The sequence below is a fragment of the Candidatus Tokpelaia sp. genome (assembly GCF_008636115.1).
Lineage (GTDB): Bacteria > Pseudomonadota > Alphaproteobacteria > Rhizobiales > Rhizobiaceae > QLZD01.
In genome coordinates, this window is record NZ_QLZD01000027.1 from 1 (window position 1) to 115343 (window position 115343).

102 protein-coding genes, 1 pseudogene and 1 CRISPR repeat array are annotated in these 115343 nt (G+C 51.6%); of the genes and pseudogenes, 50 read left to right on the forward strand and 53 right to left on the reverse strand.

The genetic code is table 11. The features are described from left to right. Positions 1–332 precede the first annotated feature (332 nt). Positions 333–2642, forward strand: a complete 2310-nt coding sequence (locus DPQ22_RS04030) for an AGE family epimerase/isomerase (protein WP_190323147.1) — start codon at positions 333–335, stop codon at positions 2640–2642. Positions 2643–3776: 1134 nt separating this feature from the next. Here DPQ22_RS04030 and DPQ22_RS04035 read toward each other — a convergent pair. Beyond that, a complete protein-coding gene (locus tag DPQ22_RS04035) occupies positions 3777–4028 on the reverse strand; it encodes a hypothetical protein (RefSeq protein WP_150213385.1) in 252 nt (83 codons plus the stop codon). Here DPQ22_RS04035 and DPQ22_RS04040 point away from each other — a divergent pair. Next, positions 4027–4206 (forward strand): hypothetical protein, encoded by a 180-nt coding sequence (locus DPQ22_RS04040; RefSeq protein WP_150213387.1) that lies wholly within the window; start codon positions 4027–4029, stop codon positions 4204–4206. The genes DPQ22_RS04035 and DPQ22_RS04040 overlap by 2 nt on opposite strands. Before the next feature lie 34 nt (positions 4207–4240). Here the strand turns inward: DPQ22_RS04040 and DPQ22_RS04045 are convergent, their stop codons facing one another. Further along, the gene (locus DPQ22_RS04045; protein ID WP_150213389.1) at positions 4241–4594 is read right to left on the reverse strand and encodes a hypothetical protein; all 354 of its coding nucleotides are present in this window, start codon (positions 4592–4594) and stop codon (positions 4241–4243) included. Between the two features lie 521 nt (positions 4595–5115). Here DPQ22_RS04045 and DPQ22_RS04050 point away from each other — a divergent pair. From DPQ22_RS04050 to cas2, 14 genes are all read left to right on the forward strand, one after another. Beyond that, complete coding sequence (locus tag DPQ22_RS04050) at positions 5116–5529, forward strand: helix-turn-helix domain-containing protein (protein ID WP_150213391.1); 414 nt, start codon at positions 5116–5118, stop codon at positions 5527–5529. Between the two features lie 158 nt (positions 5530–5687). Next, complete coding sequence (gene metK, locus DPQ22_RS04055; protein WP_150213583.1) at positions 5688–6968, forward strand: methionine adenosyltransferase; 1281 nt, start codon at positions 5688–5690, stop codon at positions 6966–6968. A 49-nt stretch (positions 6969–7017) separates the two neighbouring features. Beyond that, positions 7018–7815 carry a tRNA (guanine(46)-N(7))-methyltransferase TrmB gene (gene trmB, locus DPQ22_RS04060; RefSeq protein ID WP_150213394.1) on the forward strand — a complete coding sequence of 266 codons (798 nt, stop codon included), beginning with the start codon at positions 7018–7020 and terminating at the stop codon, positions 7813–7815. A gap of 223 nt (positions 7816–8038) precedes the next feature. After that, positions 8039–8653, forward strand: coding sequence for a ribosome maturation factor RimP (gene rimP, locus DPQ22_RS04065; RefSeq protein ID WP_246681468.1), 615 nt, complete (start codon positions 8039–8041; stop codon positions 8651–8653). A 78-nt stretch (positions 8654–8731) separates the two neighbouring features. Beyond that, positions 8732–10438, forward strand: coding sequence for a transcription termination factor NusA (nusA, locus tag DPQ22_RS04070; protein WP_150213397.1), 1707 nt, complete (start codon positions 8732–8734; stop codon positions 10436–10438). A gap of 112 nt (positions 10439–10550) precedes the next feature. Beyond that, the gene (locus tag DPQ22_RS04075) at positions 10551–11207 is read left to right on the forward strand and encodes an RNA-binding protein (protein WP_190323140.1); all 657 of its coding nucleotides are present in this window, start codon (positions 10551–10553) and stop codon (positions 11205–11207) included. Positions 11208–11341: 134 nt separating this feature from the next. Beyond that, entirely contained in the window at positions 11342–14020 is a 2679-nt protein-coding gene (gene infB / locus DPQ22_RS04080) for a translation initiation factor IF-2 (protein ID WP_150213401.1), read from the forward strand. A gap of 214 nt (positions 14021–14234) precedes the next feature. Further along, positions 14235–14654, forward strand: a complete 420-nt coding sequence (rbfA, locus tag DPQ22_RS04085) for a 30S ribosome-binding factor RbfA (protein ID WP_150213403.1) — start codon at positions 14235–14237, stop codon at positions 14652–14654. Between the two features lie 68 nt (positions 14655–14722). Further along, positions 14723–15142 (forward strand): hypothetical protein, encoded by a 420-nt coding sequence (locus tag DPQ22_RS04090; RefSeq protein ID WP_210244017.1) that lies wholly within the window; start codon positions 14723–14725, stop codon positions 15140–15142. Between the two features lie 25 nt (positions 15143–15167). Then, the gene (gene truB, locus DPQ22_RS04095; RefSeq protein ID WP_150213407.1) at positions 15168–16223 is read left to right on the forward strand and encodes a tRNA pseudouridine(55) synthase TruB; all 1056 of its coding nucleotides are present in this window, start codon (positions 15168–15170) and stop codon (positions 16221–16223) included. A 483-nt stretch (positions 16224–16706) separates the two neighbouring features. Next, on the forward strand, positions 16707–17117 hold the full coding sequence (locus DPQ22_RS04100) for an abortive infection family protein (protein ID WP_150213409.1): 411 nt from the start codon (positions 16707–16709) through the stop codon (positions 17115–17117). Between the two features lie 215 nt (positions 17118–17332). Then, positions 17333–20695, forward strand: a complete 3363-nt coding sequence (gene cas9 / locus DPQ22_RS04105; RefSeq protein WP_150213411.1) for a type II CRISPR RNA-guided endonuclease Cas9 — start codon at positions 17333–17335, stop codon at positions 20693–20695. A 173-nt stretch (positions 20696–20868) separates the two neighbouring features. Further along, positions 20869–21879 carry a type II CRISPR-associated endonuclease Cas1 gene (gene cas1 / locus DPQ22_RS04110; protein ID WP_150213413.1) on the forward strand — a complete coding sequence of 337 codons (1011 nt, stop codon included), beginning with the start codon at positions 20869–20871 and terminating at the stop codon, positions 21877–21879. Positions 21880–21882: 3 nt separating this feature from the next. Further along, entirely contained in the window at positions 21883–22248 is a 366-nt protein-coding gene (gene cas2, locus DPQ22_RS04115) for a CRISPR-associated endonuclease Cas2 (protein WP_246681469.1), read from the forward strand. Between the two features lie 72 nt (positions 22249–22320). Further along, a CRISPR array of direct repeats spans positions 22321–26448; the repeat unit is 36 nt; unit sequence AGTATAGCTAATCAGAAAATGCGGTCAAGCCGCAAC. Positions 26449–26762: 314 nt separating this feature from the next. Here the strand turns inward: cas2 and DPQ22_RS04120 are convergent. From DPQ22_RS04120 to DPQ22_RS04145, 6 genes are all read right to left on the reverse strand, one after another. Continuing rightward, complete coding sequence (locus DPQ22_RS04120; RefSeq protein ID WP_150213415.1) at positions 26763–27020, reverse strand: hypothetical protein; 258 nt, start codon at positions 27018–27020, stop codon at positions 26763–26765. Next, entirely contained in the window at positions 26996–27187 is a 192-nt protein-coding gene (locus tag DPQ22_RS04125; RefSeq protein ID WP_150213417.1) for a hypothetical protein, read from the reverse strand. The genes DPQ22_RS04120 and DPQ22_RS04125 overlap by 25 nt, the downstream gene beginning before the upstream one ends. Then, entirely contained in the window at positions 27171–27395 is a 225-nt protein-coding gene (locus DPQ22_RS04130; protein WP_150213419.1) for a hypothetical protein, read from the reverse strand. Before DPQ22_RS04130 ends, DPQ22_RS04125 begins: the two co-directional genes overlap by 17 nt. Positions 27396–27811: 416 nt before the next feature. Continuing rightward, positions 27812–29026, reverse strand: a complete 1215-nt coding sequence (locus DPQ22_RS04135; RefSeq protein ID WP_425305144.1) for a KpsF/GutQ family sugar-phosphate isomerase — start codon at positions 29024–29026, stop codon at positions 27812–27814. Beyond that, a complete protein-coding gene (locus tag DPQ22_RS04140; RefSeq protein WP_150213423.1) occupies positions 28980–29702 on the reverse strand; it encodes a hypothetical protein in 723 nt (240 codons plus the stop codon). The genes DPQ22_RS04135 and DPQ22_RS04140 overlap by 47 nt, the downstream gene beginning before the upstream one ends. Before the next feature lie 114 nt (positions 29703–29816). Then, positions 29817–30731 carry a UTP--glucose-1-phosphate uridylyltransferase gene (locus DPQ22_RS04145; protein WP_150213426.1) on the reverse strand — a complete coding sequence of 305 codons (915 nt, stop codon included), beginning with the start codon at positions 30729–30731 and terminating at the stop codon, positions 29817–29819. A 350-nt stretch (positions 30732–31081) separates the two neighbouring features. Here DPQ22_RS04145 and DPQ22_RS04150 point away from each other — a divergent pair, with 350 nt between their 5' ends. After that, positions 31082–32302 (forward strand): lytic murein transglycosylase, encoded by a 1221-nt coding sequence (locus tag DPQ22_RS04150; protein ID WP_150213428.1) that lies wholly within the window; start codon positions 31082–31084, stop codon positions 32300–32302. Positions 32303–32396: 94 nt separating this feature from the next. After that, on the forward strand, positions 32397–33665 hold the full coding sequence (locus DPQ22_RS04155; RefSeq protein ID WP_150213430.1) for an SGNH/GDSL hydrolase family protein: 1269 nt from the start codon (positions 32397–32399) through the stop codon (positions 33663–33665). A gap of 306 nt (positions 33666–33971) precedes the next feature. On the opposite strand, the gene DPQ22_RS09270 is transcribed toward DPQ22_RS04155, so the two are convergent. Continuing rightward, positions 33972–34100 carry a hypothetical protein gene (locus DPQ22_RS09270; RefSeq protein WP_256371550.1) on the reverse strand — a complete coding sequence of 43 codons (129 nt, stop codon included), beginning with the start codon at positions 34098–34100 and terminating at the stop codon, positions 33972–33974. A 321-nt stretch (positions 34101–34421) separates the two neighbouring features. Between DPQ22_RS09270 and DPQ22_RS04160 the strand changes: the two genes are divergently transcribed. Further along, on the forward strand, positions 34422–34850 hold the full coding sequence (locus tag DPQ22_RS04160; RefSeq protein ID WP_150213432.1) for an NINE protein: 429 nt from the start codon (positions 34422–34424) through the stop codon (positions 34848–34850). Between the two features lies 1 nt (position 34851). On the opposite strand, the gene DPQ22_RS04165 is transcribed toward DPQ22_RS04160, so the two are convergent. Continuing rightward, the gene (locus tag DPQ22_RS04165; RefSeq protein WP_150213433.1) at positions 34852–35274 is read right to left on the reverse strand and encodes a metallopeptidase family protein; all 423 of its coding nucleotides are present in this window, start codon (positions 35272–35274) and stop codon (positions 34852–34854) included. A 360-nt stretch (positions 35275–35634) separates the two neighbouring features. Between DPQ22_RS04165 and DPQ22_RS04170 the strand changes: the two genes are divergently transcribed. Continuing rightward, a complete protein-coding gene (locus DPQ22_RS04170) occupies positions 35635–35946 on the forward strand; it encodes a TM2 domain-containing protein (RefSeq protein ID WP_150213436.1) in 312 nt (103 codons plus the stop codon). Between the two features lie 172 nt (positions 35947–36118). Here DPQ22_RS04170 and DPQ22_RS04175 read toward each other — a convergent pair whose 3' ends face one another. Next, positions 36119–38188 (reverse strand): M3 family metallopeptidase, encoded by a 2070-nt coding sequence (locus DPQ22_RS04175; protein WP_150213438.1) that lies wholly within the window; start codon positions 38186–38188, stop codon positions 36119–36121. Between the two features lie 397 nt (positions 38189–38585). Between DPQ22_RS04175 and mgtE the strand changes: the two genes are divergently transcribed. Beyond that, positions 38586–40004: a magnesium transporter gene (mgtE, locus tag DPQ22_RS04180; protein WP_150213440.1), complete on the forward strand. Its 1419-nt coding sequence runs from the start codon at positions 38586–38588 to the stop codon at positions 40002–40004. Positions 40005–40755: 751 nt separating this feature from the next. On the opposite strand, the pseudogene DPQ22_RS04185 reads toward mgtE, so the two are convergent. From DPQ22_RS04185 to recR, 3 genes and pseudogenes are all read right to left on the reverse strand, one after another. Further along, positions 40756–43926: pseudogene (locus tag DPQ22_RS04185) on the reverse strand (efflux RND transporter permease subunit); the annotation flags it as partial. Position 43927: 1 nt separating this feature from the next. Further along, complete coding sequence (locus tag DPQ22_RS04190; protein WP_190323142.1) at positions 43928–45499, reverse strand: efflux RND transporter periplasmic adaptor subunit; 1572 nt, start codon at positions 45497–45499, stop codon at positions 43928–43930. Next, on the reverse strand, positions 45456–46055 hold the full coding sequence (gene recR / locus DPQ22_RS04200) for a recombination mediator RecR (RefSeq protein ID WP_150213446.1): 600 nt from the start codon (positions 46053–46055) through the stop codon (positions 45456–45458). The genes DPQ22_RS04190 and recR overlap by 44 nt, the downstream gene beginning before the upstream one ends. A 625-nt stretch (positions 46056–46680) precedes the next feature. Here recR and DPQ22_RS09275 point away from each other — a divergent pair. Further along, positions 46681–46809: a hypothetical protein gene (locus tag DPQ22_RS09275; RefSeq protein WP_256371551.1), complete on the forward strand. Its 129-nt coding sequence runs from the start codon at positions 46681–46683 to the stop codon at positions 46807–46809. A gap of 377 nt (positions 46810–47186) precedes the next feature. Here the strand turns inward: DPQ22_RS09275 and DPQ22_RS04205 are convergent, their stop codons facing one another. The 11 genes from DPQ22_RS04205 to acnA all read right to left on the reverse strand — a co-directional run bounded on the left by DPQ22_RS04205 (position 47187) and on the right by acnA (position 62087). Then, positions 47187–48101: a metallophosphoesterase family protein gene (locus tag DPQ22_RS04205; RefSeq protein WP_150213447.1), complete on the reverse strand. Its 915-nt coding sequence runs from the start codon at positions 48099–48101 to the stop codon at positions 47187–47189. Between the two features lie 450 nt (positions 48102–48551). After that, entirely contained in the window at positions 48552–48953 is a 402-nt protein-coding gene (cyoD, locus tag DPQ22_RS04210; protein ID WP_150213448.1) for a cytochrome o ubiquinol oxidase subunit IV, read from the reverse strand. Then, positions 48953–49618, reverse strand: coding sequence for a cytochrome (ubi)quinol oxidase subunit III (locus DPQ22_RS04215; protein WP_150213449.1), 666 nt, complete (start codon positions 49616–49618; stop codon positions 48953–48955). The genes cyoD and DPQ22_RS04215 overlap by 1 nt, the downstream gene beginning before the upstream one ends. Further along, entirely contained in the window at positions 49615–51642 is a 2028-nt protein-coding gene (locus DPQ22_RS04220; RefSeq protein WP_150213450.1) for a cbb3-type cytochrome c oxidase subunit I, read from the reverse strand. Before DPQ22_RS04220 ends, DPQ22_RS04215 begins: the two co-directional genes overlap by 4 nt. A gap of 85 nt (positions 51643–51727) precedes the next feature. Next, positions 51728–52681 carry a ubiquinol oxidase subunit II gene (gene cyoA, locus DPQ22_RS04225; RefSeq protein ID WP_150213451.1) on the reverse strand — a complete coding sequence of 318 codons (954 nt, stop codon included), beginning with the start codon at positions 52679–52681 and terminating at the stop codon, positions 51728–51730. A 577-nt stretch (positions 52682–53258) separates the two neighbouring features. Next, positions 53259–54509, reverse strand: a complete 1251-nt coding sequence (locus DPQ22_RS04230; RefSeq protein ID WP_150213452.1) for a DNA replication/repair protein RecF — start codon at positions 54507–54509, stop codon at positions 53259–53261. 90 nt (positions 54510–54599) lie between these two features. Then, positions 54600–55733, reverse strand: coding sequence for a DNA polymerase III subunit beta (gene dnaN / locus DPQ22_RS04235; protein WP_150213589.1), 1134 nt, complete (start codon positions 55731–55733; stop codon positions 54600–54602). Between the two features lie 217 nt (positions 55734–55950). Next, entirely contained in the window at positions 55951–57555 is a 1605-nt protein-coding gene (gene dnaA, locus DPQ22_RS04240; protein WP_246681471.1) for a chromosomal replication initiator protein DnaA, read from the reverse strand. Positions 57556–58835: 1280 nt separating this feature from the next. Further along, positions 58836–59102 (reverse strand): 30S ribosomal protein S20, encoded by a 267-nt coding sequence (gene rpsT, locus DPQ22_RS04245; RefSeq protein ID WP_150213453.1) that lies wholly within the window; start codon positions 59100–59102, stop codon positions 58836–58838. Then, on the reverse strand, positions 59065–59322 hold the full coding sequence (locus DPQ22_RS04250) for a hypothetical protein (protein WP_150213454.1): 258 nt from the start codon (positions 59320–59322) through the stop codon (positions 59065–59067). The genes rpsT and DPQ22_RS04250 overlap by 38 nt, the downstream gene beginning before the upstream one ends. Positions 59323–59393: 71 nt before the next feature. Continuing rightward, entirely contained in the window at positions 59394–62087 is a 2694-nt protein-coding gene (acnA, locus tag DPQ22_RS04255) for an aconitate hydratase AcnA (RefSeq protein WP_150213455.1), read from the reverse strand. A 278-nt stretch (positions 62088–62365) separates the two neighbouring features. On the opposite strand from acnA, the gene ccmA reads away from it, so the two are divergent. From ccmA to DPQ22_RS09150, 14 genes are all read left to right on the forward strand, one after another. Beyond that, positions 62366–63094 carry a heme ABC exporter ATP-binding protein CcmA gene (ccmA, locus tag DPQ22_RS04260; protein WP_150213456.1) on the forward strand — a complete coding sequence of 243 codons (729 nt, stop codon included), beginning with the start codon at positions 62366–62368 and terminating at the stop codon, positions 63092–63094. A 51-nt stretch (positions 63095–63145) separates the two neighbouring features. Beyond that, positions 63146–63805: a heme exporter protein CcmB gene (ccmB, locus tag DPQ22_RS04265; protein WP_150213457.1), complete on the forward strand. Its 660-nt coding sequence runs from the start codon at positions 63146–63148 to the stop codon at positions 63803–63805. A 122-nt stretch (positions 63806–63927) separates the two neighbouring features. Beyond that, positions 63928–64752 carry a heme ABC transporter permease gene (locus tag DPQ22_RS04270; protein ID WP_150213458.1) on the forward strand — a complete coding sequence of 275 codons (825 nt, stop codon included), beginning with the start codon at positions 63928–63930 and terminating at the stop codon, positions 64750–64752. Next, entirely contained in the window at positions 64749–64904 is a 156-nt protein-coding gene (gene ccmD, locus DPQ22_RS04275; protein ID WP_150213460.1) for a heme exporter protein CcmD, read from the forward strand. The genes DPQ22_RS04270 and ccmD overlap by 4 nt, the downstream gene beginning before the upstream one ends. A gap of 23 nt (positions 64905–64927) precedes the next feature. Next, entirely contained in the window at positions 64928–65599 is a 672-nt protein-coding gene (locus DPQ22_RS04280; protein ID WP_150213462.1) for a DsbE family thiol:disulfide interchange protein, read from the forward strand. 312 nt (positions 65600–65911) lie between these two features. Next, positions 65912–66505, forward strand: a complete 594-nt coding sequence (locus tag DPQ22_RS04285; RefSeq protein ID WP_425305145.1) for a transglutaminase-like cysteine peptidase — start codon at positions 65912–65914, stop codon at positions 66503–66505. A gap of 109 nt (positions 66506–66614) precedes the next feature. Then, entirely contained in the window at positions 66615–67667 is a 1053-nt protein-coding gene (locus tag DPQ22_RS04290; RefSeq protein ID WP_150213467.1) for an aspartate-semialdehyde dehydrogenase, read from the forward strand. Beyond that, positions 67664–67807, forward strand: coding sequence for a hypothetical protein (locus DPQ22_RS08845; RefSeq protein WP_190323143.1), 144 nt, complete (start codon positions 67664–67666; stop codon positions 67805–67807). Before DPQ22_RS04290 ends, DPQ22_RS08845 begins: the two co-directional genes overlap by 4 nt. A gap of 241 nt (positions 67808–68048) precedes the next feature. Next, a complete protein-coding gene (locus DPQ22_RS04295; RefSeq protein ID WP_150213469.1) occupies positions 68049–68237 on the forward strand; it encodes a hypothetical protein in 189 nt (62 codons plus the stop codon). A 129-nt stretch (positions 68238–68366) separates the two neighbouring features. Then, positions 68367–69215 carry a MetQ/NlpA family ABC transporter substrate-binding protein gene (locus tag DPQ22_RS04300; RefSeq protein ID WP_150213472.1) on the forward strand — a complete coding sequence of 283 codons (849 nt, stop codon included), beginning with the start codon at positions 68367–68369 and terminating at the stop codon, positions 69213–69215. A 12-nt stretch (positions 69216–69227) separates the two neighbouring features. Then, positions 69228–70265, forward strand: a complete 1038-nt coding sequence (locus DPQ22_RS04305) for a methionine ABC transporter ATP-binding protein (protein ID WP_150213474.1) — start codon at positions 69228–69230, stop codon at positions 70263–70265. After that, complete coding sequence (locus DPQ22_RS04310) at positions 70258–70920, forward strand: methionine ABC transporter permease (RefSeq protein WP_150213476.1); 663 nt, start codon at positions 70258–70260, stop codon at positions 70918–70920. Before DPQ22_RS04305 ends, DPQ22_RS04310 begins: the two co-directional genes overlap by 8 nt. Before the next feature lie 227 nt (positions 70921–71147). Then, on the forward strand, positions 71148–71435 hold the full coding sequence (locus DPQ22_RS09145) for a hypothetical protein (RefSeq protein WP_246681472.1): 288 nt from the start codon (positions 71148–71150) through the stop codon (positions 71433–71435). Next, positions 71423–71878 (forward strand): hypothetical protein, encoded by a 456-nt coding sequence (locus DPQ22_RS09150; RefSeq protein ID WP_246681473.1) that lies wholly within the window; start codon positions 71423–71425, stop codon positions 71876–71878. Before DPQ22_RS09145 ends, DPQ22_RS09150 begins: the two co-directional genes overlap by 13 nt. A 726-nt stretch (positions 71879–72604) precedes the next feature. On the opposite strand, the gene DPQ22_RS04320 is transcribed toward DPQ22_RS09150, so the two are convergent. Together DPQ22_RS04320 and rpsU are read right to left on the reverse strand one after the other, a co-directional pair. Continuing rightward, positions 72605–73408, reverse strand: coding sequence for a tetratricopeptide repeat protein (locus DPQ22_RS04320; RefSeq protein WP_150213478.1), 804 nt, complete (start codon positions 73406–73408; stop codon positions 72605–72607). A 404-nt stretch (positions 73409–73812) separates the two neighbouring features. Continuing rightward, positions 73813–74040, reverse strand: coding sequence for a 30S ribosomal protein S21 (gene rpsU, locus DPQ22_RS04325; RefSeq protein ID WP_150213593.1), 228 nt, complete (start codon positions 74038–74040; stop codon positions 73813–73815). A 369-nt stretch (positions 74041–74409) separates the two neighbouring features. Between rpsU and DPQ22_RS04330 the strand changes: the two genes are divergently transcribed. After that, entirely contained in the window at positions 74410–75351 is a 942-nt protein-coding gene (locus DPQ22_RS04330) for an NAD(P)-dependent oxidoreductase (RefSeq protein ID WP_150213480.1), read from the forward strand. Between the two features lie 415 nt (positions 75352–75766). After that, positions 75767–76261: a hypothetical protein gene (locus tag DPQ22_RS04335; RefSeq protein WP_150213482.1), complete on the forward strand. Its 495-nt coding sequence runs from the start codon at positions 75767–75769 to the stop codon at positions 76259–76261. A 225-nt stretch (positions 76262–76486) separates the two neighbouring features. Here DPQ22_RS04335 and DPQ22_RS04340 read toward each other — a convergent pair whose 3' ends face one another. The 4 genes from DPQ22_RS04340 to DPQ22_RS04355 all read right to left on the reverse strand — a co-directional run bounded on the left by DPQ22_RS04340 (position 76487) and on the right by DPQ22_RS04355 (position 79044). Next, the gene (locus DPQ22_RS04340; protein ID WP_150213484.1) at positions 76487–77017 is read right to left on the reverse strand and encodes a hypothetical protein; all 531 of its coding nucleotides are present in this window, start codon (positions 77015–77017) and stop codon (positions 76487–76489) included. Beyond that, complete coding sequence (locus tag DPQ22_RS04345) at positions 77014–77229, reverse strand: hypothetical protein (protein WP_150213486.1); 216 nt, start codon at positions 77227–77229, stop codon at positions 77014–77016. Before DPQ22_RS04345 ends, DPQ22_RS04340 begins: the two co-directional genes overlap by 4 nt. A gap of 51 nt (positions 77230–77280) precedes the next feature. Beyond that, entirely contained in the window at positions 77281–78510 is a 1230-nt protein-coding gene (locus tag DPQ22_RS04350) for an MFS transporter (RefSeq protein ID WP_150213488.1), read from the reverse strand. A gap of 66 nt (positions 78511–78576) precedes the next feature. Further along, a complete protein-coding gene (locus DPQ22_RS04355) occupies positions 78577–79044 on the reverse strand; it encodes a MaoC family dehydratase (protein ID WP_150213490.1) in 468 nt (155 codons plus the stop codon). 169 nt (positions 79045–79213) lie between these two features. On the opposite strand from DPQ22_RS04355, the gene DPQ22_RS04360 reads away from it, so the two are divergent. The 3 genes from DPQ22_RS04360 (at position 79214) to DPQ22_RS04370 (ending at position 81543) form a co-directional block, all read left to right on the forward strand. Continuing rightward, positions 79214–80554 carry an NAD(P)H-dependent oxidoreductase gene (locus tag DPQ22_RS04360; protein WP_150213492.1) on the forward strand — a complete coding sequence of 447 codons (1341 nt, stop codon included), beginning with the start codon at positions 79214–79216 and terminating at the stop codon, positions 80552–80554. 69 nt (positions 80555–80623) lie between these two features. Beyond that, the gene (locus tag DPQ22_RS04365) at positions 80624–81097 is read left to right on the forward strand and encodes a Panacea domain-containing protein (protein ID WP_150213494.1); all 474 of its coding nucleotides are present in this window, start codon (positions 80624–80626) and stop codon (positions 81095–81097) included. A 5-nt stretch (positions 81098–81102) separates the two neighbouring features. Further along, positions 81103–81543 (forward strand): hypothetical protein, encoded by a 441-nt coding sequence (locus DPQ22_RS04370; protein WP_150213496.1) that lies wholly within the window; start codon positions 81103–81105, stop codon positions 81541–81543. Positions 81544–81568: 25 nt separating this feature from the next. Here DPQ22_RS04370 and DPQ22_RS08850 read toward each other — a convergent pair whose 3' ends face one another. Together DPQ22_RS08850 and DPQ22_RS04375 are read right to left on the reverse strand one after the other, a co-directional pair. After that, complete coding sequence (locus tag DPQ22_RS08850) at positions 81569–81733, reverse strand: hypothetical protein (RefSeq protein WP_190323144.1); 165 nt, start codon at positions 81731–81733, stop codon at positions 81569–81571. 212 nt (positions 81734–81945) lie between these two features. After that, positions 81946–82725: a ComF family protein gene (locus DPQ22_RS04375; protein WP_246681474.1), complete on the reverse strand. Its 780-nt coding sequence runs from the start codon at positions 82723–82725 to the stop codon at positions 81946–81948. A gap of 90 nt (positions 82726–82815) precedes the next feature. Between DPQ22_RS04375 and DPQ22_RS04380 the strand changes: the two genes are divergently transcribed. Further along, a complete protein-coding gene (locus DPQ22_RS04380; RefSeq protein WP_150213498.1) occupies positions 82816–83709 on the forward strand; it encodes a methyltransferase domain-containing protein in 894 nt (297 codons plus the stop codon). A gap of 104 nt (positions 83710–83813) precedes the next feature. On the opposite strand, the gene DPQ22_RS04385 is transcribed toward DPQ22_RS04380, so the two are convergent. The 13 genes from DPQ22_RS04385 to DPQ22_RS09160 form a co-directional block, all read right to left on the reverse strand. Beyond that, entirely contained in the window at positions 83814–85205 is a 1392-nt protein-coding gene (locus tag DPQ22_RS04385; protein ID WP_150213501.1) for an L-cystine transporter, read from the reverse strand. 228 nt (positions 85206–85433) lie between these two features. Beyond that, complete coding sequence (locus tag DPQ22_RS04390; protein ID WP_150213503.1) at positions 85434–85649, reverse strand: hypothetical protein; 216 nt, start codon at positions 85647–85649, stop codon at positions 85434–85436. Between the two features lie 350 nt (positions 85650–85999). After that, on the reverse strand, positions 86000–86623 hold the full coding sequence (locus DPQ22_RS04395; protein ID WP_150213506.1) for a hypothetical protein: 624 nt from the start codon (positions 86621–86623) through the stop codon (positions 86000–86002). Positions 86624–86667: 44 nt separating this feature from the next. Continuing rightward, positions 86668–87942 carry a DegT/DnrJ/EryC1/StrS family aminotransferase gene (locus DPQ22_RS04400; protein WP_150213508.1) on the reverse strand — a complete coding sequence of 425 codons (1275 nt, stop codon included), beginning with the start codon at positions 87940–87942 and terminating at the stop codon, positions 86668–86670. 168 nt (positions 87943–88110) lie between these two features. Continuing rightward, positions 88111–88509, reverse strand: a complete 399-nt coding sequence (locus DPQ22_RS04405) for a DMT family transporter (protein ID WP_150213510.1) — start codon at positions 88507–88509, stop codon at positions 88111–88113. A gap of 65 nt (positions 88510–88574) precedes the next feature. After that, the gene (locus tag DPQ22_RS04410; RefSeq protein WP_150213512.1) at positions 88575–88952 is read right to left on the reverse strand and encodes an EamA family transporter; all 378 of its coding nucleotides are present in this window, start codon (positions 88950–88952) and stop codon (positions 88575–88577) included. Continuing rightward, a complete protein-coding gene (locus DPQ22_RS04415) occupies positions 88949–89815 on the reverse strand; it encodes an alpha/beta hydrolase (protein WP_150213514.1) in 867 nt (288 codons plus the stop codon). Before DPQ22_RS04415 ends, DPQ22_RS04410 begins: the two co-directional genes overlap by 4 nt. Further along, a complete protein-coding gene (locus DPQ22_RS04420; protein WP_246681475.1) occupies positions 89812–90579 on the reverse strand; it encodes an MtnX-like HAD-IB family phosphatase in 768 nt (255 codons plus the stop codon). Before DPQ22_RS04420 ends, DPQ22_RS04415 begins: the two co-directional genes overlap by 4 nt. Positions 90580–90867: 288 nt before the next feature. Continuing rightward, a complete protein-coding gene (locus DPQ22_RS04425) occupies positions 90868–91863 on the reverse strand; it encodes a hypothetical protein (protein ID WP_150213516.1) in 996 nt (331 codons plus the stop codon). Beyond that, complete coding sequence (locus DPQ22_RS04430; RefSeq protein WP_190323145.1) at positions 91844–93442, reverse strand: peptidogalycan biosysnthesis protein; 1599 nt, start codon at positions 93440–93442, stop codon at positions 91844–91846. Before DPQ22_RS04430 ends, DPQ22_RS04425 begins: the two co-directional genes overlap by 20 nt. Before the next feature lie 206 nt (positions 93443–93648). Continuing rightward, on the reverse strand, positions 93649–95058 hold the full coding sequence (locus tag DPQ22_RS04435) for an aspartate aminotransferase family protein (protein WP_150213520.1): 1410 nt from the start codon (positions 95056–95058) through the stop codon (positions 93649–93651). Positions 95059–95643: 585 nt separating this feature from the next. Next, positions 95644–96225, reverse strand: a complete 582-nt coding sequence (locus DPQ22_RS09435; protein WP_150213522.1) for a (deoxy)nucleoside triphosphate pyrophosphohydrolase — start codon at positions 96223–96225, stop codon at positions 95644–95646. A gap of 639 nt (positions 96226–96864) precedes the next feature. After that, complete coding sequence (locus DPQ22_RS09160; protein ID WP_246681476.1) at positions 96865–97815, reverse strand: peptidylprolyl isomerase; 951 nt, start codon at positions 97813–97815, stop codon at positions 96865–96867. Positions 97816–98342: 527 nt separating this feature from the next. On the opposite strand from DPQ22_RS09160, the gene secA reads away from it, so the two are divergent. The 3 genes from secA (at position 98343) to DPQ22_RS04460 (ending at position 101881) form a co-directional block, all read left to right on the forward strand. After that, positions 98343–101060: a preprotein translocase subunit SecA gene (secA, locus tag DPQ22_RS04450; protein WP_150213526.1), complete on the forward strand. Its 2718-nt coding sequence runs from the start codon at positions 98343–98345 to the stop codon at positions 101058–101060. A 151-nt stretch (positions 101061–101211) separates the two neighbouring features. Continuing rightward, positions 101212–101559, forward strand: coding sequence for a hypothetical protein (locus tag DPQ22_RS04455; RefSeq protein WP_150213528.1), 348 nt, complete (start codon positions 101212–101214; stop codon positions 101557–101559). Then, positions 101537–101881 (forward strand): hypothetical protein, encoded by a 345-nt coding sequence (locus tag DPQ22_RS04460; protein ID WP_150213530.1) that lies wholly within the window; start codon positions 101537–101539, stop codon positions 101879–101881. The genes DPQ22_RS04455 and DPQ22_RS04460 overlap by 23 nt, the downstream gene beginning before the upstream one ends. A 200-nt stretch (positions 101882–102081) precedes the next feature. Here DPQ22_RS04460 and DPQ22_RS04465 read toward each other — a convergent pair whose 3' ends face one another. The 3 genes from DPQ22_RS04465 to DPQ22_RS04475 form a co-directional block, all read right to left on the reverse strand. After that, a complete protein-coding gene (locus tag DPQ22_RS04465) occupies positions 102082–102396 on the reverse strand; it encodes a HigA family addiction module antitoxin (RefSeq protein WP_246681477.1) in 315 nt (104 codons plus the stop codon). A gap of 230 nt (positions 102397–102626) precedes the next feature. Further along, the gene (locus tag DPQ22_RS04470) at positions 102627–103838 is read right to left on the reverse strand and encodes a sensor histidine kinase (RefSeq protein WP_425305146.1); all 1212 of its coding nucleotides are present in this window, start codon (positions 103836–103838) and stop codon (positions 102627–102629) included. 221 nt (positions 103839–104059) lie between these two features. Beyond that, entirely contained in the window at positions 104060–104920 is an 861-nt protein-coding gene (locus DPQ22_RS04475; RefSeq protein ID WP_150213532.1) for a response regulator, read from the reverse strand. 163 nt (positions 104921–105083) lie between these two features. Here DPQ22_RS04475 and DPQ22_RS08855 point away from each other — a divergent pair, with 163 nt between their 5' ends. From DPQ22_RS08855 to DPQ22_RS04490, 3 genes are all read left to right on the forward strand, one after another. Further along, positions 105084–105395 carry a NepR family anti-sigma factor gene (locus DPQ22_RS08855; RefSeq protein ID WP_320411415.1) on the forward strand — a complete coding sequence of 104 codons (312 nt, stop codon included), beginning with the start codon at positions 105084–105086 and terminating at the stop codon, positions 105393–105395. 196 nt (positions 105396–105591) lie between these two features. Beyond that, positions 105592–106191, forward strand: a complete 600-nt coding sequence (locus DPQ22_RS09165; RefSeq protein WP_256371552.1) for an RNA polymerase sigma factor — start codon at positions 105592–105594, stop codon at positions 106189–106191. Positions 106192–107024: 833 nt separating this feature from the next. Next, positions 107025–108398 carry a sensor histidine kinase gene (locus DPQ22_RS04490; RefSeq protein ID WP_150213536.1) on the forward strand — a complete coding sequence of 458 codons (1374 nt, stop codon included), beginning with the start codon at positions 107025–107027 and terminating at the stop codon, positions 108396–108398. 41 nt (positions 108399–108439) lie between these two features. Here DPQ22_RS04490 and DPQ22_RS04495 read toward each other — a convergent pair whose 3' ends face one another. Both DPQ22_RS04495 and DPQ22_RS04500 read right to left on the reverse strand, forming a co-directional pair. After that, positions 108440–108898 carry a hypothetical protein gene (locus DPQ22_RS04495; RefSeq protein ID WP_150213538.1) on the reverse strand — a complete coding sequence of 153 codons (459 nt, stop codon included), beginning with the start codon at positions 108896–108898 and terminating at the stop codon, positions 108440–108442. A 217-nt stretch (positions 108899–109115) separates the two neighbouring features. After that, positions 109116–109439, reverse strand: a complete 324-nt coding sequence (locus tag DPQ22_RS04500) for a DUF883 family protein (protein ID WP_150213540.1) — start codon at positions 109437–109439, stop codon at positions 109116–109118. 257 nt (positions 109440–109696) lie between these two features. Between DPQ22_RS04500 and DPQ22_RS04505 the strand changes: the two genes are divergently transcribed. Continuing rightward, positions 109697–110512, forward strand: a complete 816-nt coding sequence (locus tag DPQ22_RS04505; protein ID WP_150213542.1) for an exodeoxyribonuclease III — start codon at positions 109697–109699, stop codon at positions 110510–110512. Positions 110513–110832: 320 nt separating this feature from the next. Then, positions 110833–112470: an efflux transporter outer membrane subunit gene (locus tag DPQ22_RS04510; RefSeq protein ID WP_246681479.1), complete on the forward strand. Its 1638-nt coding sequence runs from the start codon at positions 110833–110835 to the stop codon at positions 112468–112470. Between the two features lie 890 nt (positions 112471–113360). Here the strand turns inward: DPQ22_RS04510 and pal are convergent. Next, positions 113361–113852 (reverse strand): peptidoglycan-associated lipoprotein Pal, encoded by a 492-nt coding sequence (gene pal, locus DPQ22_RS04515; RefSeq protein WP_150213544.1) that lies wholly within the window; start codon positions 113850–113852, stop codon positions 113361–113363. A gap of 198 nt (positions 113853–114050) precedes the next feature. Beyond that, positions 114051–115325, reverse strand: coding sequence for a Tol-Pal system beta propeller repeat protein TolB (tolB, locus tag DPQ22_RS04520; protein WP_246681483.1), 1275 nt, complete (start codon positions 115323–115325; stop codon positions 114051–114053). Positions 115326–115343 lie beyond the last annotated feature (18 nt).

Sequence of the window (115343 nt, forward strand, 5' to 3'; positions counted from 1 at the left end):
GTGAGCCGTGAGCCGTGAGCCGTGAGCCGTGAGCCGTGAGCCGTGAGCCGTGAGCCGTGAGCCGTGAGCCGTGAGCCGTTTATAGCGCCGCCGCGCCCTGCCCGCAAGCCTTTTTTATTTAAAATGCCAATTCTGCTTGCTTCTTTTCCCGCGCAATTATAAAGCAATATTTGCAGTATAATCCAGGTTATCAGCGCCGGGCAATATTTCCGCGAAGGCACGGCAACCTGCTCCTGATGCGTTATGAGGCCATTATGACAGAAAAAAGCGGCAATCCCATAGCGGAAAAAACAAAACCGGCGCGGGCTGAAGTGCCGCTTGTCTCTTTTATTATGAGCGGCGGGGTCGGCACGCGGCTGTGGCCGCTGTCACGGCAGGATTTTCCCAAGCAGTTTCACGATTTTTCCGGCAATGGCTCCATGCTGGCGCGCACAGTGCACCGCCTTAATTTTATCAATCGCCTGCGGCCTGAAAATTCTGCCAAAATGCCGGTTTACCTCATTGCCTCTGAGAGCCATGCTCCGCTGCTGGATAAAGAAATCAGCGGTCTGCCGCTTTATGGTGGCCAGCCGGTTTTTGAGCCGCTGGGGCGGAATACGGCCGCCGCTGTGGCGCTGGCCTGTGCCATCAGCCTGCAAAATTACGGCGACAGCCTGGTGCTTATTGTCCCTTCCGACCATGATATTGAAACAGAAGAGCAGTTTTGGCAAACTATTGAGGCAGGTATCCCGGCAGCGCAAGACGGTAAAATTGTTATTTTCGGCATTAAACCCGATAGACCGGAAACGGGCTATGGCTATATTGAGATTGCCGCTAAAACCGGTGGGAAAGAACAGGTTTTTGATGTTTTGCAATTTAAGGAAAAGCCGGATAGCACCACGGCTGAGCGCTATTGCCGGGCCGGCAATTTTCTCTGGAATTCCGGTATTTTTCTGTTTTCGGCAAAAATTATGCAACAGGCTTTTGCCCGCTTTGCTCCGGAGATAAAGCAGAATGTCTCTGCCGCTCTGGCTCAGGCGCGGCGCGATTTTTCCGGTCTATGGCTGCCTTTTGACGCTTATAAAGCCGTCCCTGCCGATTCGGTAGATTATGCTATTATGGAGCAGGCAGATAATATTGTGCTGGTGCCGGCGCGTTTCCGCTGGAATGATTTAGGCTCATGGCAATCGCTGCTGGATACGCCCGCCGGCAAAAAGAATCGTGACACTAACGGCAATGTTATTATCGGCGATGTTGTTGCCATTGATTGTGAGCGCAGTTATCTGCGCTCGCAAAGCGGGCTGCTTTCGGCAGTCGGGCTGAAAAATATGGCCGTTGTCGCCACGGGTGATGCCACTTTTATCGCCCCGGTTTCGCAAAGCCAGAATGTGCGCAAAATTGTAACCTCGCTGGAAAATTCCGGCAGGCTGGAAACCCGCTTTACCCCGGCGCCCGGCCGGCCGCCCGTGGCCGGAGCACATTTAAGCCGGGTTGAAAACTGGCTGTTTGAAGAGGCCTTGCCTTTATGGTCGACCAAAGGGGTTGATGACAAAGGCGGGTTTCATGAAGTGTTAAATTTTGACGGTCTGCCTTTACATAGAGATAAAAGAATGCGCACCCAGGCGCGGCAGGTTTACACCTTTGCCGTTGCCGGTGCCCGCGGCTGGCAAGGGCCGTATCGCGAACTTATTGCGCATGGGTTGGATTTTATTGAAAAAGGGCGGCTCGATAATGGCGGTTTTGTTGCGACATTTGACGCAGACGGCCATATTAAAGATACAACAGAAGATTTTTACGATCAAAGTTTTGTGCTGCTGGCTTTGGCGTATGCCCATGCCGGCGGTGAGCGCCGCGCGCGCAGGCTGGCGGAAGAAAGCTTTGCTTTTCTGGATAAATATTTGCTGGATAAAAGCGGCAAACCGGCCGGCACAAGGGGCTATTTTGAAACCCGGCAAAATGACCGCCCGCTGCGCCGTGCCAATCCGCATATGCATTTTTTGGAAACCTGTCTCGCCTGGTATGAAGTGACAGGGGAAGCAGACTATCTCGATCGCGCCGCCAATATTGTAGACCTGTTCCGCAATATATTTTTTGACGCAGATAATTGGGCTTTGGGTGAATTTTTTGACGCAGACTGGCAAAGAGCCAAAGGGGAGGCCGGTGATATTTGCGAGCCGGGCCATCATTTTGAATGGGCTTCGCTGCTCGTGGCCTATGAGCGCCACAAAACTGCCTTTGCCGCCCGGCAGGCCAATGATAAAACGGCCGATAATGCGCCGCATAATATTGTGCTTCTGGCGCGCAAGCTTTATGCTTCAGCCATTGCCAGCGGCGTTAATCGCACCACCGGGCTTGCCTATAATTCTGTCTCGCGCTTTGGCACACCGATAGATTGTGCTACCCGCTCCTGGCCGCAAACGGAAGCGATTAAAGCGGCTATCGCTTTGGACAGTAATCACGGGCCGGATTTAAAGCCGGAAGTAGAAAGCCGCATTGCCCGCCTGTTTCGCTGGCATATTGACACTGCGCCCAAAGGCCTGTGGATTGATGCGATTGACGAACAGGGGAAAGCGCGGTCACAATCTGTCCCCGCCTCTATTTTTTACCATTTAGTGGCGGCTTTGACGTATTATATGGATTTTGCCGCCGCACTCGAAAGCTGACAGGCACCACCCAAACAGTGCCGAAGCAGTATTGGCGGCGGGAAGATGCGGAGATAAACATAAACGGGGCGGGTTAAAAATTGCGGTAGCCATTATAGCTGCCTGTGCCAATGATAAATTCAGCAAAGCACGGGACAGTTTTTTGGACGGGGCCGATAAAACCTGCAAAAGCGGGCTGCTATGCGCAAGAACTGCAAGTATAGAGCACCCGCTGCTCTCCGCGCCCGCACGCCTTGGCGAAAACCAGTATAGCTCATCAGAAACCGCAGGTGCGCGCGAAGCGTGCAAACCGCAGGTGCGCGCAAGCCGTGCAAACAGCGCCCGGGTTGGGAGGCTTTGGGCGCAACAAAGAACAGGCGCGCGTGAGCCGTGCAAACAGCGCCCGGGTTGGACAGGCTAGCCTGTGGCGGCGGGCGCAGCAAAGAACAGGCGCGCGTAAGCCGTGCAAACAGCGCCCGGGTTGGGGGGCTTTGGGCGCAGCAAAGAACAGGCGCGCGTAAGCCGTGCAAAATGCGGTCACGCCGCAACTGGTCAGGGACGCTCCAGGGGGCGGATTTTATTATAGCTAATCAAGAATTATAAATTAAAAATCAACAGCTTATATTTTTGTATCTGTCAAACCGGCATTAAAATATCAATAAGTTAGTGGCGTTTTGTCAAACCTTTTTACTATCTCAAATCCGATACGCTATCCGCTTTGTGTATCAAAAAATGGGGATTTTATGTAAACAAGGGGATTTGCCTGCATTTTGTGGTAGACAAGCTTCGGTTGACAAAACAGGCTGTTTTTCTGTTTTGGTTGCACAGGCGGCAAGGCAACTGCGCCCCACTATACGCTATTATCAGCAGTAAGCCCTAAATATATCGCGCACGCTTTTACGGCAGGCATGCTCACCCGAAAATAGAGGCGGCACGCGGTTTCACCGCCTTCATGAACTATCTTCCGGAATTCATCTTTTGGCATCAAAAAAAGCCGCAACAAACCGGTTTGCCTCCCACTCCGCGCGCTTATGTTGCTCATCACCATTTTTTATATAATGTGTGGCGAGCATTGATATATCGGGCTTATTCTGTTTAGCCAGACTTAAATGCAAAATCAAATAAGCCAGGCTCATGCGCAACTGTGAACCGATCTCAGGCAAGGGAGGCTATTGGCGACAGATACATCTTCCAATCTGACAAAGACTTCGTGATAAGCGATCCGCTTTCGCTATCTTCATCACCGCCAGAGCCTGATTTTATTGTTCCGCCAAGACCTTTAACTGTTGCAAAAATATCATCACCCGCTTTAAAGCCAGGCTTGGCGGCAACCTTTTCCGCTAAATTTTCAACGATTTGTCTGGGGAGACAGGTCGGCATAGGCGTAATAAACCGGTCAGTTGTCATGGCACAACCCTTTATAGACGAGGCCAGGGGACGCCCCTCACCCCTGATCAATGAACCAGAGAGCTGCCTGGCGCGGGCAGCAGATTATTTGCCCTTGTGGCAAACCGGGCACAGGCAATCGGAAACAGCGAGGCAAAATGCCATGCCTGACCACAGTCTGAATGATGAAATGAGGTAAGCGGCGGCCGCGAAAACAGAGCTATTTTCCCTTTTTATGCCGCAGCAAACTCCGGCTGAAAAAAGCGAGCAGCGCCTCCGGCACGCTCAGGCAAACTGCACTGCCACAATTTGACCAGCCTGTCTTTCTTTAAATCAGCCGGGTCACTCTTTTCCGGCAGCATTATATCACAATCAGGGACAAAGAGAGCTCCGCCAAAAAACATTTTTATTTTTTCAAACTCATCGGCCCTTATTACCCGCGTCTCCTGCCCCGGCGCAGTATTAAGCATACGCGTCTTCTGCAATGGTGTCAGCCCAAAAAAATCAGCCGGGTTTTTCCGCGATCCCCTGCTCATAGCATCAAGATTCTGCTCTATACGCGTCCGTATATCTTCCCGTAAATTCATTCCTCCTATCTTCATTATATTCCAGGAGAAGAAAATAGCAAAGATAGATATTTTCTATTACAAAAAACTATCTATATCTCTATCTGCAATCTTAGGTAGAGATATAAAAACATACACTTTGCCAAAAATTTATGTGTATACCGCAGAGGGCAGATTATTTTTGCACTAATCCGGCTTTATACTCGTGCTCCTACTTGTTCTTATCCCTTAAATCAGCCAAAATTTATTTGGCAGCGGCTTTAACCGGCCGGGCGCAAAATCCAACAAAATAAGGATTTGTTTATCTATTTATATAAATATCTACGCATACTTGCAGGACTGGTAGATTTTAAAGCCGCTAAAAGCTCGGTTTACCAGGAAAAATCTTCATAAAAAGGTAACAAATGCTACGACAAAACGCCAACAGAAGCAGAACGGAATTTACAATTTACCTGTTATGCCCTTTTAAACGGAAAGTTAAGTTGCCCTCTTCTAAAGTGGAATGATTCCCCCGAATAAACAGTTTTAAAAGCTAGATTTTCATGAGTAAAACCAAAAAACAACCCGACCCTATTGATATTTATGTCGGTGGTCGCATTCGCCTGCAGCGCAATTTAAAAAACATGACCCAGCAGCAATTAGGGGAGCAATTAGGGGTAACATTTCAGCAAATCCAGAAATATGAAAAGGGAACAAACCGTGTCGGCGCCAGCCGGCTGCAGGCGATTTCCGAAATATTGGAAGCGCCGGTTTCCTTCTTCTTTTCCAATCCCGAAGAAGACGGGCTTTTTACAATGAAGAAAGAAGGCTTTGCCGAAGAAGGAAGCCCCCCGCCGGATTGGCAATGCTCCTCGGCGGAAGGAGCGCAGCTTATCCGCGCTTTTACCCGGATACAGGATCCGCAAGTGCGCCGCAAAATTATCGCTTTGACCAAAGTTCTGGCAGGCGGTGCCTGAAGCAGGCAATAGCCGGAGACTTTGGCGCCGACACAAGGCCAAGGCCGCCGGAGAGCAAAGAGAGAGCCGGACACGGCTCTCACCGCTGCGGGCTTGCAAGCGGCAAAGCTTTGCTTTAGATATTGCGGCCGATAAATTGCATTTAAGGGAAAATTGTGTTGCACCGGGATTATCTTTTTACCAGCGAATCAGTGGCAGAAGGCCACCCGGACAAGCTTTGCGACCGGATTTCCGATGAAATTGTCGATATGATTTACCGCGAGGCGCGCCGGGAGCAGCGCCGCAGCGGTTTCGACCCGGGCTCTGTGCGCGCCGCCTGTGAGGTGCTGGCCACTACTAATCGCGTTATTATTGCCGGTGAGGTGCGCGTGCCCCAGAGCCTGCTGAAGCGCGGCAAGGACGGCGCCCTGATTGTGGATAAAAAGGGCAGGCCGCAAATCGCCCCGCGCAAATTCCGCGCGGCGGCGCGGCGCGCTATTAAAAATATCGGCTATAATCAGCCCGGCTTTCATTGGCAGAAAGCGCGTATTGATGTTTTGCTGCATTCACAGTCATCTGATATTGCCCAAGGGGTGGATAAAGACGGCGCCGGCGATCAGGGCATTATGTTCGGCTATGCCTGCACGGAAACGCCGGCTTTAATGCCCGCCCCGATTTATTATGCCCATAAAGTTTTGGAAAAACTGGCCGCAGCCCGCCATAAGGGAGAAGGTGAGGCCGCGCTTTTGGGGCCAGATGCCAAAAGCCAGGTAACCGTGCGTTATAAGAACGGCCGGCCTTTTGAAATTTCTTCCCTTGTGCTTTCTACCCAGCATTTAATTGAAAATTGGGATTCTGCCAAAGTGCGGCAGGTGGTGGAGCCTTATATAAGGCAGGCACTGGCGGGGCTGAAAATCGCCGAGGATTGCAAATGGTATATTAACCCGACCGACAAATTTGTAACCGGCGGGCCGGACGGTGATGCCGGCCTGACCGGGCGCAAAATTATTGTCGATACCTATGGCGGCGCGGCGCCGCATGGCGGCGGCGCCTTTTCCGGCAAGGATCCGACAAAAGTCGACCGCTCGGCCGCTTATGCGGCGCGTTATCTGGCCAAAAACATTGTCGCCGCCGGGCTGGCCGAGCGCTGCACTATTCAGCTTTCTTATGCTATCGGCATTGCCCGGCCTTTATCGCTCTATGTCAATTTGCATGGCACCGGCCATAATGTAACCGAACAGCAACTGGAAGCAGTTATTTGGCAGATCATGGATTTAACCCCGCGCGGCATTCGCAGCCATCTGGCGCTGGACAAGCCAATTTATGCCAAAACCGCTGCTTATGGCCATTTTGGCCGCGAACCGGGGCGAGATGGTTCTTTTTCGTGGGAAAAAATCGATCTTGTCAAGCAATTAAAGGCAGCTTTGCCGCAAAATTCTGCCGCTCATGACAAGCAATAAGCACAGGCCGGCACAGGCCGGGAGCCGCAACCCGGCCGGATCAACAGCAATGCCGGCAAGGCAAGGGGCCTTTTTCGGCCGCCGCAAGGGCCGGCCGCTGCGGGAGCAACAGCGAGAACTGTTTGCGGCTTTGCTGCCGGAATTGCAACTGGATTTAAGCCGCCCTGCCCCGCGCGATTTGCGCGGCTTATTTGCTGCGCGCCCCGCCTCCCCAACCAGGCGTGACTTGTTTGCTGCGCGCTTGCCGCCACAGGCTAGCCTGTCCAACCCGGGCGTTTTATTTACCGCCCCGGCAGCGCTTGCCGGCACAGTGGAAAATGTGCGGCTGGAAATCGGCTTTGGCGGCGGCGAGCATTTATTGCATGAGGCCGCACGCCGGCCGGCAAGCGGTTTTATCGGCATTGAGCCATTTGTCAACGGCATGGCAAAAATGCTGGCGGCTCTGGCTGCCGCACCGCAAAAAGCGGCCAATATCCGCCTTTATCATAATGACGCGCTGCAAATACTAAATTGGTTGCCCGCTAACAGCCTTGCCGGCATTGATATTTTTTACCCCGATCCATGGCCGAAGAAAAAACACTGGAAACGCCGTTTTATCAATGCCGGAACGCTTGAGCATTTTGCCCGCCTGCTGCAAAGCGGCGGTATTTTGCGTTTTGCCTCTGATATAGACAGCTATATTAACCAGGTTTTGCAACTTATGCGCGACCATAAGGCTTTTTCATGGGCTGCAGAAACAGCAAAAGACTGGCAAATACCGTATAACGCCTGGCCCGGCACTCGTTATGAGGCCAAAGCCCGGCAGGCAGGGCGCAAACCCGCTTATCTCACTTTTATCCGCCGCTAATTGCCGCAGACGCATTCTTTTATCGCCCTTTTGTCACCTGCCCTGCCCGGCGCCGCAAGCAGGCGCGGTTCAGGCCGCCTTTGCCTGCCCCCACCAAGACTATGCTTGCATTTTGCCCCAAACAGTTCTATATTGGGCGAAATTCTTGGTCGGACAGGCAAGAGTGGGCCCTAAAGCCTGCTCTTTTTTGTTAATAAAGGCAGCGTAATACAGGTTTTTCATAGTGGCAATACAGCATAATCAGCAGCAGACAGAGGCAAATTCTTTTGCCGATGAGTCGTTTTTGCAGCCGCCGGCCGGGGTGGAGGCGCGTATTATTGCCCTTATTGCCCCGGTTTGCGAAGAGGCCGGCTTTCGTCTTGTGCGGGTGCGTCTGCTTGGCCTTAACGGCCTGACCTTGCAAATCATGGCCGAGCGCGGCAACGGCACGATGACAGTTGAAGATTGTGAGCAATTAAGCCGCGATATTTCGCCGCTGCTTGATGCGGAAAATGTGATTGACCAACATTATAATCTGGAAATTTCCTCCCCCGGTATTGACCGGCCGCTCATGCGCAAATCTGATTTTGCTGCCTGGTGCGGCCATTTGGCAAAAATTGCCATGCAAAACCCGGTTGCGGGGCAGAAGAAATTTCGCGGCATAATTATGGCAGCAGAAGGGGATTATCTCACTTTGTGCTATGAGGCAGAGGCAGCCGGCGAAGTTACAATAAACCTGCCTTTTGCCGATATTGCCGAGGCCAGTCTGGTGCTGACAGAGGCGCTTATCCGCGCTGTCCTGCAACAAGGCAAACAAAAAGCGCGGCAATCAGACGCAGGCAGAACATTGAAGGCATAAAGTACAGCCGGTTGGGCGGGTCTGCAAGAGCCGCCGCTATTATCAGGCTGAGATTGAGTAAATTTGAGGAGAATACTGATGACTGTGAGTGCAAACAGGCTTGAGCTTTTGCAAATTGCAGATGCAGTTGCGCGGGAAAAATCGATAAATCGCGAGGTTGTCCTTGCCGCTATGGCCGATGCCATTCAAAAAGCGGCGCGCTCCCGCTATGGGCAGGAAACCAATATTCGGGCGCAGATAAACGCCAGAACCGGCGATATTAAATTGCAGCGCCTGCTTGAAGTGGTGGAAAATGTGGAATTTCCCGATAGTCAGATTACGCTGGCAGAGGCCAGGGCACTGAAGGCTGATGCCGAAATCGGCGATTTTTTGACTGAAGCTTTGCCGCCAATGGATTATGGCCGGATTGCCGCGCAATCAGCCAAGCAGGTTATTGTGCAGAAAGTGCGAGAAGCCGAGCGCGACCAGCAATATGAAGAATATAAAGATCGTTTGGGCGAAATTGTCTCCGGCACAGTCAAACGGGTGGAATATGGCAATGTTATTGTCGATGTCGGCCGCGGTGAAGGCATTATTCGCCGTGATGAATTGCTGCCGCATGAGGCCTTCCGCAATGGCGATCGCGTGCGCGCTTATCTTTATGATGTGCGGCGTGAGCAAAGAGGGCCGCAAATTTTCCTCTCGCGCTCTCACCCGCAATTTATGGCAAAATTATTCACTATGGAAGTGCCGGAAATTTATGACGGCATTATCGAGATAAAATCTGTCGCGCGCGACCCCGGCTCCCGCGCCAAAATTGCCGTTGTCTCGCGCGATGCTTCCATTGACCCGGTGGGGGCCTGTGTCGGTATGCGCGGCAGCCGCGTGCAGGCTGTTGTTGCCGAATTGCAAGGGGAAAAAGTGGATATTATCCCATGGTCGCCAGATGCTGCCAGTTTTATTGTCAATGCATTGCAGCCGGCAGAAGTAGCGAAAGTCGTGCTTGACGAAGAAGCAGCGCGGATTGAGGTTGTCGTCCCTGAAAGCCAGTTGAGCCTGGCTATTGGCCGGCGCGGGCAAAATGTGCGCCTGGCTTCACAGCTGACCGGCTGGGATATTGATATTATGACGGAAACGGAAGAATCCGAACGCCGGCAGAAAGAATTTGCCGATCGCTCAAAATTGTTTATGGACGCTCTTGATGCCGATGAAATGGTGGCGCAGGTTCTGGCTTCCGAAGGTTTTGCCTCTATTGAGGAAATTGCTTATATTGAGCCGGGAGAAATTGCCGCTATTGAGGGCTTTGACACTGATACGGCGGCAGAAATCCAGGCGCGGGCGCGCGATTATATTGAGCAGGTCGAGAAACAGCATGATGAAAAGCGCCGGCAACTGGGTGTGGTCGATGCGCTGCGTGAGCTGCCCGGCATGACAACGGCCATAATGGTGGCCATTGGCGAAGACGGCGTTAAAACTATTGAGGATTTTGCCGGTTATGCGGCTGATGATCTGGTTGGCTGGCGTGAGCGCAAGGGGGCAAAAGGCGTTAAGGGCGAAATTATTGACCATAAAGGTATTTTCAGTAATTTTGATGTCAGCCGCCAGGAAGCCGAGCAAATGATTTTGGCCGCGCGGGTCATGGCCGGCTGGATTGATGAAACGGCAATGCCTGCGTCAATCGATGCGGCCGAGGAAGAAGCAGGCGTGACGACAGCAGAGGCAGAGGCCGCTCATGTGAGCGCGGCAATCGATGCGGCAAGTGAGGCGAAAGACGGCGCGCAAACGGCCGATAAACATAATGCCTGATTTGCTGAGCGGCTTGAACCGGCAGGATAGCAGGCGCTTCAGGCCAAAATCCTGCGCCGGTTCAGCGGGCTAAAGCGGGTGGATTAAGGCTTAAGGCATAAAGGCGAATCTGGTGGAAACAGTGTCTCACGGCGACAAAAAGGCGCGGCGCCTGAAAGAAAGACGCTGCATTATTTCGCGCCAGACAGCAGCGGCAGAAAATATGCTGCGTTTTGTTGCCGGCCCGCAAGGTGTGCTTGTCGCCGATATTAAGGGCAATTTGCCTGGGCGTGGGGCGTGGCTTCTGGCGCGCCGCACTATGGTGGAAGAGGCCGTCAGGCGCCGGGCTTTTGCCTGTGCTTTGCAAACGGCAGTGGAAACACCGTCTGATCTGGCAGGACAAGTGGATAAATTGCTGCTGCGCGCTGCTTTGGCAAATCTCTCCTTGGCACGGCGCAGCGGCACCGTTATAACAGGGGCGGAAAAAGTGAATGCGCTTATCCGTTCCGGCCGCGCCGCTTTATTGCTACATGCCGTTGAAGCAGCGGCAGATAGCCGGCGCAAGCTTGCTCAGGCGGTTCACGCAGCGACAGATCAGCGCAGCGATACAGCAAATTCCGCCGCAAAAGGGCAAGGAAATATCAAAATCCTGTCCCCTTTCACTGTAGAAGAATTGCGGCTAGCCTTTGGCGGGCAGAATGTGATACATATTGCTGTCACCAAAGATAGAGGCGCGGCAGGTTTTATCAAGGCGATAGCGCGGCTTGTTGCCTATCGTAATGCGGCCTGAGCGGCAGGCGGAAGCATTGTCAAGCAAAACAGCCAGGGCAATTTCGGCCGGCGGATAATGGCCGATTGCAGCAAATGCAAAAAGCGGAATGAAAATTGCGGAAAATATGGCATAAGCCATGATAGGGAAGCGGAATGACCGATAAAGAGACTGAAGATAATGCACGACAGAAAAAAACATTGACGCTCAAGCGCAGTGTTGAACACAGCACGGTCAAACAAAATTTCAGCCACGGCCGCAGCAAGGCTGTTGTGGTGGAAACGAAACGCCGCAAAATTACCCGCCCGGGTGAAAAGCCTGAAACCCTGCTTGCCGGCCGGCCCGGCGGTCAGGCGGCAAAACCGGCGGCCGCCATTGCCAGACCGCATGTGGCTGTGCGGGCAAAGGCGGCAAAAACCGGTGATGAAGCAACAGGCGGCCGGCCGGCCTTCAAAAGCGGCACGCTCTCTTCTACTGAAATGCAGGCCCGGCGGCGGGCGCTGGAAGAGGCGAAAATCCGTTCAGATCAGGAGCAGATCCAGCGGGAGGAAGAAGCCAGACGCCGCGCTATTATCGAAACGGAGCGGGCAGCAGCCCGACAGGAAAGGCTGAAACAGCAGACAGAAGCAGAAAGTGAGTTACTGCGCCGCAAACAGGAACGCGCCGATAAAAGCGGTAATATTACCGGTGGCCATGGAAGCCGTGAGACAATGGAGAGGCCCGGAGGAGGCGGGCGGGCCGGCGGCAGACCGGCGGCGGGAAGCACCGCAGCTCAGCCGGACAGCGCTCCGCTGCCGGAAAAAGCACGCCGCCCCGCTTATGGGCATCATATTCGCTCTAAAAATGACGATGATGAGGGGAACAGCGCCGGTGCGCGCCGCACGGCGGCGGCCAGGCCGGAACTGCGCCGTCCGTCACCGGTTAAGGGGGCGGAAGAGCGCCGCCGCGGCAAATTGACCCTGACTACGGTGCTTAATGATGATGGCGATGCTGTCCGCGGCCGTTCCATGGCGGCCATGCGCCGCCGGCAGGAAAAATTCAAACGCGCGCAAATGGAAACCGTGCGGGAAAAAATTGCCCGCGAGGTTATTGTGCCGGAAACTATCACTCTTCAGGAGCTGGCGCAGCGTATGGCCGAGCGCTCGGTTGATGTTATCAAATTCCTGATGAAACAGGGGCAGATGATGAAGCCCGGCGATGTCATTGACGGCGATATGGCGCAGCTTATTACTGAGGAATTCGGCCATACAGTGAAACGCGTTGCCGAATCTGATGTGGAAACGGGGATTTTTGATATTCCCGATAATGCCGGCAAAATGCAGCCGCGCGCGCCGGTTGTAACTGTTATGGGACATGTTGATCACGGCAAAACTTCCTTGCTGGACGCCTTGCGCCGCGCCAATGTGGTGGCCAATGAGGCCGGCGGCATAACCCAGCATATTGGCGCTTATCAGGTAGAGCGTGACGGTCATAAAATTACTTTTATCGACACGCCGGGGCACGCTGCTTTTACCGCCATGCGCGCCCGCGGCGCCCAGGCGACCGATATTGCCGTGCTGGTTGTGGCGGCTGATGACAGTGTTATGCCGCAGACAATAGAATCAATCAATCATGCCAAAGCGGCTAATGTGCCGATCATTGTGGCGATTAACAAAATCGACAAGCCGGCGGCTGATCCGCAGAAAGTGCGGACGGAATTGCTGCAGCATGGTGTTTTTGTTGAGAGCCTGGGCGGCGAAGTGCTGGAAGTTGAGGTTTCGGCCAAAACCGGGCAAAATCTGGATAAATTGCTGGAAGCTTTATTACTACAGGCCGAAATGCTGAATTTGCGGGCTGAGGCAGATCGTTCTGCCGAAGGTGTGGTGATTGAAGCCAAGCTGGATCGCGGCCGCGGCCCGGTAGCAACAGTGCTGGTGCAAAAAGGCACATTGCGCCCCGGCACAATTATTGTCGCCGGTGATGAATGGGGGCGCGTGCGCGCTTTAATCAATGAGCATGGCGACCATATGAAGGAAGCCGGGCCTTCTACCCCGGCAGAAATTCTGGGTATGCAGGGCACGCCGCAGGCCGGTGACCGTTTCGCCATTGTCGCCAATGAAGCCAAAGCGCGCGAAATTTCAGAATATCGGCAACGCCTGTCGCATGAAAAGGCGATAGCGCGGGCGGCAGGCTCACGCGGCTCGCTGGAGCAAATGATGAATCGCCTGCAAAGCGATGGCGCCAGGGAATTTCCGCTGCTTATCAAGGCCGATGTGCAAGGCTCGGCTGAAGCTATTATTGCCTCGCTGGAAAAACTGGGCAATGATGAAGTGCGCGCCCGCATTATTCATGCCGGCGCCGGCGGCATAACTGAAAGCGATGTGGCGCTGGCCACGGCTTCTGACGCAGCGATTATCGGCTTTAATGTCCGCGCCAATCCGCAGGCGCGGGAAGCTGCGGCCAATCAGGGCATAGAAATTCGCTATTATAATATTATTTACGATCTGGTCGATGATGTTAAGGCCGCTATGTCCGGCATGTTGTCGCCGGAGCGGCGGGAAACCTTTATCGGCAATGCCGAAATATTGGAAGTATTTGATATTTCCAAAATCGGCAAAGTGGCAGGTTGCCGCGTGACCGAGGGCAAGGTGGAACGCGGTGCCGGGGTACGCCTTATCCGCGATAATGTGGTTATCCATGAAGGCAAGCTGAAAACACTGAAGCGCTTTAAAGATGAAGTGGCGGAAGTTCCTGCCGGTCAGGAGTGCGGTATGGCTTTTGAAAACTATACTGATATGCGCACCGGTGATGTGATTGAAGCCTTCCGCGTTGAGCATATTAACCGTTCGCTTTAAGCCCCGGCGAGGCAGTTTGCCGGCATGCTGCCGCCCAATAGGCGGAGCCTGCCGGCTGGGTTAGCGGCGTGGGAGTGTGCCCGGGCGGCAAATAGAAAAGCGGCATGGCCGGGCATAATTGGCGGCAGTCGGTTGCGCTGCTTTGGCGGCAGTTGAAATCGCTCCGGGTTAAAGCTGTTATTCTTGCCGGCCCCGGGATAAACAGGGATAAAATATGAAGCAGCATAAAGAGCCGTCACAAAGGCAGTTGCGCATGGGAGAAGAAATTCGCCATGCCCTTGCTCTTCTCCTGCAAAGGGGCGATTTGCGCGACCCTTTATTGGCCAGGGCAATGATTTCGGTTGCCGAAGTGCGTATGTCGCCGGATTTAAAGCTGGCTACCTGTTTTATTGCGCCGCTGGATTCTGCTAATCCTCATGCTCCTGCGCGAGCCGATATTATTGCGGCGCTAAACCGCCGGGCAAAATATATTCGCGGCCAAATAGCCGGCGCTTTGCGCGGCTTGAGATATATGCCGGAATTCCGCTTCCTTGCCGATACAAGTTTTGACAATTTTGCCAAAATTGATGCTCTGCTGCGCTCACCCGCTGTCGCGCGTGATTTGCAGCATGAAGATGACGCCGAAGACGCCTGAAGCATCTGTGAAAACTCCACAAGCGCCTTTCCCTTTCAGTCCAATATCCTCTCAGAGCAGGTATGAAAATGAGATTTTTTTTCGCTTCTATCGCATTATTATCTGCCTTTTTCGCTATTTCCTCTGCTCAAGCAGAGGTGGTTATAACCTGCGACATTGGCACTTTCAGAATATCCGCTGATAATTTAACTTTAGAAGACGGACATCTTTCTGCAAAAGGCCGTTTATATCTTAATCTCAGAGGAAATAATAACAGTCAGATCCTGATAGGCAACAAAAATGACAGTTCAAACGCTCTTGATATTGTATGGGAGGGAAACGGTAATATTTTAAAGACAAAATTCGGGAATATAATTCTTTCACCCGCGAAAGATAGTCCGCGTGTAGATATTCAATTTCCTGATATAAATTTTACAGACTTTTATAATGGCAATAAACTATTAAATCCCGATGGCCCATTAAAACAGCAAGGCTGTATTCGGCAATAAATAATACAAAACCAGGTTACACAATATGGCAAGACACAGCAAAAGAAAAGGCCGCCCGGTGGCAGGCTGGGTTATTCTGGATAAACCGAAAAGCATGGGGTCGACAGAGGCCGTGGCCAAAGTGAAATGGCTCTATAATGCCGACAAAGCCGGCCATGCCGGCACATTAGACCCGCTGGCTTCCGGCCTGTTGCCAATAGCGCTGGGGGAAGCCACCAAAACTGTGCCTTATGTAATGGAAGGCACCAAAGTCTACCGCTTTACCGTGGCCTGGGGGGAAGAACGCGCGACTGATGATCTGGAAGGGGAAATTACCCATAAATCCGATAAGCGGCCGAATGAGGCCGATATTCTGGCGCTACTGCCTAAATATACCGGTATTATTCTGCAAACGCCGCCGCAATTTTCAGCCATAAAAATCGGCGGTGAACGCGCTTATGATATTGCCCGCAATGGCGAAGCCGTGGCCATTCCGCCGCGCGAGGTGGAAATTGATGTGCTGGATTTGATGGAAATCACGCCGGAAGGCCATGCCGTATTTGAAGTGGAATGCGGCAAAGGCACTTATGTGCGCTCTCTGGCGCGCGATATGGGGCGCGATATGGGCTGCTACGGCCATGTCGTAGATCTGCGCCGGATTGAAGTAGCGCCCTTTTCTCAGGAAGATTTTGTCAGCCTGGAGGCTTTGGAACAGGCTTCACCGCGAGCGCAGGCGCAAAAGCGGCTGGAGGCAGAAGCGGCCGCGCGCGCGGCAGAAGCTGCGGCAGCGGAAGCGGCAAAAACCGGCGGCAAAAACCGGGCTGAGCGGCCGCGCCTGCCGGCGGCTGAGCTGCAAAGGCTGGATTTTTCTCCTCTGGACGCTTTATTGATAGAGACAGGCGCGGCGCTGGAATGCCTGGCGCAATATCCGATAGAAGAGGCGCAGGCAGTGCGGGTGCGCAGCGGCAACCCGATTATCCTGCGCGGCAGCAAAGTACCGCTCGATGAAAGCGAGGCCTGCGTAACGCATAAAGGCAAAGTGCTGGCGCTGGGAGCGATAGAGCAAGGCACCTTCCACCCCAAACGCGTATTTACCGCCTGATCGGCAGTATTTTTATAGTAAAAGGGAGTTTTTATGCACCTATTTTTCTTATAAAAACAGGAAAAAGTGGCAGGCAACCTGATAATGAGCACAGAGTCAAAAATCCCTCCCTCTCTTATTAAATTCACCGCAGAAGAAATAGCTGCTTGCTACCATAGCCACAGAATCATTGGCCAGCAAATAAAGCAATCCAACCCACCTGCCCTGCTTTTGTTTATTCTGAATATTTTAAAACAGGCACCCGCAGAAACCTGACCGAATGCCTTACCCTTTTTCTAAACTATGTAAATAATAAAAATCCGCCTGCTCCATTCGCTTTATTTGGCCGTCTCATTTTTACTATAGCTGAAGATTCAGAAGAATTCAGAGAGCGAATTCAAACCAAGTTGAAGGAGATTGGCCTCTTTTACCAAGGCGAAGGAATTATAACCCCATTAGAATTACCATCTTTAAGCGTTCAATATTTTCTTAATGCACTAAAAAATGATTGGATATTTAGCTATTGGCAAAGAATTTTCTCGTTTGGAGCGTAACATTCATACCGATTATTTAAGTGCGGCCTTGAATGCTGCTACCATGCTAGAGGCAAGCTGTAAATTTTACTTAGGAGAAAATCACTATCATCAAAAAGATACCCTTAAGGCGTTAACTGAAAAAACGCTAAAAGCTATAAATTGCAATATGTTGGAAAGTAGTGGGAATCTAATCAAAGGCCTGTCCTGCCTTTGCGCAGCTATAGAAATATTTAGAAACAAATACTCTGCCGCCCACGGAAAGAGTCAAACTGAGCAGCGAAACATTGCCAATATCATCACTCAAGCTGAAGCGCTATTATATATACAAACTTCAAATAACATCTGCCAATATATTCTCTCCAAGAAATTAGATAAATAAAAATATACTGGTAATAAAAAAAGCGGTTCCCGGAGGAACCGCCTTATTTGGTGCCATCAGGCTTGTTAACGACCCGACCGCATTTTCTGATTAGCTATTCAGCTATGCCCCTTTTTATAGCGCCGGCTCTTGCCTGTCAATAAATAAAATTAAGTCTTGTGCTTTTATTCTCACCTTTATAAAAATTACCAATCTGCATTGTCTGGAGTTTTGTCGTGGCACCTGTTTCCGATTATAAAAATACGGTTTTTGCTTTTGATATTGGCACGAATTCCCTCGGCTGGTGTGTATTGAGCGGGGAAAGAGATGCTGACGGCCTGTTAATCCCCAATCGCATTATCGATATTGGCGTGCGCATTTTCTCAGACGGGCGCGATCCGCAATCCGGCGCTTCCCTCGCTGTCGCCCAGCGGGAGGCGCGCGGGGCGCGGCGCATGCGTGACCGCTATCTTAAACGCCGGCAGCAATTATTGGAACGCTTGACGGAATACGGCCTCATGCCGGCTGATGAAGCGGGGCGTAAGGTTTTGTTGCGTGAAACCTCTGACCGGGGGCAAAATACCGGCAGCAATGATACGGAAAAAACCGACCCTTATAATTTACGCGCCCGGGCGCTGAGCGAAAAGCTGCCGCTGCACCATTTAGGGCGCGCCCTCTTCCACCTTAATCAGCGGCGCGGCTTTAAGTCGAACCGCAAAACCGACCGCCGCGATAATGATAAAGGCAAAATCGCCATGGGGGTGGAAGAATTGCAGGCGCAACTGCATTTGAGCAAGACCCCTACCCTCGGCACCTGGCTGGCGCAGCGCTATAATCAAGGCAAAGTCGTCCGTATCCGCCAGGATTCTGAGGCTTTTACCGGTGAGAAACAGGAAAATTATCTCTTTTATCCGGAACGATCGATGCTGGAAGACGAATTTGCAGCAATCTGGCAGGCGCAGGCGGAATTTTACCCGGAAGAACTGACGGAAAGCCGCAAAAAACAGCTTTTTGATGCTATTTTTTATCAGCGACAGCTAAAAGAGCCGAAAATCGGCAAATGCGCCTTTAACCCTGAGGAAGAGCGGCTGCCGAAAGCGCACCCGCTCTTTCAGGAATTCCGCCTCTATAAGGAAGTGAATGAGCTGACCATTGAAGCAGCCGGTAAGGCATCAGGGCAGAAGCTCAGCAAAGAGCAGCGCGATACGCTGATAGATATTCTGCGACCGCAAAAGAAAATGGCCTTTAGCGCCATTCGCAAAAGCCTGAAACTGCACGGCACCACCTTTAAGAAGGAGAAAAATGCCCGTGAGGGGCTGGCGGGTGATGAAATTTATGCCGAAATGAAGGATAAAAGCCGTTTTGGCAACCAATGGGCGGATTTTGCGCGCGAAAAGCAATGGGACATTATCCAAAAGCTGCGTGATGAAGAAAACCCGGAAAAGCTCAATAAGTGGCTGACAGAGCAATTCCCTAATCTCAGCGCCGAACAGCGCGATAAAATCGCCAATGCCAAATTGCCGGAAGGCTATGGTCGACTGGGGCGCACCGCCCTCTCCCATATGCTGGAAGAAATGAAAACTGATGTCATTCCGGAAGCGGAAGCGGCAAGACGCTGCGGCTATGACCATGCTTTATTGGGACGCGACCGTGAAGAGCTGGATACTCTGCCGAAATATCAGCAAGTGCCCAATGTGGCGCGCTCTATCCCGCCCGGCGAAGGCGGGAAAGCCGTAGCCGAAAACGACCCGGATTATGACCGGATCATGGGGCGGATAACCAATCCGACTGTCCATATTGCCCTTAACCAGTTGCGCCGTGTCGTTAATGCGCTGATAAAGAAACACGGCAAGCCGCGGGAAATGGCGGTCGAGCTGGCGCGCGATTTGCAGCTTTCTGACGAAGAAAAGAAGAAAGTGAATAAAAGCATTGCTGACAATACCAAAGAGGCGATTGCGCGCTCCGATAAGCTCGTGGAAATAGGCATAGAAGATAATGGCTATAATCGCCAATTACTGAAACTGTGGGAAGAGCTGAACGAAAACCCGCAAGATCGCTGTTGCCCCTATAGCGGCAAACCGATTAGCCTTACCACCCTGCTTTCTTCTGATGTCGATATTGACCATATTTTGCCATTCTCACGCACTCTGGACGACAGCAATGCTAATAAAATTGTCTGCCTGAAGGAATATAACCGGCAAAAGGGCAATCTCTCGCCGGCGGAAGCCGCAAACCGCCTTGACGGCTGGGATTATGAAGCCATGCTGGCTCGCGCGCAAAACCTGCCTAAAAATAAGCGCTGGCGCTTTGCCAAAGATGCGATGGAGCGTTTTGAACAGGAAGATAATTGGCTGGCGCGGCAATTAACCGATACCCAATATCTCAGCCGCCTGGCGCGCGAATATCTCTCAGCTCTTTACCCGGGGGAAGAAGCCGATGAACAGGGTGAATTGCGCATGCGTTATCATATTCGCACGATTCCCGGCAAATTGACGGAACTTTTCCGCCGTAATTGGGGCTTGAATGATATTCTGCATGACCGAACGGCAGCCAATGATACGGCCAAGCCGAAAAACCGGCAGGATCACCGCCACCATGCTATTGATGCCGCGGTTATCGGCATTACCACCCGTTCGCAGCTCAAGCGTATATCCACAGCTTCAGGGCAAATGGAAGCGCAGGATTTGGAGAATTTTGTCAAAAGTTCGGTGCGCGATACGCCGCCCTGGCCGGATTTGCGGCGCGATTTGCAGATAGCGGTTGACGGCATTATTGTCAGCCATAAAGCCGATCACGGCACTTTGCCGAAAGCCAAAGACAATAAAGCCGGCAAAGGCAAAACCGCAGCCAAATTGATGAAAGAGACCGCCTATGGCTTGCCGATCGACGATAAAGGCGAGCGCTTGAAAGATGCAAAAGGCAATGAGCTGGTTGTCTGGCGGGTGCCGCTGCGCTCACTCAAGGCCAAGAATCTGGAGAATATTCGCGATTCACATTTGGCCAATGCGCTAAAAGAGCATATTTATACCGAGGCAAGGGAGCTGAAAGACGGCAAAAATTTTGAGCAGGCTTTATTAAGCTTTGCCCAAACGCATAAAGATTATAAAGGCATTCGCCATATTCGCCTGATTGGCGCGCACAACACCATTCCTATCCGTAATGCTGCCGGCAAAGCCTATAAAGGCTATTGGAATGACGGCAATTACCGTTATGATGTCTGGCAGACATTGGACGGCAAATGGAAACAGGAAGTTATTTCCATGTATGACGCCCATCAGCCCTCTTATCAATCGCCTTTTCATCAGGCAAATCCAACGGCCAAAAAAGTGCTCAGCCTGCAGCAAAATGACATGGTGGCCTATAATAACCCCGAAACCGGCAAGCGTATTATTGCCCGTGTAGTGAAATTCGGCACTAATGGGCAAATTGTTTTCGCTCCACATAATGAAGCCAATGTCGACCAACGCGATAGAGATAAAACAAACCCGTTTAAATATTTTATCAAAATGGCCGGTGCCTTAAAAGAATGGAAGCTGCGACAAATCCGGATTGATGAAATCGGTCAGATTTTTGACCCGCAACAGCAGACAGGCGCTTAAGCGCGCGCTCTGCCCCCTTTCATTCCATTTTCTTTTTACCGCCTTCGCGCCTAATCGGCGCGGAGGCGTTTTTGTTAACCACTATATAATTTTTTTATCATTTAAATAAACTCGAAGAAGGCGGATCTCCGTCTTCTTCGAACAGCGTTAATTAGAGTTGATAATGTGTATCTATGGATAGAATTGTTGATATAAGCACTGACGGCCTGCATCTTGGCATTTACCGCGGTTTTCTGACAGTTGCCAAAGACAAAGAAGAAGTGGGGCGTATTGCCCTTGATGATATAGGCGCACTTATCGCCCATGCCCACGGTCTTACTTGGTCGCATAATGTTTTTATCCGCCTGGCGGAAAATAAAGTGCCGGTCGTTTTATGCGCCCAGAATCATGCCCCCATTGCGATAATCTGGCCGTTGGAAGGCCATTATCATCAGGCCAAGCGCATGCAGGCGCAGGCGGAAGCCCCCCTGCCCTTGAAAAAGCAGCTTTGGAAGCAAATTATCACGGCCAAAGTCACTATGCAGGCCCGGCTTATTGAAGCGCTGGACAAAACAACCAAAAGCCAGAGCCATAAATCCCTTACCATGCTGACGCGCCGGGTGCGCTCCGGCGATTCCCAAAATATAGAAGCGCAGGCGGCGCGCAAATATTGGCCGCTTTTATTCGGCAGCGATTTTCGCCGCGATCGCAATGGCGACAGCACCAATAGCCTGCTCAATTACGGCTATACTATTTTGCGCTCTATTGTCTCGCGCGCTTTATGCGCTTCCGGCCTGCACCCGACTTTAGGCCTGTTTCATTCCAATAATTACAATGCCTTTGCCCTGGCTGACGATATGATGGAGCCTTTCCGCCCTTATGTCGACGCCATTGTGCATAATCTGATCAAGGTCGGCAAAACAGAAATCAATACTGAGACAAAACAGATACTTACCTCGCTTTCTACTTTTGACCTGGAGGGGATAGAGGGCGTCTCTCCGCTTTTTATACATATTAACCGTTTTACCCATTCTCTGGCGACCAGTTTTGACACCGGCCAGGCCAAACTTGTGTTTCCGCTGATGCCCAGCAATAGCGAATTACGCCGGCTTGGCTGCGAGGGCACCGAAGCTGCCGCCCTGCCGGAGCATAATGACAGAGACGGAGCCTTTGCCCTGCCGGCAACCGGCACAATAATGGAATAGAAAATGACAGCCTATCTTAAACGCGCAAACTCAGAACCCAGACATTTAAGCGGATATAGAATTATGTGGATATTAGTCACTTTTGACCTTCCGGTAGAAACGAAAAAGCAACGCCATAATGCAACAAAATTCCGGCAGAAACTGCTTGATATTGGCTTTGAAATGAGTCAGCTTTCTAATTATATGCGATTCTGCAATGGCAAAGAGCAGTTTGAGTCTTATATCAAAAAGATTGAGGCATTTTTGCCGGAAAAGGGCCGTGTCTATGTTTTTCAGTTTACCGACCGACAATATGAAAACATTATCCGCTTTTCCGATCAATCACGCCAGGCAGCACAGAGAAACCCGAATCAGTTGGCGCTATTTTAGCTTTTCTCCGCTTTTTTATGAAAAAAGACCCCGGGTAAATTATTGCAAAAACAACAACTTACCCGGGGCCAAAGTATAGCTAATCAGAAAATGCGGTCAAGCCGCAACTGTTTATTTCCCTCATATATCTGCCCTTGCAGTATAGCTAATCAGAAAATGCGGTCAAGCCGCAACTATGCAACCCCATTATAAAGCATCTGCTTTAGTATAGCTAATCAGAAAATGCGGTCAAGCCGCAACTATTGGTCGGCCGAAGAATTCGTTTCAATAAGTATAGCTAATCAGAAAATGCGGTCAAGCCGCAACTGATGTCGTGCCGGTAGTGAGTAATAAAAGAGTATAGCTAATCAGAAAATGCGGTCAAGCCGCAACAAAGCCCGCTCTCATCAAACACATGCCGCCAGTATAGCTAATCAGAAAATGCGGTCAAGCCGCAACTGATTTATCGCTGTATTTTCCTTCTGCCGAAGTATAGCTAATCAGAAAATGCGGTCAAGCCGCAACAAGAGTAGTCCTCAAATTCGCCGTCAGCGAAGTATAGCTAATCAGAAAATGCGGTCAAGCCGCAACACCTGCTGGCTTAGCCAGTGAAGCATTGGGAGTATAGCTAATCAGAAAATGCGGTCAAGCCGCAACTTCGCATGAAGTATTGCAGGATACGGTCGGAGTATAGCTAATCAGAAAATGCGGTCAAGCCGCAACACAAAAATAACGGTTGACAGCCGGACGATTAGTATAGCTAATCAGAAAATGCGGTCAAGCCGCAACAGATGCCAAATGGGATTGCGATGCTATTGCAGTATAGCTAATCAGAAAATGCGGTCAAGCCGCAACCCAAATTTCCTCCAACCAATCTTTTGCAGCAGTATAGCTAATCAGAAAATGCGGTCAAGCCGCAACAAAAAAATGGCGGCGCCGCTTTTGCACCGGAGTATAGCTAATCAGAAAATGCGGTCAAGCCGCAACCACAGGCAGCTACACCAGGTAGCTATATTAAGTATAGCTAATCAGAAAATGCGGTCAAGCCGCAACAATATTTAACTCCCCCAATGCTTCACTGGCAGTATAGCTAATCAGAAAATGCGGTCAAGCCGCAACCGCCAGACCGCGCGCCCCGTCCACCGCGCGAGTATAGCTAATCAGAAAATGCGGTCAAGCCGCAACAGATACATACTCTATTGCTTTTGGCCGATAAGTATAGCTAATCAGAAAATGCGGTCAAGCCGCAACTAATCATAAGAAATGTCAATTTCCGAAAATAGTATAGCTAATCAGAAAATGCGGTCAAGCCGCAACGTGAGACTAAAACCCCCCTTATCTTCCCGGAGTATAGCTAATCAGAAAATGCGGTCAAGCCGCAACTCCTGCACCGTATTATTTCCACTATCCCGAAGTATAGCTAATCAGAAAATGCGGTCAAGCCGCAACTAATAGCCGTTATCGCCAAAAATCAAATCAAGTATAGCTAATCAGAAAATGCGGTCAAGCCGCAACTCGTCCACCGGCCGACAGCATCTTTATAGGAGTATAGCTAATCAGAAAATGCGGTCAAGCCGCAACTCACATTTCTGTGAAATATACGCCTTACCAAGTATAGCTAATCAGAAAATGCGGTCAAGCCGCAACTCTTCTTGGGTTGACTTGCCTTCAGGTCGTAGTATAGCTAATCAGAAAATGCGGTCAAGCCGCAACATTAAAGCCGAAGCTAACGATATGCCTTGTAGTATAGCTAATCAGAAAATGCGGTCAAGCCGCAACACAAACATTACACCGCCGCCTTGCTTGCCAAGTATAGCTAATCAGAAAATGCGGTCAAGCCGCAACAGAGATGAGGCAGTTAAACTTTTATTTCACAGTATAGCTAATCAGAAAATGCGGTCAAGCCGCAACAGTAGTAAACGATTGACCGCTTACACCATCAGTATAGCTAATCAGAAAATGCGGTCAAGCCGCAACCTAATGACCGAAATTGTGGGTGTGGATAGCAGTATAGCTAATCAGAAAATGCGGTCAAGCCGCAACTAAATATGTCGTATGTGGCTATATAACTGGAGTATAGCTAATCAGAAAATGCGGTCAAGCCGCAACAATTCGGCACATAACCAGTAATATCCATGCAGTATAGCTAATCAGAAAATGCGGTCAAGCCGCAACATGAAATGGCCTATAAGGATGGTGTTAGGAAGTATAGCTAATCAGAAAATGCGGTCAAGCCGCAACCGGTCTGCCAATGGGCAATTATTATCCAATAGTATAGCTAATCAGAAAATGCGGTCAAGCCGCAACTGGCATGCTGTCATTGATTGCGCGTCCTGTAGTATAGCTAATCAGAAAATGCGGTCAAGCCGCAACTGTAGTATCAAAGGGCTTGATTTGCCGTTTAGTATAGCTAATCAGAAAATGCGGTCAAGCCGCAACTGCCCCCAGCGTTTTGGCCAAGGCAACAAAAGTATAGCTAATCAGAAAATGCGGTCAAGCCGCAACCCTCCCGCATCGACAGAGTTTTTTCCAAAAAGTATAGCTAATCAGAAAATGCGGTCAAGCCGCAACCCTTCAAAGACTGTGTCGCTTTCATAAAAGAGTATAGCTAATCAGAAAATGCGGTCAAGCCGCAACTCCTGAACTTGAAGATTTTGACAGTCGTGAAGTATAGCTAATCAGAAAATGCGGTCAAGCCGCAACGCCCCGGTGCCTGTTTTGGGGGCACCAAAAAGTATAGCTAATCAGAAAATGCGGTCAAGCCGCAACGGTAGGGACTTGACTATCCTTGAGTGCTGAAGTATAGCTAATCAGAAAATGCGGTCAAGCCGCAACCCTGTCTGGGCTCTGCACGATTGAGGAAGGAGTATAGCTAATCAGAAAATGCGGTCAAGCCGCAACTAGGCCAAGCCGCTCATTAGCGGCGGCAGCAGTATAGCTAATCAGAAAATGCGGTCAAGCCGCAACGTTGTGTCCGCTATTGTGTCTGTATTATCGAGTATAGCTAATCAGAAAATGCGGTCAAGCCGCAACGCAGTATCACTTACGATAATTCCTTTATCTAGTATAGCTAATCAGAAAATGCGGTCAAGCCGCAACCACTTTTGACGCTGGCAGGCTGCCATATTCAGTATAGCTAATCAGAAAATGCGGTCAAGCCGCAACGTGGTGACAGGAGAGATAGGATATGGAAACAGTATAGCTAATCAGAAAATGCGGTCAAGCCGCAACGTATGGGGGCGTGGGCGCATAGCACAGAGCAGTATAGCTAATCAGAAAATGCGGTCAAGCCGCAACCTAATAAAGTTAAGCAACAGCTTGGCATTGAGTATAGCTAATCAGAAAATGCGGTCAAGCCGCAACCTCTCCCTATCAAGGAGAGTATCTCCTCCGAGTATAGCTAATCAGAAAATGCGGTCAAGCCGCAACAACCCCGAAGCCATGCAGACAATGGGAGAAAGTATAGCTAATCAGAAAATGCGGTCAAGCCGCAACAGACAAAGGCACAGGCGCTTATTCACTCTAAGTATAGCTAATCAGAAAATGCGGTCAAGCCGCAACGGCACAGCGGCCGCGTCCTGCATAAGCTCAAGTATAGCTAATCAGAAAATGCGGTCAAGCCGCAACGCCGCCAGCGCCGGATAAGCCGTCCGCCTGAGTATAGCTAATCAGAAAATGCGGTCAAGCCGCAACGCGCCAATGATTATAGAGAGGCGACAGAGCAGTATAGCTAATCAGAAAATGCGGTCAAGCCGCAACTCCTCGTCCATATCTCGCTTTTCGTCCAATAGTATAGCTAATCAGAAAATGCGGTCAAGCCGCAACAGAAAAGCACTGGAAAAGCACTGGAAAAGGAGTATAGCTAATCAGAAAATGCGGTCAAGCCGCAACCGGAAGCAATCACTGTTTTTTTAGGCGGAGAGTATAGCTAATCAGAAAATGCGGTCAAGCCGCAACCAATGAATACATGCTTAGGTACGCATATGCAGTATAGCTAATCAGAAAATGCGGTCAAGCCGCAACTGTGGCGGCTGCATTAACTGCCGCCTCCGGAGTATAGCTAATCAGAAAATGCGGTCAAGCCGCAACTAATGAGCCAGTCTTACCAGTCTTATCGCCAGTATAGCTAATCAGAAAATGCGGTCAAGCCGCAACTTCCGGCCAGCATCACGGAAGTGCCAGATGAGTATAGCTAATCAGAAAATGCGGTCAAGCCGCAACTCCAGAGTCGCGCTTGGAATTCATAAGCGAAATATAGCTAATCAGAAACCGAAGGGGCGCGCGGAGCGTGCGAAAGGTGGTCAGACCGCAACCAACCACCCCGCCAGGCAATTATTGCTGCATCGCAGCATAGCCAGTCAAAAAATGCGGCCACACCCATACCACCAGGAGACGGAATCTATCATGGGGGGAAAACATAGCCAGTCAAAAAATGCGGTCAGGCCCGCGCCTATGTTTTTCGTTTATTTTTATTGCCTCTCTCATCGCGCTGGAAATAGGCGGCTAAAGCCAATAAAAGCAGAGCGCCGATACCGTCAGCCCTCCAGCAGGGCTTTGCCTTCTTCTCCGTAGCCACGAATAATCAGAAATATCCCGCCGCCCAAAACAGCCAATATCAGAGCCAGGAAAAATATAACCCAGATTATATCACGGATAAAATTATATTTATGTACTTTCATTTGCCCGTTAATCATGCTGTCACGGGCGGCATTATCGGCGCGTTGCCCTTCTTCCGCCATGGCTGGCAGACGCTCTGGAGAATCCGGTATTATTTGCGCATAGCCGTGCAGCATTTCCGGCGGCGGCAAAGGCGAAAAAACCGGCTCATTTCAATTTTTTGCAGAGCCGTTACAATCTTTTTCTGCTTTTCTTTCGGCAGTGGAGAAATGATTTTCGACAATTCTTCCGGTATTTTATGGGCAGTCACACGCTCAGGCAGAGTTTTATCGCGCTTTTCCACGACCTTGCCCCGCCCGATTACCTAAAGCCCGATATAAATGGCGGCCGACATTTTCCCATGCTTTCTCAACACTGGGGGACTGAGGATAGCGCATGGTTTTCAACGGGCTTATGGCAAGACTATCATCAATTTTGGCCGTATTTTCCCAGAAATCCCCATTCTCCCGGCCCTCAACCCGGCGAAATACAGCAGAAAAAATATGGCGCATAAAACCACTCCCTGTCTTTAAACCCAATTACAGCTATATGTTTTTTATCGCGCTATGGCAAGAGCAAAACATGTATAAACAGCAAAACAATAACCCACACACTGCTTTGGCAAGCGCCGGCATAAAGCCTAAAACCGGCCGGCGCCGGCAGTTTTCCCGCCGCTTTTTTGCCTTAATGGGCAGGCTCCCACTGCCTTGCCGGCTATAAGCAGGGGTAAAGCCGGCTCAATTTGCGCCGCCACATTGCGGCCATTGGCGAAGACGGCCGGCAACAAACCTCCCTCATTAGCAAACAGGGCAGCCCTCAAGCTCTGTGTTTTACCAGCAAGTCCAGACAGCTCCCGAACAGCGCGCACAGCCCAGGCGCTAACAGGCAGGCGGCAGGAAATTGTCAGACAGCAGTCATTACTATCCGCTCAGGCTGTGCCGATACGCAGCAAATCATGAAAAGTGACAATGCCGACAGGCCGGCCGTTTTCTGTCACCGGCAAAGCGGTGATTTTATGCTTATTGATAAAACTGATAGCCTCAGCGGCGATTTTATCCGGCGCGGCAGTTTTGGGCGATTTTGTCATGACATCATCAACTTTGAGCTGTGACAGGTCGCGGCTGATATTGCGCGCCAAATCACCATCAGTCACAATGCCGGCAAGCTTGCCCTGCTTGTCAACCACAATCACGCAGCCCATATGTTTGGCCGCCAGAACCTGCATGGCGGCCGGCATAATTGTGCCCAGCTCTACCAGCGGCAGCGATGAGCCGGTGTGCATAATATCGCCCAGCGGCCGCAAGGACGCTCCCAGTGAGCCGCCAGGGTGATAAATTTTAAAATCACCGGCAGAAAACTGCCGCGCTTCCAGCAGCGCCACCGCCAAAGCATCGCCCATGGCCAGTTGCAGCAAGGTTGAGGTTGTCGGCGCCAAACCATGCGGGCAGGCCTCCTGCGCTTTGGGCAAAAGCAGCACAATATCTGCCTGCCGCCCCAAAGCAGAAGCTTCGCCCGCAGTTATCGCAATCAGCGGAATGCCAAATCGGCGCGCATGGGTAATAATACCGCTCAGTTCTGCTGTCTCCCCCGACCATGACAGCGCCAGAATAACATCATCACTGCCAATCATGCCCAAATCACCATGATTAGCCTCTGCCGCGTGGACAAAAAAGGCCGGCGTGCCGGTAGAGGCAAAACTGGCGGCAATTTTGGCGCCAATATGGCCGCTTTTGCCCAGACCGGTTACAATAACCCGCCCTTTGGCGCTGCCAATAAGCCGCACAGCTTTGGCAAAAGGTACCGCCAGCGCCTTTTCCATCTGCTCAGCCAGCGCCTGCAGCCCGCGGCTCTCAATCGCCAGAGTGCGCAGGCCTGATTGCTTGAGCGCCGCCTCACCGGCGGCGGCAGCAATAACCGGCTTGCGCGGAATTGTCGGTATTTTCGGCATAACACAGCCTCTCACATCACAATAATACAGGCACAGAGCCTGAAGACAGCCGGCGGCCGGCTTGCTGCCGACATTTTCCCTCTGCACAGCAGCTCCGCTGCCCGCAAAGCCGGCCGACCGCCATTTGGAAGCGCGCCCGGCCACATTTTCAACTGCCGGTAAAAAAACGGTATAGCCGATTTTTTGGCCTCTCATCTGGAATAACGGCCGCAGCTTCGGTGATTAACGGCCACCATAGAGACGATATTTTATATGTTGTTTCCTGCGCTGAAAAACGGTCTATAAAACCTTGATATAAATTATCTGATATACGGTATAGTTTTCCCTGCTGTTCCGGGTCGGCATTTTCCTCTACGCAGAAGATCTTTGCGCGGCTCAAGCGCGCCAATAATGCGGCGAGCTTGCGCCCGGTTTCCAGAGTGCCGCCTTCTTTCCGCTTAACAACAAAAATCTTGTTATCATCACGCAATGATAGCCTGAATTTATCAACAAAATGTGCAATCTTGCTCTTTTCCTGTTGATATATCTGCAAATTTTCCGGCTCAGGGAAGCCCCAAACAAATGCGCCGGACTCTTCATGACCGGTCATGGCGGAATGGAAGGCAATTTGATATTTTCTATCTAAAACGCCATCGCTGTCATCACCCCCTATCGGGGTTAAATTTTCAAACAGAAATAAGTCCTGAAAATCATTTTCAATAAGTTCGATAAGTTTATTATAATCATGAATAAACGTCCACCTGAACAGGCTGCTGATTTCCTGCTTGTTTTTTCTTTGGAAAAAACCGAATTCACAATTTTCGCCCAGGCTTTCAAAACGCGGCAAGCATTTTTTCGCAACCCAGGACAAGCGCCTTTTCCGTTTTTTCATTTTTACCTGCTTCACCTGCAGAATCCAGACCTTCTGTCAGCCCCGCTTTACGCTGTCAGGCAAGGCTCACGTGACAGAGCAAACCCCAGCCCGCTTATTTATTGCCGTTCAGCTCTATTTCCTGCCCCGGTTGCGCAATTCAGCCAGCGCCACGGCAAGCGGAGCCTCCAACTGGTCATGCAAATCGGCACTTTCCAGCGCAAAAGCAATATTGGCCTCGATAAAGCCGATTTTTGAGCCGCAATCATAAGTGCGGCCCTTAAAATGATAACCGTAAAACGGCTCTTTTCCCTGCAATTTCACCATAGCATCAGTCAGCTGGATTTCATCGCCGGCGCCGCGTGTCTGCCCGGCCAGGATAGAAAAAATCTCCGGCTGCAAAATATAACGGCCGTTAATATAGAGATTGGAAGGCACCTGCCCTTTGGCCGGTTTTTCTACCATAGCGGTAATTTCAAAACCATGCGCCACCTCCTGCCCTTTGCCGACAATGCCATATTTATGCGCATCTTCGGGCGCGCATTCCTGCACCGCAATAATATTGCCGCGGCCTGCTTTTTCATAAAGGGCAACCATATCGGCCAGGCAGCCTTTACCCTGTTTTTCGCCGTTTGGCCCTTGCATCAGCATATCGGGCAAAAGCAGGGCAAAAGGCTCATTACCCACCAGATCACGCGCGCACCAGACAGCATGGCCAAGCCCTAAGGGCTCCTGCTGCCGGGTAAAGGAAGTTGTGCCCGCCGGCGGCTGCATGGTCAGCATTTGCTTTAAGGCCTGGGTTTTGCCCCGCGCCTCCAAAGTGGCATAAAGCTCCACCTGCGAATCAAAATAATCTTCAATAACCGCTTTATTGCGCCCGGTTACAAAAATAAAATGCTCAATCCCGGCGCGTCTGGCTTCATCAACCACATATTGGATAACCGGTTTGTCAACAATGGTCAGCATTTCCTTCGGCACAGTTTTTGTTGCCGGTAAAAACCTTGTCCCCAGGCCGCCAACGGGAAATACAGCCTTACGAATTTTCTTCACAACAGCTCTCCCTTTTTGATAAAATTTTGCGGGTTGTACCCCTGACAAACCAATTATGTCGCAATTTTCGGCAATAATTTATAAGCATTGGCGCCAATTTCGACAAATCACCTTTTGCAACACCCTCTAACCTGCTGCGCCGGCCGGCCGTCAAGCAAACAAGGCCGGCACTGTTTTATTTTCATAATGGATAAATCCAGTTTTATCAAAAGGTTTTTAGCAGTTTTACCACCTGTCCAGTCCTTTTGGCGACAACCCCTTTTTAACTTTTGTCCGCTATATCTGCGGGGAAATGCCGCCTTTACCCGGCAGCCTCTCAATATTCTCCAAAAAATGAAATTATTCTGGCAATGAAAAATATAATAACAAAAATACATTTGGCTATAGCTGCCTTGATATTCGCGGCCTCTATGCCGTTTGCCGCGGCCGCTGCTGCCCAGACAGATTTCGGCCAATGGGTGGCGGGTTTTCGCCAAACAGCTTTGGCCGCCGGCATTAGCGCCAAAGTGTTTGACCGCGCTTTTCAGGGCGTTGACGCGCCTGACCCGCAAGTGCTGCAAAAAGCGGCCTTCCAGCCGGAATTTGTCGACCCGACATGGAATTATTTTGACAATCGCATCAATGCGTCCATTATCAGACTGGGGCGCAAAAATGCGGCAAAATGGGCCGGCTGGCTGACAAAAATTGAAAAGCGCTTTGGTGTTGACCGCAATATTTTACTGGCTATCTGGTCAATGGAAACCGGCTATGGCGAAATTATGAAACGCGATGATGTCATGCGCGATGCCATTCGCTCTTTGGCGACACTGGCCTATGCCGATCCGAAACGGGCGCGCTATGCCCGCACCCAGTTGCTCGCCGCGCTGAAAATTCTGCAAAGCGGCGATATTGACCGCGCGCATTTGCGCGGCTCCTGGGCCGGCGCGCTGGGACATACGCAATTTATCCCCAGCAGTTATCTGGCCTATGCGGTGGATATAGATGGTGACGGCAAGCGCGATATATGGGATTCCGTGCCGGACGCGCTGGCCTCAGCCGCCAATTTGCTGGCAAAGAACGGCTGGCAGCCGGGCTTGCGCTGGGGTTATGAGGTTATTTTACCGCCGGGTGGAAAAAAATTACCCGCCGGCCGGCTCAGCTTCCGGCAATGGCGAAATCTGGGGCTGAAATCGGCCACAGGCGGGCGCCGGCCGCCGGACGCTGAGGCCGAGCTGAAATTGCTCGACGGCCGCAACGGCCCGGCCTTCCTGGTTACCCGCAATTTTTTTGCGCTGAAACGCTATAATAATTCCGACCGTTATGCCCTGGCTGTCGGCCTGCTGGCCGATGCTATTGGCGGCCGACCGGGCCTGAAGCAGGATTGGCAGCGCCCTTTTACCCCGACAAACAGTGATGAAAAAGCCGAAATTCAGCAAAGGCTGAAAGATCTTGGCCTTTATGACGGCGCGATTGACGGCAAAATCGGCTCCGGCACTCGCACAGCTATTGCCGCTTTTCAGAAACAACATGCTCTGGAACCGACAGGTTACCCGTCCAAAGACATATTGCAGCTTTTGCGGCAAAACCGTTAACAGTGCCGCCAATATACCAGTAAGAGCAAGAGCAAAGGCGGGAATAGGCAGCCGACTATAAGCGGGAGCAGCGAGCAAGGAAGGTGACCGGCAGGTGAGCCAGATTTATAAGCGCCAGCGAAAACAGCATAAAAAACCCGGCAGCAGCAAATTATGGGCAGCTTTGTTTTTTGTTTTGCCTTTGGCTGCCTTTTTTGCCTTTGGCCCGCTTTTATCAAGCAATATCGGGCCGGCTGAGGCGCAATTCTGGCATAGAGAGAGAAATTCTGCCGCAGAGGGGCAAGGCCGCAGCAAAAACAGCACGGCCGCCCTCAGACAGCGCAGCGGCAGGGAGCCGGGCGAGCCGCACCGCTCATTCTGGGACAGGCTGTTTGGCCGCCACCCCAAACCCCAGCCGGAAAGACAGCAGCCTGTGCAAACAGCGCCGCTTGTGCCGAAAATCAACAGCATTGCCAAAAGCCCCAATGCGCGGCGTGTGCTGGTTATTGGTGATTTTACCGCCGCTGCTCTGGCTGAAGGCCTTAACCGCGCTTATAGCGATAATGCCGATATTCTTGTGCGCAGCAAGACAGAAAATAATTCCGGCCTTAATCGGATAGAGGTTTATAACTGGCCGGCAGCTATCTCGACTGTCATTGCCCGGGAAAAACCTGATTTGATTATTGTCATGCTTGGCGCCAATGACCGCCAGCCGCTGAAACCGGCCGATAACCAGGCCGGCAAACAGGCTGATTTCGACACAGAAGAATGGACAAAAGCCTATATTGCGCGCATACAAAGCCTTGTTCAGGCGCTGCAAAAAAGCGGTGCAATGTGGCTGTGGGTGGGCCTGCCGGCCTTTAAGCAGGAGAATTTAAATGAAGCCGCCTTGAGTTTTAACCGCTTGTATAAACAGGCAGTGGAGCAGGCAGGCGGCCATTTTGTTGATATATGGGAAGGCTTTGTCGACGCTCAGGGCGCTTTTGCCCTTTCCGGCTATGATGAAAAAGGGCAGACAGCGCGTCTGCGCACTAATGACGGCATAAATTTTACCGCGGCCGGGCGGCGCAAACTGGCTTTTTATGCCGAACAGGCGATTGAACTGCTGTGGGGCGGCACCTTAAAACAACCGCAATCTGCCGAGCCGGCAAATTCCGGCAAAGTTCTCAACGGGCGCGTTGCCCCGGTTAACCCTATGGATATAGGCGCGGCCGGCAAGCCGTTTCTTGTCGGGGGGGCGGCTGTTTCCCCATTGCCGGCGGCAGGAACAGCCGCCACTGCGCCGGCAAAGCCGGAAAACAGCGCCGCCATAGAGCAAAATCAAAGCCGGCGCGGCCGGGCTGACGATTTTAATCTGCCCCAGGCGCAGCCCGCTGCCCCTTAAAGGCTGGTGGTTATGCCCCGGCGGATAAAAGTGAGGCCGAACATTGTAATAGGATAAAAACCGCTTTGGAAGGCAAATTATCAGGCTTTCAAAGCTTTTTTGAAGACAAGGAGGGTGATTTCAAATAATTTTTGCAGGGTTACACATGGCCCGGCAGTTTTCTGCCCAATCTGTAGCGCGCTGAAATTTTTGTCAAAAAATAGACGGGTTTTGGCAAAAACGCACCACGCCCCAAATTTATGCACTACTGGATAATCAGGCGTCAGAGATAACCGGCGCCGGCAGCCAATCTGACGCCTGCTCATGCTATGCGTTGCGCATCGGCACTTTCTTAGCGTCCTGATGCTTCGTGCCGGTGGAATAGCGCATATCTGCTGTCTCAATACGGAACCCTTCAAAAAACCTGTAAATATCAGCGTGCGCATTGAGCGACATAATAAACCGCCCTTTGATGCCGGCGAGCAATTCAGCCAGCCTGGCAAAATCCTCCCGAGCCGGCCAGGCCGGCTGTCACATTCTGCCCCGCGCTATTGCCTGATTTTTATGAAAAATTCCATATTTTCCTGCAAATCTCCGCCTCTCTCCCCTATTCCGGAATCCTGTGTCAAAGAATTCAGATAATAAAGAGAATTGCCTTTTGCCGGTGCCCACTTTATTTTGCCGCCGGCAGGCCTATTTTATGAGCCAGGGCACTCCCGATTTACCACCGCCCGAGTAAAATCTGGCAAATTGCGAAAAGCAGCTTAAATCACAATAATGTATTTATCACCCGAACAGCAGATTTTAATCCGCAAACATGTGGCCGCTGATAGCCCCTCTCCTGCTATGGCCTATGGCTTATGGCTGGTTTTCGGGCTTTTTGGCGCCCATTATTTCTATTTGCGCCGGCAGCTTTGCGGCTTTGTCCGGCTCATTGCCGCTTTTTGCGGCCTGGCTCTGATGGGATTGGGCATTGCTTTTGGCGGCACACCGGCAGACGGCCTGTTTTATGAGCCGAGCCTGAGCGATATTCTCCGCTCTTCACAAAGCGGCTATGGCCTCCTGCTGTTTTACAGCGGGGCGGCCATTCTTGCCGGTCTTATTATCTGGTGGCTGGCCGATGCTTTTTTTATCCGCCGCTTTATCCAGCGCATAAGAGCGCGCAACCGGCAAAATATTATCGCTTTTTATCAACAGGCCTCATAAATCAGGCCGCATCTGTCAGCGCCGCCATATCTTCATCACTCAGGCCGAAAGGGCGGCCAAGCTCCTGCAACAGCAAATAGACAAGAATTTCGTCCAGCGTTTCTTCATTTTCCGCCCAATAATCCAATATTGGCCGGCGGAACAACAGCACCCGGCTGGCTGGCTGCTGCCCGGCTGCCAGCGAAAAACGGCTGCCCGGCCCCGGCCCTTCAAACAGGCTCAAAAGCTCAAAAGGCGATTCCAGCCCCATATCTTCCATCAGGCTGTCTTCCGGAAAATCGGCAACACAAAGCTCTATATTGCGGCTGAATCGGCGCAATTTTTCCGGCAGGTGAGAAAAACTGAGCCGCGCCAGGGATTCCAGCTCGGCCAATGTCGGCGCCAGCCGGTTGCCCCAATCGCCGCTATTATCCAGATAAGCCATTTACTACCACTATTCCTGACACGACAGGCGCTGCCAAAAGCCGCCTGTTACCCTGATTTCACCGCTGCCGGCAAGGCCATACCGGCTCAAGCCCGGTCAACACCCAATTTTGGCACAAAGAACATATTCCGGCAAAAGGCAAAATTTCTTTACAAAAACGGGCAGAAATTTGCTCATTTACCGGCTTTGCCCGATAAAACAACCTCTTTTAACTGAAACTCGCCCCATTTTAAAGCTTTTCTAATAAAACAACGCAAAAAGATAAAATATACTGTGGCGACAGCCCTTTTGCCAAAGGCGCCGCAATAGCGTATAAGGCCAATAAAGGCGGGGCTGGCACTTAAATTCCGGGAAATATTTATGACAGAAAATAATCAGGCACAGCAGAGCTATAGGCTGCAAAAACAGCTTTTAATTGAACAACGTCTCAGCGGGGAGGGCAAATCTGCCGCTATTGCTTATATTTTATGGGCTTTATTGGGCCTGTTTGGCGCCCCCCGTTTTTATTTGCGGCAAACAGGCACCGCCATTGCCATGCTTATCCTCACCCTCACAGTTTTCGGCACAATTATCAGCACTATCTGGTGGCTCATAGACGCTTTTCTCATTCCCGGCATAGCGCGCAATTATAATGACGCCTTGCGGCAAAAACTGGCTTATCAAATTCTCTGACTGCCGGGGGCAGGAAAATCCGCCGGCATCGACAAACGGCATCAACACTGGCAGCGCCGGGCAGCAATAAAGCCGGGGAATGCCGGGCCGGCGCGAGCCGCCGGCCGCCGCCCGAAACAGCGCCCGATAATCAGGCACCGCTTTTGGCCGCCCCTGCCTGTCTCTGCCGGTATTATTCCTCCAGCCCTCTGTCTTTTATCATGGCCGCCGGCTGCGGCATGCGCCCGCGAAACGCCTGATACAAAGCTGCCGGCTCTTTTGTTCCGCCGGCGGCATAAATATGCCGGTAGAGCTTATCGGCAATTTCCGGGTTAAAAACATCACCGCTCGCCTCAAAGGCAGCAAAAGCGTCGACGTCCATCACCTCCGACCACATATAGGAATAATAGCCGGCGGCATAACCGTCTCCGTCAAATATATGTTTGAAATGCGCCGGGCGGTGCATCATGGCAATACCTTCCGGCATATGCAGCCTGGCCAGTTGTGCTTCTTCAAAAGCGGCGACATCGGCCACATTAGTGCTTTCATGCAGCTCCATATCCATCAGCGCCGAGGCCGTATATTGCACCGTATCATAGCCGGAGGTAAAATTTTTGGCTTTATGGATTTTCTGCAAAAATTCACGCGGCATAGCCTCACCCGTTTTAGATGAGCGGGCAAATTTTGCCATTACCTCCGGCGTGGTCAGCCAATGTTCATAAAGCTGCGAGGGCAGCTCAACAAAATCGCGCGCCACAGAAGTGCCGGAGACAGAAGGCCAGCGCACATCAGAAAGCAGGCCGTGCAAGGCATGGCCGAATTCGTGAAACACAGTGCGCGCCTCATCAAGCGACAATAATACCGGCCGGCCTTTGGCGCTTTGGGCAAAATTGCAAATATTATAAATAATCGGCCGGGCGCCGCCCTGCAATTTATGGCCGCTTTGCAAAGCGCTCATCCACGCGCCGGATTGCTTGGAAGGGCGGGCAAAATAATCGCCAATAAACAGGCCGATTTCCTTGCCTTGCCGGCGCACCTGCCACAGCCGCGCTGTCTCATGCCACAGCGGCACATTGTGAATTTCGGTAAATTCCACACCAAACAGGCGCCCCGCTACATAAAAAGCCGCTGCCAGAATATTATCCAGCTGCAAATAGGGCTTTAATTGCGCTTCATCAAAAGCATATAATTCAGCTTTCAGCTTTTCTGCATAAAAACGCCAGTCCCAGGCTTCCAGCCTGTCATTATGGCCGCTTGCTGCCGCAAATTCACGCAAGGCATCGCGCTCACTTGCCGCTTTTTGCCGTGCTTTTTCCCAGACAGGCAGCAATAAATCCATCACATTGCCGGCAGTTTTGGCCATGCTGTTTTCCAGCTTGAAGGCCGCATAAGTGGGAAAGCCCAGCAATTTAGCCTTATCCGCCCGCAAGGCCAGGGTCTCGCGCATAATTTCAGCATTATCAGTGGCACCGCCGCGGGCGCCGCGCGCCTGATAAGCTTTCAACACGGTTTCGCGCAAATCACGGCGGGTAGAAAAGGTCAAAAACGGCACAATAACCGCGCGGGTCAAGGTCAGGGCATAAGAACCCTCCCGCCCGTGCTCCGCCGCCGCGGCGCGCATAACGGCAATCGCCTCTTCCGGCAGGCCGGCTAAATCCGCCTCGTCCAGAAACAGCACCCAATCGCTGCTATCCTGCAAGACATTCTGGCCGAATTGCGCCCCCAGCACGGCCAGCCGCTCATTTATTGCCGCCAGGCGCTCCTGCGCCGCCGCCGGCAGCGCCGCGCCGCTGCGGATAAAGCCTTTGCGGCTCTCGCTCACCACCCGGCGCGTCTCACTATCCGCCCCCAATGCGGGAAGTTTTTGGTAAAGCGCCTCTATTTTGGCAAAAAGCGCCGCATTCATCATTAACCGGCTGGAAAAACGCGCTAATTCAGGCGCAAATTCGCGCTCCAGCCGGCGGATCTGCTCATTACTATGCGCCCCGGCGCGCAAAAAGAAGATAGAGCACAATCTGTCCAGCCTTTGCCCTGAAAGCTCAAACGGAATCAGGAAATTTTCAATGGTCGGTGCTTCCTTAATTGCGGTCAGCACGTTAATTTCACTTTCTGCCTCAGCCAGTGCCTGCCTGAAAGCGGGGGCAAAATCAGCATCGGTAAAAGCGCCAAAATCCGGCAGGCCATGTGCCCCGTGCCAATCAAGCAAGGCTTTTACCCCTTGCGGCGTGGAATTTTGCTGCTGTTTTTTTGCCTGGTGCTGCATGAGCCTGACCTCGCTTTGTTGATTATCATATTTTGGCACCCTGGCCTGCTATTGCCTCTATGAGCAATTTCACCCCCCGAAGGCCAAGCCGCCTTGCTTCCTTCATATGGTTTGCCGCCAGGCCGATAACAAGAGCCGGGAAAGCCGCGGCAAATGTGTTTTCCTGCTTTTGCTGCGCCCGGATCATCTGCCGGAAAATGCAAATTCATGTTGATAAAATTCGTGAAAAAGCATTATACGCCCGGGCGGGCACCCCGCCCGCTTGACATTGCGGCAAAAAGGAACAGATTTCCCTTCATATATTCGGCCGGAATAATTGAGGCCGCAAAGCAGCCCGGGCCGGCGGGCACAAAAGCGCACAGCCGCACTATTTAAAGCAGGACGACGAGGATAAAACATGGCACAAAATGACACGCCGACACTGCCCAAAACCACGCCGCCTCAGACTGAAACCGAGCAGGAATCGGCAGAAATCCTGGCCGGTAAATTAAGCAGCCTGCGTTTTGCCGATGCTGTTGATATTGTCAACCGGCTGGATATTGAGCAGGCGGTGCAGGTTTTTGTGCAACTGCCGCTGGATTATGCGGTTGAGCTGTTTGACAAGCCGGAGCTGCAAAATGCCGCTCATATTATTGAGGCTTTACCCGGCGCCCGCGCTGTCGCCATTCTCAACGGCATGTCGGCCGACCAGGCGGCCGATCTGTTCCAGGAAATGGACGAAGAATCGCGCCAGCGCCTGTTTGTCCAGCTCCAGCCGATTACCCGTAATGAGCTGACCCGGCTTTCCGCTTATCCTGAGCATAGTGCCGGCGCTATTATGACGACCGAATTTATTGCCGTGCCCTCCAGTTGGACAGTGCGGCGCACACTGGATTATATAAAGGAAGTGGAGCGCACCCGCGAAACGGTTTATACAACCTATATTGTTGACCCGGTCACCAGCAGCCTTATGTCGTCTATCAGCCTGCGCCGCCTTATTCTAGCACAGGAGGGTGATAATATTCTGGACGCTGCCCAGCATAATAAGCCGATTACGGTTACCGCTTTGACCGACAGGGAGGAGCTGGCGCGGCTTTTCCGCCGCTATGACCTGCTGTCCATGCCGGTGGTTGACGGCGAAAGCCGGCATGTTATCGGCATTGTAACGGTTGATGATGTGCTGGACGCCATGACTGAAGAAATGAGTGACGATACGCATAAATTTGGCGGTATGGGGGCGATTGACCAGCCTTATATGCAAACCGGTTTTTTTGAAATGCTGAAAAAACGCGGCGGCTGGCTGTGTATCCTCTTTCTCGGAGAAATGTTGACCGCCAGCGCCATGCAGCATTTTGAAGGGGCGCTGGAGAAAGCAGTAGTGCTGACTTTATTTATTCCGCTTATTATGAGTTCCGGCGGCAATTCCGGCTCACAGGCCACCTCGCTGATTATCCGGGCGCTGGCGCTGGGTGAAATCAAGCTGAAAGACTGGAAAAAAGTTGCCCTGCGGGAGCTGCCGACCGGGCTGTTGCTGGGGCTTATTCTGGGTATTATCGGCTATATTCGCATTGTTCTGTGGCAAAAAGCGGGGATTTATGATTATGGCTCACATTGGGTTCTGGTCGCTTTTACCGTAACCTGCACCATTATCGCCATTGTTGCTTTTGGCTCACTCGTAGGCTCCATGCTGCCTTTTGTGCTACAGGCTCTGGGCTTTGACCCGGCCAGTGCTTCGGCGCCGTTTGTTGCCACTTTTGTCGATGTTGCCGGTGTTTTGATTTATTTCTCTATTGCCATGCTGCTGCTTTTTCCCTTTATCGGCTTGAGCCATAGTTAAAGCACGCTCAGATTTAAAGTTATAAAAGCCGCCGGGCGGGAGGCGGCCGCCTGAAGGGCGCACTTCACAGGCAATTTGCTGCCAAAGCAGGCGCATGGGCAGCACAAAATGGGCAGATAGGCACGAAGCCGGGCGGAGGGCGGCCGCTCTCCCCTGCCTGCGCCAAACCCTGCCGTCCCGGCATGCGGTCTGCCGCGTGCCGGAAGGGGAGAAGTGCCGCAATAGCAGCAGCTCCTCGGCCCTGCTTATTCTGCCTGTCTCGATATTGGCCTTAGCGGTTTGCCCGGCGCTAATAACAGCGCCGGTGCCTTGTCGCGGCCGCGGCTCACCGACTGCCCGCTTTTGCTTCTCAGTCTTGCTGCCGATAAAGCGCCGCTCCATGCCCGCGCCCTTGTCCCCTATGGCGGCGACAATATATTTTCATCTTTTTAGTCTTTTATTGTTTTTTCTGCTTTTTTGGCAGCCTGCCTGCTGCTGCCGGCCGGGTTTTCTTTCGCACTGCCGGCTTTGGCAACGGCTCCGCTGCGTCATCAACCAACGGGCTGAGGTCATGCGTCACTGTCTCAGTAATATTTTTTGCCGCCTTTACCGGCTGCCGGCGCCGCATGGCAGCAGCCGCAGCTTTTACAGCTCTGCCGCCTGCCGCATATAATTTATGGATAATCCGGCTAAAGGCTGCCGCACTACCGGCCAAAGCGCCAGTGCCTGCCTGAACCAACCCTGTCTGTGCCGGTATTTTGACCCGCGCCAGTGCCGCACCGGCAGGCGCGCCGCCGCTTTGCGGGGTGGGCGCGCCGCCATTGGGCGGCAGGGTCACGCCGGTTTTTTTATCACTGCCCCGAGTGATGATATAATAAAACATCGGCACAAAGAAAATGGCAATACAAGTGGCAAACAACATGCCGCCCATAACGCCGGTGCCGATAGCATGGCGGCTGGCCGAGCCGGCGCCGCTGGCGCGCACCAGCGGCAATACACCCAGAATAAAAGCCAGCGAGGTCATAATAATCGGCCGGAAGCGCATTTGCGCCGCCGAATAGGCAGCCTCCATAGCGTTTTTGCCGCTTTCACGCTCTTGCGAGGCAAATTCAACAATTAAAATAGCGTTTTTCGACGCCAGGCCCACCAGCGCCACCAACCCTATCTGGAAATAGACATCATTGCTCAGGCCGCGCAGCCAGGTAAACAGCAGCGCCCCGGTTATAGCAAAAGGCACGGCAGTGATAACGGCCAAAGGCAGGCTCCAGCGCTCATATTGCGCCGCCAAAATCAGAAATACCATAATAATGCCGAATATCATGGCCGTATTGCCCTGACCGCTATTGGTCACCTCCTGATAAGAAGAGCCAACCCAGGCAACCTGATAATCCCGCGGCAGCAGATCCTGCGCCAACTGCTCGATAATCCGGATCGCCTCGCCAGTAGTATAGCCCGGCGCCGGCGCCCCCAGCACCATCATAGCGGGGAAGATATTAAAGCGCTCCAACTGATCAGATCCGACTATGCGTCTGGCATGCACCAGGGCATCGAGCGGCACCATTTCTCCCCCGGTGGAGCGGACAAAAACCTGCTTGAGATCTTCCGGCGTCTGGCGAAACTCCGCTTCCGACTGTAATTTTACCTGATAATTGCGGCCGTAAAGGGTAAAATCATTGATATAAACATTGCCGAAAGTGGCCGAAAGCGCGTCATAAATGCTGTCGATCGGCACATTCATGGCGCGCGCCTGCGCCCTGTCTACCTGCAGATCATATTGCGGCACATTGGCATCAAAAGTCGTGCGCACCTGTGACAGCTCGGGCCGTTGATTGGCGGCGGCAATCAGCTTTTGCGCCTGTTTGTAAAGCTCGCTATAGCCATTGCCCGCCCTGTCCTGCAGGTAAAACTGGAAGCCGCCCGTGGTGGAGAGGCCGATAATCGGCGGCGGGTTAACCGGCAAAATAAAGCCGTCTTTGAGGCCGCTGGTCATGCCGATCAGAGTGCCCACCAGATTGCGCGTGTCCTGGCTGGCCTTTTTGCGCTCGCTCCAATCCTTGAAGATAACAAACATCACCCCGGCGCTGGGTTTCAGCCCGCCGGCCAGCATATCATAGCCGACAATCGAGACCACATGGTCAATAATCGGCATATTGAGGAAGATCTTCTCTGCCTGGCGCATGACATTATCGGTGCGCGCCAGCGAGGAGGCCGGCGGCAGCATGGTAAAGGCGATCATATTGCCCTGATCTTCAGCCGGCACCAGCGCCCCCGGCACTTTTTTAAACAGCACAAAAGCCGCCAGACAAACGGCGACAAACACCGCCAGCCCCAGCACCACATGACGCAGGAAAAAACCGACACCGCGCAAATAGCAGCCGGTTATCCACTCAAAGGCGCGGTTAAACAGCACAAACACCTTCCACGGCGCGCCCTTATCGTCCTTATGCTTTAACAGCAGGCTGCACAAAGCCGGTGCCAGGGTCAGCGCCACCAGGCCGGAAAGCACCACGGAAATGGCGATAGTAATGGCGAATTGCTTATACATAACCCCGGCCATGCCGCCCATAAAGGAAACAGGGATAAAGACCGAGCACAAGACAAGAACAATGGCAATAACCGGGCCGGAAACCTCGCGCATGGATTCCACCGCCGCATCATGCGGGGTCATGCCTTCTTCCACCAGGCGCTCAACATTTTCCAGCACGACAATGGCATCGTCTACCACAATGCCGATAGCCAGCACCAGGCCGAACAAAGTCAGCATATTGATAGAAAAGCCCAGCACATACATGCCGGCAAAAGTGCCGATAATAGAGATAGGCACGGCAATAACGGGGATAAGCGTGGCGCGCCAGTTTTGCAAAAACAGATAGACAACAATAATAACCAGAATCAGCGCTTCAATAAAAGTATGCACCACTTCTTCAATCGACACATTGATAAAGGTGGTGGTGTCATACGGCACCGACCATTCAACCCCCGGTGGGAAAGAACGCGCCAGCTCAGCCATGCGGGTTTTGATGGCGGTCATGGTCGCCATGGCATTGGCGCCGGGCTGCAAATTGATCATAATCGGCACCGCCGGATCGCCGTTATGGCGGCTGTCGGTAAAATATTGCTGCGTGCCAAGCTCCAGCCGCGCCACATCTTTCAGCTTCAGCGAGGCGCCATTAGTATCGGATTTGAGAATAATATTGCCGAATTCCTCAGTCGTTTTCAGCCGCCCCTGGGTGGTAGCCGAATAAGTATAAGCGCCGGAGACTTTTTCCGGCTGGTCGCCAAAGCGGCCAATGGCATAATCATTATTCTGCTCGCGCACAGCGGCGATAACATCGGTCGGTGTCAGCTCATATTGCGCCAGCTTGTCGGGGCGCAGCCAGATACGCATGGAATAATTGACATTGCCGAAAATAGAGGCGTCCCCCACGCCGGGGATACGCTTGAGATCGTCAATCACATTAACCAGCGCATAATTGCCGACCTGAGCGCGGCTGTAGCTGCCGTTTGTGCTCTGCATGGTCACCACACCCAATATGGCCGAATTGCGCTTATCAACGGTCACACCAAGGCGCTGCACTGTATCGGGCAGATTCGGCATAGCGCGCTGCACCCGATTATTGACATTGATAGTCGCCTGATCGGGATTGGTGCCTTGGGCAAAAGTAACAGTCAGCCCCATAGTGCCGGCAGCGTTGGAGGTGGATTTCATATAAATCATATTATCCACGCCGTTAATCTGCTGCTCCAGCTGCACCGCCACGGTCTGCGCCACAGTTTGCGCGCTGGCGCCCGGATATTGCGCCTGCACCGCAACTTCCGGCGGCAGCAAATCAGGATATTGCGCCACCGGCAAAATACGCACGCACACCAGCCCGGCCAGCACAATTATGATAGAGATAACCGAAGCAAAAACAGGCCGGTTGATAAAAAAGCCGTAATTCATCTCACCTTCCCTGCCCGGCCGCCGGCGGCGCCACAGGCTTGCCGTCCAGTGCGGTCACGGTGACCTTCAACTTCGCCCCCTGCGGCAGGGCAACCAGCGCATTGCCGACACTGAACTGCCCCTCGGTTATCACTCTTTCACCGTCCCGCAGGCCGATATAAACCTGCGGCGCTTTGGTGGCCTCCTGCCCCGGCTCGACATAGCTGTCTTCCTGCGCGGCGGCGGCGGTCTGCCCGGGGGCCAGCAGCCAGTTCCGGCTGGCAAGCTGGCGGTCAATGCGCACCGGGCGCTTTTCCACCTCGCCCTGCGCGCTCACCACATAAACATACTGGCCGCTATTATCCTGCATCAGCGCCTGCTCAGGCATGGTCAGGGCATTATTGACCTTCAGCCCCTGCACTATCAGGCGGACAAACTGCCCCGGTACCAGAATATCGTCCGGATTGGCAACAATAGCGCGCACCCCCAGAGCACCGGTAGCCAGGTCAATCCGGGGAGAGGTAAAATCCACCGTGCCGGCGCGGGCATAATCATGCCCGTCACCAAAGCGGATCTGCACCTTGAGCGCGCCCGGATCCTCCCCGTGGCGGCGCATATCGTCCATCAGCCGGCGGATAGCGCGGGCATCGTCTCCGGTATAGGAAAAATTGATATAAACCGGGTCGGTCTGGGTGATCGTTGTCAGCAGATTGGAGGAAGCATCTGTCGCTATCAAACTGCCTTCCGATACGTGCTCGCGGCTGGTCATGCCGCCTATCGGCGCGGTAACTTTGGTATATTCCAGGTTCAGCTTTGCCTGCCGCAACTGCGCTTCTGCCTGCTGCACCGTAGCGGCATCGGCATCGCGCTTTGCTGCCATCTGGTCGCGATAGGCGGTGCTCTGGAATCTTTTCTGCCACAAAGCCTGGGCCCGGTCGGCATCGAGCACGGCCTGGGCATAATTTGCCCGCGCCTGCGCCAGTTGCGCCTGCCGGTCGGCATAAGCAGCCTCATAAATTGCGGGGTCTATTTCAAACAAAAGCTGATCCTGCGCCACCCGCGCGCCTTCATCAAAATTGCGTTTCAGCAAAATGCCGCCGACACGCGCCCGCACCTCGGTTTCCTTATAGCCGGCCACCCGGCCCGGATATTCATAGCTAACCGGCACGGTGGCCGTGTGCACGGTTACCGCGCTGACCTGCGGCGGCGGGGCTTTTGGCGTTTGCCCGGCGCCGCAGGCTGCCAGTATAAAAACCGGCAAAACCGCAATAAAGCCGGTTAAAATCCTGTAGAATAACTGCATATTTCCCAAAGCCCCTTTGCACCCGCCCGGCAGTATCCCTCGCGCTTTGCCAAAGCCTTTATGGCAAAATACCGCCTTTGCCGCAAAATCCGAATCCGCTCGACAAACCTGCCGCATACACCATAAAATCGGCGTATATAAGGCAGAACAGGGCAAAGCTCCGAAACCGAAACCGAAACCGAAACCGAAACCGAAACCGAAACCGAAACCGAAACCGAAACCGAAACCGAAACCGAAACCGGCTCTGTCAGGAACGCGATTGCAAAGCAAGCGATAATGTGCCCTCGTCAAGATAGTCCAGCTCGCCGCCAACAGGCACGCCATGTGCCAAACGGGTAATTTTAACCGGAAAATCAGCCAGCATAGCGCCAATATAATGCGCCGTTGTCTGCCCGTCTACCGTAGCATTAACCGCCAGCACAACCTCCTCTATCCCGCCATGCGCCACTCTTGAGATCAGGGGTTTAATATTAAGCTCATCAGGGCCTGTCCCCTCCAGCGGCGACAGGCGCCCGCCCAGCACATGATAGCGCATATGCGTGGTGCCTGCCCGCTCCAGCGCCCATAAATCCGCTACATCTTCCACCACAATAAGAATGGCGTCATCACGCCGCGGATCGGTGCAAATCAGACAGGGCGCCTGCGTATCAACATTGCCGCATACAGGGCAAATACGCACTTTATCAAACACATTTTGCGCCGCTATTGCCAGAGGGCCGAGCAATATATCTTTCTTTTTCACCAGATGCAGCACAGCCCGGCGCGCCGAGCGCGGCCCCAAACCCGGCACACGCGCCACCAGCTGGATAAGCCTCTCAATTTCAGCTCCCGCATTATATTTGGCCATAAAAGTTTTGCTGTCCTTATACTATAGTGACGCATAGCATTATTTGCGCCGGACGGAGGCCGGCTGACCGCCGCTTTGATTACACCCGGCAATATAAAACCAGACACCCGGCCTAAAAGGCAGAGTCTAACAATTTTGCCGCTAAAATAGAAAAGAATTTTCTGTTTATCCAATATTATTTGCCGGCCGTGTCAAAACTGCCGGCGGCATTGCCGGCTGCCTGATGAAAATATCTTTATTTTTTCATAAAGATTTCTACAGAGTTTAATTATACTTTCTTGACATAATCACTCCAAATATAAAAAACGAAGAACTATGTTAGTAAGTAATAATGAGGCGCCCGGCTTACCTATGCGTAATGAAAACGGTCAAAAAAACTATATTTTCCTCAATAATGCCGATACGGACAGAGCAAGAGTAAATTTTGTAAAGCAAAACCTGTAAAAAGCGGGCTTTGCCTCATGGATAGATAAAGAGCGTCTTATTGGCGAGCAGGTTTTTGGCACAATTATAGAAAAACCTTGCAACAGGCGGCGGTGATTATTGTATTTTATCTCATCTCTCTGTCAATAAAGCCGGATTTTTCCCAAAAGATCCGGGTTGGGCAGAGCAGGAGCTCCTCACTATGCCGGAAGGCAGAATTGCCGTTTTACTGAATAAAACGGTAAAAATTCCGGCTTTTCCAGAAAAATTACAATATATTGTGCGCCGTGACAAAAACTTTCTCGATAAGCTCATTACCGCTTTTGCTTAAGCTTTGGCCGGCCCTTTAAAACCGTATTCCAGCACCAATACGCTCCAGAAAATGCGCCGCCTCACTGAGCAAGCCCTATATGCCGGCCTCATTGCAAAAATTTGTCGTTGATGAATATTTATCCGCTCATTTAATCCGGCGAAACCTGCGCAAAAATCAGCCTTTACTATGTGCCGCAGCGTTGGGAGACGCGCCACCGATTATCAGGAATTCGCCTGGCCGCCGCCGGATAATCAGGTGAGTTTTGACCGGGCTTCTTCAGCTTATTTAGCCAATATTAGCGCATGATAAAGCGCGCCGCGTCCTTTGCGGGTAAAAACAGAGCACCGCGAAAAATTTTAGAACTGCCGGTAGGCCAGGCTGTAAATAATTTTCCTTTAATCCAATAAATCCACGTCCACCACGCAGCCTATGGCATTTTCCGCATTTTTCAGGCTGAAGCGGCGCAACCGGCAATGCCATTCTCCCCGCCGGTTTTTGCCAATACTGAACAAATTATAACCGGCCGGCGGTTTATGACCGCCAAATTTTTGTGCTGCGGCGGCCGCACCGACAACGGGAACCCGCTTTTGCCTTCCGTTGCTGCCGGCTTTGCCCTGAATATAGACCAGACTTGGCAAATGCGTATGGCCATGAATTATCAGCTCTGCCCCCGCTGCTGCAACAGTTTTTTGAAAGCGCTTTATTCCCCATAGCGCTCTTGAGCCTTTTGTCGCGCCATAATAAGGCGGGTGATGAATCATCACGACCCGAAACAGCCGCTGCTCTGCCGCCTGCTGCAGTAAGAGAGAAAGCGCCCGCGCCTGAGAGGCGCTAAAATAACCGGCGGCAATAAAAGGCGGCGTGGCAATGGCAGAAGAAACACCGATAAACGCTATTTCTCCCCTAATGTGCATATAGGGAAAAGCCGCCCTGGTCACGAGGCTGTCGCTCTTTATCCACGGAGCAAAAACAGTGCAGGCCAAGGCTAGAGCCCCCGGTACATAAGCATCATGATTGCCGAAAACCAGTGAAATATCCTGCACCGCCCCAAAAGAAGCAATTTTTGCCCGCGCCCGGTCAAATTCTGCCGGCAGTGCCAAATTCACCAAATCACCGCTAATCGCCAAATGCTGATAAGTCTGCCGGCGAATATGCTGCAAAATTGCCTCAAACGCCCCGGTTGGCACGGAAGCCTTGCGTTTAAGTTGCCAGTTTGCATAACCGATCAGCCGCTTATTAAGCAACTGCCACCAGCGCGCCGGCGGCAGCGGCGCGAGATGCAAATCAGAAATATGAATAAAATTATACATGAAAATCCCTGCTTTTGCCGGGTTTCAAGCCAGATAAATAGCTCATTTGCCTGATTGCCGGCATTATTTTCTGTTTAAAGGTGCCGATTACAGTATAGCTCATCAGAAAAGCGGGTCAAGCTGCGACCCGCCGAACCGGCACAGCCGGCAGACGGAAGCATAGCTCATCGGGAAAGCGGGTCGGGCTGCGACCTGCCGATACCGGCACAGCCGGCAGACGGAAGCATAGCTCATCAGAAAAGCGGGTCAAGCTGCGGCCCGCCGAACCGGCACGGCCGGCAGACGGGAACATAGCTCATCAGAAAAGCGGGTCGGGCTGCGGCAAAAGCAGCAAGGATTCGACAATGACCTTCATCAGATTTTTAGCCGATAAAAAAGCCCCGCATCACAAATGCGGGGCTTTAAATCTATGTTTTTATCAGCGCGCAAAGCCGCCATAAGTAAATATCATCACTGTGCCTGCGTAGCAGCCGGCGCGGCATTGGCAGGATAAATAACATCTGATTGCTCAATACGGCCGGCACCACCCATTACCTGATAATTCAAATGCCACATCACCCACCATGTTCCGGCAATAATAATAAAGACGCAAACAATAGCAGCCCACATAGTGATAATATTATACCTCGCGTCCGGCCCGTCCGTTAAATGCAAAAAGAAAGTAATCTGAACCATCATCTGCACCAATGCCAGCCCCAGTAAATAAAGAACCTTGGCGCTAACAGACCAATCGGCGAGCCAGTTATTCATAACCGGAAGAAAAGCTGCCAGTGTCAAAAGCACTGATAGAACAAAGCCGATAACATATTTGGCGATAGCCGAGCCATGTGCCGTATGTGTTTGTTCAACCATCACAAAACTCCCAAGAGATAAACAGCCGTAAAGACACCAATCCACACAATATCCAGGAAGTGCCAGAAAAGAGACAAACAGCCGAGGCGCGCTTTATTGCGCGCGGTCAAACCGTGCATGCCCAAATGGACAAACATGCAGACCATCACAACCAGACCGGCGGTTACATGAAGACCGTGCAAGCCGACAAGCGAGAAGAAAGCCGACCAATAAGCCGCAATACCACCGCCGCGACCGTCATCAATTCCGTTCGCATAGGGGATAATATTCCCCTGTGCATCGCGTAAATAAGGAGCACCCTCAGCAAATAAATGGTGGAACTCATAAAGCTCCATGCTGATAAACAGAGCGCCCAGGATAAAAGTGATGAAGAGCCATAAACGCGTTGCCGAAACACTATTTTTCCGCACGCCTATCATGGCAAAACCATAAGTAATGGACGATGTCAACAGAATGAAGGTTTCAATCAGAACAAAATTCAGATCAATGAATTCTTTCGGTGTCTCCGCAGAACTGTAAGATGCAGAAAAGACAGCGAAATTGGCGAAAAATGTAGCAAAAAGAAATAAATCCTGAAGGATATAAATCCAGAAGCCGAGTATTCTGGTGGAGCCATCATCATGATGGCCCCCTGCCTGTGCTGTTTTTATCATTGTAGGACTCATGCTTTTCTTCCTTTTGCCTCAATTCGCGCAAAGGCCTCCTCATGCTCTTGCACTTTTGCCGCAGGGATATAATAGCCATCATGATCGCCAAAGAAGGAGTAGCAGATAAAACTGGCCACTGCTCCGATAAAACAGAGCATTACAAGCCACCAAATATGCCACACCAGAGCAAAGCCGAGAATAAGGGCAAATATGCCGATCCAAAAACCTGCCGCTGTATTGGAAGGCATGTGAACAGGCTGAAAACCACTGGTTTTAATTGGTTTCCCTTCCACTTTCATCTGCCAATAAGCATCAGTAGTAGAGACTTGCGGCACAGTGGCGAAATTATAGGGCGGCGGCGGTGAAGATACTGACCATTCCAGCGAACGCCCATCACCCCAGGGATCCGCTTTCCCCACCGGTAAATTGCCTTTGAGCTTGCACCCATGGATAATAGCCAATATGAGCTGTAAAACCAGAGACAAAATGCCGAGAGCGATAATAAATACGCCCACAACCATGACAATATAATAAATCTGCCAGGCAGGATCCATAAAGTGTTGCATACGGCGTGTTGCACCCTTTAATCCGACAACATAAAGCGGGAAGAAAGCAACATAAAAACCGACAAACCAACACCAGAAACTGGCAATACCTAATGTCCGGTTCAGTTTGAAACCGAAAGCCTTCGGGAACCAGAAAACAAAACCGGCAAGATAAGAAAAGACAACACCGCCGATAATTGTATGATGGAAATGCGCCACCAGAAAGGCTGAATTATGGAAAGCCCAGTCTGCTGAAGCGAGAGACAACATAACACCCGTCAGACCACCGCCGACAAAAGTGAAGATCATACCCATGCACCACAACATTGGCGGCTCAAAACGGATACGCCCTTTATACATGGTGAACAGCCAGTTGAAAATTTTAACACCGGTCGGAACAGAAATAATCATCGTCATAATACTGAAGAATGTATTAACGGCGATACCTGCCCCCATGGTGAAGAAATGGTGCACCCAAACCAGGAAGGACAAAACAAGAATGACAAGCAGAGCCCAAATCATGGCTGAATAACCGAACAGGCGTTTGCTGGAAAAAACCGGCACGACTTCAGACAAAATACCAAAAGCAGGCAAAACCAGCACATAAACTTCCGGGTGGCCGAAAACCCAGACATAGTTTATCCACACCATTGGATTGCCGGCGCCGTCATTGGTAAAGAAATGGAAACCGAGATAACGATCCAGCGTCAGAAAAATATAGGCGGCCATTAAAACCGGATAAATCATCAAAATAAGCGCATTACTGACAACGGCAGACCAACAGAAAATCGGCATTTTCATCAATGTCATGCCGGGAGCACGCATTTTGAAAATCGTTACCAGAAAATTTATCGCCCCCATTGTCGTTGCCACGCCTGATAGTTGTAACGACCATATATAATAATCCACCCCGGTATCAGGGCTGCCGCTCAGACCGGAAAGCGGCGGATAAGCCAGCCAGCCCACACGGCCAAAATTGCCGACGCCCAAAGAAATATTGATGAGAATAGCGCCGGCAAAAGTCAGCCAGAAAGAGAGATTGTTCAAAAACGGGAAAGCGACATCACGCGCGCCGATTTGCAATGGAATGACAAAATTGAACAAACCAAACAGCAGCGGCGTAGCCATGAAAAAAATCATAATCACGCCATGCGCGGTAAAGATTTGATCATAGTGCTCAGGCGGCAGATAACCGCTGCCCTCTCCCAGCGCCATGGCCTGATGCGTCCGCATCATAATAGCATCGGCAAAACCGCGCACCAGCATTACGACTGCCAAAACAACATACATAATGCCGAGGCGCTTATGATCGACTGAAGTGATCCAGTTGCGCCACAAAGATCCCCACCAGCCGAGCAATAAAATCCCTGCCACTACCAGAACCGCAATCACCACTATGGCCAAGCACGTATAGAGAACTATAGGCACCTGTCCCAAGGCCTCAAACGGAGCAGCCGTAGGATCACCCATCAACCTTCCAAATAATTTCCCAAACATTTTCTAACCCGAATTTTAAAAATTCCTGTTTAAACGAGGCGAAAAGCACAGCTCTGCGCCCCGTCATCGACTAGTGTCACCCGCTTTATTTGACCGCAACCACACCAGGGTCAAAAACCGAGCAGAGCTGCCCCCAAAGGGATTTTGCAGCAGCGATTTTCATCAATTCCTCATTGCAAACCGTGCCGCTGACAACGCAGCGATTAACAACACGGTAATAAAGATCTTTTTCAACGCCGGAATAATAGGCCACCGGATTACCCTGGCTTGCCTGAGCCAAATTGAGGTAAGCAGCACGATCCAGTCTGTTGCGGCTCTGCCGCGCTTTTGCCACCCAGGCATTAAAATCACCCCTGGATACAGAATGCCAATCAAATTCCATACCGGCAAAACCGGCGCCGCTATAATTGGCCGAGCGCCCTTTATAAACACCGTCTTCTTTGGAGATAAGATGCAGTTTATCATTCATTTGCGGCATAGCGTAAAGGACGGGGCCAAGCTTCGGCACCCAAAAGGCATTGACCGAATTTTCCGCCGTCATCTGAATGAGAACCTGGCGCCCGGCCGGCGCGTAAATTTCATTCACCGTAGCCACACCATATTGCGGATAGATAAACAGCCATTTCCAGTCAAGAGCAACGGCATCAATCTGCAATATAGGTTCATTCCCGGCGACCGATTCCGGTAAAACTTTCGACGGCTCAAGCTTATGAATATAGGTAGCCGACAGCACCGCAAGAATCGAAACCATACAAATGGGGATAATCCACATCCAGAATTCCAGCTTGTGCGACCCCCCCCAATCCGGGAGATATTCCGCATTTTTGTTGGAAGCCCTGTATTTAAAGGCAAAAACTACCACTGCGATCATGACCGGGATAACGATCAACAACATAAGAACAAAGGAAACGACAATCAGATTCCTCATCTCTTTACTGACATAGCCAACCGGCTGCAAAACAGCGATATCACAACCCGACAAAAGCAGCATCAAAACCGCTGCGCCGAAAAAATAGGATATTTTTTTTATATGTTCCATTTGATCCTGCCCTCTCATGCCTTATTTCGTCATGAGGACACTCGCGTCACCACTAACCGCCCGCAGCAGAAACCCCTGCCCGGACGACCTCGATACCAGCACCAAACGCGAATCGTTTGTGCGATTTTATTTTTGCGAAACCCAGCTCCATAAAATCTACATTTCACAGAAAGGCCGCAGACCTATTCCAAATCGCCCGCTATTTCCCGCTCAAAAAAGCTCGAGCGAACCGGACAATCAGCAGCCCCCCAGCAGGAGCCGGCGTAAATACGGCCTCATTATGGCGACTATAACCGTATCTCTATCATTTGGCAAAGGCTTTTATAACGGCCTGCGACAATAGAGCACAGTTTACTCTTTTTTTCCTGGTTTATCCCCCGGAAAATCAATATTTATTTGCAGGCGGCGCAGAATCTGAAAACAGCACAAATGCGCAATAAAACCCGCCGTAACAACAGCGCGACTCATGCTGAACCGAAATTCAAAAAACAATATTACCGGAAGGCATAAAGCATTATTCTGGTGCACAATAAAACCCGATATATTATTTTTTAAGATTTTTTCATGCCGGAATATTTTACGCTTCACTTTGCAGATAACCATCTTTAACATGAAAAAATTCGGCTCGCTCTTTTAATGCGGCAAACAATGTTTTATCTGTGCCGGTCATAAAAGCCTGCGCCTGTAAATCTTCTAAAATAGCAAATAGCGCTTCGCGTCTTCCTTCATCTAAATGTGCGGCAATTTCATCGAGCAGCAGGATAGGCGTCATGCCTGTCAGCTCGGCAACCAGATGCGCATGCGATAAAATCAATCCCGTTAACAGGGCCTTCTGTTCGCCAGTCGAACACAGGCTCGCCGGCATATTTTTTTCTTTATGAAAAACAAGTAAATCACTGCGGTGCGGCCCTTCCAGGCTGCGCCCGGCCAAGCGATCTTTTTCGCGATTTTCACGCAGATAATGATAAAAAAAATCTTCAACATCAATGGCCGCCTGTTGCTGTAATCTGTTTTCCAGCAAACCGTCAACCATAAGCACAGCCTGTGGAAAACTGCCTTTATGCAAAAGCGGCTTTGTTGCAGCTCCCAAACAGCGCATAATTTCCTGCCGCGCTGCGGCAATAGCCGTTCCAAGCTCTGCCATTTGTGCTTCTATCGCCTCAAACCAATGAGAATCCGCCGCAAAGTCGGCCAAAAGGCGATTCCGTGATCGCATGGCTTTTTCATAATCAATAACCCGGCGCGCATGGCTGCTATCCAGGGCCAGAACCAGGCGATCCAGAAAACGCCGTCTCTCGCCTGCCGGCCCGATAAACAAACCGTCCTGAGCCGGGACAAGCCAGATAATACGGCAATATTCCGCCAGAATTTCAGCCGGACGAACAGCACCATTAATATGCACACGGCGGCTGACTGATTCCATTTTGCCCGGAAAAACCGCATTTTTTGCCGAAGGTGACACAATAAGCCCTGTGCCTATCTGCGTGTCACCGTAAAGAGAAGAAGCAAGCCGGGCGGAAACAGCAAAATTTCCGCCCGGCCCAATATTATTATTGTGACTGCCGCCGGATTCAGCAGAAGAAATATCGCTATAAGCGGCGCGGCGCAAACCGCGTCCGGGGGATAAAAGAGAAAGCGCCTCCAGCAGATTCGTCTTTCCCGCTCCGTTCAAACCTGTCAATATTATCCGCCCGGCAGAAAAAGCCTGTTTGAGGCTTTTATAATTACGGTAATGCGATAGCGCAATTTGCCGCACATAAACTTTTTGAACAGATGAGGAAAGAGAGGCGGAGTCTTTTTCTTCCGCCGGCAAAATAATGGCAGACATAAACCCTCATAGCAAGAAAACACCTGCCCCTCTCACAGGCGCAGGCCACCTTGCTTGCCTGTTTTTGCTCAATAAGGCTATATAGGGAAGCTAAACGCGCATCGGCATCAATACATAAAGCGCACGATTATCGGCATTATCGCGAATCAGGGTCGGCGCACCGCTATCTGCCAGCATAAAAACAATATCTTCCCCGGCAATCTGGCCGGCAATATCCAGCAAATAACGCGAATTAAAGCCGATTTCCATAGAATCCCCATCATAGGAAGCGGTTATTTTATCTTCAGCCGTGCCGGAATCAGGATTATGGACAGTCAGGGTCACTATATCTGCCGCCAGAGCCAGCTTAACCGCACGCCCCCTATCTGTAGAAATAGTGGAAACACGATCCACAGCAGAGACAAATTCTGCCCGCTTGACTTCCAGCTTCTTCTCATTATTGAGCGGGATAACGCGCTGATAATCAGGGAAAACACCGTCAATCAGCTTGGAGGTCAAAATAATCGCCCTCATAGATAACCGAATTTTCGCTTCAGACACGTGCACCGTAATATCGGCCTCTCCCATTTCGCTTAAAAGCTTCTGCAGCTCCCCTACTGTTTTGCGCGGAATAATGAGACCCGGCATAGTAATTGCCTGTTCCGGCGCTTCCACCTCAACACAGGCCAGGCGATGGCCGTCTGTAGCCACTGCCCGCAATTTTTGCACCCCTTCCACCTCCAGCACATGCAAATAAATGCCATTGAGATAATAGCGCGTTTCTTCTTGAGAAACAGCAAATTGGGTGGATTCAATAAGATATTTCAACTGCCCGGCCGGCAGGGTAAAAGAATGGCTGAATCCTTCAGCCGAAAGCTCGGGAAAATCACCGCGCGGCAAAGTTTCCAACCGGAAATTGGAACGCCCTGAAACAAGTGTTACAAATTTGCCCTCAGCGTCCAGACTCAGAGAAATTTCACCGCCTTCAGGCAATTTGCGGACAATATCATAAAGCAAATGCGCAGGAATTGTTGTCGCCCCCGGCTTCTCCACCCCGGCTGCTGTTTCTTCCGTCACTTCCAGATCCAGATCCGTGCTCTTCAGGCAAATAGTGCCGACACCGTTTTTCTCACTGGCCTCAATCAATATATTGGAAAGAATAGGCACAGTATTGCGGCGCTCAACAATACGATGAACGCGCCCCAAAGACCGCAAGAGATTTGCCCTGTCAACAGCAATACGCATAATAATATCCCGCTTTAAAATCGCCCCTGATTGCGGCCGCACCCCCATTATTCCAAGGCAGGCTAGCCCATCTCCTTGCGCGAATAAATAGAGGAATCTCTGTTTTCCCCCATTATTCCCGATAAATTTCACCGCTTTTTACTCTATCCCCAGGCGGCCAATATAAAAGACGGCCAGGCGCTCTTGCCGATAGAATAAATAATAAGCCGGATTATATTCAGGCAGCCTGCTCATCAATCAGGCGTTTTAGCAATTCCAGCTCTTGTGCGAGTTTGGAATCCCCCCCCATCATTTCTTCAATTTTGCGCACAGCATGCAACACAGTCGTATGATCCCGCCCGCCGAAACGGCGGCCGATTTCCGGTAAAGAGCGCAAAGTCATCATTTTGGCGAGATACATTGCCACCTGCCGCGGCCGCACAATAGAGCGCGTGCGCCGATTAGACAATAAATCCTGCTTGGAAACATTATAATGACGCGCCACTACGCGTTGAATTTCCTCTATGCGAATCCGCTTCGGCTCACCTTTTTGGGTCAAATGCCCCAAAAGCTCGTCTATGCGCTGTATATTGCTGCTAATATCCGGCTCAAAAGAATAGCGGAATAAAAGCTGGTTGAAGGCGCCTTCAACATCACGCCCCGAGCCGCATATGGCACGGGCAATATGTGACAGCATTTCCTCGCCAATATTCAGCGAAATTTCATCTGACTTCGCCTGTTTTAGCCGTGTGCGCAGCATTTCCAGCCGCATAGTATAATCCGGCGCCCCCATCTCCAGCGAAACGCCGCCCTGCAAGCGTGAACGCACCCGCATATCCAGAGATTCCAGCTCTTGCGGCGGGCGATCGGCAGCAACAACCACCTGTTTGGCGCTATCCAGCAGATTATTGATCAAATGGCAAAATTCATGCTGAATAGATTTCCCCTGCAGAAATTGCATATCATCAATAATCAACAGATCAATATCGCGCAACTGCTCCTTGAAAGAAAGAGCATCATTATCACGAATGGCAGTGGCAAAACGCCACATGAAATATTCCGCTGTCAGATATACCACACGCGCCCCGGCACCGCGCCGCAAAGCGGCCTGGGCCACGGCCTGCAGCAAATGCGTTTTGCCCAAACCGACAGCAGCATGAATAAATAACGGGTTAAAACGCAATGCCCCTTCGCCTGCTTCGGCTATTGAGCGCGCCGCCGCCAGAGCCACGCGATTGGAAGCGCCTTCAATAAAATTGTCAAAATTATAGCGATTATCCAGCGGAGAACCGAAAACAGCCTGAGCGGCATGCGGCACAGCTTTTTCTGCTTTGGCGACCAGGCCGGCAAAAGCGGCGCGTCTGGCATTGTGCTCTTCCGCTTCAACCGCGCCGGGGCGGGCCGGCGCCGGCACCTTGCGATTCATGCTGCGCACAACAATATCAATACGCAAAATTTCGGGATTTTCTTCTTTCCACAAATCACAAAGCAAATTGGCGTAATGATTATTGATCCATGAACGCAAAAAAGCAGTGGGAACAGAAAGACGCACCTGATTACGGCCATAATCATCAAGCTGCAAACGGCCAAACCAGCTCATATAGGCTTCTTTGCCGATACGCGCTTTCAGCCTGGCCGCCACGCGTTCAAAAATACGACCAATCTCGGCCTGCGAACAAACCGGCCCGGCTGCCTCGACAAAATCAACAGCGCGCCTTTCTTCTCCCACAAAACCAGCCTGTCTCATACCCGCTCCTTCACGCAGCTTAACAGGCGACAGCGGCGCAGCAGAATGTATTTCACCCGGCTGTTCCATTTTTGCTTCTGTTCTGTTAACACGCATTATCTTCACCCTTGACCCAATTTCATACAGAACCGGCACCCCAGGCCGGGTCGCCGCTAAATATTTTGCTTTTTGCCCCCGCTTCACAGCCGTATTACCGGCAATTAACCGCAGGCGGTCTTTGCCCGGATAGAGGAAGGACATAAAACAATATCAGACGCCTTATGCAGCCGGATAAGCTCCACACCCCCCGGCCCGCAGTTTTTGCCCGCCGGCACAACAGGCATAAACATTGCCGGTCTGATAAGGCTTTGCCCCTTACAATTCCTGCTGTCAGAAAAGCAACAGCAAAATCAACATACAGAAAACTGCCCCTTTTAGGCAAGAGAATAAAAAGGCCGGGTGAGCGCGGCAAAAGAGGCCTGTCCCGGCTTGATAAGGGCTCTCTCATCTCAGCCCCCTTGATTCAAAAAGTTTTTTTACATTCGGCTTTACAGGCTGCATTGGCAGCGCAATTCTTAAAAAAAACTTTATTTTTTTAGCTTGACATATAGCCGGACTGACAGGGGGCGCCGGACTCTTGTGGATAACTCCCATATAGAATTGATTTTTATATAAATTTACAGGCATTCCGCACTCAGAAGAGCACATAATCACCTGAAAACCGGTTGATTTTTCTGCCTTTTTCCAAAACTTAAGGCGTGCGGAAGCAAGAAATCCTTTTATAAATTTCCTGAAAAAATTTATTTCTTTTAATTCTATATAATGCCGGAGAAAATCTGGTAAAAATTACCCTGCTATTATAATAGAGGGAATTATTTGGAGAAATCGGGCAGAAATTTGCAAGGGCGATATTGCCGAAGCGGACGGGCAGTCTATACTAATACAAGCGGGAAGTGAGGATTCTCCTCTCCCGGCAGCGCATAATTATAGCCAGATACAGCAATGACGCCTATTTACGCGACCGGCGAAGAGAGCACTAAAATTATGCCGTTTCTTACAGAAAAGCGAAATATCTGGCCCGGCAGCCTGCCCTCTGTTTTTCATATGTGCCGGGAATAAAATGGGCGGCTTGCCGCCGCCTGCCCCGCTTGCCGGCCGCCGGCGCAGCAACAAACAGGAGCATGGCCCGGCCAGCCACGTAGTTACTCCAGCTCAAGGCTGGCGGCTTGCAAAGGCAGCGCCAGAGCATTGCCCGGCTAAACACCTCGTCACTCCGGCTGGATAAGCGGATTACAATAATGATAAATAAAAAGCCCCCGCACCCTTAACAGCACGAGAGGCCCCATTCTCCATAAACCGCACTAATCCGGCGGCAGAAAGCTATACAGCAGAGCGCATTATGCGTGCATTGCCTTCAAACGCTGCGCCAGACGTGAAACCTTGCGCGCAGCAGTGTTTTTATGCACCACGCCTTTACTGACAGCGCGCATAATTTCCGGCTCTACTACTTTAAAAGCCGCTTTGGCCTGCGTATCATCACCGGCTTTTACCGCATCTTCAAATTTGCGAATAAACGTCCGCACACGTGAACGCCGCGCTTTATTGACCTCTGTGCGGGCAGCAATTTTACGCACCGCCTTTTTGGCCGAAACCGTATTGGCCATAAATTCCTCTTTCTTTTGCCGGCAAAATACCGGAAACACCCTGCGCGGCCCAAACCGCCTGAATTCTGACCGTCTTATAAACAAGGAAACGGCTCAGGTCAATGCCCCGGAGGCTGAAAATGCCGCTTTGCATCTGAATCTGCGGCAAAATCCGATCCAGCTCCCGCTTTTTCAGACAGGCCGAAATACCGGCCTGCCCCATTATTTTCCCTCTCCTCATAACCGTTTTTGCACCGCACCCAAAGCAATGCGGCGCCAGCACTCTATCATTTTACTCCGCCTGTTTTGCCGCTATCCGGCCAGACGGCGCAAAACAAATTGCAAAATACCGCCATTATGCAGATAATCCAGCTCTTCCAGCGTATCCACCCGGCAAATAATCGGCACCAGCTTTTCTTCCCCATTGCCGAAGCGAATCACTGCCGGCAGTTTCTGCCGCGGCTTCAAGGCGTTAATGCCGGCAATGCTAACCGTCTCATCACCCTTCAACCCCAGCGATTTCCAGCTCGTGCCTTCTTCAAAGACAAAAGGCACAATCCCCATGCCGACCAGATTGGAACGATGAATACGTTCAAAAGATTGCGCAATAACCGCCCGCACCCCCAGCAGACTAGGCCCTTTAGCCGCCCAGTCGCGGGAGGAGCCATTGCCATATTCCACCCCGGCAAAAACCACCAAAGGCGTTTTTTGCTGTTTATATTCCATGGCAACATCATAAATAGAGCTTTCCTTGCCGTCAGGATAATGCAGGCTGTAACCGCCTTCACGCCCGTTTTCGCCCAGCATGAAATTGCGAATACGAATATTGGCAAAAGTACCGCGCATCATTACTTCATGATTGCCGCGCCGCGTGCCGTATTGGTTGAAATCCGCCGGCTTCACCCCGTGATCGGTCAAATATTTTCCGGCCGGCGAATCTATTTTAATCGCCCCGGCAGGAGAAATATGATCCGTAGTGATTTTATCGCCAAACAGGCCAAGAATATGCGCGTCCTTAATATCTTCCAACGCCGCCGGCTGTTTCGGCATAGCATCAAAATAAGGCGGATTGCGCACATAAGTGGAATTTTCGTCCCAGGCATAAACCTGCCCGGCCGGCGCTTTTACCGCCTGCCAGTGTTCTGTGCCTTTAAAGACATCGGCATATTTTTCGGCAAACAAAGCGCGGGTTACATTTTTGTCGATAAATTCCTGAACCTCATAGCTGCTCGGCCAAATATCGCGCAAATAAACCGGCTGGCCGTCAGCCCCTTCGCCCAGCGGCTCTCTGGTTAAATCCTTGCGCACTGTGCCGGCCAGCGCATGCGCCACCACCAAAGGCGGCGAAGCCAGATAATTAGCCTGCACATCAGGCGAAACGCGGCCTTCAAAATTACGATTGCCGGAAAGAACCGCCGCGGCAATCAAACCCTTTTCATTCACTGTTTTGGCAATCGGCGCCGGCAGCGGGCCGGAATTGCCGATACAGGTGGTGCAGCCAAAGCCGACCAGATTAAAGCCCAAAGCGTCCAGATCCTTTTGCAGGCCGGAATTTTTCAGATAGGCTTCCACCACCTGGCTGCCGGGAGCAAGAGAAGTCTTCACCCAGGGCCTGGTTTTCAACCCTTTGGCCACGGCATTGCGCGCCAAAAGCCCGGCGGCAATCAGCACATTAGGGTTAGATGTATTGGTGCAGGAGGTAATGGCGGCAATCACCACATCGCCATGGCCTAAATCATAATCTTCGCCCGCTACTTTATAGCGCTCATTTTCCTTGCCCTGTTTATGAAAATCCCCCGCCAGCGCCTGGGCAAAACCTTTGCCGATTTCCCCCAGCGGCAGGCGGCCTTCCGGCCGTTTCGGCCCGGCCATAGAGGAGACAACATCGCCAATATCCAGCTCGATAATATCACTGAAAACCGGCTCCGCCGCCTGCACGCCGCTTTCCCGCCACAGGCCCTGCTCTTTGGCATAGGCTTCAACCAGCGCAATACGCTCACGCTCGCGCCCGGTCATAGTAAGATAATGAATTGTCTCACCATCAACGGGGAAAAAGCCGCAAGTGGCGCCATATTCCGGGCTCATATTGCCGATTGTAGCGCGATCAGCCAAAGTCATATGATCAAGACCGGGGCCGAAAAACTCAACAAATTTGCCGACAACGCCTTTTTTGCGCAGCATTTGCGTCACCGTCAACACCAGATCCGTGGCGGTAATGCCTTCTTTCAGCCGGCCGGTCAGGCGGAAGCCGATAACCTCCGGCAGCAGCATGGAAACCGGCTGGCCAAGCATGGCGGCTTCGGCCTCAATACCGCCGACACCCCAGCCCAGCACGCCAAGGCCATTGACCATAGTCGTGTGCGAATCCGTGCCGACACATGTATCGGGATAAGCAGTATTTTCGCCGTCAACCGCAGCCGTCCACACGGTTTGCGCCAGATATTCCAGATTAACCTGGTGGCAAATGCCGGTGCCGGGCGGCACAACGCGGAAATTGCGGAAGGCCTGCTGCCCCCATTTAAGGAAACGATAGCGCTCACCATTGCGCTCATATTCCTTTTCCACATTATGCTCAAAAGCCAGCCTGTTGCCGAAATCATCAACAATAACCGAATGGTCAATCACCAGATCGACCGGCACAAGCGGGTTGATTTTTTCTACATCACCGCCCAGACGGTGCATGGCATCACGCATAGCGGCCAAGTCTACCACGGCCGGCACACCGGTAAAATCCTGCATCAGCACCCGGGCGGGGCGATAGGCGATTTCTGCGCCGGCTTTGCCTTTATCCGTGAGCCAGGCGGCGACATTTTCAATATCCTGCTTTTTTACCGAACGGCCGTCTTCAAAACGCAGCAGGTTTTCCAACAGGATTTTCATGGAAAAGGGCAGCCTTCCTATCCCGGCAAGGCCGTTTTTTTCTGCCTCTTTCAGGCTGTAATACACATATTCCTTATTGCCGATTTTCAGAGTTTTACGGCATTTAAAACTATCCATATGCACCATTGACCTTAATCCCGTATATTTGAACTGCCGGCACCCCGGCGCAGATAAAACCGGCAAAGGCGGCCTGACAGAGACGCATTTCACCCTTGCAGATAAAATATGGCTGTTTTATAGAACTATTCCTAAAAATCTTCCAGACATGTTTTGAAAAATAATCCGGTTTAAATTATATTTGGGGGAGAGTCGAGCGGCAAAAGCGCGGCAGCCATTGTGACAGCGCTGCTTATTAAGCGGCTTATAGCGGCTGACAAAAGGGGATAGAGGCAGACAGACCAAATATGGCGGAAATTCCCCAATATGTGCGCATAGAAATTGAAGGCTTACAAGCGCAGCGCGGCGGCAAAATTCTGTTCTCGCAGCTTTCCTTCAGCTTGCAAAGCGGGCAAATAGCAGTGATAAACGGGGCCAACGGCACAGGAAAATCCACTTTATTGCGTCTCATAGCCGGGCTTTACCCACCGCTTTCCGGCACTATTGATTTATCGATGGCGACTGCGCAAAAAACCGCACCAGCTTTGGAAAATAAAAATATTTCCCTGCCGCGGCAAGGTTTCAGCCATTATTTGAGCGATAAAAATGCCATGAAACCGCAGCTTTCCGTCCGCGATAATCTGCGCTTCTGGTGCCGCTTCTTCACTGATAAGCGCCTTGGCGCCGGTGAGGAAAAAAAAGTGCTGCTCAGGGCTCTGGATAAAGTAAAAATGGCCGCCTATGCCGATTTGCCCTTTGCCGCTTTATCTACCGGGCAAAAGCGGCGCATCGGCCTCAGCCGCCTGTTGACCGGAGCGCGGCCTTTATGGCTGCTGGACGAACCAGGCTCCGGGCTTGACCAGGCCGGCGCGGCGCTTTTCAGCCAGATTTGCCGGGAGCATCTGGCTGCCGGCGGGCTGGTTATCGCCGCCACCCATACACCGCTTGGTCTGCCGGCGGATATAAGCCTTAATCTCGCCGATTATCGGCCGCAAACGCCGGAAGGACAATTTTATGACCCCCTTCAGGCCGGATAGCGGGCAGACAAAACAAGGCTCCGGCCGCGCGCCGTCACTCAAGAGATAAAAATGAAAAACCTGTTTATCCGCGATATAAAAGCCGGTATTAAAGCCGGCGGCGCCATTGGCACCAGCCTGCTCTTCTTCATTTCCGTCATTATTCTGTCACCTTTTGCGCTGGGAACAGACAAAACGCTGCTGGCGCAAGCCGGCCCCGGCCTGTTATGGTTTTTTGCCCTGCTGGCGGTTTTACTGGGGCTGGACAGGCTGTTCCAGACCGATAAAGAAGACGGCTCGCTGGATATTATTCTTGCCGCCGGCGATTTCAGCAGCCTGACAGTAATGGTTCTGGTCAAATCGGCAGCCCATTGGGTGAGCACGGTGCTGCCGCTTATCGCCGCCGCACCGGTTTTGTCCTTATTGCTGAATCCGGCCTGGCGCCAGGCCGCAGCCTTAACTGCCAGCCTTGTCCTTGGCACTCCGGCCATCACCTTTATCGGCGCGCTGGGCGCGGCCTTAACCGCCGCTTTGCCGCGCGGCGGCGTTCTGCTTGCCGTGCTGGTGCTGCCTTTGATTATACCGGTTATTATTTTCGGCACGGCGGCAAGCGTGGCTCTTGCCGCCGGCACGGCGCTCCAGCCGCTTTACTTCCTGCTGGCGCTTACCCTGTTTTTCGGCCTTGTCGGCCCGGCAGCAGCAGCGTTAGCGCTCAAATTTACCGCTGAATAGCCGCCGCGCCGGCCTGATAAACGCATTGCCAAAGCCGAAATTTTATCTATAATAAAGGTTCCGACAAGCCAGAACCGGCGCCGGCCGGCGCTGCAACCGCTATAAGGCCGCATTAACCTGTTATGTCTCTTCCTGCCCCTTCTCTGCCGCAATCCTGGTGGCGCGGGCTTTCCCGCCCGCAGCGTTTTATGCAAATATCGGCGCGGCTTTTGCCGCCTTTGGGCATAATATCGGCCGTGGGGCTTGCCGCCGGGCTATATCTTGCCTGGGCGGCACCGCCGGATTACCAGCAGGGGCTGACGGTCAAAATCATGTTTATTCATGTGCCTTGCGCCTGGCTCTCTATGCTGTGCTATACTATGATGGCCTGCTCAGCCGCCGGTATTTTGCTGTGGAAGCACCCGCTCGCCGCTATTGCCCTGAAAACCGCCGCCCCAATCGGTGCCGCCTTTACCTTATTGGCGCTGGCAACAGGCTCTATCTGGGGGCGGCCAAGCTGGGGCACATGGTGGGAATGGGGTGATTCCCGCCTGTTTTCCATGTTTATTCTGCTCCTGCTTTATTGCGGCATTATCGCGCTGTCACGCGCTTTTGACAATAGCCGCACCGCGGCTTATGCCGCTGCCGTTTTAACCCTTATCGGCTTTATTGATATTCCGATTATCAAATTTTCAGTAGAATGGTGGAACAGTCTGCACCAGCCCGCCTCTATTTTGCGCAAAGGCGGCATAGCCATTGCCCCTGCTATTCTCATACCCTTGCTGGTAATGGCGGCTGCCTTTACTATGCTGTTTTTTGTCTTGCAGCTTTTGGCCATGCGCAATGAAATTTTGCGCGTCTCACTGCGCGCTTTGCAGCAAAAACTGGCATGGGAGGCAGAGCCGGCGGCAGTCGATGAGCCTGACACTATAGCCGATAACGGGCAGGACAGGGAAACGGGCCTATGACACATTGGCAATTTGTCATTCTCGCTTATGCGATAACCGCTCTTGTCCTGACCGGCCTTTTTGCCCGCCTGTTTATCGCCGGCAGGCGGCTGCGGCAAGAGCTGCGGCAGATGGAACAAAAGCGGGCGGCAAACAGGCGCAATCATGGCTGAAACCTGATACAATAAGGGCATAAATGGCTGGAGATGACATAAAAACAGCTAAAACAGAGCCGCCGTCAGCGGGGCCGGCGCTGCCGGCGCGCGGCAAAAGACGTTTGCTGCTGTTAATGCCGTTTTTGCTGCTTTCTGCTTTTATCCTTTTGGCCTTTTTTCGTATCACTGCGCAGACAGGCAATGAGGCGGACGATGAAATCCCCAATGCGCTACAGGATAAAGCAGCGCCGCGCCTGAAACTGCCGCTGCTGGAGGCGGCAGCAAACACGGCGCTGCCGGCTGCCGGCACCAAAGCTGCAACGGCAGCAAAACAGCTTTTTGACAGCAATAATTTCAAAGGCCGCGTCACTTTGGTCAATTTCTGGGGCTCATGGTGCCCCCCCTGCCGGGAAGAACACCCTTTTTTGATGAGTCTGGCCGATAATCCGGCTTTTCAACTGGTTGGCGTCAATTATAAAGACAGCAGCGACAATGCCAAACGTTTTCTCGGCAATTTCGGCAATCCCTTTCGCCTGATTGGCTTTGACAAAAACGGCCATGCCGCCATTGACTGGGGCGTTTACGGCCCGCCGGAAACATTTGTGCTCGATAAAGGCGGCATTATTCTCTACCGCTTTATCGGCCCGATGAATGAAGCCGCTTTCCGCGAAAAAATTCTGCCGCTTATCACCCGCGCCAATGCCCGGCAGTAACCCAAGCGCCGTCACCCGCGCTGCCGCATAATTAACCATAAATTAACTTTCCGTTGGATTGCCGCAGGAAATCATTGCCGCTGCGCCCGTTTGCGCTTAACTTTTCGTTAAGAATTAACAGACCTTGCCTTTGCCGGCTCAGGTTGATTTTTGGCAAACAGGCGGAAAATGCGCGCGACTATCGGTAAATTTCTATGCTGCTTCCTGATTTTTGCCCTGGGCCTGGCCAATGCGGCAGCAGCAGCGCTTACCTCTGCCCCAGCCGGCAAAGCCGCTTTGCCGGCGCTCTCTGCCGCCGCCGGATCGGCGGCGATGGAAACATTGGGGCTAACCTCGCAACCTGTCGGCCATTATGATTTTTGCCGGCGTTATGCGCAACAATGCCGCGCTCGTAAAGGCGCGACCGCCCCGCTCAGGCTCACGCCGAAAATCCGGCATAATATGCTGCGCGTCAATGCCGCCGTTAATAATACTATACACGCCGCTACAGACGATGAAATTTACGGCAGGGAAGAATATTGGGAGTATCCTGATAAAGCCGGCAGTAAAATGCGCGGCGATTGTGAGGATTATGTGCTGCTGAAACAGCGGGAATTGCAAAAACGCGGCCTGCCCGCCGCCGCTTTGCTGATTACCGTCGTGCGCAAACCGGACGGTGAGGCTCATGCCGTGCTGAGCGTGCGCACAGAGGACGGCGATTTTATTCTCGATAATTTGCGTGATGAAGTGTTAAACTGGCAGGAAACGGAATATCATTATATTAAACGGCAATCGATCCGGCATGCCGGTCTGTGGGTCGGCATCGCGCCGCGGCCAGCATTAAAGCCCGGCATTATGCAGGCCAAAAGCGGCAAAGCCGCCAATGCCGGCAGCCTGGCCTCTACCCGCGCAATTACCCGTCCCTGACCTCTTGCCCCTGATACGCTTTATCGACCGCAGCAATTTGACCATATTTGCGGCGCCTGCTATAGGGTGGGTCATAGTGCAAAAACATGGTAAAAGCAGGAGATTGGCCATGTCGGCAGCAACAGGGTTTAAAATTGCCGTTGTCGGCGCTACCGGTAATGTCGGGCGGGAAATGCTGACTATATTGGAAGAGCGCGGCTTCCCCGCTGCCGCCATTATCCCGCTTGCTTCGCGCCGCAGCCAAGGCAAGGAAGTCTCCTATGGTGACAAAAGCTTGAAAGTGCGGGCGCTGGAAAATTATGATTTTACCGATACGGATATTTGCCTGATGTCGGCCGGCAGCAAAATTGCGCAGGAATGGGCGCCGAAAATCGCCGGCATGCGCTGTGTTGTCATTGATAATTCTTCGGCCTGGCGTTACCATGCCGATGTGCCGCTGATTGTGCCGGAGGTGAACCCTGAGGCCATAGAGAATTTTAACCGGCGCTATATTATTGCCAATCCGAACTGCTCTACCGTGCAGCTTGTCATGGCGCTCAAGCCGCTGCATATGGCTGCCACAATCACGCGCGTGGTGGTTGCCACTTATCAATCTGTCTCCGGCGCCGGCAAAGCGGCAATGGACGAATTATTTGAGCAATCGCGCGCCGTTTTTGTGGCTGATCCGATTGAGCGCAAAATATTTACCAAGCGCATTGCCTTTAACCTTATTCCTCATATTGACAGTTTTATGGAAGACGGCTCCACCAGAGAAGAATGGAAGCTCAACGCCGAAACCAAAAAAATTCTTGATCCGAAAATAAAAGTCGCCGCCACTGCCGTGCGCGTGCCGGTATTTATCGGCCATGGCGAGGCGGTAAATGCTGAATTTGCCCGGCCGATAAGCGCTGAAAAAGCGCGTGAGCTGCTGCGCCATGCACCCGGCCTGATGGTGGTGGATAAAAGGGAAGATGGCGGCTATGCCACGCCCTATGAAATAGCGGGCGAAGATGCCGCCTATATTAGCCGCCTGCGGGAAGATAGCAGCGTGGAAAACGGCCTCGCCTTCTGGATTGTTGCCGATAATCTGCGCAAAGGAGCAGCGCTTAATGCCGTGCAAATTGCCGAATTGCTGCTGGCGCGCAATTTGCTGCGGCCCAAAGCCGCCGGGAAGCAAGCGTGAACAAAGCGCCACTCATGCTCTGCCGCCTTGTCCCTGCCCCGCAGCACAGCAGCCGGCTCTCTGCCGGGCAAAATCGCGCCGCAACAGCAAGTGAGGACAGGCGCAGCGCGGCCTGGGCAGCGGAGCAAAAAACCGCTTAAGCTGGAGCGGAAAACTGCCGAAGAACTGGCCGGTCGCTTTCACGCCCGCCCTGCTCTGCCGCCGTCCGGGCCTCATAACGGCGAATAAAAGAGAAGAAGGCAAGCATAAAGCCGTAAAACACTTATAAAGCAGCGGGGCTTTTTCTCTGCAAAAAGGCAAAAATAATTTGACAGGCCGGGCCGCAAAGGGGATAAATTGATAATAAACTTCTCCTGAAGCCGGCATTATTGCGAGCTAGCCATGCTACACGAATTGCTGCGGAAAATTCTGGATTTTGCCGGTTATCTGGCCTCTTTCTTTTGTGTGCTTAAGGCTGATAATCACCTCTTTATTGAGCTGGCGGCTTTCCTCGCCGTATTATTGCTGGTTATTGTCTCTGTCATAGTGGCGGCCAATAAAGCAGATCACCGGCGGCATAAACACCATTAGCGCCGCTCAAAACAGCCTTTTTAGAGAAATTCCTTAGAGAATTGCTCGGGGAAGGTTTTTTTTCTTTTATTTTCCCGGTCTCTCCTTTAGCATGGCGCCTCCCTGTTGTTTTACGGCGAAGGAGTGCTTATGCCGTTACTTTCTGTTTTTATCCGCAATCTGTATAATGCCGCCCTTTTTGCCGGCTTACTGGCTCCGGCAATCATGGCCGCAGCCCTGCCGGCGCGCGCGCAAGCGGCAGAAATGCCGGATAAAACCACAATCCGCCTGGGTGTGATAGAAGGTGATGAGCTGGAAGTCTGGCAAACGGCAGCAGCCTATGCAAAGGAAAAAGAAGGGCTGAATATTGTGCTGGTGCCGTTTTCAGATTATATTTTGCCCAATGAAGCGCTCAATAATGGCGAGCTTGACGCCAATGCCTTTCAGCACCGGCCTTATCTGGAAGCGCAAATCGCCCAGCGCGGTTACAAAATCACCCCCGCCGGCGATACTTGTCTTTACCCTTTGGGCGCCTATTCCCGCCGGGTGAAAAAGCTGGAAGATCTGCCTATTGGTGCGACTATCGGTATCCCCGATGATCCCTCCAATGAAGGCCGCGCTTTGCGCCTTTTGGCGCAAAAAGGCCTGATTACCCTTGATGACCCTGCCAATATTCTGGTAACGCCGATAAATATCAGCGATAATCCGAAGAATCTGCAATTTCAGGAAATGGATTCCGGCATTTTAGGCCGCGCTATTGGCGATATGGATCTGGTGATTGTGACCAATAGCTGGGTGAGCGCGACCGGCCTTAACCCGGCAACAGAGCTGATTGCTGCCGAATCGCCCGTAAACAACCCTTATGTCAATTTTATTGCTGTCCGCAGTGAGGATACAGGCAGGCCCTGGGTGCAAAAGCTGGTCGCCTCTTATCAAAATGAGACAGTGCGCAGCGCTATTTGGCGCGTTTTCGGCAATCGCGCCATTACCCCCTGGTAAGGAAGAGCGGCTATGTCGACCAGGCCCAAAGCACAGCCTCTGCTGGAGCTGAAAAATCTGCGCCGCTCTTTTGGCGGCACCAAAGCCGTTAACGGTGTTTCTCTTACCGTTTATAAAGGGGAGATTCTTGGCATTATTGGTCGCAGCGGCGCCGGCAAATCAACCCTTATCCGCTGCATTAACGGGTTGGAAAAGCCCGATAGCGGCAGTATTTTTTATAAAAGCCGCGACAGCGCCGGGCTGACGCTTGAAGAAAGCCGACAAATGCGCCGCCGCATTGCCATGATTTTCCAGCAGTTTAACCTGCTTTCTTCCCGCACTATTATCGATAATGTTGCTTTGCCGCTCAAACTGGCCGGCATGAGCAAAATTGCGCGGCGGCAAAAAGCGGCTGAGTTGTTACAGACTGTTGGCCTTGGCGGCAAAGAGCAACATTACCCCGCCTTTCTTTCCGGCGGGCAAAAGCAGCGCGTGGGCATTGCCCGCGCTTTGGCCGCCGGGCCGGATATTCTGCTGTCTGATGAAGCAAGCTCAGCGCTTGACCCGGAAACAACCCAGGCGATTTTGCAGCTCTTGCGAGAAATTAACCGCAAAATGGGTGTAACTATTATCCTTATCACCCATGAAATGGAAGTTATTCGCGCTATTGCCGACCGGCTGATTGTGCTGGATAAAGGCAAAATTGTTGAACAAGGCGCGGTGAAAGATATTTTTGCCCGGCCACAGGCAGCCGCGACAAGAGCGCTGTTGCAAACTATAATCCCCTCTTTGCCGCCGGCGCTGGCAGCGCAATTACGGCCGCAAGGGCATGAGGCGGTGATTGAGTTTCATCTTTCCGGCGCCGCGGCCAATACGCCTTTTCTACAGGATTTGCAGCGAGATACCGGCGCAATAGCGCGTATTATCCATGGCGGCATGGATACAATCCAGGGAGAAAGGCAGGGGCGGTTTTTTCTGGCGCTGAATGCGGGTGATAAAGCTAAACTGGCGCAGGCGCTGGCCTGGCTGGCGGCCAAAGGCGATAAAAGCGAGGTTTTAGGCTATGTCTGACTGGGAATTGCTGCAAAAACTGCTGGGCCCGGCTTTGTGGGATACAATATGGACAATGGCCGCCGCCTCTTTTTTTGCCCTGCTCTTCGGCCTGCCGCTGGGGCTGCTGCTTTATGCCACGGCCAAAGGCCATTTATTCGAGAATGCTTGGATAAACCGGCCGCTCAGCGCTTTTATCACCGCCTTGCGCGCCGTGCCCTTTATTATTCTGGCGGTGAGCCTCATTCCGCTGACGCGGCTCATTGTCGGCACTTCCATCGGTAATAGCGCCGCGGTTTTTGTTCTCTCGATTACCGCTATTCCCTTTTATGCGCGCATGGCCGAGCTTTCCTTCCGTGAAGTTGATAAAAATCTGATTCAGGCGGTGCTGTCTATGGGGGCAACGCGGCTGCAAACCTTGCGGGAAGTTGTGCTGCCGGAATCACTGCCCAGCCTGATAAGCGGTTTTACTGTGACCATTATTGCTATTATCGCCGCCAGCTCCATGGTCGGCTTTATTGGCGGCAATGGTTTGGGGCGGCTTGCTATCAGTTATGGCTATCAGCGTTACAATGTGACCATTATGATTGCAGTCATTGCCGTGCTTATTGCCCTTAATGTTGCGGTGCAGTGGTTTGGCGACAGGCTGGCGCAAAAAGCCGCGCGGGTAAAATAAAATTATAGAGTATCAGGGAAGCTGTCATGAATTTTAACCTTTACGATAAAATTGTCTGTTGCCTGCAAAGCCAGCCGGAGACAAGATTAACCGCAAGAGAAATTGCCGAATAGATTCTCAAGCATTCTCCTGAATTTTGTAAGCAAAAACGGCAAAACTCCAAGCAGAATTTAGGCACTGATGACGCTCTTATCACACAGATAAGCGCCGAAATCAAACCTCAGAAATTGCGCAAAAATAGTAAAATTAAAATAACTGCCGGTCGGCCGCGCCGGTTTTATTGGACAGAAAAAACAGATGCAGAAGAAATCATTGAAGTAGAAGAAAAAACTCTGTCAATGAAACGAGCAATTCTCAAACACAACAGCTTAAAGAAGCGGATCTATACCCGCTTCTGGCGGAGTTTCTTTTCTCCGAATGTAATATTTACAGCAGGCGCATTGATGAAAAACGCAGCAGCAATAAACGCGGCAAAGACGGCAATAAATGGCTGCACCCCGATATGGTTGGGTTAGAATATTCCAGCCAGAACTGGCATGATAAAATAAAAAAATGCGCCGGTAAATTTTTTTACGAGGCAGCCAATCTTAGCGCTTACGAAGTCAAGCTAAGGCTTAACAGCGCCAATCTCCGCGAAGCTTTTTTTCAGGCGGTGAGTAATTCTTCCTGGGCCAATTACGGCTATCTGGTCGCTGCCGAAATTGACGATAAAATAGATCCGGAATTACGCCTGCTTTCCAACCTGCACGGCATTGGTATTATCCTGCTTGATACGGAAAACCCGACTGAGAGCCAATATATTATTGAGTCGGCAGAACGAGACATAGATTGGGATACCGTCGATCGTATCGCCAAAGAAAATGCAGATTTTATGGATTATATCATCTGCGTCAAGGAAACTATTGCCAATGGCCGCATTAAAAAAGCCGACTGGTATATTCCACCCCAGGCAGATTAAACAGCAATGGTTTTTTCACCGAACCACCAAGTATCGGCAATAAATTTCTATAATATTCCCCCCTCCTTCCAGCCGGGCAGCAAACTTTTCTGCTAAAACCGCAACTTGGCTGCATTTCTAATCAGTTATATTTTTTCGCCCGGCTAAGCCTTTCCCTGATCGATTGCAGATTGGCGGTATTTTCTAACTCGCTATATTAACCCCGTAAGTGCAGCCTCAGCCGTTTGGCTGCGGCGTGACCGCATTTTCCGGGCAGCTTTAATCCTCGCAGTTTTTCCAGCCACGCGTCAAGGGATTGCAGCTTGACCGCATTTTCTGATTAGCGATACTTGCATTCGGCATTTGTGTAAGGGGCTGGTTCATTTGTCAAAAAGTGAGGGAATATTTGTCAAATAATATGATATTGATATTTAATGATAAAAAATGGATTTTGCAAAAAAATTGCCAAAAGTTTCAGCGCGCTATAGTTTGCCGCAGCACGGCGTAACCGCATTTTCTGATTAGCTATAGTTCAAGGAGCCTTAGGGGTCGCTTGAAAGCAGTTGCGGCGTGACCGCATTTTGCACGCTTACGCGCGCCCCTGCGGTTTGCACGCTTACGCGCGCCCCTGCATTTTGCACGCTCCGCGCGCCCCTCCGGTTTCCGGTTAGCTATAATAGGTGCGTCAGTAACGACCCTTCATAATATGCCGCGGCTCTCCCGCCGGCAAAGGTAAATCTCATACCATTATTGTGCCGGTGGGGCAGTGCGTTTGACACCGGCGCGCGCTTCGCTCTTGCCTAAGGCCGCAGCGCGGCTATAGGCTTCATAAGCGTGTTTATTATTGCCTTCCTTTTCTAAAGCATAGCCCTGATTATACCAGGCTTCGGCATTATTCGGCGCCAGCGCGGCGGCAGCGGCAAAATCATCAGCGGCGCTATCCCAGTTTGATAAAGCCAGATAAGATCTGCCCCGCGCCATATAAGTCTCCGGATTACGCGGCCGGCGCGATTGTGCCGCGCCAAAATCGGCAATAGCCTGCAAATTATCGCCGCGCTGCTGCTCAACCAGACCGCGATTATACCAGGCCGCGCCATCGGTTGTGCCTTTGGCTATAGCCTGGCTGTAATCGGCATAAGCAAGATCTGCCCGCCCGGTTTCACGATAAAAATTGCCGCGGCCAATATAGGCAGCAGTATAATCAGGATTAAGCGCCAGAGCCTTGTTATAATCCGCCAGCGCTGCCTTATTATCACCCCTGTAGCGATATACCAAAGCCCTGTTGGCATAAGCGGCGGCAAATTGCGGGTTAAGAGCAATGGCCTTGTTAAAATCATCAATCGCCCTGGCATAACGCCCTGCCCGCCCATAGGCGGCGCCGCGCACATTATAGCCGTTAGCATCATTGGGATTATTATCGATAACCTGGGTCAAGGACAAAATATTTTCTGCCGAGCCGGAACCGGCTTCGCGCCCGCTAATATTGCAGGCCGACAGCAGCACGCCCGCCAAAGCCAGACAGAAAAACGGCTTTTTATCCTTCAAAATCATGTATTCTGATTCTCCATTATTTCATAATCGGGTTTCTCATCGCCCCGGCAGGTTTATCTCCGGCCTTTATCGCCTTGCCGCGCGGGCAAGCAAAAGCAGCACAGCTTACCGGCAACCGGTCTCACCGGGTCATATTACAAAATAAATTTTATTTATAGCTATATAATTGCTGTTGCAGTGGCAGAAATACAGTATATCCACAGCTAAAACGCGGCAAATAACTGGAAAGCCGCTTTTCCCTGCAATAAACAGCTTTTTTTTAAAGACTGAGTTAAAAACCGGAAAAAAAAAACCCGCCATGACCAAACATGAAACGGGCATTTATAGCGACAAAACTGCCTCACACGGCAAAACGGCACTAAACGAGCCCCCTTAAAAGAAAGAGACGGCTTCGATCCGGAAAATCACCGTATAGCGGAGCGGCCGGGAGCCAAACCTTCACGCTGGGCGCGCTTGCGCGCCAGTTTGCGCGCGCGGCGCACAGCTTCCGCCTGCTCGCGAACACGCCGCTCAGAAGGTTTTTCATAATGGCCGCGCATTTTCATCTCACGGAAAATACCTTCACGCTGCATTTTCTTCTTCAATGCGCGCAAGGCTTGATCCACATTATTATCACGAACGAGTACCTGCACTTGTAACCCTGTTCCTTTCATGAAAAGCCGACACTTCACAAACGCCGCTTTTATCCCGGTTAAATAGCAAAAATCCCCCAGAGCTGCGTAGCATAAAGCGCACCCTTTGTCCATATGACAGAAAAAGGAAAACGCCGTTTTTGTCAAGCCTTTTTATCAATTTTACGCCGCTATCCCTGTTTTGCTGCCTTTCTTCCGCTTTTTTCGCCCGCCTGGCGGGGCGCGGCATTATGTCCCAAATATAAAGGCTTACCGCCTCTTTGCATAAAAGAGCAAAAATGTTTTAATGAATCCTGAACGAAATGCCCGGCGCGCCGCCAGGCGGGCGACAGCGCAAAAGGGAAGAATTTCACAGTGCGGGAGAAAATAATGCTGCCATATTGCATGAGTTTTTTAATTGAAGATCACAATCTTTTGCCGCCCACCCAAAAAAATCTGGAGGCGCTCACTACTATCCTTGATTTTCGTCAGCCGCATGCGCAGGATATTCTTGACAAAGTGACAGTCGCCATTGCTTCTCCCATTACCGGTATGAAAGATGAATGGTTTGACAAACTGCCCAGTTTAAAGCTTATCGCCATTATGGGGGTTGGCCTTGATCAGGTAAATTTGAAAGAAGCACGCCGCCGCGGCATTGATGTTACCTCTGCCCATGGTGTTCCCACTGACGATGTTGCCAATATGGCCATAGCTCTGCTGCTGTCACTGGCGCGCAATACGCCCATGGCTGACAGGCTGATACGGGCGGGCAAATGGCCGCAGGATATTGTGCCACCGCTTGGTATCGGCTTGAAAAACAAGCGTTTTGGCCAGGCAGGTCTGGGCGCTATTGGCCGCGCTATTGCCCATAAAGCAGAAGGCCTGGGCATGCAGATGCAGTTTTACGAAAAATTTGCTGTCGAAGCGCCGGCGCATTGGAAAAAATTTGATTCCATTCTGGAACTGGCGCAAAATAGTGATATTCTGACCTTGGCTATTTCTGCCACGCCTGAGACACAAAAAATTATCAATAAGGAAATATTGCAGGCTTTGGGCAAAAACGGGGTGCTGATCAATATTGCTCGCGGCGCGGTTATTGATGAAGAGGCGCTGATTGAGGCGCTGAAAACCGGCATGATTAAAGGCGCCGGGCTTGACGTTTTCTGGAATGAGCCGAATATTAACCCGGCTTTCTTTGAGCTGGATAATATTGTGCTGTCGCCGCATCAAGGCAGCTCGACAGTGGAAACACGCCTTAATTGCGGCCAATGCGCGGTAGATAACATCGCCGCCGTGCTTGCCTGCCGGGCAGCTTTAACGCTTGTCAATTAAACAATAATTGTGCAATTTTCAGGCCGCCTCAGATAAAATATTTGGGGCGGCCTTTCGCGTCAGATACAGGATCGCCCGGGCGCCGATAAAGCAGTTTGCAGTTATTATTACAGATAAATTTATTTATATTTTTTCATTCACTCATAAACCAGATAATATTAGCTATAATTACCGTAATATTCTCTTACTTTCCAAGTATTATTCCTATTATCAATATATTTACCTATATAAAATATTTATATTATCTGTATAAATGAAAATTCTATTCTGGAAATCCGCAATGTCACGCAAAATTCTTTTTTTATCGACCTCTTTATTTTGCCTTGCTTTATTGCCTGGCACAGTTTTTGCTACCGGCCCGGCATTGATTCCTTTTGACTCTCGGACCGCATCACCAGGCAGCAAAGCAATTATTTTGGCAAAAGCAGAAAAGAGTGACAAAAACCTCTCTCAATCCGCTGCCAAAACAATGGAGAAAAAAGTCAAAGCTCCAAAAATCAAAACAGATAGTTTGACAAAAGCGGCAAAAGAAGCCAAAACAATCAAAGAGCCGAAAAAGCCCAAAGCAGCTAAAGAAGTAAAAGCTGATAAAGAAAAGAAAACAACCGCCATAAAAGATAAAATGTCGGAAAAGGCTGCCAAAGACAAAATTACCGATAAAGTGAAAGCCGACAAACACGGCAGAAAAACAGCCGACACAGCCCCTTCCCGCTCATATCAGCGCAAAAAAAGCACCGCTGCTCATGAGACGACTTTATCACAACAAAACCGGCGTGATGGACGAAGCTTCAGGCCGATTGCCGGCAGCGAAAATTGTGTCTGCGTTGACGGTTTTTATTGCATTGGCCCGCGCGGCGGCCATTATTGCTACACTTCCGGCGGAAATAAACGCTATTTGCCGCGTTATTGACATAGCACAGAAAACAAGAATAGTCACCTGACCGGTAGCTGCCGCAGGAAAGCCACCTGCGGCAGCTACTGGCCACAATGCTACCCCGAACCGGCCGGATTCTAACCCTGAAATCGAACCGACTTTCCTGCTTCGCTAAAGGGAAGCAACGATACGGAACCGGCGAGCGACAAATACCCCGCCAATTCCGCCGGATTTACTTGCTTTGCCAAATCTATTGCGCCGTTAAGCCGCCATAGCATGGCCGGAGCGCTTGCGCCCGTGAGAGCACTGCCAGTGGCGAGAAACGCGCAAAACAGGCTCAACAGCGCCATTATCTGCCAGGCATTCTGCCATTTTCAGCAGCAGCAACCGCCCATAAAACGGCGAGCGGTTTAAAATAGCGGTAAACCAGACCCCCACAGTTTTCCGCAAAAGGCTGATAATAAGCCAGCGCTCCTCCGCCGTAATTGTCTTATCGCCGATAAATTTTTCCCAATCCGGCTCTTTACCATCATTTGCCAGGCTTGACGCATTATTGCGCACAACATAATACATGGCCTTTGCTGTCCGCTTGTCGGCCATAATTCCATTCATGAAAGTGACGAAATCTATCATTGCATCACTTACGGCACTTTTGTGGATAAGAGCCTGCGCCGCAGCATAAAATTCTTCTGAGGCTTTCACATAAGCACGCGCATAGGCTGCTCTACGTTCCAAAAGGGCTTCTATAGCGAGAACACCGATAACCAAAACGGCAGCAACACCCCACATCATAACATGCCCTTTCTGTTTCTTTTTACTTCCTCAGCTTGCTTAGGTAATTCTTTTTTCAAATTATGCAACACAATTTTGTCGTCTATCCTGGCGCTGCGATAATCGGAAACAGCGTGGACAAGAGCCGGGCTGCGCCATGCTATTATCAGGAAAACAGCCGATAGAGGCTTGTTATCCTGCAAAAATGACCCAATTTTGGCGAAAGAATCCATGTAAACCACCCCGCCCTGTATTTTAGCGCCTTTTCATATTACAGGCAAGTTTTATATCTGCGGCAATTCGGCCTTTTCTTGCTCCGGGCGAGGTTTGCCCCGATAAAAGAACAAAAACAGCACCAGCATGGCAAGAGTAGAAAAAGCAAAAATCAGCCAGATTTCATGCCATTGGCGCACCCCGCCGACAGTATGGGAATCAATAGTCCACCCGCTTAATATATTGCCGGCAATCATGCCAAGGCCGTTGACAGCAGCCAGATACATGGTCTGCGTAAAAGCGCGCATACGCTTGTTTACTTCTCTATCGACAAAAATAGAACCTGTCATCATAAAGAAATCATAGGCTATGCCGTAAATCAGCACACCGCAGGCCAATAGCAACAGGCCAGAAAACCTGTCGGCAGAGCCATAGGCAAATAATAGAAAACGCGCTGCCCAGGCTGCCATACTAACGGCAATAATCAGTTTGACCGAGAAACGCTTTAAAAACCAGATAAGCGGAAAAGCAAAAACAATACTGGAAGCTTGTGAGAAAGAGTTGAAAATAGAAAAATACGGGATCTGAATATCATGCAAAAATGTATTGGCAAAAGTATTATTGATTTGCAGGGCGGCGCCCAAACCGACACAAAAAATAAAAAACAACAGTAATTTCGGCGTTTTTAAACTTATATAGCAATGGCGGATAAAATCTCTCAATTTCAGCAAGCCGCTTTTATCTCGAAATATCGGCACTTGCGGCAGAGTCAGGCTGAATAAAGCGGTCGCCAGCGCCAGGGCAGCCGCCAGCCAGAATTGCTTATTGGTTAATTGCCATTGCAGCAGACCAACCAGCCAGACAGAAGAAACAAAGCCGATTGTGCCGCATATACGCACTTTGGGGAAAAATTCGCGCTTGTCCAGCGCCATAATCTCTACATTATAATGCTGAATTGCCTGGCTGAGTGACAAAGTCGGCACATAAAACAGCGCATTGATAAAAAACAGCACCATAATTGTGTCTCTATTATCGGCAAAGGAAATAGCCAGCAGACAAACAGCGCCTGATATATGACATAAGCAATAAAGCCGGCTGGCCGAAATCACTTTATCCGCCAGAATGCCAACGGGAAAAGCCGTTAGCAGGCTGGCAAGGCCGACACCGGCATAAACAGCGCCCACTTCCCTGCCGCTATAGCCGAGCGTTACAATCAAATACGTGCCAAAGGTCGTTAAATACGCGCCCCAAATGGCAAATTCCAGAAAAATCAGCAATTTCAGTTTGGATAAATTGCGCATAACAAGCCCCCAACAGGCAAAAACACATGGGTTACAAGGGCATAGGCTGCCGGCGCAGCCGAACGGTCATACAGCCGGCGCAGTCATGGCGATAGTTATCCAGTCTGCCGTTAAAGCCGGTTTTTTGCTGTTCTCAATTTCCAGGGTCACAGCATAGTGAAAAACAATGCGTCCTGAAGGGCGAATTTCCGCCTCAGACAGCACAAAACGCGCCCGCACTTTTTGCCCGCTTTTGACAGGAGCCATAAAACGCACTTTATCAAAACCGTAATTTATGCCGAGAGTTTGCCCTTCCAGCTCAGGCAAAGCCTCATAAGCCAGGGTAGATAACAGCGACAATGTCAAAAAACCGTGCGCAATAGTTGTGCCAAAGGGCGTCTGCGCCGCCCGCTCTTTATCAACATGGATAAACTGGTGATCATCTGTCGCATCGGCAAACTGGTCAATCATTGCCTGCGTGACCATGCGCCAGCCCGAACAGCCGACTTCCTGCCCGATAGAAGCGGGAATATCCTGCACTGTCACCTTTTTCACTCTGTTACCTCGCACAGGCAAAAGCCGCGGCTTAATTTTTCTGCTCTGTTCTGCTATAAAGCATATCAGGGTAAATTACCATAGAGCGAAAGGCCGATGAGCACAGGCTTTTCACCTTTTATTGTGCCGGGCAAAGCGCAAAACCCGAAAGGCCGACAGGGAGAGTTTTATGCAACAGCGTAATTGGGCTGATTCCGCCAATGTGGCTCTGACCGGCCTTGCTTATGATCTGGCCGAGCGGGAAAAGGCCGGCAAACCAATACAAATCGGCCTTGTCGGCTGTGGCGAAATGGGGACAGACCTGCTCACCCGGGTAGCGCATATGCAGGGCGTGCGTGTCGGCGCGGTTGTAGCCCGCAATCCTGAGCGCGCCCTGGCCGCGGGGGAGATTGCCTGGCAGGAAAAGGGACATGTGCGCCTGGTAGAAAATGCCGCGGCCATGACAAAGGCGATAGAGCAAGGGGTGAGCGCCGCCGGCAATGATTTGGATCTGGTTCTGGCCAATCCGCTGATTGATATTATTGTTGACGCCACCGGCGATCCGGAGGCCGGGGCGGAAATCGGCTTTAAGGCGCTGGAAAACGGCAAGCATGTGGTGATGATGAATGTTGAGGCCGATGTCACTATCGGCCCTTATCTGAAATTTATGGCCGATAAAGCAGGGCTGATTTACACTTTGGGCGCGGGTGACGAGCCTTCTGCCTGTATGGAGCTGATAGAATTTATTGCCGCGCAGGGGCATAAAATTATTGCCGCCGGCAAAGGTAAAAACAATCCGCTGATAATCCATGCCACGCCGGATATGTATGAGGAAGAGGCTGCCAGACGCAATATGAATGTGCGTATGCTGGTAGAATTTATCGATGGCTCAAAAACTATGGTAGAAATGGCAGCAATCGCCAATGCTACCGGGCTGACGATTGACTGCCCGGGCATGCACGGGGTTAACGCTCCGCTTGACCGCCTCAATAAAGTGCTGGTGCCAAAAGCGGAAGGCGGCGTTTTGCGTCAGACCGGCGTAGTGGATTATTCCACCGGCAAAGGCGTGGCGCCTGGGGTGTTTGTGGTAGCGGAAATGCGCCACCCGCGCATTTGGGAGCGTATGGAGGATTTGAAAATCGGCCAGGGGCCATATTTCACCTTTTATCGCCCCTATCACCTGACAGCAATGGAAGTGCCGCTTAGCTGCGCCCGCGCTATTCTTTACGGCAAGGCCGATATGGTGCCGCTGATGCAGCGCAGCGCTGAAGTTTGCGCTGTTGCCAAACGCGATCTGGCCGCCGGGGAAGAGCTGGATTTTATCGGCCTTTACACTTATCGCGCTTTTACTCTGACAGTGGCGCAAGCGCAGGCCAGGCGCGCCATTCCCTGTGGGCTGCTGCGCGGCGCGCGCATCACCGCGCCAATCAAAGCGGGCGAACTTATTACCAAAGCCAACTGCACCATAAACCCGGAGCAATGGATAGCCAGACTGCGCAAAGAGCAGGATAAATTACTCAATGGGCAATAAATCCTTATCTATTCCGCCATAAAAAATATATAATATGATTCGGGGAAGGCAGAATAGGGAGGCTGCGCTATGACTACAGTAAGCTCGCAGACTGTTGCTAATGCTTTTATCTCTCTGGCCAAACAGCGCAATAAAATGCTGACGCCGATGCAAGTGCTCAAGCTTGTTTATCTGGCGCATGGCTGGACGCTGGGCTACACGGGCAAGCCGTTGATTCATGACAAAATTGAGGCCTGGAAATATGGCCCGGTTGTCCCCGCTTTATATGAAACGATCCGGGCTTATCGCTCAGCACCGATCCCTTATCCTGTGCCGGCACCGCCAGATGAACAGCTTTCAGACGAGCAGAGCGATATGATTCGCCGCGTTTATAATACTTATGAAAATATGGACGGCATACAGTTAAGCAATCTGACGCACCAGCAAAATACCCCTTGGGACAAAATTTATAATCAAGGCACCGGTGATTGGGCAGGAATTCCCGATACCCTTATAAAAGAATTTTATCAAAAAAAAGTTGCGGCGAATGGTGAAGAGGCGTGAGGGAAATGCCGAATCCGCTGCAAGCGCCGCAGGATAGTGTCGTTGAGTCTCCAGCGGCAATAAAGCAAGCGGAAACAGCCTATTCCCCTGTTGCTGATGACACTATGTGGGGCTGTTCAGAAGAAGAGCTTAGACGGCTGCAATATGATGTTGACAGGCACCGACAGCAAGATGATTACAAGCGCGAAAAAGATACAAAAGACCATAAAGCCAGACTAGAACGAGAAAAAGATAGCCACCATGCCTGGTTAAGCCGTATGGCAACAGGTTTCGGTTTATTGACAGCTTGCATCTGCTTTGTCCTTTTTATGTTTTTGGTAGCAGTGGATTGGTTTTGTCCTTTTCTCCCGCAGCAAGCCTCTTCCCTGTTGCTTAACTTTGTTACTTTTGGCTTTGGTGTTATCGCACGAGATATTATAGGTAACCTGTTCGCCAAAAAATCGTAGAGATTTTAGCGGTGGCAGATCTGGCCTAGCGGCGGCGGCGATAGTAAAAGTAAAACAGCGCAAAAGCCGCAGCGGCAATCAGCAGCAGCACATAGCCTCCTTCATCATGCCCGGGATCAGGAACAAAATGCACCGCAATAACAGTCAAGACTAAAATACCGCCTATGATTATCCCTGCTATTTCTTTCATCTGTTCCTCGCCTGTTCAAAACCGCGACTATTGGTAAAGTAAATGCCATGCAGCCCGGCACAAGCCGGCAAACAGGCCGAACTTCATAGCATGAGAAGTTTTGCAAGGTAAGCTCAGGCACAATTTCTCCACTATTTATAATAGCGCCGCTGCCAAAGGTGATAGTAAGGCAGGGAATCAGACAAATTGCAGCAATAATCAATATTGAAAAATTAAAATTCCATCTCCTTTACCACCCTCGAAAAAGTCAGCACATTTATCCGCGCTGTGCCGGCGCGGCGCAAAATACGGGCTGCCGCCTTGACTGTGGCGCCGGTGGTATAGACATCGTCCACCAGCACCACAATTTTGCCCAAAAGCTGTGGCCGCGCCGCTTTTTCCACCGCGAAAACACCGCGCATATTTTTTACCCGCTCGGCGGCGCTTAACCCCACTTGCGGCACTGTATATTTTTTGCGCAGCAAAATATGCGGCGCAAATATTTTGCCGGTTTTTGCGGCCAGATAACGCGCCAGCTCGGCCGATTGATTATAGCCGCGTTGCCGGAAACGCCGCCGGTGCAAAGGCAGCGGCACAATATAATCACACTCCGCCAGTAAATCCCGCCCGGCGCGCAAGAGCCATTGCCCCATTATCGGCACCAGTTCCAGCCGCCGGCTATATTTTAACCGGCTGACCATAAGCTGCGCCAGCCCTTTATGCAGCACAGCCGCCCGGGCGCAATCAAAAGGCGGCGGCTCGCGCAAGGCTTCGCCGCATAAAAAGCCGTCTCCCACATCAAAGCGGAACGGCACCCCCATAACCGGGCAATAAGGGCCGGTTAAAAACTGTATTTTCCCCCAGCATTGCGGACAGACTGTGCCTATCCGGTCAATCCGCCGGCCGCAACCGCAACATATTGGCGGAAACAACACCGCAGCTACCGCCTGCAACAGCTTTTTACCAATAGGCCGCACTCGGTTCCCCATTTTTTCTACACTGCTTTTCGCCATTTATGCCCGGCTCTCTTGTTATTGCCCCAGGCCGGCCTTACAATAAACATGTAAAGCCGGTGACAGATTTTACTTTAGGGGCTTTGAGTCGTGAATAACAGCGTTCCACAAATCTTTGATACAAAATCGGTGGAAATCTTCCGCCGCCGCGCCGCCCTGAAGGCAGCGGCAAACCCCGCCGGCGGCCATGATTTTTTGCTGGCGCGCGCGGCAGATGATTTGCAGGAACGGCTGGCTTTTGTTAATCGCCATTTTGATTATGCGCTGGATCTCTATAGCCATACGGATTTAAGCGCCGATGCCTTGCGCGCCAGCGGTAAAGCAGGCAAAATTGCGCGGATAGAATCCCTGCCGGAATTAGTAAGCCCTGCCTATCCCACACGCATTTGCCCGGCAGAAGAGCTGGCGCTGCCCTCAGGCAAAGCTGATCTTATTGTTTCGCTTTTATCACTGCATAATTTTAACGATATTCCCGGCTTTCTTTACCGCTTGCGCCATGCTTTAAAGCCTGACGGCCTGTTTCTGGCTGCTTTATGCGGCGCCGGCACATTGGCAGAATTGCGCGCCAGCCTGCTCCAGGCGGAAAGTGAGCTTTATGGCGGCGCCACCCCGCATATTGCCCCTTTCCCCAATATGCGCGAGGCCGGAGCGCTGTTGCAGCGCGCCGGTTTTGCCCTGCCCGTAACCGATGTGGAAAATGTGACCGTGCATTATGACAGCCTGTCGGCGCTTATGCGTGATTTACGCGCTTTTGGCGGGCAAAATGCGCTTGCCGGCCGGCGGCGGCGGCCGTTTTCCCGCCGATTTTTCCAACGCGCCGCCGCTATTTATGCCGAGCGCTTTAGCGATAATCGCGGCCGCATAAAAGCCAGCTTTTCTTTTATCTGGCTTTCCGGCTGGGCACCGCATAAAAGCCAGCAACAGCCTTTGCGCCCCGGCAGCGCGCAAATATCTCTCACCAAAATTCTGAACCAGGGGGATTAACAGGTTTCGCCGTTCCGAAACAGGAAAAGCGGGCAGAGATCGGCGCCGCGCAAATGGGAAAAACCGGATAAGCGGCGGCCAGGCGCCACTCTCCTCCCCCGGCTCTATCTATGTGTCAGCGCCTTATCTTCAGCGGCAAATATTTTATTATCCATCTGCCCCAGCCACCGCGCGGTCAAAGTGCCGGCGGTCATGGCACCGTTCACATTCAGCGCCGTGCGCGCCATATCAATAAGCGGTTCAACTGAAATCAACAGCGCCACCAGAGTAACCGGCAGCCCCATGGCCGGCAGCACAATCAACGCGGCAAAGGTGGCGCCGCCGCCCACCCCGGCCACACCAAAAGAGCTAACGGCAACAATGCCGATAAGCGTTGCCAGCCAGGCAGGGTCAAGCGGGTTAATGCCCATTGTTGGCGCCACCATGGCTGCCAGCATGGCGGGATATATGCCGGCGCAACCATTCTGGCCGATTGTCGTGCCAAAAGAGGCGGAAAAACCGGCTATCGCCTCTGGCACGCCCAGGCGCCTGGTTTGCGCCTCAATATTCAGCGGAATGGCAGCAGCGCTGGAGCGACTGACAAAGGCAAAGCCAAGCACCGGGAATACTTTATTATAATAGCGCCATGGGTTCACGCCGGCTATGGCCAGCAACAACCCATGCACGGCAAACATTACGCCAATCGCCAGATAAGAGGCAATAATAAACAACCCCAGTTTCCAGATAGCCTGAGAATCTGATATAGCCGCCATTTTGGCAATCAGAGCAAAAATGCCATAAGGGGTGAGTGCAATCACCAGCCGCACCAGTTTCATAATCCACAGGCGGAAAATATCAATCGCCGCCAGTAATTGCTCGCCCTTTTTCTTATCGTCACGCAGCAGAACCAGGGCAGCAGACCCCAGAAAAGCGGCAAAAATAACCACGGCAATGATAGAGGTCGGCGTAAGCCCGGCAAAATTGGCAAAAGGATTGGCCGGGATAAAAGAGAGCAGCAGTTGCGGCACCGTTAAATCGGCAACCCGGCCGGCATAATGGCTTTGCAGCACTTGCAGCCGCGCTGTCTCAAGGCCGCCCTGCACCAGTGAGCCGGCATCAAGGCGAAAAAGCACGGCAAAAATAACCCCGATAAAAGCGGCAATCGCCGTGGTTATAACCAGAATACCAAGGGTTATCAGGCTGATTTTGCCGAGAGAAGAAGCATTATGCAGCTTTGCTACGGCCGAAAGGATAGAAGCAAAAACCAGCGGCATTACAATCATTTGCAGCAGCAGCACATAGCCGGTGCCGACAATGTCAAACCAGGCGACAGATTGCACTAGGATCGGGCTGCCCAGGCCGTAAATCACATGCAGTACCAGGCCGAAAAGCACGCCCGCAACCAGACCGGTAAAAACCCGCACCGCCAGGCTGCTGTCACGATGTCTGAAAACCGCGTGCAGCCCCCATAATAAAACAATAAACAGGACAATATTGGCAATAAAAGCAACAGACATAGAGAGACCGCTCTTTACCGTTTTCCTCAATGGCGCTTATAGCACCCCCCTGCATATCTGCATATTAACAAATTTTGTAATGAAATGTCAGAAATTTATTCCGCAACAGTGACGCTAAAAAGCCGAACCGCACAATAAAACCGCAGCACAGCCAAAAAGACCGCAAACCAAAGCACCCACGCCGCGCGGCAGCACGCATCGGCTTTATATTTGCCCGCCGGCCGCAGCCTATTTATGCGCGCCGACCGCCGTTACTATGCCTTTAGGGGCGGCAGGATATTGTGTATCCATCAACCTGTCATTATCATGTTTCATATAAACAGGCACCAGCACCAGCCCCAGCGCCAGGGCCAAAGAGCCGAATAACAGCCCGACACGCATAAAGCTGGAACTTGTGTCACTTTCCCCACTCTGTTTCACCCGGATATCATACTGGCTCCGCATAACACACTCCTGAGCTTGAAGAAAGTTGATATTGCCGCAATTCCATTTGGCAGGTTTCGGGAATCACCTGGAATCACACGACACTCCTGCGATATTTATGCGCCTTTATAAATTATGATACAAGCAAAACAATATTCCACCTGTCGCCAATTTTCTTACAGAGTTAATAAATTATTAGCAGCCCTGTTTATTTCGACCTGTGGCAAAAAGAGAAATGATAAATATAGTTCTTGTTAAAAAGATAAAGGAGGAGAAGTTATATTTCTTCTCCTCCCCGGTATTTATTGCGTCTGACAGCAATAATATACAGAAATTTTGCCAGAAAGCCGCCTTATTGCCGCTGCAAAAGCCTATTGCCCATTATTATTGGCGCTGTTGCCGGGCGCGGCAGCGGGTGTTTCCGCCTTTGGCGCTGCCGGTGCCGATGTTGCAGCCGGTGCCGCAGCGGTTTTCTCAACTGTCTGTTTGGCGGCTTCCTCAGCCTGGCGTGCGGCCTCTTCTGCTGCGGCTTTTGCCTGCGCCGCAGCTTGAGCAGCGGCAGCCGCTTTTGCCTGAGCCTCAGCCTCCTGGCGGCGGCGCAAAAGCTCTGCCCTGGTTTTTAAACCGGCAGTAGCGCGGCCGGCAACCGGCTCTTTCAGCTTTGCGGCAATATCGTTGGCCAAATAAGTTGCATAGCCCTGAGCACATATTTTGGCGCCGTAATTTTGTGCACATTTTTTGTCATATTCTGCCACTGCTGCTTTAAAGGCCGAATCGGCCCGGATAATAGTCTGAGCCTTTTCTGCCGCACAGCCAATATTGATACCGCCGCGCGAGCATTCTTCCACCAGCCTGGCCGCCATTTTGGGAATCATCGAATCCGTATCAATTTTCTGTGCATCTTCCGCCGCCTGTTCATTGGCCGGTTTGCCGCTACAGCCGGCCAGACTTAACACACCCGCCAGGACAGCAAAAACCACATAATTTTTTTTCATTGCCATTTCCTTTCCCAATAGGGGAATTGATAGATTGCGCGCCTTTATTGCGGGAGATAAATATCCTTATCCTTTTTATCGCCTGTCAATAAAGCATGTTCTATTATATGGCACAGTTTTTCAAAACGGCCATTGGCAAGCCACAGACTATTACTGACTGTCAGCATTCTTTCAGCCAGATTACGCGCATTTGGCGCAGCCTGCCTGGCCCCCAGAAACGGCTGTAAATAGGCATAATCGCCCAAAGCATGGATAAACAGACGGCTCACCCCATCGACTGAGGGCCATAATTTTGCCAGCGCCGCATCGCGGCCGGCTTTATCGGGCATAAGCAGCATAAAAAACGGCCAAACAGCTTTATCCACTTTATCGGCGCCGAGAATCTGCAATTTGCCGCCGGTTTTTTCAGCCAGTTTTTGCAAAACCGGCAGGCGCCGGCGCGCCTGCGCCCGCGTTGCCTGCAAAAAATCCGGCAGGCGCAAGGCCGCCGCCAGGCCAAAGCCGGCGCGCAAATTGCTCACTTTATGCAGGGGAATATCAGGAGAAAAAACATCGCCAACCGCTTCTTCCAGCCGCCCTTTAGCCAAAGCGCGGCGCCGCGGCCGGCCATAAACCAGCGGCAGCAGGCCGGGGCGATAAAAACAGGCATAAAGGCAAAATTGCCCCAGCCGCCGTAATTCAAAAAACGGGCGAGAGGGAATAAGAGTGCGACTTGTCGCCTGCAAGGCGGCGCGCATTTTCGCTGTTTTGGCGGTTAATAATCCGCCTTCATAAAGAGTCAGCCCTTTGCCGACCGCCAGGCTGAAAAAAATAATATCACCGCTGCCAGGCAGTTGCGGTGCGCCCAGGCTTTGCGCCGCATCTTCAATAATCCAGGCGCCGTTTTTGCGGGCAAGCGGCTTTACCAAAGCACTATTGGCCGTCTGCCCGCCCAAATGAGTCGGCATAATCGCCAGAGTTCCAGCGTGAACACAATTTTGCAGGCTTGCCTGGTCAAAGTCAAAACCGCCGGGCATTGTGTCACACAGCCGCAATTTCAGCCCGCAATGCGCCACAGCCAAAACAATTAAAGGACAATTATAAGCAGGCACTACCACTTCGTCCCGACCGGCATTTTCCGGCATAGCCTGCAAGGTTTTCAGGGCAATAATCAGGCAGGCCGTGCCGGAACATTCCAACTGCAAAGGCGGCAGACCAAACTGTGCCGCCAGCCTGTCGGTCAAATGCTGCTTTGCTTTGCCAAAACCGGAATGAGGCAGAAAATCGCCAAAACGGGCGGGCAATCCCGCTGTCGGCGGCACTTCAATAGCAAAAGCCATATTCTCCTCACTTTTCGTATTATTCGCTGATCAGCTATACTCTCTCCGGTTACAAATGCCGAAAAATAGGGCTGCGGCTCAGCCATATTTGTCTTTTTAGCTCTATTAAAGCCCGGCCATTTGGCGATTGCCCCGACATTAGCTTCCCTCCCCGCATTCCCTGCCGGCTTAGCCCCGGCTGTGCTCCGCTTCTGCTTCCTGCTGTTTTTCAGAAAAAGCCAGCACAATAATGCCGGCAATAATCAACCCGGCGCCGGCAAGACGAGGCAAATCCGGCTGTTCGCCAAATATCCAGAAAGAGGCAAACATAACGGTTACCACTTCCAGATGCGCCGCAGCAAAAGCCGGCCCCACCGGCGCCCGGCGCAACAGGCTTATCCAGGTAAAAAAGGCGCCAATATACCCTGAAATCGCCAGATAAACCCAAGGCTGGGCCGCAATGCGCAAAAACCAGGCGGAATCCAGCGCCGGCGGTGCTGCGGCCTCAGCCGTCATTTTGAAGCTTATCTGCGCCAGAGTATCAAAACTCAGCAAAAACAAAAAACCGATAAGATAAAATTTACGCATTTATCTGCCGTTTATCCTTGTCAAAGCAGCTCAGCCCCCACCCGGCCGGCAGGTTGAAACCCGGCTCAAAAGGCGCCGACAACCGCCACACCCAAAGCCACCAGACCAATACCGATAAGCCGCAGCGGCGTTAAACTCTCGTGAAAAAACAGGCGCCCCAAAATCATAATTACAATAATATTGACAGAACCCAGCAAAACGCCTTCCGACAAAGGCACAAGGGTTAAAAAAGCCAGCCACAGCAAAAATTCTGCCACATAGGAAAAAATCCCCAGCCATAAAGCCGGGCGCCGCACCAGCCCGCACCAATAAGCAACAAGCCCGCCCCCGCCCTCGGCAGCCAGCTTGTTTTCAGGAGCAATAGCCGCCGCTTTAAAGGCCAACTGGCCTATTGTATCAAAAAATACATTGCCAAACCATAGCCAGAATACCAGATTGCTCATGTAATGCCGGCTTTCTCATGTGCCGGCTTTGCCCGCGCCAGTAAGCGCGGCGGGCAAAAGGCCGAAAAAAATTCTGCCGTTTTTTCAATAACGCGCTTGCGGTCACGGTCAATAGTAATCAGATGATAGCTGTTCTCCAGCGCCACAAATTCTACCGGCCCCGCCACTTTGCGCGCCACCAGCCCGGCATTGGTTTTTATATTGGCAATATCGTCATCGGCGGCGTGCATAATCAGGCAGGGCACAGTAATTTTTGGCAAAATCCGGCGAACAATCCGGCTTAATTTCACCATTTCCGCCAGAGCGGGAAAGGGATTGCCGGCCAGCCCGGCTGAGGCGCTATCCCCCGCCAGCATGGATTCCGCCACAGTTTTGCGAATGCGTTCATCTTTAAGGCCATAAGGCGGCCGCTCAATAAAAGCGCTTTTCTGCAATATGCCGAGCTGCTTGAACCATGTCGCCAAAAAGCCCAGACGGCGCCCGTAAAAGGGGATAGACCAGCCGTCATAAAAAAAGGTAACGCCATAAACACCGACAGCTTTTACTTTGTCCGGATAATCGGCCGCCAGTTTCAACGCCAGCACCGCACCCATAGACAGGCCGCCGACAAACAGCATATCCACTTTTTGCAGCATTTTACCGGCTTCATCGCACACACTCCGATACCAGTCATGCCAGTTTGTTTTAATCAAATCTTCTTCTGTGCCGCAATGGCCGGCCAGTTGCACCGCCGAAACAGTAAAACCGGCGCGGTTAAGCCCTTTGGCCAAAATCTGCATTTCCGCCGGCGTGCCGGTCAAACCGTGGATTAACAACACCCCCGCTTTGCCGCCCGGCAGAAAAAAACTTGCATCGTGAATCATGAAGCCGCCTGCTCCCGGCCGCCTTTGATTTGAGAAGAATAAATAAAAAATAAATCCGGCCAAATTTTCAAAATATCGGCAAAATTGCTAATTTCAATATGGTTTATCCGCTGTTTTTTGCAAAAATCGGCCAGTTTCCCCTTGGCAAAGACAATATCAGCTTTACTGACAGGGCAAAAATCAGAGGCGCCATCGCCAATATAGACTGTCAGTCCGCTTTTCGGCACTGTGTCAAAACGGCGGCATTTACAATGCCCCGCCGGGCAGGTTTTATTCTTATACGGAAAATCCAGCCGCCAGCGGCCACTGCCGCAATAAACCAGATGATTGGAAAAAACTGCAATATTATCAAGCCCGTGAGCGCGCAAAATATGGTGAATACCATAATCCAGCCCGTCACTGACAATGGCCGCCGGGACAAAATCCTGCCGCAGCAGCGCTATAAAAGGCTCAAAATCCGCATCAATAGTGACACTGTCAAGACAAGCACGCAATCGCGCCGGCGTCACTTTAAGCAGACTTATCTGACGCGCCAGACATTCCCGCGCGCCAATTTTGCCGGCCAGCCAGTCGGCTTCCACTTTCTCCCATTCCGGCGGGGCAAATTGCTGCAACAGCATATCTGTTACATCGCTATGGCAAATCGTGCCGTCAAAATCAATAAAGACAGCAGCAATCTCAGCTTGTTTGCCTGCTATAGGAGAGGCAGATTTTCTTTCAGATAATGTGGCCATGCCGCTCCGCTCATCAACCCCAAAAAACACTTTACGCCTTTGAAACACAGTTTACACGAAAAACAGGCCGCTTTTACTGCAAAAATCATAGAACAGGCAAATATTGCACAATGAAACACGCTCTGTTCAGGAATCTTCGGCGTTAAAAACTATCAGGCGAAATCCGGCTGCGCTTTTTAAATTTTATCTGTCTGTTTTATGTATATTTTCCGTTTAATGCAAGCCCTGCCGGCTGAACCGCTTTTATTAAACGCAAAGATTCCGTTTTTGTTGCAATTTCGTCACGGGGAATAAGGCAGCAGGCCAATCAGACCATTTTCACGGCAAAAACGGCAATATTTGCCGGTTAAAGACCTGATTGACCCGCTGCCAGGCAGACAGCTCGGCCGGCGGCACCCGTGCCTGCCCGTCCAGCGCACTCATCAAGCGCTTGAACGGGCTTTTATAGCGATATTCAGAAACTTCGCCAACTATATCGCCGGCTATTATGCGACTTTTCAGAGCCGTAAGCAACGCAATAAGTGTCTCTTTTGCCATTATACCCTGATCCCAGTTTGTGTGCACCAGAGCCGGCGCCAGAACATCTTTATCCAGCGATAAATAAACCGGCATAGTGCGGCCGGCCTGCTCTGCCGTGAAAGCGGCCGCCATATCCTCTACTGCCGCAAAATTGCGAAAAGCATGGCGCAGCCCAAGCCAGCGCGCCCAGCCGGTATCAACCCCGACCGACCAATAGCGCAATTTGCCGCGCCAAAGCGGCAAAAGCCGGTTTTCCCACGCATGAGCCGGCGCAATATCACTGGACGTAATGCCCAGCACATCAATGCGCGCCACAAAAGGCAAAGCCGCCAGATGCGACACCCATGAGCCGCAATGAATACCAAAAGGATACCGCATATTATCCGGGTGATTATCCAGAATCACCACATGAACCGGCGCCGCCGCCCCCGGCCCGGCTGCAATCTGCGCCGGCAAGGCAGCGGCAAGAGCCGCCGGCCGCGCCCGGCTTTGCCTTGCCGCCTTTGCTTTTTCTATTCCGCCGGCGGCCTGTTGCCGCAATAATTTTTCCCCCAGTTTTTTAACAAGAAAATAGCTGATATGATGATAATCGCCGCTGCCCAGCAAGACAGTGCCGTAATTCTGCGGCAATCTGTCGCTGATAAAGGCACTGACAGCATTAAAATCACGCCATGAGCAGGCAAAGCGGATTTTTTCCTGCCAGGCCTGCAAATCAAGGCAAACAGCGCCCTTTATTGTGCCGACACTATTGTCAAAATTCAAAATAAGCGGGCCTTCAGGCTGTACCGGCTGCATTACCGCCCCTTCCCGCTTTGCCTGCCGCCGCCGGTTCGGCAGGAGCTGCCCAGGCGCCGGCGTTACCGGCCATCAATGCTTCGCCTGCTGCCGATCCGGCAATTTCGGCTGCCTCTGCTCCTGCCGTTTTCCCTGCTGCGGGTGAGGCGCCTATTTGCGCCTCGGCCTCAAACCAGGAGCGGCAGCGGCGCAAAACCCAGCGCAAAAGCGGGTTGCGAATATAAACAATATGGCGCGTCATAATAAATTTTGCTCCCAAACAGGCCTTTACCTGCGGGTCTGTCCAGCCGGCAACATAATATTGCAGCCCCTGCTCACGCGCATAGGCCAAATTATAAAACCAGCTGACAAAATACAGGCTGTAATCCGTAGCCGCCGGATAATCCAGGCCGATATATTTATCCACCAGCCTGTTGCCAATAATAAAGCAAATATTATAACCGATAAGCCGCCCTTCTTTATCGCGATAAGTAATAAAACGCAGGCTGTCATCAGCCTGTTGTAATAAAGCGCGGAAAAAATCTCTGGTCAAAAGGTCAAAATGCACTGTACTTTGCGCATAAACCTGACTATAGAGGCGATAATAAAGGTCTATTTGTTCTTCATCGGCAAAAGCGGCCGCACCTTTATGCAAAACCTCTATGGTTAAATTCTGCCTTGCCCGCAATTTACGGCGAAAATCCTTACGCCGCGCCTTGGAAAAGCGCGCCAGAAAAGCATCAATATCAGCATAATCCACCGGCACATAAGCCAGAGCCTGCCCCTCCACCGCCATAAAGCCGCGCGCGGTTAAAGCTGCGGCAAAATTTTGCCCCGCCGCGGCCTGTTGCCGTGTAACAAGAGCATTTTCGCCCTGCGGCAAATCTTTTACAATCACCAGGGGATATTTTTTTGCCTGCGCCAGCAGATAATCTGCCGCCGCTACTGCCAGAGCCGGCGAAAAAGCCGCCGGCAGCGGCGCAAATTCTGAAACCGTAGTGCCGAAAAACAAACTACGAAAGGTAAGCAGTTTTTTTATAATTTTGTAAAAAGGTAATTTTTGCAGCTTTTGTAATTGCGCCGGCTCCAAACTCGTTAACAGGTTGAAACGGCAGGAAAATAAAGGCAAATACTGCTCGCCGCAGCGCCCACCCGACCCGGCTGCCTCACCGCAAAGCCCGCTTCGCCCCGGCGCTTCCTTGCCATAGGCGCCCTTTTCCACCGCGCCAATATTATTCACCCCGGCAGCGGCAGCATTACCTACCCCGGCAACAGCAGCCGCAATTTCCTCTCCGGTTTCCTTGCCTTTAGCAGATTTTTTTGCTTTTTTAATATTAGCCGCATTGGCCACCGTCTCAACAGCCGCCGTATTTTCTCCAGCAGCTCCGACTTTGTCTGTCCCTGCCTGCCGCCCGGTGCCCTGATTATTGCCTGCTTCACCGCTCACCCCGGCCGCGCCGCCCAAATTGGCGGCGTCATCAGTCATTGCTGCCCCGGTTTTGTCTATCACCTGCTGATAAGCGGTAAAATCCTGCGGCGGATAAGCAAAAAACAGCCGCAGCAAATAAGCCGGCTCTAAATCACTGTGCCAAACAGGCATTGCCCGCTCTGTCTGCCCAGCCTTTGCAGGCCGCAATCGCCGATTACCCGCAAGCCTGTTCTCCGCACCAGGCTTCTTGTGAAATATTGCCATTTTCGGATATAGTGCCTCTATATTTCTATAGCCTGCCGCCAGCTGCGCCCGCTGCCATGCGGGCAGTGCGTTTAAAATTTTTGCAACGAGCCTGCTCGAGCACCTGCCCAAGCTTAGCCTTTTTTGGCGCGGGTGAGGAGTTGATCCAGCAATTCCAGCGCCTGATCCATTTCTCCTTCACTAATATAAAGCGAAGGTGCCAGCGTGATAACATTTTTATAATAACCGCCGACATCCAGAACCAGGCCGCATTTTTGCCCTTTATAATTTAAATCACCGCCAAGGCCGATATCGACCATCTTATCCAGCAGCGCTTTATTAGGGGTAAAGCCGTCTGCCTCGCAAATTTCTGCCCGCAGAGCCAGGCCAAGCCCGTCAACATCGCCGATTTCAACATGTTTTTTCTGCAAATCCTGTAGACCGGCAAGGAAATAAGCGCCCTTTTTCATCACCATGGTTTCAAAATCCACCTCAGCAGTCATGCGCAGCACTTCCAGCCCCAAAGCTGTGCCCAGCGGATTGCTGGCAAAAGTGGAATGGGTGGAACCGGGAGGGAAAAGCTTCGGACAAATCAGCTCTTCCCGCGCCCACAAGCCGGCCAGCGGATTAAGGCCATTGGTCAAGGCTTTGGCAAAAACCAGCACATCAGGCTTAACGCCGAAATGCTCAATAGACCATAATTTGCCGGTGCGGTAAAAGCCCATTTGAATTTCATCAACCACCAGCAAAATGCCATATTTATCCAGCACTTTTTTAAGGCCCTGGAAAAAATTGCGCGGCGGCACCACATAGCCGCCCGTGCCTTGTAACGGCTCAATATAAAAAGCGGCATATTCCGCTTCCCCCGCTTTGGGATCCCACACGCCATTATATTCTGTCTCAAACAGGCGGGCAAATTCCTTCACGCAAAATTCGCCATATTCTTCCACTGTCATGCCTTTGGGGCGGCGAAACGGATAGGGAAAGGGCATAAACAGCGCCCTGTCGCCAAAATGGCCGTAACGGCGGCGGTAACGATAGCTGGAAGTAATGGCGGAAGCCCCCAAAGTGCGGCCGTGATAACCGCCTTCAAAAGCAAACATCAGACTTTTGCCCTTGCTGGCATTGCGGACGATTTTTAGCGAATCTTCAATAGCCTGTGAGCCGCCGACATTAAAATGCACCCGCCCGGAATGGCCGAACTTCTTCTGCATATCCTGGGCAATAGTCCTGGCCAGCTCAATTTTTGTCGGGTGCAGATATTGGCTCGCCACTTGCGGCAAAATATCTATCTGGCTTTTCAGCACTTTGTCCAGACGCGGATTGGCATAGCCGAAATTAACGGCAGAATACCACATTTGCAGGTCAAGATAAGGCGTGCCCTGCAAATCATACATATAGGAGCCTTCACAGCCGGCGAAGATTTTCGGCGGGTCAACATAATGCACAGTGTCGCCGAAAGAACAATATTGCGCCTCATCAGCCAGCAGGGCAGCCTCAATTTTCGCCGCTTCCGCTTTATTCATCTTTATCGGTTTGGACATGGTTTTGCTCTTCTCTCTCGCCCGGATAAAATTTCTCCGTATTTGTCTTACGCTTTTAAGGCCGATAAAACAAGCAGAAACCTTGCTTACCTCCCGCAGGCGCGCCGCCGGAAGGGCAGGAAACAGCTTTTATTTTTGCCGCTTTTTCCCTGTGCCGGCCTGAAACCGGCCTGACACCGCCGGGAAACCCAAAGATTTTACCATGACCCGCAAACAGATACCACGGCGCGCTCTTCCGGAGAATCTATCAGAAACCGAAGGGGCGCGCGGAGCGTGCAAACCGAAGGGGCGCGCGGAGCGTGCAAACCGAAGGGGCGCGCGGAGCGTGCAAAATGAAAGCAAACTGCAATTCCCCCTTGTAAGAATTGCTTTCATCATCAGCATAGCTGTTCAGACAAGGCGGCCAAATTGCAAACCGGACAAATAGCTGTATTCGCCGCCGCGCAATACAGCCTGTCAGACAGCCGCAGGCGCGCGCCTGAGCCGGGCAAACAGCGCCCGGGCTGGACGCTCGACCCTGTAGCGGCGGGTGCAGCAAAGAACAGGTGCGCGTGAGCCGCACAAAAGGCTGTCAAGCCGCAATTTTCAACTTTTCAAGGCGGCAATCAAAGCCGGAACAAGCGGAATATCGGCCGGCGGCAGTGGAAATTTTACGCCTGCCGGCGCGGCAATATGATTGCCCTGCTCTGTCTCTCTCTTAGCCCCCCGCGGCCGGCCGGCGGCAATAATGGCTGCGCCGGTCAGACCGGCCTGTTGATAATGCCGATAATCAGCGCTGAGCGCCGCCGCACTGACCCATTGCAGCGCCTGCCCCTCGCGCGGCTGCGGCTGCCCGGAAAAGGCACGGCAGAGATAAAGCGGCATGAGCAGATGAAATTTTTCATAAGCATGGCTGGCAAAATTGAGCGGCTGCAAATCGGCCTCGGCAAGTTCCAACCCCAATTCTTCCTGTAATTCGCGCACCAAAGCCTGTTCCGGCCGCTCATTCTGCTCTATTTTTCCGCCGGGAAACTCCCAGAAACCGGCAAGATTTTTCCCTTCAGGCCGTTGTGCCAATAAAATGGCGGCCTCACCTGCCGCGCCTGAAGCAGCGGCATAATCAGGCCGGACAAGAGCGCAGGCAGCAACCAGCACAAGCGGCCTGGATAAAAAAGAATCAGCTTGCATAAATTTCCCTTGGCTCACCCGGCAAAGCCAGGCGGCGCGGCAACAGGCTCTCACTTTGTCACCGGCACGGCGCTCTGCTTTTATTTATTATTTTTATTTACAATATACATAACATTTAATGTGCCGATAGCCATAAGAATAATGGCCGGAATTAAAATAACAAAAAAACCACTAAATTCGCCAAGCATTAAATCTCTCCTTAAATTAAAAAACGGCGTCAGTCCGACTTAAGCGCCGCGAATATAGCAGCACTCAAGCATTTCCTCAACAAACTTTATCACTGATTTGCCAATATACGGGATAATTTCTTACTTTATACTTATATTTTTTAAGTAAAATAATAAATATTATAAATTTTTATAAAATAAAAGGGCAGCCGCAAGCTGCCCGATAAAACATATATTACAACACAACCAACACCCCGCCGCCACAGCAAAGCCATAGCCTTGGCGATTTCAGCATTCGGATAAAACGCCGCCCCTATCCAGCCTATCACGGCAAGGCCGGCAAAGGACACAGCCCCTTATGTGAGCCAGAAGCTGTTTCTCTGAAAATTACGCCACAAAATGGAAACCGGGATAGCCAGACCTCGCTGGAGCCGAAGTCTGATTCTCCCGGTGAAGCCGTGCCTTAAAAAGCTTAATCGTCGTCGACAGCGCCGTCATCTTGCAAAGCCGGCAAAGCCATAGCTTTGGCGATTTCAGCATTCGGATAAGAGGCTTTGAGATTATCCAGCACTTTCCGCTGCTCCTGCTGATAACGCTCGCGCATAATCACATTTTGCAGATAAAGCTTCATTTCATCAAATGTCGGCGGCTGCTTTGTGCGAATATCCAGCACTTTAATAATATGCCAGCCAAACTGCGTCTGCACCGGCTGTTTGGTATATTCACCCTTTTTCAGAGCAAAAGCAGCTTTATCAAAGGCCTCAACCATTTGCCCCGGAGTAAAATAGCCGAGATCGCCGCCTAAAGACGCGGTGCCGTCAATAGATTTCTCTTTGGCCAGTTTTTCAAAATCAGCGCCTTTTGCCAGTTGTTTGATAATATCCTGAGCCTCTTTCTGGGTTTTTACCAAAATATGCTCAGCGTGAATTTCCGGCTCCGGCGGCATAGCCGCAACTTCCTTATCATAACGCGCCTTTAATTCCTTATCGGGAATGGGCGTCATAATGGTTTTGTCAATATAAGCCTGCTGCAAAACAGATTGCTGCATCAGCTCCATTTTTTGCCGGAATTCAGGGGAAGAATCAAGCTTGTCGGCTTTGGCGGCATCGGCAAAAGCCTGCATGGTCACCAACAGGCGCAAAACCTGCAAGCGGCGCTGATCAACAGGCATATCAGGGGACGGATTTATCAGCTTTGCCCAGGCGTCCAACTGCGCCAGGGTCATATTTTTACCGTCCAGAACGGCAATAATACTGTCCGGCCTGGCCGATTGCGACAAAGCAGCAACAGGCGGCAGCCCGGCAGCCGCATCTTGCCCGGCCGCAGCCGGTATCTGCCCGGCAGGCGCCTGCGCCACAGCAGCAACACTGCTTGCCAAAACCAGCCCCGAAGCAAGGATAAGGCTTTTATAACTCAATTTCATGAAAAACTCCTCAGAAATTCCGCGTTTAAGGAATCGGCATTATTTGTTGACAAGCAGCATATTTCACTAAATGCGGCGCAAAACGCCTGTTTTCCAAAACAGCGCCCGACCCGGCTTTGCGCCGAAGCAGGCAAGAGACACATTAAGACCGGCCTGTTGACGAGGATTTGCCTCCCCCTCTCCGGCTTTCCAAGGCTGAATTTGCCTTTTTTGATAAAGTTGAGTCAAGCCTTTTCTTTAGTTTTTGTTAATCTTTACCCCGTTTTGTCGCAGATATTGCTGCCCGGCGGCATTCCTGCCGCTTTTTTGGGCCGCAATCTCCCTTTTGCCTTGGTGGCGCGGGCAAAAGCGCTTTGCGGCTCCAACCCCTGGCAATAGCCGCATTTTTAGCTAAACCGGCTTGCATTTTGTCGTCCCTGCCCCCATTTCCCCAGGCATAAGGCAGCTTTATCACCCTTGCGCTTGCAAGAGGGGCCTGCAAGGTGATAAAGCAAAAGCAGCTTTAAAAAATTACGGAAAGGCCGAAAATGGTCAGTTTAGGTGGTTTGGCGCGCCGACTCTTCGGTTCTTCGCATGACCGGCATATTAAAAGCCTGCGGCCCCGCGTGGCAGAGATCAACGCATTGGCGGAGCAAATTGCGAAACTGGGCGATGAAGAGCTAAAGGCGAAAACAGCAGAATTCAAACAAAGGCTGGCGGCCGGCGAAACTCTGGATAATTTGCTGGTTGAGGCCTTTGCTGTCACGCGTGAGGCGGCAGAGCGGGTAATGGGGCTGCGCCCGTTTGATGTGCAGCTTATTGGCGGCATGGTTTTGCACGATCGCGGCATTGCTGAAATGCGCACCGGCGAAGGCAAAACCTTAATGGCCACTTTGCCCGTTTATCTTAATGCGCTGAGCGGCAAAGGCGTGCATGTGGTGACGGTTAATGATTATCTTGCCGCGCGCGATGCCGAGACTATGGGCAGGCTTTACGGCTTTCTGGGGCTTTCTACCGGCGTTATTACCCATGATATGGATTCTGACGCCCGCCGCGCCGCTTATGCCTGCGATATTACTTATGCCACCAATAATGAGCTGGGTTTTGACTATTTGCGCGATAATATGCTGTTTGAGCGGGCGCAAATGGTGCAGCGCGGCCATTATTACGCCATTGTCGATGAGGTGGATTCCATTTTAATTGATGAAGCGCGCACGCCGCTGATTATTTCCGGCCCGCTGGAAGACCGGTCTGATTTTTATAATCGGATAGATACTTTTATCCCGGCGCTGACGGCAGAAGATTATGAGGTGGACGAAAAGCAGAAAACCGCTGTCTTTACCGAGATCGGCACAGAGAAAATGGAACAGACTCTGGCCGCGGCGGGGCTTTTGCACGGGGCGGATTTATATGATATTGAAAATGTCTCTATTGTCCATCACCTGAATAATGCCTTGCGGGCGCATAAATTATTCCAGCGCGACAAAGATTATATTGTCCGTCAGGACGAAATTATCATTATTGACGAATTTACCGGCCGTATGATGCCGGGGCGCCGTTATTCGGAAGGCCTGCACCAGGCGCTGGAAGCCAAGGAGCATGTCACAATTCAGCCGGAAAATCAGACTCTGGCCTCCATCACTTTCCAGAATTATTTCCGCATGTATGGCAAGCTGTCAGGCATGACCGGCACGGCTTCAACCGAAGCAGAGGAATTTGCCAGTATTTATAATCTTGATGTGGTGGAAATTCCCACTAATCTGCCGGTTATCCGCATTGATGAAGATGATGAAATTTACCGCACGGAAGAAGAAAAATATCAGGCGATTATTCGTGATATTCGCGAGGCGCAGGCCAAGGGCCAGCCAGTGCTGGTGGGCACAACCTCTATTGAAAAATCGGAATATCTGGCCGAGCGGCTACGGCGTGAAAATGTGCGCAATTTTCAGGTTTTAAATGCCCGCTATCATGAGCAGGAAGCGTATATTGTCGCTCAGGCGGGGGTGCCCGGCGCCTTGACCATTGCCACTAATATGGCCGGCCGCGGCACGGACATTCAGCTTGGCGGCAATATGGATATGCGTATTCGCCATGAATTGCAGAATATGCCTGAGGGCGCCGAAAGAAAGGCCGGCATCGCCGCTATTCGTGAAGATGTGGCGCGGTTAAAAGAGCAGGCGCTGGCGGCGGGCGGACTTTATGTGCTGGCAACTGAGCGCCATGAAAGCCGCCGCATTGACAATCAGCTGCGCGGTCGCTCCGGGCGGCAGGGTGACCCCGGCCGCTCCAAGTTTTTCCTGTCGCTGCAAGATGATTTAATGCGCATTTTCGGCTCTGACCGCATGGACGGCATGCTGCAGAAACTGGGCTTAAAAGAGGGAGAAGCCATTATCCACCCCTGGGTCAATAAAGCGCTGGAAAAAGCGCAGAAAAAGGTGGAAGCGCGCAATTTTGAAATTCGCAAAAACCTGTTGAAATATGATGATGTGATGAATGATCAGCGCAAAGTAGTGTTTGAGCAGCGCAGCGAAATTATGGATAGCGGCGATTTGGGCGAGACTGTGCATGAAATGCGCGATGAGGTAATAAGTAATCTGGTGGAAAGCCGCTTTCCCCCCGGCAGCTATGCCGAGCAATGGGACAGCCAAGGCCTGCAAGATGATTTGCGCGATTTGTTCAATCTTGATTTGCCGGTGAAAGACTGGGCGCAGGAAGACGGGATCAGCGAAACGGATATATTGGAACGCGTGCGCGCCGCCATGAATGAAAAAGCGCTGGAAAGGGCTGAGCGCATGGGGCCGGAAATGATGAATCATTTCCAGAAATTATTGATTTTGGAGACCATAGATACGCTCTGGCGCGAGCATCTTTCCAATCTGGAAAATCTGCGTTCGGCAGTTGGTTTTCGCGGTTATGCCCAGCGCGACCCGCTGAATGAATATAAAACGGAGTCTTTTGAGCTGTTTCAGGCTATGCTCACCAATTTGCGCCGCGATGTAACTTCAAAACTCATGCGCTTCGAGCTGGTAGAAACACCGCCACCCCCGCCGGCGCCGCTGCCCGGCCAGTTGTTTCACCCTGATTTCAGCAGCGAAGATGAGGGGAATGATAGTATTTTGCTGTCGCGGCAGGCGGATAATCGTTTTGTCCCCAAAGTGGAGCGCGATCCGAAAAATCCGGAAACATGGGGGCGTATCGGCCGCAATGAACCCTGCCCCTGCGGTTCAGGCAAAAAATACAAGCACTGCCACGGCACCCTGGCCTGAAGCAGGAAGTAATGTGAGCTGAAAGGTGTTGCTGTTTATATTAGTTCGCGCAGCCGTTAAAAAGCGCTTCTATTTGCCAAAAGGGGGCGCATAGGCTATATTTATACTTGCTATTATTGCAATGAGCGGTCTTCACAAAGAGGAGAGCCTTATGCGCGGCAAGATAAAGAAACCAGTCAAGGCAGACGCTGTCAAAGCCCATGAAAAGGCGGTTGCAAAGCTTTTGCAGAAATCGCGCGCTGTTTTGGCCGATTCTGCCCCTGAGGCGCAATCTGTCAATGCCTTGCCGGATTTAAAATCCGGACGGCGCGGTGTGCCGGCCGGCGACACAATCCCCGCCGGCGGCGGCTATGCCAAAGATATGTTCCATGCTTATAAATGGAAAAAAGGCAAGGAAGAGCGCACCGATACTATTGTCGAGCTGGAGCGAAAACGCAAAAAAGTGCGCTATTCTTTCCGCAAAGAGGGGAAAATGTATGGTTTTGACCCGTTTAAATAGGCGTGCGCGGCCAATAGGGCAAACTTCCCCTCTCAGTAAATTATATCAGGCGCGTTTCACGCCTTTTGCGGCACCCGCTCTGCGCGCCAATGCGCAAGCCAAAACGACAATGGGCTGGACGAAAAACGAACAAATCACCCCTTATACAAGGGAGGTCAACAAGGAAATATTGGCCGCCGAGGGGACTGAAAGAATAATTTTGCCGGTAAGAAATGGTCGAGGCTTCCCGCACCGATTTTTACATTTCCCGCGCCTTAAAAAATATCTAATGAAAACAATATATTATAAGCACTTTTTTTTACAAAAACATGTTATGGTCTGACCCATTTTCTGATTAGCTATAGGCGTGGTGCCACCGCACAGGTTTATTCCATAAATCGGCGCCTGCCCCCCGAGGCGTTTTACCCCGATACGCCCGGCAGGTCGGCAACCTTGCCGGCTATCAAGCAAAGCTTTTCTCCTGATTTATTCTAAAAAATGCAATATATTCAAAAAAATACCAGTAATAATTCATAATTATTCTTATGAATAATTTAAAGGACGGATTTCTGCCAATATAGTCTGCATAGAAATACTTATTCTACTTAAATCAAAATCCTGCTGGAGTTGCAGCCAATAATGCGGATCCATATCAAAAAACCTGGCCAGGCGCAGCGCCGTATCTATCGTCACCGGCAGGCGGCCGGCAATAATCCGCTCGATCCGACTGGGGGAAACATGCAGCTTTCTGGCTAAAGCGTAAGCAGAAAGGCCGGCGGGAAATAAATAGCGCGCCTGCAAAACTTCACCAGGGTGATAATTGGGCACAATACGGCGCGCCATAGCATAAACTCCCATGAGATAAATAAGCGTAATATAATTCTGTTCTATACTGGCTCAATAGCGGCAGAAGGCTAAAGGAAATATTATAATTACTTCCAGGCCTGTTATAAACATAATTCTTACGGGAAAACAGACAATATATATTCTGGAAAATATACGGTTTTCCAAAAATATACTTAATGTTTATGAAGATAAACAAAGAAATATACGATAAACATCATAATATAATTTAAATATAAGACAAATCAGGCAAATTGTGCAACGGGTATTTTAAGAAAATACTCTACTCTGCCGTTTTTTATACTATAATGCGCCGCACCATCAACCGATTGCGGCACAATCCGCTCCAGCATTATGCTGCCAAAACGCGCTTCGGTCATAAAATCGCCGGCGGCAGCTTTTCCTCCTGCCCGGTTTCCTTGCTCCGATCCTGCTGCTGCCGGCGGCATTGATTCGGCTGCCTCTGCCGGGAAATCCTCTCGCCATGACAATATTAGCGCTTTACCGCCCGCCGGCACCCTGTTTACCGCCGCCATGCTGCCGGCCAGTGCTGCCGCAGCCGGCAGCGGCGATTCTTCCTCACCCTCTGCCCGGCAGTTAACAGCAATTTTGCCCCGGCCCAGCGCCAAAACGCCAAAAGCGGCAGAATTGATAATCAGCTCATGCAAAGCCAGGCCAATATGCAAAGCAGCAGAGGGAAAAAGATAGGGATTTTCCCCCTGCACAGAGATAGAGCAATGCTGCTTATCGGTAATGCTCTCCGTATAAAAGCGCAACTGGGCAAAAACCAGATCCTGCAATAAAGCGCCGCGCCAGTCGGAATCGGTCACCAAATCCTGCGAAGAAGAAAGCGAATGCAACCGCCCCTGAAATTTTTTCAGAAAACTGCCAATATTATGGCAAAAACGCGCTGTTTGCGTAGCAATGCTCTGAATAATCGCCAAAAGATTTTTAGAGCGATGGCTCACTTCACGCAGCAGGATTTTAAGCACTTCTTCGCGGGCGCGCAATTCAGAAATATTGACTCCGCTTGTCACCAGCCCCAAAATTTTGCCTTGCGCATCACAATGCGCCTCAATGAAAAATTTATACCATAAAGCCTGGCTGCCATGGCCGTCATTGCTGCTTTCGGGCATTCTTTCCCCGGCAAGGCCGGGTGCCAAACTGCCCGGCCCGGCGGCAAAATTACTCTGATTCTCCGCCCCCGCCATTTGGCCGGCAGGTTTTGGCGACAGGCTGAATTCCAGCCGCGCCGTTTGCCCGCCGGCCAGCAAGCGTTTTTTCACATTTTCCATTTGGGCCGCTGCCGCCGGTGGAAATATATCACTATCACGGCAGAAAGGCCGCCAGCCGGCCTTTAACACCGGCGGCAAATTTTCTGCCATAGTGTAAAGAAGATCAGGTGTCTGATATAAAACACAAATATCGGCGCTGCGCAGCGCCATGAGCAGCGGCATATCACCCGGATCAGGCGCAATCCGTGCCGCCGCAACCGCCGGGCTGCCTGCTTTTTCAGGCCCCGTTTCCTCGGGCTTTGGCACTTTATTGGCTGTCATTGCCTCCGCGCCTTGTTTATGCTGCTCTGCACTCTCTGACATTATCACCACTATTTCCAACAGCAGGCCGCACCCGCCTGCCTTGTCCCCTGCCTGCCCGGGCGCAGCGCGAGCGCTTTACTTCAGACATTATTGCGCGCATTTTCCTGAAAAAACAGCGCCTGACTGATTAACGCCTTGACCATATCGGGGTTAAAAGGCTTGGTTACTAAAAAAGTTGGCTCAGGACGCGTGCCTGTCAACAATCTTTCGGGAAAAGCGGTGATAAAAATCACCGGTAAACTGTTTTTGGCTAAAATTTCATTTACCGCTTCAATACCCGAACTGCCATCGGCCAGTTGAATATCAGCCAGCACCATGCCGGGAGCGGTTTTTTTGAATAATTTTACCGCCTCGGCATGGGTGCGGGCAATACCCACTACCTGATGCCCCAGACCTTCCACCAACTGTTCTATATCCATGGCAATCAGCGGCTCATCTTCAATTATCATAATTTTGGTAGCTACCTGATTGGATATATCGCGCGCGGCCTCACCCAGACAGGCTTCGAAACTCTTTTTATCGCAATCCAAAATCTCCATAGCCTGCTTTTCGCTAAAACCCTCTACCGCTATCAGCAAAAAAGCCTGGCGCGCTTTGGGTGCCAGCGCTGTCAGCCGGCCGGCCGGCTCTTTGCCGCCGGTTTTGGTTTTGCTGTCTTTGCCGCTGTGCGTTCCGCGCCGGCCGGGCGCGCCGCGGGCAGAATTAACTGAAATCGGCAGAGATTCGGCAAATTTAGATACTGTCTGGTTAAACAAATGGCAAAACAGCCAGTAAACACTTATACGGTCATTGGATTTTTTAGGAAAAATGCTTATATCGGCAATCAACGCCTCCAACATGGAAGCCACATAAGCATCGCCTGAATGCTGCGAGCCGGTAACCGCGCGGGCAAAGCGCCGCAAATAGGGCAAATGCGGGGCGATACGCGTTGAAAGTGACATGGAAAAAACTCCTTTTGCACCAAAATAAAACTGCCCCGAGCATAAGCATATTTTATTAAAAAAGTTCCACTTGCAGTGGAACGCACTGAATATTTTCGCGTTAAAGTTGTAAATATCTCTGATTTATGCGACACTAAGCGGGCGATAAAACAAGGCTATCGGCATGGAAGACAATAAAAACACAGGCCGGAAAATGTTTGCAGATAAAAATCTTTCACGATCGGGGCACAGCAATGAGGACAGGCTATTAGGTGTGCACAGCCGGATAGCTGAGCAATTACGCGCTTTTTACACCGGCATTCAGGAAGAGGCGATTCCGCAAAAATTTCTGACCCTGCTGGAGCAGCTCGATGAAGCTGAAAAAAACGAAAATAACACAATTATGCAGACAGGGGGGCAGCATAATTTTACCGATCCGCCAGGGCCGGCTGAAAAAAATATTTTAATTACCAGGCGCAGGAGCAGGCATGAATAAAAGCCCCATTTCTGCTGCCTCTGCCCTCTGTCACAGACCAGGCCGGCGCAAACGCCCGGCTATAGCTGCGGCGGCACCTCAAGCCGCAACAGCCCGGCGCAAGCCGGGCTCTATTGCCGCACCGGCACCAAACCCGCCCTGCCCCGCCCCGGCACTCACAGTGCCGGTGCCGCCGGCAGCCGGCCAATATGCGCCAATACCGCCCACGGCGCCGGCAAAGGCGGCGCAGAAGCAGGAAACAAAGCCCGGCAGCAGTGAAAACCCGTCTTTCCGCCGTGAAATGCTGTCACTCCTGCCCGGTTTGCGCGCCTTTGCCGTCTCCTTAGCCGGGAATAAAGATCAGGCTGATGATTTATTGCAGGATACAATTATGCGCGCCTGGGGTAAGCAGGAAAGCTTTACTATGGGGACAAATATGAAAGCCTGGCTGTTCACCATTTTACGCAATGAATTTTATAGCCAAATGCGCAAACAAAAGCGCGAAGTGCAGGATACAGACGGGATTTATGCCAATAATCTGGCCGTTCACCCAGCGCAATATGGCGCGCTTGATTTACAGGATTTCAAGCGGGCGCTGGATAAATTGCCGCCCGATCAGCGCGAGGCGATTATTCTTATCGGCGCTTCCGGCTTTTCTTATGAGGAAGCGGCAGAAATTTGCCGCTGCGCCATTGGCACAATTAAAAGCCGCGTCAGCCGCGCCCGCCTTCGCCTGCAAAATTTGCTGAGTATAGAGGGAGAAAATGATTACGGCCCTGACAAAGCGGCCAAAGCTTCTGCCATACGCTCTTTTTAGACTCCTTCATTGCCGCTTGCGGCCGCCGGCAGGTCGACAAAGCAAGGCAGGCAGCGCCGGATAATGGAGCAATGGGCAGCTATCAAGAGGCAACAATTTGGCGGCGTGTTGAAATTTTCGCCCAATTATAGCTAATCAGAAACCGAAGGGGCGCGCGGAGCGAGCAAACCGAAGGGGCGTGCGTAAGCCAAGCAAACCGAAGGGGCGCGCGTAAGCCAAGCAAACCGAAGGGGCGTGCGTAAGCCAAGCAAACCGAAGGGGCGTGCGTAAGCCGGGCAAACAGCGCCCGGGTTGGACAGGCTAGCCTGTGGCGGCGGGCGCAACAAAGAACAGGCGCGCGTAAGCCGGGAAAAATACGGTCAAGGCGCAGCCCTGTTCCGCCTTTCCGGAAAGTGACAGCCTTGCGCTTATCAGCAGCAAATTTTGCCCTCTGACAGCGGGCACAAAAGGCCGCTTACATTAGCCGTCTTATTATTTTATTGCATGTTTATCCCGGTGCACCCTTTAAAATCCCCAAGGCAAAATATCAAAGCCCAACTACCGTGAATAGTGCCTTAAAAACAGTTTAACCGCTTTATTGGCTGCTCTATTGCCGCCGGGCAACAGGGAGATGCTACTATTTTAGCAAATTATCGCTTTCCTGCCCGGCAAAATTATTATGCTGAGTCCGTCTGTAACAGCGCAAGAAATATAAGCTTTTATTTACCAAAACAAAATTTTCTGCGAAAAAGCCTCGCTTGTTTACATTCTATAGAGACAGACTGCTTATAAATCTTTGAGCCAAAGCCGAACCCTTGGCTTTGGCGCCTCGAAATTTCAGGGTGAGTTTTGCTATGGCTGTCCCCCATGCCACAAAATATAGAGCGGCACAGCGCACACCGCAACCGGTGCCGGCGGCTTATAATGCGGCAGGCTTTGCAACAGGCCGCGATAAAAAAGCCCAATCCGGCAAAGCCGGCAAGCACGCCGGCAGCAAGAGAGTGACGGCCGGCCAGGCTCTGGAATCGGGTGAAAAATTATGGAAAAAAATTATCGCCTGGTGCATATTGGTTTGCGCTCCCGGCGCGGCAATGGCTTTGCTGGTTTTTGTCTGGCAGCTAAACGGCGCGCTGGAGCATGTAACCGCGACTGATACCGGCCCGGTTGCGCAAAACACCGCCTTGACCCCGCTATTGCGAGATAAATCTGCCGCTGCTGCCAATAAGCCCTCTGATGTCGCCGGCAATCGGCTCACTTTTATCCAGCGCCCGCCGATGGCGGCCGGGCAAACGAGCCAAAACCGCGCTTATAGTGCGGATTTGCGGTTTTTGCATACCGGGCTTATTTATTCTTCCTTTCTGGTGCTGATTGCCAGCCTTTGCATTGCCCTGTTACTGGTACGCTTTATGGTGCGTGACAAACACCGCCGTCACGCTTATCAAACTTTGCTGGCCAATAGTGATACGGCACTGGAAAGCCGGGTGCGCCACCGCACGGCGCATTTGACCAAAGCCCGTCACCTGGCTGAAAAAGAAAGACAGCGCGCCGAATTATTATTGCAGGATACCAGCCACCGGGTCGGCAATTCTCTGGCCACTATCTCTTCGCTATTGGGGCTGCAACTGCGCCAATGCCATGACAAACAGGGACAAAAGGCGCTTTTATCGGCGCGGGATCGTATCCAGACCATTTCTGCCGCCCATCGGCGTCTGCGGCTGGGCCGGGATATGGAAACAGCCTCAGTGGGAGAGTTTTTAAGCGCCGTTATTCATGATATAGAAAACGGGTTGAGCGCGGCGCAGCGCCGTCATATCACTATTGAAAGCCGTTTTGAGCCTTGCTTTCTGCCGGCGCGTGATGTAACAACTCTGGGCATTATTCTGGGTGAGCTGGTAATCAATGCGGTTAAACACGCCTTTCCCGGTGGCCGGCGGGGGAAAATTACCGTCACTTTCGGCAAATTAAACGGCAAATCCCTGCGCCTGATTGTTGAAGATGACGGCATTGGCCTGCCCCCCGCCCTGCGCCTTGCCAAAACAGCGGAATATGAACAAAAAGGAGAGCCGGGGCAAGGCCTGGGGCGGCTGATTATATCACAGCTTGCCGCACAATTTAACGCCAGACCGCAATTTTCAAACAGCGCCAAAGGCGGCAGCCGCATTATTATCCCTTTGTTAAACAGCCAGGCTGAAAACAAAAAATTTGCAGCAAAAAAAGCCGCGGCCTGAGACAGCCCGCCACCCGACCTGCTCATGCTCACATTTCCAGCCTATTTGTCAGACTGTGCGCCTTTGCCGCGCCACAGGCTATAAACCGCGGCAGCACCGGTCGCCAGCACCGCCAGCCGGCCGATTTTTTTATAAGATCTGACCCCCATAGCCAATAAGGCCGGCGCCGCTGCCATGGCCGTGCCCGCCAGCAGCCTTTTTTGCTCAGGGGCAAGAAAAGCCTGTTGTTTTCTCTTTTGCCGATCCAGGCTGATTTTCAGGCAAATTACACCGATAAAAGCAATCAGCAGCCAGATAAGCATCAGAACAGCCGCCGCTTTAATGGGCGACATCACGCTCTGTATATAGAAAAAAAGCATTACACAGGCAAAAAACGCTGCAAAAAACAAAGCCGCAGCAATTCCAGCCCAACACACAGCCTGCATTTTGGTTTTTTTGACAAAAGCTTTGACATTATCTGCGGCAAATTTGCCGAAAAAGGGGAAAAGAAGGTTAAGCATAATAGTCAGACACCTTTGCGCCCTTTTGGCTGCCGCCAAGGCCGATACGGCGCTTAACGACTGCCGCTGTAAATTTCACCGCCCAAAGCCTGAAACGGATAACAGATTACACTCCGCTTTTTGCTTTGCCGGCGCTGCTGTTTTAAAGCCGGAACCACATCGGCCGGCACACCCAAACTGCGCCGGCGGTCTATGGCTGCGGCATCAAAATCCTGCTCTAGCGGCTGGCCAGCAGCGCCAGCACAAAACCAATACCGGCGGCAACAGCCACACTGGTCAGCGGCTTGCTGCGAATAGTTTCGCTCATATTTTCCTGTGCCTTATGGCTTGCCTCGCGCACATAATCACCGCCATGCTCGCGCGCCTCTTCCAGAAAATGCGCTGTTTTAGCCTTGAGCGAACGCAATTCTGCTGCCCCCATAGTTGTAATACTGCCGGCCAGCGACTCAGCCTTTTCACGCATTTTATGCAGTTGGCGCTCAATATCCCGCGCTTCTGCCGCATGCGCATTTTCTTTTTTCACATCTGTTGCTTTTGCCATGAAACCACTCCCAAATTACCAATAGGCGCCGCGATTGCGCTATTCTAGCACATAATCACAGCAATAAAGCGCCAAAATCACTTTAATAACGGAATTTTTATTTTCCTTTCTCTATCGGCGCCGTGACAAGATAAACCCGCCCGCTAGCGATGATAAAACCTTCCCTGCAAGCTTGCAAGAGGCAAAGCGTCAATGATAAAACCTTCTTCAGTGCCGGTCTCCGTAACAGACAGAGAGCAAAAACGGGAGTTGCGTTAATGTCTTTCACTATAGCCAGTTGGAATATCAACTCTGTCCGCCTGCGATTGCCGATTGTCTTGCGCTTTCTGGCTGAATACCGGCCGGATATTTTATGCCTGCAGGAAACAAAATGCCCCGATGCGCTGTTTCCGCTACAGCCTTTGGCGGCAGCCGGCTATGCTTATGCGGCGCTTAACGGCCAGAAGGGCTATCACGGCGTTGCCACACTATCGCGCCTGCCCTTTATACAGACAAACAGGAGGCTGTTTTGCGGGCGCCATGATTGCCGCCATATAGAGGCGACAATAGAGTATCAGGGCAAAAAAATTCATATTCACAATGTTTATGCCCCCGCCGGCGGTGATGAAGCCGACCCGGCGCTTAACCCCAAATTTGCCCATAAACTGCAATTTCTGGAAGAAATGCACAGTTTCCCCGCGGATCAAGGGGACGGCTGCGCTTCACTGCTGGTGGGAGATTTAAACATTGCGCCGCTGGAAAATGATGTCTGGTCGCATAAGCAAATGTTGAAAGTCGTCAGCCATACGCCGATTGAAACAAAAGAGCTGCTTGGCGCCCAAAAAGCCGGCGGCTGGGTTGATATTTTGCGGGCAAAAGTGCCGCCCGAGACCAGGCTTTATACCTGGTGGAGTTATCGCGCCCGCGACTGGGCGGCCTCTAATCGCGGCCGCCGGCTGGATCATATCTGGTCTTCGCCCGATTTATTGCCGTTTCTGGACAAAATCACTATTTGCCGTGAAGCGCGCGGCTGGGAAAGGCCCTCCGATCATGTGCCGGTTATGGCGCATTTTTCCCCGCCGCAATCTTTGTAAAGTGCCGGCGGTGCAGGCAGCCGCATTATACGGGCGGTCACGCTTTGGCGGCCTGTGTCGATAAAATTTTCTTTGCCGTTTTTTAACTTTTATTTGTGAAAAAATATTTATCCTATTGACAAATTTTCAAAATAGACGGGATACAGAGAGAGGTTCTTTTGCGGAATTATTGCAATTTGGCAAAACCGGCTCTTTTGATTCCGGCGGGCGGCAGATTATGTTTGTTTTGCCTGTCGGGACTGTTTTGCCTGCTCTGTAAAATTTCATAGCCGGGCATTTGCTTTGCCGGGAGCGGCAAAAAAGAAAGTATCGGTAAGGCAATGGCTCGTATTTGCAACCGCAAAATGCCGTTTTTTGGCCGGGCGTTTTTTACGCGCCTTAAACAGGCCAGCACAAAAAGCCTGTCTTTGGCCGGTATCGGCGCCTGCCCGGCAACCAAAAACAGTATAATCGGGTTTTGCGCCTTTTTGCTTGCCTCCTGCGCTGTCGGGCCGGATTATAAAAAGCCTGATGTGGCGCTGCCGGCCCAATGGGGAGATAAAGCGGCGACAACAGCCGCAGACGCGGCGGGCCAAAACAGGCAGGCGGAACTGGCGGGCTGGTGGCGGCGTCTGCGCGACCCGTTATTGGATCAAATGGTGACCGCCGCTATCAGCGATAATCTGGATATTGCCTCTGCCAAAGCGCGTGTGCGCGAGGCGCGCGCCCTCGCCTGGCAAACGGCCGGCGCCCTGTTCCCCAGCCTGGATAGCGATGCCAGCTATAAGCGCCGGAAGACCGGCGGCCCGTTCAGCGTGACGCAGGATCATTATGGCGGCAGTTTTGATTCCGCCTGGGAGATTGATTTATTCGGTTTGAACCGGCGGGCGCTGGAGGCAGCGCAGGCCGGCTTTGCCGCGGCGCAAGAAGATCTGCGCGCCGTAATGGTAACCCTTATTGGCGATGTCGCCTCTAATTATGTGGAAGCGCGCCGCCTGCAGGCACAGTTGCGCCTGAGTGAAGACACCGCCCGCAGCCAGCGCCAGACGGCGGATTTAATCGGCCGCAAATTTCAGACCGGAGCTGTTTCCAATCTTGATGCCAATAATGCGGCCGGTCAGGCAGCCGATATGGAAGCCAATATTCCGCGGCTCACCGGGCAATTAGCGGTGATCAAACACCGTCTGGCCGTTTTATTGGGGCAGCCGCCGGCTGCGGTGAATGATTTGATTGAGTCAAATTATTACCGGCAAGCCGGTGATATTCCGGTAGTGCCGGGGCAGTTGCCGGCAACAATCCCTGCCGATATTTTGCTTTCCCGCCCTGATGTCCGCGCCGCCGAGCGCCGTCTGGCGCAATCCACTGCGACTATCGGCCAAAGGGAAGCCCAGCGCTACCCGGCAATCAGCCTGACCGGCAATATTGCCACTAATGCCACCCACCCCGATAATCTGGGGAAAAATTCTTCCATTAGCTGGGTTTTCGGCCCCAGTATCAGCCTGCCGCTGTTTCGCGGCGGCGCGCTGGTAGCGGGGGTGGAAATTGCCCGCGCCCAGCGTGACCGGAACTTTATTGCCTTGCGTTCGGCTGTGTTAACAGCGCTGGAAGATGTGGAAAATGCACTGGTTTCGCTAAAAAATGACAAATTGCTGGCGGCAAAGGAGACTGAAGCCGCCAATGCTTACCAAACCTCGCTCACTTTATCGCGTAATTTATATGAATCCGGCAATACCAGCTTTCTGGAATTGCTGACCGCCGAACGCTCCTATTTTTCTGCCCGGCAAGGTGCCCTGAATGCCCGTGCCGCCGCTACAACGGATTATATCAGCCTGATGAAAGCTTTGGGTGGCGGCTGGGACGGCCTGGTGGATTATCGAAAACCTGAAATTATTGACAAAAACACCGGCCCGCATTTTGGCAAATTGCCGACATTGAGCGAACCGCCAATGCAGCCGCAAAGCGCACAAGATAATAGCTAAAGGCAGAAAAACCGGGCGCAAAGCCGGCGGCAGCGCCTTCACCTGCAAGCTGCCAATGAGTAACAGGCGCGCCGGCAAAACACAAAGCCGGCGGCAGTGCCTGTGCCTGCCTGCAACCGGACAAACAGGCAAGGCAATATTAGCAAAAGCGCAATAATCCGCCCTGCCCTCGTTTTTATCCAGAGGCGCAAACAAAATCAGCGGCAAGGCCTTTGCCTCTCTTCGATCGCCTCTGCCATATTCACAAAGCGCACAAGATAATAGTTAAAGGCAGAAAACAAGGCAAAAAGCCGGCGGCAATGCCGACAGACTTTTTAGCTACCACTATAATCTGCTTTCACTGTTATGGTTGAGTCTTTTGCTGCTGCGCCTGCACTTTTAAAGTGCCATCTACAAAATTATCATAGCCTGGCCAGAATTTATCAGAGCTGGCAGATAACAAAAAAAGCGGCTGTGCAGGCCGCTGCGGTTTTAGACATTTTCTTTCTCCCCAGCTATTCCGCTGCCGTCAATATTGTCAGCAACAAGATACCCGGATAGTCCTACCTTTTTGGCTTCTGGCCGGGCAAAATATCGTTCAGCCCCATATAGCCTGTCGCCCGCGGCTTTGGCCGCTGCCATATCGCCGCTGCCCTTTAAAGCCGCCATCATATTTGCCGTTAAACATTGCCCATTCAGCAGCGCGGCACCCGACCCGCCCCTGGTCGTTAACCGGTGCCGGCAATGACAGGCAGGCCTTATGCCTCGATAGCATTTTTCAAGAAACGTTCTATCTGACTGACAAAATCACTGCTGCCGCACTGCCAGATTTATAAAAGCCGCCCCCGCCCGGTCAGCGGCTTTTGTATCTTCACGCAATCGCCGTGTCCGGCGTGCTTACCCACCCGCTTTTATTGGGCAGCATTATTGATAACGGTTACAGCCCGGCGGTTTTGCGACCAGCAGCTAATATCGTCACACACAGCAACCGGGCGTTCCTTACCATAGGAAATTGTTTTCATACGGCGCATAGCCACACCCTGCGAAGCCAGATAATTTCTGGCAGAAACAGCACGGCGCTGCCCCAGAGCCAAATTATATTCTCGCGTGCCGCGCTCATCGGCATGGCCTTCTACGGTTATTGTATATTGCGGATAGCGATTCAGCCATTGCGCCTGGCGCTGCAAAGTTTTTTGCCCGTCAGCGCGAATAGAAGAAGAATCAAGGTCAAAAAATACCCGATCGCCGACATTAACCGTAAAATCCTGCACTGAACCGGGCTTGGCATTATACCCCATACCCGAATTATTAAAGGAATTCCGCCCGGTGCCGCAGCCCGCCAATGCGGCGGAAAGGCACAGTGCCGCGAAAAGCTTACTATAAGTTTTGTTTAAAAGACGCATAAGCAAACACTCCCTTTGACTTAGCGATAATCTGAAGCCCGGTGTAAAAGACACAAATACTTTGCGCAGTCTAGCACAAAATTACGCGCTGCTGCTTTTTGCCTTGAAAAATAAAAAGATTTCCCCCGTTTTTTTTACAAACCGGCCGCGACAGGCTGCATATATTCTGCCCTGCCGCCAACAGGCGGGCGACAAAATTTAATCCAGCAAAGGCGACCAGGCCGGATCGGAAGCGCCATGCGGCGTTGGCACCCGCCTTTCATTGCGGCCGGTAATATCAATACTGTGCAGCTCTGATTCCTGGCCGGCATTCTGGCGGAAAAAAATCAGAACGCGGCCATTAGGCGCCCAGGTCGGCCCTTCATTATGAAAGCCGGAGGTCAAAATACGCTCACCTGTGCCGTCCGGCCGCATGACACCAATAGAAAACTGCCTGTCTGTCAGCTTGGTAAAGGCAATATAATCACCGCGGGGCGACCATACGGGCGTAGAATAACTGCCGTCACCAAAGGAAATACGCTTTTGATCGCTGCCATCGGCATTCATAACATAAATTTGCTGTTTGCCGTTACGATCTGTCTCAAAAACAATCTTTCCGCCGTCAGGCGAATAAGAGCCGCCTGTATTGATAGCACTGCCGGAAGTCAGCCTGCTTGTCTGATGTGTGGTTAAATCCATTGTATAAATATTGGAGCCGCCATCATCTTCCAACAGGCTCATAATCACTTTTTGCCCATTGGGGGAAAAACGCGGCGCAATAGTCATATTGGGAAAACGGCCGACCAGCTCTCTTTTGCCGTCTTCTATCTGCTGGAGATAAACCCGCGGCGCATCATCACCCGGACGGCTGCCGCTAAAGGCCATATAAGTAATTTCCTGCCTTGTGGGAGAAAAACGCGGCGTCAACACCATTTCGCGGCCATCGCTCAAATAGCTTAAATTGGCGCCGTCCTGATCCATAATAGCCAGTCTTTTAATACGCGCATTTTTTGGCCCGGTTTCGTCAACAAAGACAATACGCGTGTCAAAATAGCCCTTTTCCCCGGTCATTTTACGATAAATGGCATCGGCAATAATATGGGCAATGCGCCGCCAGCTATCTTCGGGCGCATAAAACTGCCGCCCTTCCATTTGCGTATGGCCGTAAATATCCCACAGCCGAAACTCCACCCGCAGGCGGCCGTCTGCCTCGCGCCCCACCCGCCCGGTGGCCAGCCCCTGCGCCTGAATTTGCTGCCAGTCATTAAAACGCGGCGGCACATCAGGATTAGTGATATTTTCCAGAAAAATACTTTTATCCAGCGGGCGGAACAGGCCGGAGCGCTCTAAATCGGCGGCAATAACCTCACTGATTTTTTGCCCCATATCATCATCGGCAATAAAATCGGTAATCGCAATAGGAATCGGGTTAAAATTGCCGCCGGAGACATCAACCACAACCTGCGCTCTGCCATAATGCACGGCCGCTGTCATAAAAGACAACACGGCAAG

Bases quoted from the DNA above. Each gene is read 5' to 3' on its own strand.
- DPQ22_RS04175 (WP_150213438.1), bottom strand. From the start codon at position 38,188: ATGCAGCACCAGGCAAAAAAACAGCAGCAAAATTCCACGCCGCAAGGG.
- DPQ22_RS04305 (WP_150213474.1), top strand. From the start codon at position 69,228: ATGTCGACCAGGCCCAAAGCACAGCCTCTGCTGGAGCTGAAAAATCTG.
- cas1 (WP_150213413.1), top strand. From the start codon at position 20,869: ATGGATAGAATTGTTGATATAAGCACTGACGGCCTGCATCTTGGCATT.
- DPQ22_RS04135 (WP_425305144.1), bottom strand. From the start codon at position 29,026: ATGAGAGGCCAAAAAATCGGCTATACCGTTTTTTTACCGGCAGTTGAA.
- dnaA (WP_246681471.1), bottom strand. From the start codon at position 57,555: ATGCGTGTTAACAGAACAGAAGCAAAAATGGAACAGCCGGGTGAAATA.
- DPQ22_RS04370 (WP_150213496.1), top strand. From the start codon at position 81,103: ATGCCGAATCCGCTGCAAGCGCCGCAGGATAGTGTCGTTGAGTCTCCA.
- DPQ22_RS04405 (WP_150213510.1), bottom strand. From the start codon at position 88,509: ATGCGTAAATTTTATCTTATCGGTTTTTTGTTTTTGCTGAGTTTTGAT.
- DPQ22_RS04510 (WP_246681479.1), top strand. From the start codon at position 110,833: ATGGCTCGTATTTGCAACCGCAAAATGCCGTTTTTTGGCCGGGCGTTT.
- DPQ22_RS04165 (WP_150213433.1), bottom strand. From the start codon at position 35,274: ATGGCTTATCTGGATAATAGCGGCGATTGGGGCAACCGGCTGGCGCCG.
- DPQ22_RS04250 (WP_150213454.1), bottom strand. From the start codon at position 59,322: ATGAGGAGAGGGAAAATAATGGGGCAGGCCGGTATTTCGGCCTGTCTG.
- DPQ22_RS04410 (WP_150213512.1), bottom strand. From the start codon at position 88,952: ATGAGCAATCTGGTATTCTGGCTATGGTTTGGCAATGTATTTTTTGAT.
- DPQ22_RS04150 (WP_150213428.1), top strand. From the start codon at position 31,082: ATGAAAAATATAATAACAAAAATACATTTGGCTATAGCTGCCTTGATA.
- DPQ22_RS09435 (WP_150213522.1), bottom strand. From the start codon at position 96,225: ATGCAAGCTGATTCTTTTTTATCCAGGCCGCTTGTGCTGGTTGCTGCC.
- DPQ22_RS04270 (WP_150213458.1), top strand. From the start codon at position 63,928: ATGTCTCTTCCTGCCCCTTCTCTGCCGCAATCCTGGTGGCGCGGGCTT.
- DPQ22_RS04470 (WP_425305146.1), bottom strand. From the start codon at position 103,838: ATGCCGCTGCTCATGGCGCTGCGCAGCGCCGATATTTGTGTTTTATAT.
- tolB (WP_246681483.1), bottom strand. From the start codon at position 115,325: ATGACAGCGGCCGTGCATTATGGCAGAGCGCAGGTTGTGGTTGATGTC.
- ccmD (WP_150213460.1), top strand. From the start codon at position 64,749: ATGACACATTGGCAATTTGTCATTCTCGCTTATGCGATAACCGCTCTT.
- DPQ22_RS04500 (WP_150213540.1), bottom strand. From the start codon at position 109,439: ATGGCAAAAGCAACAGATGTGAAAAAAGAAAATGCGCATGCGGCAGAA.
- DPQ22_RS08855 (WP_320411415.1), top strand. From the start codon at position 105,084: ATGGAAGACAATAAAAACACAGGCCGGAAAATGTTTGCAGATAAAAAT.
- DPQ22_RS04280 (WP_150213462.1), top strand. From the start codon at position 64,928: ATGGCTGGAGATGACATAAAAACAGCTAAAACAGAGCCGCCGTCAGCG.
- cas2 (WP_246681469.1), top strand. From the start codon at position 21,883: ATGACAGCCTATCTTAAACGCGCAAACTCAGAACCCAGACATTTAAGC.
- DPQ22_RS04385 (WP_150213501.1), bottom strand. From the start codon at position 85,205: ATGTCTGTTGCTTTTATTGCCAATATTGTCCTGTTTATTGTTTTATTA.
- DPQ22_RS04505 (WP_150213542.1), top strand. From the start codon at position 109,697: ATGTCTTTCACTATAGCCAGTTGGAATATCAACTCTGTCCGCCTGCGA.
- DPQ22_RS04460 (WP_150213530.1), top strand. From the start codon at position 101,537: ATGGTTTTGACCCGTTTAAATAGGCGTGCGCGGCCAATAGGGCAAACT.
- DPQ22_RS04475 (WP_150213532.1), bottom strand. From the start codon at position 104,920: ATGTCACTTTCAACGCGTATCGCCCCGCATTTGCCCTATTTGCGGCGC.
- DPQ22_RS04360 (WP_150213492.1), top strand. From the start codon at position 79,214: ATGCAACAGCGTAATTGGGCTGATTCCGCCAATGTGGCTCTGACCGGC.
- DPQ22_RS04455 (WP_150213528.1), top strand. From the start codon at position 101,212: ATGCGCGGCAAGATAAAGAAACCAGTCAAGGCAGACGCTGTCAAAGCC.
- recR (WP_150213446.1), bottom strand. From the start codon at position 46,055: ATGGCCAAATATAATGCGGGAGCTGAAATTGAGAGGCTTATCCAGCTG.
- DPQ22_RS04160 (WP_150213432.1), top strand. From the start codon at position 34,422: ATGTATTTATCACCCGAACAGCAGATTTTAATCCGCAAACATGTGGCC.
- DPQ22_RS04490 (WP_150213536.1), top strand. From the start codon at position 107,025: ATGGCTGTCCCCCATGCCACAAAATATAGAGCGGCACAGCGCACACCG.
- DPQ22_RS04295 (WP_150213469.1), top strand. From the start codon at position 68,049: ATGCTACACGAATTGCTGCGGAAAATTCTGGATTTTGCCGGTTATCTG.
- DPQ22_RS04220 (WP_150213450.1), bottom strand. From the start codon at position 51,642: ATGTTTGGGAAATTATTTGGAAGGTTGATGGGTGATCCTACGGCTGCT.
- DPQ22_RS04415 (WP_150213514.1), bottom strand. From the start codon at position 89,815: ATGATTCACGATGCAAGTTTTTTTCTGCCGGGCGGCAAAGCGGGGGTG.
- DPQ22_RS04050 (WP_150213391.1), top strand. From the start codon at position 5,116: ATGAGTAAAACCAAAAAACAACCCGACCCTATTGATATTTATGTCGGT.
- DPQ22_RS04320 (WP_150213478.1), bottom strand. From the start codon at position 73,408: ATGATTTTGAAGGATAAAAAGCCGTTTTTCTGTCTGGCTTTGGCGGGC.
- DPQ22_RS08850 (WP_190323144.1), bottom strand. From the start codon at position 81,733: ATGAAAGAAATAGCAGGGATAATCATAGGCGGTATTTTAGTCTTGACT.
- DPQ22_RS04495 (WP_150213538.1), bottom strand. From the start codon at position 108,898: ATGCTTAACCTTCTTTTCCCCTTTTTCGGCAAATTTGCCGCAGATAAT.
- acnA (WP_150213455.1), bottom strand. From the start codon at position 62,087: ATGGTGCATATGGATAGTTTTAAATGCCGTAAAACTCTGAAAATCGGC.
- trmB (WP_150213394.1), top strand. From the start codon at position 7,018: ATGCCGGCAAGGCAAGGGGCCTTTTTCGGCCGCCGCAAGGGCCGGCCG.
- nusA (WP_150213397.1), top strand. From the start codon at position 8,732: ATGACTGTGAGTGCAAACAGGCTTGAGCTTTTGCAAATTGCAGATGCA.
- cyoD (WP_150213448.1), bottom strand. From the start codon at position 48,953: ATGGTTGAACAAACACATACGGCACATGGCTCGGCTATCGCCAAATAT.
- pal (WP_150213544.1), bottom strand. From the start codon at position 113,852: ATGCGTCTTTTAAACAAAACTTATAGTAAGCTTTTCGCGGCACTGTGC.
- ccmA (WP_150213456.1), top strand. From the start codon at position 62,366: ATGGCGGAAATTCCCCAATATGTGCGCATAGAAATTGAAGGCTTACAA.
- DPQ22_RS04310 (WP_150213476.1), top strand. From the start codon at position 70,258: ATGTCTGACTGGGAATTGCTGCAAAAACTGCTGGGCCCGGCTTTGTGG.
- DPQ22_RS04035 (WP_150213385.1), bottom strand. From the start codon at position 4,028: ATGACAACTGACCGGTTTATTACGCCTATGCCGACCTGTCTCCCCAGA.
- DPQ22_RS04330 (WP_150213480.1), top strand. From the start codon at position 74,410: ATGCTGCCATATTGCATGAGTTTTTTAATTGAAGATCACAATCTTTTG.
- DPQ22_RS09150 (WP_246681473.1), top strand. From the start codon at position 71,423: ATGGTTGGGTTAGAATATTCCAGCCAGAACTGGCATGATAAAATAAAA.
- DPQ22_RS04170 (WP_150213436.1), top strand. From the start codon at position 35,635: ATGACAGAAAATAATCAGGCACAGCAGAGCTATAGGCTGCAAAAACAG.
- dnaN (WP_150213589.1), bottom strand. From the start codon at position 55,733: ATGCGTATTGCTGTTGACAGGGCAAATCTCTTGCGGTCTTTGGGGCGC.
- rpsT (WP_150213453.1), bottom strand. From the start codon at position 59,102: ATGGCCAATACGGTTTCGGCCAAAAAGGCGGTGCGTAAAATTGCTGCC.
- DPQ22_RS04140 (WP_150213423.1), bottom strand. From the start codon at position 29,702: ATGAAAAAACGGAAAAGGCGCTTGTCCTGGGTTGCGAAAAAATGCTTG.
- DPQ22_RS04045 (WP_150213389.1), bottom strand. From the start codon at position 4,594: ATGAATTTACGGGAAGATATACGGACGCGTATAGAGCAGAATCTTGAT.
- rbfA (WP_150213403.1), top strand. From the start codon at position 14,235: ATGAAGCAGCATAAAGAGCCGTCACAAAGGCAGTTGCGCATGGGAGAA.
- DPQ22_RS04435 (WP_150213520.1), bottom strand. From the start codon at position 95,058: ATGTCCAAACCGATAAAGATGAATAAAGCGGAAGCGGCGAAAATTGAG.
- truB (WP_150213407.1), top strand. From the start codon at position 15,168: ATGGCAAGACACAGCAAAAGAAAAGGCCGCCCGGTGGCAGGCTGGGTT.
- DPQ22_RS04100 (WP_150213409.1), top strand. From the start codon at position 16,707: ATGATTGGATATTTAGCTATTGGCAAAGAATTTTCTCGTTTGGAGCGT.
- DPQ22_RS04205 (WP_150213447.1), bottom strand. From the start codon at position 48,101: ATGTATAATTTTATTCATATTTCTGATTTGCATCTCGCGCCGCTGCCG.
- DPQ22_RS04350 (WP_150213488.1), bottom strand. From the start codon at position 78,510: ATGCGCAATTTATCCAAACTGAAATTGCTGATTTTTCTGGAATTTGCC.
- DPQ22_RS09160 (WP_246681476.1), bottom strand. From the start codon at position 97,815: ATGAAATTGAGTTATAAAAGCCTTATCCTTGCTTCGGGGCTGGTTTTG.
- DPQ22_RS04400 (WP_150213508.1), bottom strand. From the start codon at position 87,942: ATGGCTTTTGCTATTGAAGTGCCGCCGACAGCGGGATTGCCCGCCCGT.
- secA (WP_150213526.1), top strand. From the start codon at position 98,343: ATGGTCAGTTTAGGTGGTTTGGCGCGCCGACTCTTCGGTTCTTCGCAT.
- DPQ22_RS04430 (WP_190323145.1), bottom strand. From the start codon at position 93,442: ATGCCTGTTTGGCACAGTGATTTAGAGCCGGCTTATTTGCTGCGGCTG.
- DPQ22_RS04465 (WP_246681477.1), bottom strand. From the start codon at position 102,396: ATGGGAGTTTATGCTATGGCGCGCCGTATTGTGCCCAATTATCACCCT.
- DPQ22_RS04300 (WP_150213472.1), top strand. From the start codon at position 68,367: ATGCCGTTACTTTCTGTTTTTATCCGCAATCTGTATAATGCCGCCCTT.
- DPQ22_RS04375 (WP_246681474.1), bottom strand. From the start codon at position 82,725: ATGGCGAAAAGCAGTGTAGAAAAAATGGGGAACCGAGTGCGGCCTATT.
- DPQ22_RS04030 (WP_190323147.1), top strand. From the start codon at position 333: ATGAGCGGCGGGGTCGGCACGCGGCTGTGGCCGCTGTCACGGCAGGAT.
- DPQ22_RS09275 (WP_256371551.1), top strand. From the start codon at position 46,681: ATGCCGGAAGGCAGAATTGCCGTTTTACTGAATAAAACGGTAAAAATT.
- cyoA (WP_150213451.1), bottom strand. From the start codon at position 52,681: ATGGAACATATAAAAAAAATATCCTATTTTTTCGGCGCAGCGGTTTTG.
- DPQ22_RS04425 (WP_150213516.1), bottom strand. From the start codon at position 91,863: ATGCAGCCGGTACAGCCTGAAGGCCCGCTTATTTTGAATTTTGACAAT.
- DPQ22_RS04290 (WP_150213467.1), top strand. From the start codon at position 66,615: ATGTCGGCAGCAACAGGGTTTAAAATTGCCGTTGTCGGCGCTACCGGT.
- DPQ22_RS04285 (WP_425305145.1), top strand. From the start codon at position 65,912: ATGGAAACATTGGGGCTAACCTCGCAACCTGTCGGCCATTATGATTTT.
- DPQ22_RS04230 (WP_150213452.1), bottom strand. From the start codon at position 54,509: ATGTCTGCCATTATTTTGCCGGCGGAAGAAAAAGACTCCGCCTCTCTT.
- DPQ22_RS04215 (WP_150213449.1), bottom strand. From the start codon at position 49,618: ATGAGTCCTACAATGATAAAAACAGCACAGGCAGGGGGCCATCATGAT.
- DPQ22_RS04090 (WP_210244017.1), top strand. From the start codon at position 14,723: ATGAGATTTTTTTTCGCTTCTATCGCATTATTATCTGCCTTTTTCGCT.
- DPQ22_RS04390 (WP_150213503.1), bottom strand. From the start codon at position 85,649: ATGCGGAGCCAGTATGATATCCGGGTGAAACAGAGTGGGGAAAGTGAC.
- DPQ22_RS09270 (WP_256371550.1), bottom strand. From the start codon at position 34,100: ATGTCGCTCAATGCGCACGCTGATATTTACAGGTTTTTTGAAGGGTTC.
- DPQ22_RS04365 (WP_150213494.1), top strand. From the start codon at position 80,624: ATGACTACAGTAAGCTCGCAGACTGTTGCTAATGCTTTTATCTCTCTG.
- DPQ22_RS04345 (WP_150213486.1), bottom strand. From the start codon at position 77,229: ATGGATTCTTTCGCCAAAATTGGGTCATTTTTGCAGGATAACAAGCCT.
- DPQ22_RS04040 (WP_150213387.1), top strand. From the start codon at position 4,027: ATGGCACAACCCTTTATAGACGAGGCCAGGGGACGCCCCTCACCCCTG.
- mgtE (WP_150213440.1), top strand. From the start codon at position 38,586: ATGGCACAAAATGACACGCCGACACTGCCCAAAACCACGCCGCCTCAG.
- DPQ22_RS04340 (WP_150213484.1), bottom strand. From the start codon at position 77,017: ATGATGTGGGGTGTTGCTGCCGTTTTGGTTATCGGTGTTCTCGCTATA.
- infB (WP_150213401.1), top strand. From the start codon at position 11,342: ATGACCGATAAAGAGACTGAAGATAATGCACGACAGAAAAAAACATTG.
- ccmB (WP_150213457.1), top strand. From the start codon at position 63,146: ATGAAAAACCTGTTTATCCGCGATATAAAAGCCGGTATTAAAGCCGGC.
- DPQ22_RS04130 (WP_150213419.1), bottom strand. From the start codon at position 27,395: ATGCGCCATATTTTTTCTGCTGTATTTCGCCGGGTTGAGGGCCGGGAG.
- DPQ22_RS04395 (WP_150213506.1), bottom strand. From the start codon at position 86,623: ATGAAAAAAAATTATGTGGTTTTTGCTGTCCTGGCGGGTGTGTTAAGT.
- DPQ22_RS04120 (WP_150213415.1), bottom strand. From the start codon at position 27,020: ATGCTGCACGGCTATGCGCAAATAATACCGGATTCTCCAGAGCGTCTG.